The organism is Nocardioides sp. OK12, assembly GCF_024341885.1.
Classification (GTDB): Bacteria; Actinomycetota; Actinomycetes; order Propionibacteriales; family Nocardioidaceae; genus Nocardioides; species Nocardioides marinisabuli.
The window spans coordinates 1-113,378 of record NZ_BNET01000008.1; the positions used below are offsets into that span (position 1 = coordinate 1).

General features: G+C 73.5%; 102 protein-coding genes and 1 tRNA gene (1 of these 103 running past the window's edge). 35 read left to right on the top strand and 68 right to left on the bottom strand.

The features are described from left to right. Positions 1 to 109: 109 nt before the first annotated feature. The 5 genes from OCU29_RS17935 to OCU29_RS17955 form a co-directional block, all read right to left on the bottom strand. Positions 110 to 496 (bottom strand): DUF3017 domain-containing protein, encoded by a 387-nt coding sequence (locus tag OCU29_RS17935; RefSeq protein WP_261820991.1) that lies wholly within the window; start codon positions 494 to 496, stop codon positions 110 to 112. An 11-nt stretch (positions 497 to 507) separates the two neighbouring features. Continuing rightward, positions 508 to 1,353 (bottom strand): bifunctional methylenetetrahydrofolate dehydrogenase/methenyltetrahydrofolate cyclohydrolase, encoded by an 846-nt coding sequence (locus tag OCU29_RS17940; RefSeq protein WP_261820992.1) that lies wholly within the window; start codon positions 1,351 to 1,353, stop codon positions 508 to 510. Between the two features lie 178 nt (positions 1,354 to 1,531). Continuing rightward, positions 1,532 to 3,106, bottom strand: a complete 1,575-nt coding sequence (gene purH / locus OCU29_RS17945; RefSeq protein WP_261820993.1) for a bifunctional phosphoribosylaminoimidazolecarboxamide formyltransferase/IMP cyclohydrolase — start codon at positions 3,104 to 3,106, stop codon at positions 1,532 to 1,534. A 111-nt stretch (positions 3,107 to 3,217) separates the two neighbouring features. After that, positions 3,218 to 3,835, bottom strand: a complete 618-nt coding sequence (gene purN, locus OCU29_RS17950) for a phosphoribosylglycinamide formyltransferase (protein ID WP_261820994.1) — start codon at positions 3,833 to 3,835, stop codon at positions 3,218 to 3,220. A 25-nt stretch (positions 3,836 to 3,860) separates the two neighbouring features. Further along, the gene (locus OCU29_RS17955; RefSeq protein ID WP_261820995.1) at positions 3,861 to 5,126 is read right to left on the bottom strand and encodes a DUF6350 family protein; all 1,266 of its coding nucleotides are present in this window, start codon (positions 5,124 to 5,126) and stop codon (positions 3,861 to 3,863) included. Between the two features lie 91 nt (positions 5,127 to 5,217). Between OCU29_RS17955 and OCU29_RS17960 the strand changes: the two genes are divergently transcribed. Together OCU29_RS17960 and OCU29_RS17965 are read left to right on the top strand one after the other, a co-directional pair. Next, on the top strand, positions 5,218 to 7,101 hold the full coding sequence (locus tag OCU29_RS17960; RefSeq protein WP_261820996.1) for a hypothetical protein: 1,884 nt from the start codon (positions 5,218 to 5,220) through the stop codon (positions 7,099 to 7,101). Positions 7,102 to 7,199: 98 nt separating this feature from the next. After that, a complete protein-coding gene (locus OCU29_RS17965; protein WP_179614056.1) occupies positions 7,200 to 7,706 on the top strand; it encodes an RNA polymerase sigma factor in 507 nt (168 codons plus the stop codon). Positions 7,707 to 9,140: 1,434 nt separating this feature from the next. On the opposite strand, the gene sucD is transcribed toward OCU29_RS17965, so the two are convergent. Both sucD and sucC read right to left on the bottom strand, forming a co-directional pair. After that, complete coding sequence (sucD, locus tag OCU29_RS17970) at positions 9,141 to 10,037, bottom strand: succinate--CoA ligase subunit alpha (RefSeq protein WP_179614058.1); 897 nt, start codon at positions 10,035 to 10,037, stop codon at positions 9,141 to 9,143. A 23-nt stretch (positions 10,038 to 10,060) separates the two neighbouring features. Continuing rightward, positions 10,061 to 11,221, bottom strand: coding sequence for an ADP-forming succinate--CoA ligase subunit beta (gene sucC, locus OCU29_RS17975; protein WP_179614059.1), 1,161 nt, complete (start codon positions 11,219 to 11,221; stop codon positions 10,061 to 10,063). Positions 11,222 to 11,552: 331 nt separating this feature from the next. Between sucC and OCU29_RS17980 the strand changes: the two genes are divergently transcribed. Beyond that, positions 11,553 to 12,677 carry a peptidoglycan DD-metalloendopeptidase family protein gene (locus tag OCU29_RS17980; protein WP_261820997.1) on the top strand — a complete coding sequence of 375 codons (1,125 nt, stop codon included), beginning with the start codon at positions 11,553 to 11,555 and terminating at the stop codon, positions 12,675 to 12,677. A 164-nt stretch (positions 12,678 to 12,841) separates the two neighbouring features. On the opposite strand, the gene pcrA is transcribed toward OCU29_RS17980, so the two are convergent. The 8 genes from pcrA to OCU29_RS18020 all read right to left on the bottom strand — a co-directional run bounded on the left by pcrA (position 12,842) and on the right by OCU29_RS18020 (position 24,195). Then, a complete protein-coding gene (pcrA, locus tag OCU29_RS17985) occupies positions 12,842 to 15,271 on the bottom strand; it encodes a DNA helicase PcrA (RefSeq protein ID WP_179614061.1) in 2,430 nt (809 codons plus the stop codon). Positions 15,272 to 15,331: 60 nt separating this feature from the next. Then, positions 15,332 to 17,392, bottom strand: coding sequence for a choline BCCT transporter BetT (gene betT, locus OCU29_RS17990; RefSeq protein WP_261820998.1), 2,061 nt, complete (start codon positions 17,390 to 17,392; stop codon positions 15,332 to 15,334). Next, on the bottom strand, positions 17,389 to 19,137 hold the full coding sequence (betA, locus tag OCU29_RS17995) for a choline dehydrogenase (RefSeq protein ID WP_261820999.1): 1,749 nt from the start codon (positions 19,135 to 19,137) through the stop codon (positions 17,389 to 17,391). Before betA ends, betT begins: the two co-directional genes overlap by 4 nt. Then, positions 19,134 to 20,639, bottom strand: a complete 1,506-nt coding sequence (locus tag OCU29_RS18000; protein ID WP_261821000.1) for an aldehyde dehydrogenase family protein — start codon at positions 20,637 to 20,639, stop codon at positions 19,134 to 19,136. Before OCU29_RS18000 ends, betA begins: the two co-directional genes overlap by 4 nt. Positions 20,640 to 20,811: 172 nt before the next feature. Continuing rightward, the gene (locus OCU29_RS18005; RefSeq protein ID WP_261821001.1) at positions 20,812 to 21,168 is read right to left on the bottom strand and encodes a hypothetical protein; all 357 of its coding nucleotides are present in this window, start codon (positions 21,166 to 21,168) and stop codon (positions 20,812 to 20,814) included. 27 nt (positions 21,169 to 21,195) lie between these two features. Next, positions 21,196 to 22,224, bottom strand: coding sequence for an aldo/keto reductase (locus OCU29_RS18010; RefSeq protein WP_261821002.1), 1,029 nt, complete (start codon positions 22,222 to 22,224; stop codon positions 21,196 to 21,198). Between the two features lie 22 nt (positions 22,225 to 22,246). Further along, on the bottom strand, positions 22,247 to 22,933 hold the full coding sequence (locus tag OCU29_RS18015) for a response regulator transcription factor (RefSeq protein ID WP_261821003.1): 687 nt from the start codon (positions 22,931 to 22,933) through the stop codon (positions 22,247 to 22,249). Then, on the bottom strand, positions 22,930 to 24,195 hold the full coding sequence (locus tag OCU29_RS18020; RefSeq protein ID WP_261821004.1) for an ATP-binding protein: 1,266 nt from the start codon (positions 24,193 to 24,195) through the stop codon (positions 22,930 to 22,932). Before OCU29_RS18020 ends, OCU29_RS18015 begins: the two co-directional genes overlap by 4 nt. A 122-nt stretch (positions 24,196 to 24,317) precedes the next feature. Between OCU29_RS18020 and OCU29_RS18025 the strand changes: the two genes are divergently transcribed. Both OCU29_RS18025 and OCU29_RS18030 read left to right on the top strand, forming a co-directional pair. Next, positions 24,318 to 25,463: a PspC domain-containing protein gene (locus OCU29_RS18025; RefSeq protein ID WP_261821005.1), complete on the top strand. Its 1,146-nt coding sequence runs from the start codon at positions 24,318 to 24,320 to the stop codon at positions 25,461 to 25,463. After that, positions 25,460 to 25,726, top strand: a complete 267-nt coding sequence (locus OCU29_RS18030; protein ID WP_261821006.1) for a hypothetical protein — start codon at positions 25,460 to 25,462, stop codon at positions 25,724 to 25,726. The genes OCU29_RS18025 and OCU29_RS18030 overlap by 4 nt, the downstream gene beginning before the upstream one ends. Here the strand turns inward: OCU29_RS18030 and OCU29_RS18035 are convergent. Continuing rightward, positions 25,723 to 26,784, bottom strand: a complete 1,062-nt coding sequence (locus tag OCU29_RS18035) for a glycerophosphodiester phosphodiesterase family protein (RefSeq protein ID WP_261821007.1) — start codon at positions 26,782 to 26,784, stop codon at positions 25,723 to 25,725. The genes OCU29_RS18030 and OCU29_RS18035 overlap by 4 nt on opposite strands. Before the next feature lie 285 nt (positions 26,785 to 27,069). Here OCU29_RS18035 and OCU29_RS18040 point away from each other — a divergent pair, with 285 nt between their 5' ends. After that, on the top strand, positions 27,070 to 27,552 hold the full coding sequence (locus OCU29_RS18040) for a DUF6328 family protein (protein ID WP_179614072.1): 483 nt from the start codon (positions 27,070 to 27,072) through the stop codon (positions 27,550 to 27,552). A 150-nt stretch (positions 27,553 to 27,702) separates the two neighbouring features. Here the strand turns inward: OCU29_RS18040 and npdG are convergent, their stop codons facing one another. Then, complete coding sequence (gene npdG, locus OCU29_RS18045) at positions 27,703 to 28,374, bottom strand: NADPH-dependent F420 reductase (RefSeq protein WP_179614073.1); 672 nt, start codon at positions 28,372 to 28,374, stop codon at positions 27,703 to 27,705. A 153-nt stretch (positions 28,375 to 28,527) separates the two neighbouring features. Here npdG and OCU29_RS18050 point away from each other — a divergent pair, with 153 nt between their 5' ends. Both OCU29_RS18050 and OCU29_RS18055 read left to right on the top strand, forming a co-directional pair. Continuing rightward, entirely contained in the window at positions 28,528 to 30,618 is a 2,091-nt protein-coding gene (locus OCU29_RS18050) for an acyltransferase family protein (protein ID WP_261821008.1), read from the top strand. Between the two features lie 48 nt (positions 30,619 to 30,666). Beyond that, positions 30,667 to 31,695: an LLM class F420-dependent oxidoreductase gene (locus OCU29_RS18055; RefSeq protein ID WP_179614075.1), complete on the top strand. Its 1,029-nt coding sequence runs from the start codon at positions 30,667 to 30,669 to the stop codon at positions 31,693 to 31,695. A 7-nt stretch (positions 31,696 to 31,702) separates the two neighbouring features. On the opposite strand, the gene OCU29_RS18060 is transcribed toward OCU29_RS18055, so the two are convergent. Beyond that, a complete protein-coding gene (locus OCU29_RS18060; RefSeq protein WP_261821009.1) occupies positions 31,703 to 31,960 on the bottom strand; it encodes a rhodanese-like domain-containing protein in 258 nt (85 codons plus the stop codon). Between the two features lie 63 nt (positions 31,961 to 32,023). Between OCU29_RS18060 and OCU29_RS18065 the strand changes: the two genes are divergently transcribed. The 3 genes from OCU29_RS18065 to OCU29_RS18075 are packed head-to-tail and all read left to right on the top strand — an operon-like array spanning position 32,024 to position 34,258. Beyond that, positions 32,024 to 32,629 (top strand): TetR/AcrR family transcriptional regulator, encoded by a 606-nt coding sequence (locus tag OCU29_RS18065; RefSeq protein ID WP_261821010.1) that lies wholly within the window; start codon positions 32,024 to 32,026, stop codon positions 32,627 to 32,629. 5 nt (positions 32,630 to 32,634) lie between these two features. After that, entirely contained in the window at positions 32,635 to 33,411 is a 777-nt protein-coding gene (locus OCU29_RS18070; protein WP_261821011.1) for a maleylpyruvate isomerase family mycothiol-dependent enzyme, read from the top strand. A gap of 31 nt (positions 33,412 to 33,442) precedes the next feature. Further along, positions 33,443 to 34,258 (top strand): MBL fold metallo-hydrolase, encoded by an 816-nt coding sequence (locus tag OCU29_RS18075; RefSeq protein ID WP_261821012.1) that lies wholly within the window; start codon positions 33,443 to 33,445, stop codon positions 34,256 to 34,258. 6 nt (positions 34,259 to 34,264) lie between these two features. Here the strand turns inward: OCU29_RS18075 and OCU29_RS18080 are convergent, their stop codons facing one another. Next, positions 34,265 to 35,470, bottom strand: a complete 1,206-nt coding sequence (locus OCU29_RS18080) for an MFS transporter (protein ID WP_261821013.1) — start codon at positions 35,468 to 35,470, stop codon at positions 34,265 to 34,267. Between the two features lie 118 nt (positions 35,471 to 35,588). Between OCU29_RS18080 and OCU29_RS18085 the strand changes: the two genes are divergently transcribed. Both OCU29_RS18085 and OCU29_RS18090 read left to right on the top strand, forming a co-directional pair. Continuing rightward, on the top strand, positions 35,589 to 37,007 hold the full coding sequence (locus OCU29_RS18085; protein ID WP_261821014.1) for a hypothetical protein: 1,419 nt from the start codon (positions 35,589 to 35,591) through the stop codon (positions 37,005 to 37,007). 25 nt (positions 37,008 to 37,032) lie between these two features. Further along, the gene (locus tag OCU29_RS18090) at positions 37,033 to 37,533 is read left to right on the top strand and encodes a hypothetical protein (protein WP_261821015.1); all 501 of its coding nucleotides are present in this window, start codon (positions 37,033 to 37,035) and stop codon (positions 37,531 to 37,533) included. On the opposite strand, the gene OCU29_RS18095 is transcribed toward OCU29_RS18090, so the two are convergent. Genes OCU29_RS18095 through OCU29_RS18105 form a run of 3 tightly spaced genes read right to left on the bottom strand, consistent with a single transcriptional unit; the run spans position 37,478 to position 39,292 of the window. Then, the gene (locus OCU29_RS18095; RefSeq protein ID WP_261821016.1) at positions 37,478 to 38,188 is read right to left on the bottom strand and encodes a hypothetical protein; all 711 of its coding nucleotides are present in this window, start codon (positions 38,186 to 38,188) and stop codon (positions 37,478 to 37,480) included. The two genes, OCU29_RS18090 and OCU29_RS18095, sit on opposite strands and share 56 nt — an antisense overlap. A 49-nt stretch (positions 38,189 to 38,237) precedes the next feature. Beyond that, a complete protein-coding gene (locus OCU29_RS18100; protein WP_261821017.1) occupies positions 38,238 to 38,393 on the bottom strand; it encodes a TraR/DksA C4-type zinc finger protein in 156 nt (51 codons plus the stop codon). Next, complete coding sequence (locus OCU29_RS18105) at positions 38,390 to 39,292, bottom strand: NAD(P)-dependent oxidoreductase (protein ID WP_261821018.1); 903 nt, start codon at positions 39,290 to 39,292, stop codon at positions 38,390 to 38,392. Before OCU29_RS18105 ends, OCU29_RS18100 begins: the two co-directional genes overlap by 4 nt. A gap of 148 nt (positions 39,293 to 39,440) precedes the next feature. On the opposite strand from OCU29_RS18105, the gene OCU29_RS18110 reads away from it, so the two are divergent. Genes OCU29_RS18110 through OCU29_RS18120 form a run of 3 tightly spaced genes read left to right on the top strand, consistent with a single transcriptional unit; the run spans position 39,441 to position 42,117 of the window. Beyond that, on the top strand, positions 39,441 to 40,400 hold the full coding sequence (locus OCU29_RS18110) for a MetQ/NlpA family ABC transporter substrate-binding protein (RefSeq protein WP_261821019.1): 960 nt from the start codon (positions 39,441 to 39,443) through the stop codon (positions 40,398 to 40,400). Between the two features lie 47 nt (positions 40,401 to 40,447). Continuing rightward, a complete protein-coding gene (locus OCU29_RS18115) occupies positions 40,448 to 41,458 on the top strand; it encodes a methionine ABC transporter ATP-binding protein (RefSeq protein ID WP_261821020.1) in 1,011 nt (336 codons plus the stop codon). Next, positions 41,458 to 42,117 (top strand): methionine ABC transporter permease, encoded by a 660-nt coding sequence (locus OCU29_RS18120; RefSeq protein WP_179614088.1) that lies wholly within the window; start codon positions 41,458 to 41,460, stop codon positions 42,115 to 42,117. The genes OCU29_RS18115 and OCU29_RS18120 overlap by 1 nt, the downstream gene beginning before the upstream one ends. 7 nt (positions 42,118 to 42,124) lie before the next feature. Here the strand turns inward: OCU29_RS18120 and OCU29_RS18125 are convergent, their stop codons facing one another. After that, positions 42,125 to 42,874: a MerR family transcriptional regulator gene (locus tag OCU29_RS18125; protein WP_261821021.1), complete on the bottom strand. Its 750-nt coding sequence runs from the start codon at positions 42,872 to 42,874 to the stop codon at positions 42,125 to 42,127. 97 nt (positions 42,875 to 42,971) lie between these two features. On the opposite strand from OCU29_RS18125, the gene OCU29_RS18130 reads away from it, so the two are divergent. Genes OCU29_RS18130 through OCU29_RS18140 form a run of 3 tightly spaced genes read left to right on the top strand, consistent with a single transcriptional unit; the run spans position 42,972 to position 48,855 of the window. Further along, the gene (locus tag OCU29_RS18130; RefSeq protein WP_261821022.1) at positions 42,972 to 44,120 is read left to right on the top strand and encodes an acyl-CoA dehydrogenase family protein; all 1,149 of its coding nucleotides are present in this window, start codon (positions 42,972 to 42,974) and stop codon (positions 44,118 to 44,120) included. 52 nt (positions 44,121 to 44,172) lie between these two features. Then, positions 44,173 to 46,272, top strand: a complete 2,100-nt coding sequence (locus OCU29_RS18135) for an MMPL family transporter (protein WP_261821023.1) — start codon at positions 44,173 to 44,175, stop codon at positions 46,270 to 46,272. A gap of 57 nt (positions 46,273 to 46,329) precedes the next feature. Continuing rightward, positions 46,330 to 48,855, top strand: a complete 2,526-nt coding sequence (locus tag OCU29_RS18140) for a bifunctional FO biosynthesis protein CofGH (protein ID WP_261821024.1) — start codon at positions 46,330 to 46,332, stop codon at positions 48,853 to 48,855. A 122-nt stretch (positions 48,856 to 48,977) separates the two neighbouring features. Here the strand turns inward: OCU29_RS18140 and OCU29_RS18145 are convergent, their stop codons facing one another. Genes OCU29_RS18145 through OCU29_RS18155 form a run of 3 tightly spaced genes read right to left on the bottom strand, consistent with a single transcriptional unit; the run spans position 48,978 to position 52,172 of the window. Further along, positions 48,978 to 50,249, bottom strand: a complete 1,272-nt coding sequence (locus OCU29_RS18145; RefSeq protein WP_261821025.1) for a sugar ABC transporter permease — start codon at positions 50,247 to 50,249, stop codon at positions 48,978 to 48,980. Further along, a complete protein-coding gene (locus tag OCU29_RS18150) occupies positions 50,242 to 51,066 on the bottom strand; it encodes an ATP-binding cassette domain-containing protein (RefSeq protein WP_261821026.1) in 825 nt (274 codons plus the stop codon). Before OCU29_RS18150 ends, OCU29_RS18145 begins: the two co-directional genes overlap by 8 nt. Further along, entirely contained in the window at positions 51,066 to 52,172 is a 1,107-nt protein-coding gene (locus tag OCU29_RS18155) for a substrate-binding domain-containing protein (RefSeq protein WP_261821027.1), read from the bottom strand. Before OCU29_RS18155 ends, OCU29_RS18150 begins: the two co-directional genes overlap by 1 nt. Before the next feature lie 180 nt (positions 52,173 to 52,352). Between OCU29_RS18155 and OCU29_RS18160 the strand changes: the two genes are divergently transcribed. From OCU29_RS18160 to OCU29_RS18180, 5 genes are all read left to right on the top strand, one after another. After that, positions 52,353 to 53,600, top strand: coding sequence for an ROK family transcriptional regulator (locus OCU29_RS18160; protein WP_261821028.1), 1,248 nt, complete (start codon positions 52,353 to 52,355; stop codon positions 53,598 to 53,600). Positions 53,601 to 53,632: 32 nt separating this feature from the next. Continuing rightward, entirely contained in the window at positions 53,633 to 54,679 is a 1,047-nt protein-coding gene (locus OCU29_RS18165) for a mechanosensitive ion channel family protein (RefSeq protein WP_261821029.1), read from the top strand. A gap of 42 nt (positions 54,680 to 54,721) precedes the next feature. Further along, complete coding sequence (locus OCU29_RS18170) at positions 54,722 to 55,159, top strand: DUF5709 domain-containing protein (RefSeq protein ID WP_261821030.1); 438 nt, start codon at positions 54,722 to 54,724, stop codon at positions 55,157 to 55,159. A 33-nt stretch (positions 55,160 to 55,192) separates the two neighbouring features. Further along, the gene (locus tag OCU29_RS18175) at positions 55,193 to 55,591 is read left to right on the top strand and encodes a VOC family protein (protein ID WP_179614095.1); all 399 of its coding nucleotides are present in this window, start codon (positions 55,193 to 55,195) and stop codon (positions 55,589 to 55,591) included. A gap of 205 nt (positions 55,592 to 55,796) precedes the next feature. Continuing rightward, a complete protein-coding gene (locus OCU29_RS18180; RefSeq protein ID WP_261821031.1) occupies positions 55,797 to 56,195 on the top strand; it encodes a lipopolysaccharide assembly LapA domain-containing protein in 399 nt (132 codons plus the stop codon). Positions 56,196 to 56,207: 12 nt separating this feature from the next. Here the strand turns inward: OCU29_RS18180 and guaA are convergent, their stop codons facing one another. The 7 genes from guaA to OCU29_RS18215 form a co-directional block, all read right to left on the bottom strand. Next, the gene (gene guaA, locus OCU29_RS18185) at positions 56,208 to 57,803 is read right to left on the bottom strand and encodes a glutamine-hydrolyzing GMP synthase (protein WP_261821032.1); all 1,596 of its coding nucleotides are present in this window, start codon (positions 57,801 to 57,803) and stop codon (positions 56,208 to 56,210) included. Between the two features lie 352 nt (positions 57,804 to 58,155). Next, on the bottom strand, positions 58,156 to 59,874 hold the full coding sequence (locus OCU29_RS18190) for a GMC family oxidoreductase (protein WP_261821033.1): 1,719 nt from the start codon (positions 59,872 to 59,874) through the stop codon (positions 58,156 to 58,158). A 1-nt stretch (position 59,875) separates the two neighbouring features. Then, positions 59,876 to 61,498 (bottom strand): succinic semialdehyde dehydrogenase, encoded by a 1,623-nt coding sequence (locus OCU29_RS18195; RefSeq protein WP_261821034.1) that lies wholly within the window; start codon positions 61,496 to 61,498, stop codon positions 59,876 to 59,878. Positions 61,499 to 61,642: 144 nt separating this feature from the next. Continuing rightward, positions 61,643 to 63,256 carry a DUF11 domain-containing protein gene (locus OCU29_RS18200; protein WP_261821035.1) on the bottom strand — a complete coding sequence of 538 codons (1,614 nt, stop codon included), beginning with the start codon at positions 63,254 to 63,256 and terminating at the stop codon, positions 61,643 to 61,645. Between the two features lie 213 nt (positions 63,257 to 63,469). Then, positions 63,470 to 64,960, bottom strand: a complete 1,491-nt coding sequence (locus OCU29_RS18205; RefSeq protein ID WP_261821036.1) for an aldehyde dehydrogenase — start codon at positions 64,958 to 64,960, stop codon at positions 63,470 to 63,472. Positions 64,961 to 65,012: 52 nt separating this feature from the next. After that, on the bottom strand, positions 65,013 to 66,125 hold the full coding sequence (locus OCU29_RS18210; RefSeq protein ID WP_261821103.1) for a hypothetical protein: 1,113 nt from the start codon (positions 66,123 to 66,125) through the stop codon (positions 65,013 to 65,015). 1 nt (position 66,126) lies between these two features. Further along, entirely contained in the window at positions 66,127 to 67,260 is a 1,134-nt protein-coding gene (locus OCU29_RS18215; protein WP_261821037.1) for a phosphotransferase family protein, read from the bottom strand. Positions 67,261 to 67,460: 200 nt separating this feature from the next. On the opposite strand from OCU29_RS18215, the gene OCU29_RS18220 reads away from it, so the two are divergent. Further along, complete coding sequence (locus tag OCU29_RS18220) at positions 67,461 to 67,892, top strand: hypothetical protein (protein ID WP_261821038.1); 432 nt, start codon at positions 67,461 to 67,463, stop codon at positions 67,890 to 67,892. Positions 67,893 to 68,091: 199 nt separating this feature from the next. On the opposite strand, the gene rnhA is transcribed toward OCU29_RS18220, so the two are convergent. From rnhA to OCU29_RS18255, 7 genes are all read right to left on the bottom strand, one after another. Beyond that, positions 68,092 to 68,565 (bottom strand): ribonuclease HI, encoded by a 474-nt coding sequence (gene rnhA / locus OCU29_RS18225; RefSeq protein WP_179614103.1) that lies wholly within the window; start codon positions 68,563 to 68,565, stop codon positions 68,092 to 68,094. Between the two features lie 26 nt (positions 68,566 to 68,591). Next, positions 68,592 to 71,384, bottom strand: coding sequence for an alpha-amylase family glycosyl hydrolase (locus OCU29_RS18230; protein WP_261821039.1), 2,793 nt, complete (start codon positions 71,382 to 71,384; stop codon positions 68,592 to 68,594). Positions 71,385 to 71,450: 66 nt separating this feature from the next. After that, positions 71,451 to 72,257, bottom strand: a complete 807-nt coding sequence (locus tag OCU29_RS18235) for a carbon-nitrogen hydrolase family protein (RefSeq protein WP_261821040.1) — start codon at positions 72,255 to 72,257, stop codon at positions 71,451 to 71,453. 16 nt (positions 72,258 to 72,273) lie between these two features. Beyond that, complete coding sequence (locus tag OCU29_RS18240; RefSeq protein ID WP_179614105.1) at positions 72,274 to 73,380, bottom strand: GuaB3 family IMP dehydrogenase-related protein; 1,107 nt, start codon at positions 73,378 to 73,380, stop codon at positions 72,274 to 72,276. Positions 73,381 to 73,423: 43 nt separating this feature from the next. Beyond that, a complete protein-coding gene (locus OCU29_RS18245; RefSeq protein WP_261821041.1) occupies positions 73,424 to 74,332 on the bottom strand; it encodes a cation diffusion facilitator family transporter in 909 nt (302 codons plus the stop codon). Positions 74,333 to 74,349: 17 nt separating this feature from the next. Then, positions 74,350 to 75,852, bottom strand: coding sequence for an IMP dehydrogenase (gene guaB / locus OCU29_RS18250; protein ID WP_179614107.1), 1,503 nt, complete (start codon positions 75,850 to 75,852; stop codon positions 74,350 to 74,352). 56 nt (positions 75,853 to 75,908) lie between these two features. Further along, positions 75,909 to 76,823, bottom strand: coding sequence for a GNAT family N-acetyltransferase (locus OCU29_RS18255; RefSeq protein WP_179614108.1), 915 nt, complete (start codon positions 76,821 to 76,823; stop codon positions 75,909 to 75,911). A gap of 110 nt (positions 76,824 to 76,933) precedes the next feature. On the opposite strand from OCU29_RS18255, the gene OCU29_RS18260 reads away from it, so the two are divergent. Then, positions 76,934 to 78,421, top strand: coding sequence for a hypothetical protein (locus tag OCU29_RS18260; RefSeq protein WP_261821042.1), 1,488 nt, complete (start codon positions 76,934 to 76,936; stop codon positions 78,419 to 78,421). Between the two features lie 11 nt (positions 78,422 to 78,432). On the opposite strand, the gene OCU29_RS18265 is transcribed toward OCU29_RS18260, so the two are convergent. The 4 genes from OCU29_RS18265 to groES form a co-directional block, all read right to left on the bottom strand. After that, on the bottom strand, positions 78,433 to 78,732 hold the full coding sequence (locus OCU29_RS18265) for a hypothetical protein (RefSeq protein ID WP_261821043.1): 300 nt from the start codon (positions 78,730 to 78,732) through the stop codon (positions 78,433 to 78,435). Positions 78,733 to 78,864: 132 nt separating this feature from the next. Then, entirely contained in the window at positions 78,865 to 79,164 is a 300-nt protein-coding gene (locus tag OCU29_RS18270) for a hypothetical protein (protein WP_261821044.1), read from the bottom strand. A gap of 182 nt (positions 79,165 to 79,346) precedes the next feature. Continuing rightward, positions 79,347 to 80,969 carry a chaperonin GroEL gene (gene groL / locus OCU29_RS18275; protein WP_261821045.1) on the bottom strand — a complete coding sequence of 541 codons (1,623 nt, stop codon included), beginning with the start codon at positions 80,967 to 80,969 and terminating at the stop codon, positions 79,347 to 79,349. Between the two features lie 99 nt (positions 80,970 to 81,068). Next, a complete protein-coding gene (groES, locus tag OCU29_RS18280) occupies positions 81,069 to 81,365 on the bottom strand; it encodes a co-chaperone GroES (protein ID WP_179614115.1) in 297 nt (98 codons plus the stop codon). 195 nt (positions 81,366 to 81,560) lie between these two features. Between groES and OCU29_RS18285 the strand changes: the two genes are divergently transcribed. Beyond that, a complete protein-coding gene (locus OCU29_RS18285) occupies positions 81,561 to 82,730 on the top strand; it encodes a class I SAM-dependent methyltransferase (protein WP_261821046.1) in 1,170 nt (389 codons plus the stop codon). 17 nt (positions 82,731 to 82,747) lie between these two features. Here the strand turns inward: OCU29_RS18285 and OCU29_RS18290 are convergent, their stop codons facing one another. Beyond that, on the bottom strand, positions 82,748 to 83,362 hold the full coding sequence (locus OCU29_RS18290; RefSeq protein ID WP_179614117.1) for an MBL fold metallo-hydrolase: 615 nt from the start codon (positions 83,360 to 83,362) through the stop codon (positions 82,748 to 82,750). Then, a complete protein-coding gene (locus OCU29_RS18295) occupies positions 83,362 to 84,474 on the bottom strand; it encodes an S-(hydroxymethyl)mycothiol dehydrogenase (RefSeq protein WP_179614118.1) in 1,113 nt (370 codons plus the stop codon). Before OCU29_RS18295 ends, OCU29_RS18290 begins: the two co-directional genes overlap by 1 nt. 129 nt (positions 84,475 to 84,603) lie before the next feature. Between OCU29_RS18295 and OCU29_RS18300 the strand changes: the two genes are divergently transcribed. Then, the gene (locus tag OCU29_RS18300; protein WP_261821047.1) at positions 84,604 to 85,194 is read left to right on the top strand and encodes a SigE family RNA polymerase sigma factor; all 591 of its coding nucleotides are present in this window, start codon (positions 84,604 to 84,606) and stop codon (positions 85,192 to 85,194) included. Beyond that, the gene (locus OCU29_RS18305; protein ID WP_261821048.1) at positions 85,191 to 86,369 is read left to right on the top strand and encodes a hypothetical protein; all 1,179 of its coding nucleotides are present in this window, start codon (positions 85,191 to 85,193) and stop codon (positions 86,367 to 86,369) included. The genes OCU29_RS18300 and OCU29_RS18305 overlap by 4 nt, the downstream gene beginning before the upstream one ends. 18 nt (positions 86,370 to 86,387) lie before the next feature. Here OCU29_RS18305 and OCU29_RS18310 read toward each other — a convergent pair whose 3' ends face one another. The 3 genes from OCU29_RS18310 to OCU29_RS18320 form a co-directional block, all read right to left on the bottom strand. Beyond that, the gene (locus tag OCU29_RS18310) at positions 86,388 to 86,768 is read right to left on the bottom strand and encodes a hypothetical protein (protein WP_261821049.1); all 381 of its coding nucleotides are present in this window, start codon (positions 86,766 to 86,768) and stop codon (positions 86,388 to 86,390) included. Positions 86,769 to 87,029: 261 nt separating this feature from the next. After that, on the bottom strand, positions 87,030 to 87,440 hold the full coding sequence (locus OCU29_RS18315) for a hypothetical protein (RefSeq protein WP_261821050.1): 411 nt from the start codon (positions 87,438 to 87,440) through the stop codon (positions 87,030 to 87,032). Positions 87,441 to 87,636: 196 nt separating this feature from the next. Continuing rightward, positions 87,637 to 87,924, bottom strand: coding sequence for a hypothetical protein (locus OCU29_RS18320; protein WP_261821051.1), 288 nt, complete (start codon positions 87,922 to 87,924; stop codon positions 87,637 to 87,639). A gap of 523 nt (positions 87,925 to 88,447) precedes the next feature. Here OCU29_RS18320 and OCU29_RS18325 point away from each other — a divergent pair. Together OCU29_RS18325 and OCU29_RS18330 are read left to right on the top strand one after the other, a co-directional pair. Next, on the top strand, positions 88,448 to 88,870 hold the full coding sequence (locus OCU29_RS18325) for a hypothetical protein (RefSeq protein WP_261821052.1): 423 nt from the start codon (positions 88,448 to 88,450) through the stop codon (positions 88,868 to 88,870). A 125-nt stretch (positions 88,871 to 88,995) separates the two neighbouring features. After that, positions 88,996 to 90,210: a hypothetical protein gene (locus OCU29_RS18330; RefSeq protein WP_261821053.1), complete on the top strand. Its 1,215-nt coding sequence runs from the start codon at positions 88,996 to 88,998 to the stop codon at positions 90,208 to 90,210. Between the two features lie 14 nt (positions 90,211 to 90,224). Here the strand turns inward: OCU29_RS18330 and tsaD are convergent, their stop codons facing one another. Next, positions 90,225 to 91,271, bottom strand: coding sequence for a tRNA (adenosine(37)-N6)-threonylcarbamoyltransferase complex transferase subunit TsaD (gene tsaD, locus OCU29_RS18335; protein WP_370463683.1), 1,047 nt, complete (start codon positions 91,269 to 91,271; stop codon positions 90,225 to 90,227). Between the two features lie 73 nt (positions 91,272 to 91,344). On the opposite strand from tsaD, the gene OCU29_RS18340 reads away from it, so the two are divergent. Beyond that, positions 91,345 to 92,070 (top strand): GNAT family N-acetyltransferase, encoded by a 726-nt coding sequence (locus OCU29_RS18340; RefSeq protein ID WP_261821054.1) that lies wholly within the window; start codon positions 91,345 to 91,347, stop codon positions 92,068 to 92,070. Here the strand turns inward: OCU29_RS18340 and OCU29_RS18345 are convergent. From OCU29_RS18345 to OCU29_RS18400, 12 genes are all read right to left on the bottom strand, one after another. Beyond that, positions 92,067 to 92,411 (bottom strand): hypothetical protein, encoded by a 345-nt coding sequence (locus OCU29_RS18345; protein ID WP_261821055.1) that lies wholly within the window; start codon positions 92,409 to 92,411, stop codon positions 92,067 to 92,069. The genes OCU29_RS18340 and OCU29_RS18345 overlap by 4 nt on opposite strands. Beyond that, positions 92,404 to 92,886 (bottom strand): N-acetyltransferase, encoded by a 483-nt coding sequence (locus OCU29_RS18350; RefSeq protein ID WP_261821056.1) that lies wholly within the window; start codon positions 92,884 to 92,886, stop codon positions 92,404 to 92,406. Before OCU29_RS18350 ends, OCU29_RS18345 begins: the two co-directional genes overlap by 8 nt. Continuing rightward, positions 92,883 to 93,521: a tRNA (adenosine(37)-N6)-threonylcarbamoyltransferase complex dimerization subunit type 1 TsaB gene (gene tsaB / locus OCU29_RS18355; protein ID WP_261821057.1), complete on the bottom strand. Its 639-nt coding sequence runs from the start codon at positions 93,519 to 93,521 to the stop codon at positions 92,883 to 92,885. Before tsaB ends, OCU29_RS18350 begins: the two co-directional genes overlap by 4 nt. A 20-nt stretch (positions 93,522 to 93,541) precedes the next feature. Beyond that, on the bottom strand, positions 93,542 to 94,297 hold the full coding sequence (locus OCU29_RS18360) for a lytic murein transglycosylase (protein ID WP_179614131.1): 756 nt from the start codon (positions 94,295 to 94,297) through the stop codon (positions 93,542 to 93,544). After that, positions 94,294 to 94,908, bottom strand: a complete 615-nt coding sequence (locus OCU29_RS18365) for an HAD family hydrolase (protein WP_261821058.1) — start codon at positions 94,906 to 94,908, stop codon at positions 94,294 to 94,296. The genes OCU29_RS18360 and OCU29_RS18365 overlap by 4 nt, the downstream gene beginning before the upstream one ends. Before the next feature lie 10 nt (positions 94,909 to 94,918). Continuing rightward, a complete protein-coding gene (locus tag OCU29_RS18370; protein WP_179614133.1) occupies positions 94,919 to 95,692 on the bottom strand; it encodes a 3'(2'),5'-bisphosphate nucleotidase CysQ in 774 nt (257 codons plus the stop codon). 20 nt (positions 95,693 to 95,712) lie between these two features. Next, on the bottom strand, positions 95,713 to 96,321 hold the full coding sequence (pth, locus tag OCU29_RS18375) for an aminoacyl-tRNA hydrolase (protein WP_261821059.1): 609 nt from the start codon (positions 96,319 to 96,321) through the stop codon (positions 95,713 to 95,715). A gap of 23 nt (positions 96,322 to 96,344) precedes the next feature. Beyond that, positions 96,345 to 97,019 carry a 50S ribosomal protein L25/general stress protein Ctc gene (locus tag OCU29_RS18380; protein WP_179614135.1) on the bottom strand — a complete coding sequence of 225 codons (675 nt, stop codon included), beginning with the start codon at positions 97,017 to 97,019 and terminating at the stop codon, positions 96,345 to 96,347. A gap of 206 nt (positions 97,020 to 97,225) precedes the next feature. Then, positions 97,226 to 98,647, bottom strand: a complete 1,422-nt coding sequence (locus tag OCU29_RS18385) for an FHA domain-containing protein (protein ID WP_261821060.1) — start codon at positions 98,645 to 98,647, stop codon at positions 97,226 to 97,228. Positions 98,648 to 98,653: 6 nt separating this feature from the next. Continuing rightward, positions 98,654 to 100,642, bottom strand: a complete 1,989-nt coding sequence (locus OCU29_RS18390) for a serine/threonine-protein kinase (RefSeq protein WP_261821061.1) — start codon at positions 100,640 to 100,642, stop codon at positions 98,654 to 98,656. A gap of 4 nt (positions 100,643 to 100,646) precedes the next feature. Further along, complete coding sequence (locus tag OCU29_RS18395; RefSeq protein ID WP_261821062.1) at positions 100,647 to 101,981, bottom strand: ABC transporter substrate-binding protein; 1,335 nt, start codon at positions 101,979 to 101,981, stop codon at positions 100,647 to 100,649. A 3-nt stretch (positions 101,982 to 101,984) separates the two neighbouring features. Further along, positions 101,985 to 104,783, bottom strand: a complete 2,799-nt coding sequence (locus OCU29_RS18400; RefSeq protein WP_261821063.1) for a hypothetical protein — start codon at positions 104,781 to 104,783, stop codon at positions 101,985 to 101,987. Positions 104,784 to 104,977: 194 nt separating this feature from the next. Here OCU29_RS18400 and pepN point away from each other — a divergent pair, with 194 nt between their 5' ends. Then, positions 104,978 to 107,398, top strand: a complete 2,421-nt coding sequence (gene pepN, locus OCU29_RS18405) for an aminopeptidase N (protein ID WP_261821064.1) — start codon at positions 104,978 to 104,980, stop codon at positions 107,396 to 107,398. A gap of 131 nt (positions 107,399 to 107,529) precedes the next feature. Here the strand turns inward: pepN and OCU29_RS18410 are convergent, their stop codons facing one another. The 4 genes from OCU29_RS18410 to OCU29_RS18425 form a co-directional block, all read right to left on the bottom strand. Continuing rightward, complete coding sequence (locus OCU29_RS18410; RefSeq protein WP_179614141.1) at positions 107,530 to 108,510, bottom strand: ribose-phosphate diphosphokinase; 981 nt, start codon at positions 108,508 to 108,510, stop codon at positions 107,530 to 107,532. A gap of 124 nt (positions 108,511 to 108,634) precedes the next feature. Beyond that, complete coding sequence (glmU, locus tag OCU29_RS18415) at positions 108,635 to 110,077, bottom strand: bifunctional UDP-N-acetylglucosamine diphosphorylase/glucosamine-1-phosphate N-acetyltransferase GlmU (RefSeq protein ID WP_261821065.1); 1,443 nt, start codon at positions 110,075 to 110,077, stop codon at positions 108,635 to 108,637. A 72-nt stretch (positions 110,078 to 110,149) separates the two neighbouring features. Further along, positions 110,150 to 110,782: a potassium channel family protein gene (locus OCU29_RS18420; RefSeq protein WP_179614142.1), complete on the bottom strand. Its 633-nt coding sequence runs from the start codon at positions 110,780 to 110,782 to the stop codon at positions 110,150 to 110,152. 9 nt (positions 110,783 to 110,791) lie between these two features. Then, positions 110,792 to 111,766: an FKBP-type peptidyl-prolyl cis-trans isomerase gene (locus tag OCU29_RS18425; RefSeq protein ID WP_261821066.1), complete on the bottom strand. Its 975-nt coding sequence runs from the start codon at positions 111,764 to 111,766 to the stop codon at positions 110,792 to 110,794. A 151-nt stretch (positions 111,767 to 111,917) separates the two neighbouring features. Between OCU29_RS18425 and OCU29_RS18430 the strand changes: the two genes are divergently transcribed. Beyond that, positions 111,918 to 112,307 carry a PaaI family thioesterase gene (locus tag OCU29_RS18430; RefSeq protein WP_261821067.1) on the top strand — a complete coding sequence of 130 codons (390 nt, stop codon included), beginning with the start codon at positions 111,918 to 111,920 and terminating at the stop codon, positions 112,305 to 112,307. Between the two features lie 28 nt (positions 112,308 to 112,335). Here the strand turns inward: OCU29_RS18430 and OCU29_RS18435 are convergent. After that, positions 112,336 to 112,414: transfer RNA gene (locus OCU29_RS18435), tRNA-Gln, on the bottom strand. Between the two features lie 14 nt (positions 112,415 to 112,428). Beyond that, positions 112,429 to 113,127: a hypothetical protein gene (locus OCU29_RS18440; RefSeq protein ID WP_261821068.1), complete on the bottom strand. Its 699-nt coding sequence runs from the start codon at positions 113,125 to 113,127 to the stop codon at positions 112,429 to 112,431. 241 nt (positions 113,128 to 113,368) lie between these two features. Here OCU29_RS18440 and OCU29_RS18445 point away from each other — a divergent pair, with 241 nt between their 5' ends. Continuing rightward, positions 113,369 to 113,378 carry the beginning of an ATP-dependent DNA ligase gene (locus OCU29_RS18445; protein WP_261821069.1) on the top strand. 1,118 nt of this gene lie beyond the right edge of the window, so 10 of the gene's 1,128 nt are visible here — the first part of the coding sequence; it begins with the start codon at positions 113,369 to 113,371; its stop codon lies beyond the right edge, outside the window.

The following is a 113,378-nucleotide window of genomic DNA, read 5'->3' on the forward strand; positions in this document are numbered from 1 at the left end:
AGCAGGCATCGGTGGAGTAGGCATGGGTCGTACCCCCAGGTCAGAGGGTGTTGCGACATTCCCCTGACCTCACCGACTGCTCGGTGGTGCGGAAGTGACTGCTCGGCCGTCAGAGACCGGGCTGGTTGGGGATGGTGCGGGCCAGGAAGAGCAGGAGGCCGCCGACCCCGCCGAGGAGGGCGACGTCGACGAGGCGGTGGCGCACCGCGAGCATGCCGGCGTCGCGGGCGGGCAGCACGAGCCGGGCGGCCGCGGCGGCCATCAGCGCCCCGGCCAGGACGCTGACACCCAGGCGCCAGTCGTCGCGCCCGGCCAGCACGATGCCGACCGCGCCGGCGGCGAGCACCCCGAGGTAGATCAGCCCGCCGAGGGTCGAGGGGTAGCGGCGCCCCTCCTCCTCGGCGATCTCCTCGGCGATCTCCTCCACCGAGGTCGGCTGCTCCGCCGCGTCGTACGACGGCTCCTCGGGGTCGGCGCCGCCGGCGGGGTCGCTCACCAGGGCCACACTCAGGACGCAGCCTTCTCGGCCATGCCCACGATGTTGGACAGCAGCATCGCGCGGGTCATCGGGCCGACGCCGCCGGGGTTGGGCGAGACCCAGCCGGCCACGCCCCAGACGTCGGCGGCGACGTCGCCGGCGATCTTGCCGTCGACGCGCGAGACACCCACGTCGAGCACGGCCGCGCCGGGCTTGACCATGTCGGCGGTGATGATGCCCGGCACGCCCGCGGCGGCCACCACGATGTCGGCCTCCCGCACGTGCTTGGCCAGGTCGCGGGTGCCGGTGTGGCACAGGGTGACCGTGGCGTTCTCGGAGCGGCGGGTCAGCAGCAGGCCCAGCGGGCGGCCGACGGTCAGGCCACGCCCGACCACGACCACCTCGGCGCCGGCGACCTCGATGCCGTGGCGGCGCACCAGCTCGATGCAGCCCACCGGGGTGCACGGCAGCGAGCCCTCGACGTTGAGCGCCAGGCGCCCCAGGCTGACCGGGTGCAGGCCGTCGACGTCCTTGTCGGGGTCGACGCGCGAGAGCAGGGCGTACTCGTCGAGGCCGGTCGGCTGCTGCACCAGGAACCCGGTGCACGACGGGTCGGCGTTGAGCCGGTCGATCTCCGCCTCGACCTCGGCCTGGGTGGCGCTGGCCGGCAGGTCGACGCGGATCGACTCGATGCCGATCTCGGCGCAGTCCTTGTGCTTGGCGCCGACGTACCAGTGCGAGCCCGGGTCGTCGCCGACCAGCACGGTGCCCAGCCCGGGCACCACGCCGCGCTCCTTGAGCGCCGCCACCCGCTCGGTGAGCTCGGCCTTGATGGCCTTGAGGGTCGCGGTGCCGTCCAGCTTCTGTGCAGTCATCGTGCTCATCCTGTCATCTGCGTGCGTCGGGGCGCCGAGCCGGCGCTGGTTCCTGTACGTCGACGTGGTGGCGGTCGGCGGGCACGTCACCGGGTCTCGACACGCGCGTCGCGGCCTCGTTCCTCGGCCGCGGCGCTCGCTCGACCTTTCCACCTACGGCCCGGAGCAAGCTCCGTGCCTAGTGAAAAAAGTGCCTGGTGCCGGTGAAGTACATCGTCACGCCGGCGGCCTTGCAGGCCTCGATGGTCAGCTCGTCGCGCACCGACCCGCCGGGCTGGACGATGGCGGTGACGCCGGCGTCGATGAGGATCTGCGGGCCGTCCTCGAAGGGGAAGAAGGCGTCGGAGGCCGCGACCGAGCCGGCGGCCCGGTCGTCGGCGCGGGTGACCGCGAGGCGGCAGGAGTCGACCCGGTTGACCTGGCCCATGCCGATGCCGACGGCGGCGCCGTCCTTGGCCAGCAGGATCGCGTTGGACTTCGCGGCCCGGCAGGCCTTCCAGGCGAAGCCCAGGTCGGCGAGCACCTCGTCGGGGGCGGCCTCGCCGGTGACCAGGGTCCACGACGACGGGTCGTCGCCGCCGGTCTCGAGGGCGGCGTCGACGGCGTCGCGCTGCTGGACGAGCAGGCCGCCGGAGACCGGGCGGGTCTCGACCCCGCCGCGCTCGAGCGGCTCGCAGACCAGGATGCGGATGTTCTTCTTGCGCGCCAGCACCTCGACGGCGCCGTCCTCGTAGGCCGGGGCGACGATGACCTCGGTGAACACCTCGGCCACCTGCTCGGCCATCGCGACCGAGACCGGGCGGTTGGCGGCGATCACGCCGCCGAAGGCCGAGACCGGGTCGCAGGCGTGCGCGCGGCGATGCGCCTCGGCGATGTCGCCGCCGACGGCGATGCCGCAGGGGTTGGCGTGCTTGATCACGGCCACGGCGGGCTCGTCGAAGTCGTAGGCCGCACGGCGCGCGGCGTCGGTGTCGACGTAGTTGTTGTACGACATCTCCTTGCCGTGCAGCTGCTCGGCGCCGGCCAGGCCCGCGGGCCCGTGACCGGTGCGGTAGATCGCCGCCGACTGGTGCGGGTTCTCGCCGTAGCGCAGCACGTCCTGGCGCTCCCAGGTCGCGCCCATCCACGCGGGGAAGCCGGCGCCGTCGCTGGTGTCGGTGAGCACGTTGCCCATCCACGAGGCGACCGCGACGTCGTACGACGCGGTGTGCACGAAGGCCTCCGCGGCCAGGCGCTTGCGCTCCTCGAGCGTGAAGCCGCCGGCGGCGACCGCGCCTAACACGTCGGCGTAGCGGCCGGGGCTGGTGACGATCGCGACCGAGGGGTGGTTCTTGGCCGCGGCGCGCACCATCGAGGGGCCGCCGATGTCGATCTGCTCGACGCACTCGTCGGGCGTCGCGCCCGACTCGACGGTCTGGGTGAAGGGGTAGAGGTTGGAGACGACGAGGTCGAAGGGCTCGACCTCGAGGTCGGCGAGCTGCTGCACGTGGCTCTCGAGGCGGCGGTCGGCCAGGATGCCGGCGTGCACGCGCGGGTGCAGCGTCTTGACCCGCCCGTCGAGGCACTCGGGGAAGCCGGTGAGGTCCTCGACCTTGGTGACCGGCAGGCCCAGGCCCTCGATCAGCTTGGCGGAGCCACCGGTGGAGACCAGCGTGACGCCGGCGTCGTGCAGCCCGCGGACGAGCTCCTCGAGGCCGGACTTGTCGTAGACGGAGACCAGGGCACGCCTGATCGGGACTCGGTTCTCGCTCACGGACACTCCTGCGGGCTGCGTAGACGACGGAAGGAGGGCACCCAGGCGGACGATGCCCCGACAAGTCACTCCCCGGTGGTCACCCACCTGCGCCAGTCGTGTGGCCGCAGCCTAGCGGGCCGCTCGGCCCAGGCGCACTCGGCGGCCCTCGACGCTGAACCCGTCGCGGGCCATCACCCCGACGGCCTCGACCAGCATGGCGCGCTCGGCGGTCTTGATGCGCTCGTGCAGCGAGTCGACGTCGTCGTCGTCCTCGACGGGCACCGCCACCTGGGCCACGATCTGGCCGGTGTCGACGCCCTCGTCGACCACGAAGAGCGTGCAGCCGGTCACCTTCACGCCGTACGCGAGCGCGTCGGCGGGGCCGCTCATGCCGGGGAACGACGGCGAGAGCGCGGGGTGGGTGTTGACGGTGCGGCCGCCGAAGCGGCCCAGGAAGGTCGGCCCCACGAGCTTCATGAACCCGGCCAGCACGACCAGGTCGGGCCGGTGCGCGGCGACGGCCTCGCTCAGCGCGGCGTCCCAGGCGGCGCGGTCGTCGTGGTCGCCGACCCGCTCGACGAAGGTCGGCACGCCCGAGCGCGCGGCCCGGGCCAGGCCCTCGATGCCGTCGCGGTCGGCGCCGACCGCGACCACCTCGGCGCCGTACGCCGGGTCGGTGCAGGCGTCGAGGAGCGCCTGCAGGTTGGTGCCGGAGCCGGAGACGAGGACGACGAGACGCGCTGGCACGGCGCCGACTCTAACCGGGTCGCTGCTAGGCGGTGTCGGCGTCTCGCAGCGCGCGGCGCTGCCAGGCGGTCACGAGCAGGCCCCCGACCAGGCCGCCGAGACCGAAGGAGGCGATCGAGTGCACCATCACCTCACCGGCCAGGGGCGCGACGTCACGCATCCGCCCCGGGCCGACCGCTCCCCCGGCGAGGGTGGCCAGCACGGTGAAGCCGAGCCCGGCCAGCGCACCGCCGACGCAACCGCGCAGCGCCCCCTCGCTCAGGCGCAGCGTGGGGGTGCGCCGCAGGGCGCGCGCCACCACGACGGCGGCCAGCACGGGCGGCAGCGCCACCAGCGCGGTGGTCCACCCCGGCGGGGTGCCGTTGTCGGGCAGCGCCGCGAGCAGCGGGAACATCGGCAGCGGCCCGAGCACCACCGCGGACGGCGCGACCAGGGTGCCGGTCCCGACGGTGAAGCCGGGGCCCAGCAGGTAGGAGCCGGCGAAGCCGACGGCGTTGGGCGCGAGCAGCAGGCTGACGGCGCTCACCACGACCACGTCGCCGGCACCGGTGTGCAGCTGCGACATCACGTTGGCGGCGGTGCCGACGTCGACGAGGAAGGCGGCGAGCAGCACGAGCGCCGAGAGCAGCAGCCAGGTGACCAGCAGCCGCCGGGCGATGCCGGCCGCAGCGACCAGCGTCGGGGGCAGGTACGACGACCAGATCGCGGCCCGCCCGGAGCCCACGGCCAGCGCGGGGAGGCCGACCAGCAGGCAGAGCCCCAGCGACCAGGCCACGACCCCGCCCGCGGAGGGCGCGGTCGCGGCGGTGGCGCCCAGCGCGTGGGTCAGGACGCCGACCACCACGTAGCCCAGCGCGAGGTAGGCACCGGCGACCGGCACGGTCCAGTCGCGCTCGCCGTCGCTGATGGCGTCGGCGTCGGGGCCGTGGTGGGAGACCGCCTCGCCGACCCGGCGCCCCAGGCGCCACAGCGCCCAGGCGGCGACGAGGGTAATCCCCAGCGGCACCGCGGTGACGGCCACCCCGTCGACCTGCACGCCCGAGCCGTGGCCCATCAGCCAGGCCAGGGCACCCACGCGCAGCCCGTCGCTCGGGGTGCCGTGGGCGCCCGCGTCGGTGAGGAACCAGCCGCTCACCCCCAGCGCCAGGCACACCAGCAGCGGGCCCAGCGCGGCGCCGGCCCCACCGGCCACCGAGACCAGCGCGAGCGGCCAGCGACGGGGTGCGGCCGCGCGGGCGGACCCGCGGGGGGCGGTGCGGGAGGCGGACGAACCGGGCAGCAGCGAAGTCATGACCGCTCCATCCTCGCGCGCGCCGCACGCCCCCGGGCGCCGCCACGCCGACTCGCAGCAGCCTGTGGCGACCCCGTATCGTCGAGTCGCCATGAAGGATCCCGAGGACTTCGACGCGTTCTACAAGGACGCCCGCGAGCGACTGCTGCTGCAGGCGTACGCGCTGACCGGGGACCTCCCGGCCGCCCGCTCCTCGGTGCGCGACGGCTTCGTGCTGGCCTGGCACCACTGGCGCAAGGTCTCGCGGACCCCCTCGGCCGAGGCCTGGGTGCGCCCGCACGTGTGGCAGCACGCGCACCGTCGCCACACCGCCCGCGTCTGGCACCGCGAGAAGGGCCTCGACCCCGAGGTGCAGGCCACCCTCGAGGCGCTCGGCCACCTGAGCACCACCCAGCGCCGGGTGCTGCTCCTGGCCCACCTGGCCAGCACGAGCATGCCCGAGCTGGCGCGCGAGGTCGGCATGACCGACGAGGCCGCCGCCCGCGAGCTCCAGCACGCCACCGCCCAGTTCTCCCTGCACCGCCAGGCCCCCAGCACCCAGACCTCGCTGCTGCTGCGCCGCCTGGCGACGGTGACCGACGAGGTGCGCTGGCCGCGCGCGAGCATCGTGCGCCGCGCCGGCACCGCGCGACGCCGTACCCACACCCTGGTCGGGGCGGTCGCCGCGGTCGCCGCGGTCGGCATCTCCGGGACCCTGCTCACCGAGCCCGCCGGGCTGCGCCCGACCCTCGACCGCGCCGCGGTCTCCACCCCGTCGGCGCCGCCGTCGCCGACCGCACCCAGCGAGGGGGCGCTGGCGCCCGCGCCCGACGCCGAGCCGCTGCCCGAGTCGGCGATGGTGCCCGCCTCCGCGATCGCCGAGCAGGTGCCGGGCCAGGGCTGGAAGGTCGTGGACACCACCGACAACACCGCCGGCGACGGGCTGCTGATGCCCTGCCGGGCCAGCCGGTACGCCGACCCGCAGGTCGTCGACGCGCTGGTGCGCGAGTTCAGCGTCGCCACCGCCCCCGACAACGGCCCCAAGGCCGAGGCCAAGCGGGTCGCCTGGCAGGCCACCGAGGTCTCGCGCAGCCGCAAGGCCGCCAAGGCCGGGTTCCGCACCGTCGAGGGCTGGTACGCCGGCTGCACCGAGGGCCGCACCCAGCTGCTGAGCACCCGCACCGTGCAGGGCGTGGGCGACGAGGCGGCCCAGATGGTGCTGCGCGACTGGGCCGACCCGGTGCACACCTACGTGCTGGGCGTGGCCCGCACGGGCCGCTACGTCACCACGACGCTGACCTCCGTGCTGGGCAACGGCGTCGAGAACGCCCCCGGCAACGCCGAGCTGCTCGGCTCGGCCGTGGACGCCCTGTGCGAGCTCGCCCCCGGCGGCAGCTGCACCGGCAAGGTCCGGCTCACGCCCCGCGACGCCGAGCCCGTCGGCGACGCCCCGCGCCTGCTCGTGGAGACCGACCTGCCGCCGGTCAGCACCGTCGACCGGCCCTGGGTGGCCACCCGCGCGACCCAGGTGCGCGGCGCCAACCCGGCCGCGACCCGCTGCGACCAGACCTCCTTCACCGGCAAGGTCGGCGGCAGGGCGGTGCGCGAGGCCGCGACCCGCACCTACCTGGTGCCGGGGGCCAAGCTGCCGGTCGAGTTCGGCCTCAGCGAGACCATCGGCACCCTGCCGGCCCGCCAGGCCGGCACCTTCGTCGACGCCGTGCGCCGCAAGGTGGCCAGCTGCGAGGACCGCGAGCTCGGCTCGGAGGTCGTCTCGACGCTCTCGCGCAGCAACGGCGACACCGAGCTGCACGCCTGGCGGGTGAGCATCGAGGTCTCCGACGACACGGTGGTGCGCTACGACATGGCCGTGGGTCGCGTCGGCGGCCGCCTGATGCAGGTCTCCTTCGTGCCGACGCCGCAGGTGCAGATGGCCGACGGCGCGTTCGCCGCCCTCGCCGAGCGGGCCCTGGAGCGGCTCCGCTCGGCCCCCTGATACCCGACCTGCGCGATTCCTCCTCCTCTGGTGCAACCGAGGAGCACCCTGGGGCGTACTCCTGTGTGCAAGCACCATGAGGAGATGAGGACGGGTCGATGGACGAACGCGAGTTCGACGACTTCTACGCCGTCTCGTACCCCCGCGTCGTGGCCCAGCTCTACGCCATGATCGGGAACCGGGACGAGGCCGAGGAGTGCGTGCAGGAGGCGTTCGTGCGCGCCTGGTCGCACCGGCGCAGGCTCGACCGCGCCGAGCACCCGGAGGCGTGGGTGCGCACCACCGCGCACCGCCTGGCGGTCAGCCGCTGGCGGCGCACCCGGCTGGCGAAGCGACCCACCGACCGGGCCGTCGGCCCCCGCACCAGCACGCCCCCGCCGAGCGAGGCGCACGTCGCGCTGGTGCGCGCGCTGGAGCGGCTGCCGGAGGCGCAGCGCCACACGTTGGTGCTGCACCACATCGCCGACCTGCCGGTGCACGAGGTGGCCCGCGAGCTCGGGGTGCCCGAGGGCACCGTCAAGGCACGGCTCTCGCGCGGACGCGCCGCCCTGGCGGCGCTGCTCACCGACGACGACGGACTCCAGGAGGGAGCCAGCCATGCCTGAGAACGACGACCTGTTCGCCACCTTCACCCACCAGGGGCTGCCCGTGGAACCGTTGCCCGCCGCCGAGGTCCGCCGTCGCGGCGACCGGATGCGCCGTCGGCGCACGGCGCTCGTGGCCGTGGGCAGCGTCGCGGCCGTCGGCGTGCTGGTGGCCACCCCGCTGGCCCTCGTCGCCGGCGGCGCCGACTCGACCCGGCCGCTCGACCCGGCCGGCCCCGGACCGGCCTCGGCCTCCTCGACCACCTCGACCGCGGACGTGGACTGGCTGACCGCGGTGCCCGAGGACCTGCCGCTGCTCGACGGCCTCCCCGAGGGCGCCGAGCGCTACCCCGACTACACCCAGGAGATCGTGGGCCCCTGCGGCGGCCCGGGCTTCACCGCCGACGGCGCCCTCGACACCGAGGACGCCATCTGGACCGACGGCGTCGAGGCCTCCGAGCAGCGCGCCGTCGCGGTGTACGCCGACGACGCCGCGGCCACCGCCGCCGTCGACGACCTGCGCGCCCAGCTGGCCGCCTGCGAGCAGCCCGCGCCCCGCGGCGACTCGATCTGGGCCGTGGAGCAGGCCTCCGACCTGGGCGAGCAGTCCTACGTCTTCGTCAACAGCTGGTACGCCGACGGCGAGCAGACCGGCGACGCGCACGTGCACCAGCTGGTGCGGGTCGGCAACGCGGTGCTCTACGACAACGCCAACTTCGGCGGCGCCGGGGACCCCGCGGTGGTCGACCTGACCGTCGAGCAGGTGCGCGAGGACTCGGCGTACGTCGTGTCGTCGATGTGCGTCTTCGCCGCCGACCCCTGCGCCGAGCCGCCGGCGAGGCCGGAGCCGGTGGAGCCGGCCTCGGTCGGGGCGGAGATCCCCGACGGCTTCGCGCTCGACGCGGGGCTGGTCGTCGACGGCGACAGCGAGGCCATCGGGCCGGCCGCCGACGGCGACGGCGTCGACCTCTCCGCGATGTGCTCGACGCTGCGCGACACCTGGCCCGCCGAGCCCGTCGACCGGCTCGCCTACGCCCTCGCGGGCCCGGAGTCGCTGCGGGTGCGCGAGCTGGCGACGTACGAGTCGGTGGAGCGGGCCGCCGCGGTGCTCGCGGGGGTCGCCGACGCGGCCTCGGCCTGCTCCTCGGTCGGCGGCACCCGCGGCGAGCCGGTCGTCTGGTCGCTGCTCTCCCCCGCCGACGCGCCGGACGACTCGGTGACGTTCGCGATGACGATGAGCGACGGCGGCATCGGCGGGGCCGTCTACCAGCTGACCCGGGTCGGCAACGCCGTGCTGGCCACCAGCTGGGGCGGGGAGTGGTCGACCACGACCGTCGAGCCCGGGGCCGACGACCTGACGGCCGAGAGCGGGCCCGCCCTGGAGGTCCTCCGGCACCTGGTGCCGGAGGACCTCCCCTGTCGGTCGTGCTGGGTGCTGCTGGGTCCTGCTGGGGCTCAGAGGCCCTTGAGGATCTCGCGCATCAGCTCGGCGGTCTCGGACGGCGTCTTGCCGACCTTCACGCCGGCCGCCTCGAGGGCGTCCTTCTTGCCCTGCGCGGTGCCCGCACCGGAGGAGACGATGGCGCCGGCGTGGCCCATGGTCTTGCCCTCGGGGGCGGTGAAGCCGGCCACGTAGCCGACGACCGGCTTGGTGACGTGCTCCTTGATGTAGGCCGCGGCCCGCTCCTCGGCGTCGCCACCGATCTCGCCGATCATCACGATCGCCTTGGTCTCGGGGTCCGCCTCGAACGCCTCGAGGGCGTCGATGTGGGTGGTGCCGATGACCGGGTCGCCGCCGATGCCGATGGCGGTCGAGAAGCCGAAGTCACGCAGCTCGAACATCATCTGGTAGGTCAGCGTGCCCGACTTGGAGACCAGGCCGACCGGGCCCTTGCCGGCGATGGTGGCCGGGGTGATGCCGGCCAGCGCCTCGCCGGGGGTGATGATGCCGGGGCAGTTGGGCCCGATCATCCGGGTCTTCTTGCCGTCGAGGTAGGCGAAGACCTCCGCGGTGTCCTGCACCGGGACGCCCTCGGTGATGACCACGAGCAGGCCGATGCCCGCGTCGATGGCCTCGATGCAGGCGTCCTTGGTGAAGGCCGGCGGCACGAACGCCACGGAGACGTCGGCGCCGGTCTCGGCCATCGCCTCGGCGACGCTGGCGAAGACGGGCAGCTCGACGTCGTTGCCGTCGGCGTCCTGGTGGGTCACGGTCGTGCCGGCCTTGCGGGCGTTGACGCCGCCCACGACCTGCGTGCCGGACTTCATCATCAGGCGGGTGTGCTTGGTGCCCTCACCGCCGGTGATGCCCTGGACGATGACCTTCGAGTCCTTGTTGAGGTAGATCGACATAGTTCTTGTGTTCCTCGTCCTTCTCAGGCGTTCGCCAGCTCGGCGGCCTTGTCGGCCGCACCGTCCATCGTCTCGACCAGCGTCACCAGGGGGTGGTTCTTCTCCTCCAGGATGCGGCGGCCCTCCTCGACGTTGTTGCCGTCGAGGCGCACGACGAGCGGCTTGGTGGCCTCGTCGCCCAGGATGTCCAGGGCGCCCACGATGCCGTCGGCGACCGCGTCGCAGGAGGTGATGCCACCGAAGACGTTGACGAAGACGCTCTTGACCTGCGGGTCGTTGAGGATCACGTCGAGGCCGTTGGCCATCACCGTCGCCGACGCGCCGCCGCCGATGTCGAGGAAGTTGGCGGGCTTGACGCCGCCGTGCTTCTCACCGGCGTAGGCGACCACGTCGAGGGTCGACATGACCAGGCCCGCGCCGTTGCCGATGATGCCGACCTCGCCGTCGAGCTTGACGTAGTTGAGGCCCATCTCCTTGGCCTTGGCCTCGAGCGGGTCCGCGGCCTCCTTGTCCTCGAACTCGGCGTGGTCCTCGTGACGGAACTCGGCGTTCTCGTCGAGGGAGACCTTGCCGTCGAGGGCCTCGAGCTTGTCACCGGCCAGGCGGGCCAGCGGGTTGACCTCGACGAGGGTGGCGTCCTCCTCGACGAAGGTCTTCCACAGGCCGAGCACGGTCTGCACGGCCTGGTCGGTGAGGACCTCGGGGAAGCCGGCCTCGGCGACGATCTCGCGGGCCTTCTGCTCGTCGACGCCGGTGCCCGGGTCGATCGCGATCTGCTTGACGGCGTCGGGGTTGGTCTTGGCGACCTCCTCGATCTCCACGCCGCCCTCGACCGAGGCGATGCACAGGTAGCTGCGGTTCGCGCGGTCGAGCAGGAACGAGAAGTAGTACTCCTCCTCGATGCTCGCGGCCGGCGCGATGAGCACCCGGTGGACCGTGAGGTCCTTGATCGTCATCCCGAGGATGTTGGAGGCGTGCTCGAAGGCCTCGTCGGGCGTCTTGGCCAGCTTCACGCCGCCGGCCTTGCCGCGCCCGCCCGCCTTGACCTGCGCCTTGACGACGACGACGCCGAGCTTCTCAGCGGCCGCCTTCGCCTCCTCGGGGGTCTGGGCGACGATGCCCTCGGTCACCGGGACGTCGTGCTTGGCGAAGAGCTTCTTCGCCTGGAACTCCATCAGGTCCACTGATCCACCAGTTCTCTAGTCATCGATTGCACTCACCGGTGCAGTCGGACACCTGCACCCTGGTTGTCTCCGCGGCACACTAGACCCGTTGGCCCGTCGGGCACGAGGTCCGCCCCCGCCGACGTGACGGAGGTCATGGTCGGAGGTGGTCCAGACCGGAGAGCCGCGCCCCGCCGCGGGCGTGACCTCCCCGCGTCCACCTGGTTGTCCCCAACGTGACGGTTCCGGTTTCGGTCGCCGATACGGATCCGTTACAGTTCCTGACCGTTGCGCCCGATCACCCCTTCGGGCGATCATCCCCCCGATGCCGACAGACGGAGAGCCTTCCCGCATGGGTCACAACCGAGCAGAGCGCCCCGACTCCGGTCGCGGCCAGGCCGGGACCCTGCTGAGCGCGGAGCCCACCCCGGGGCCCACCCCGCAGCCCTACGTCGGCCGCCGCCGTGCCGCGGTCACCGAGCCCGTCGAGCAGCTCGAGAACGTCGAGGCCGCCCCCGCGACGCCGTACGTCGGTCGTCGCCGCGCCGCCGCCCCGGCCCCCGAGATCGACACCAGCACCATCGAGCGGGTCCTGGCCGACCTCGAGCCCGTCGACCAGACCACCTCCTTCGCCTCCGAGCAGACGATGTCGCTGCCGCTCGCGTCGCTGCGCACCTCCGACATCCCCTCCCCCGCGCCGGCCGGCAAGCGCCGCGCCGAGCGCACCTCGCGCCCCTCGGTGCTGCGCCGGCTGCCCTCCGGTCCCGTGCTCCTGGGCGTGGCCGCGCTGGCGGTCTCGATCGGCGGCGTGCTGAGCACCACCGGCACCGCCGACACCGAGCTCGCCTCCGCCGCGCCCGCCAAGGTCGGCCAGGCCGGCGCGCTGAGCGGCTCGATGGGCCAGGACAGCGTGCTCCTGGGCCGCGAGGGCGTCGTGAGCCGCGACTCCTCCCGCGACGCGCTCGAGGACGCCTCCGGCGGCAAGCTCGCCGCCAAGGTCGAGCAGCAGGCCGAGCAGCGCAACGCCGAGCTCTCCAACCTCGCCGCCGCCGCCGAGAAGCACGCCAAGGTCCTCGAGAAGAACCTGTGGCAGCTGCCGGTCGCCGGCTACCGCCTGACCGCCGAGTTCGGCGACTACGGGCTGTGGGCCAGCTACCACACCGGTCTCGACTTCGCGGCCCCCGCCGGCACCCCGATCCAGGCCGTCGCCAACGGCACCATCACCTCGGCCGGCTACGACGGCTCGTACGGCAACAAGACCGTCCTCACGCTCGAGGACGGCACCGAGATCTGGTACGCCCACCAGACCTCCATCAACGTCTCCGTCGGCGAGAGCGTCACCGCCGGCGAGACCATCGGCACCGTGGGCTCGACCGGCAACAGCACCGGCGCCCACCTCCACCTCGAGGTCCGCCCCGGTGGCGGCGACCCGGTGGACCCCTACGCGGCGCTCGTGGCCCGCGGCATCACGCCGTAGGTCGAGCAGCGAGGCCACGCCGTTGGTCGAGCAGCGAGGGCCGAAGGCTCGAGCGTCGTCGAGACCCCGCAAGCGAGCGGCGTACGGCGAGCGCGTCTCGGCAGCGGTCCGACAGTGACCGGTCGATGGTTCAGAAGTGACCGCTCGGCCCGCCCCCGGGCCGGCTACAGCTTCTCGACGGGGGCGTAGCGCAGCAGGAGGCGCTTGACGCCCTCGGAGCCGAAGTCGATGGAGGCGACCGACTTGTCGCCGGCGCCCTCGACGGAGACGACCGTGCCCATGCCGAAGGAGTCGTGCAGGACCCGGTCGCCGGGGTCGAGGGAGGGGATCTCCTTGGCCGGCTTCTTGGCCTTGGACGCCGCGTCGGCGCGGGCGGCGGCGGAGGAGAAGTTGCGTCGCCCCGCAGCGGTGGGCGCGCCGGTGCTGCCGCGCTGGCCGCCGCCCCACGACCCGCTCACGTCGGGGCGCGACCAGCTGGTCTGGGCGGCCTCGGTGCGCTCCCAGTCGATGAGGTCGACCGGCAGCTCGTCGATGAAGCGGGAGGGCGGGTTGTGCGAGGGGGCGCCCCAGGCGGAGCGCACCAGCGCCCGGGAGAGGTGCAGCCGCTCGCGGGCGCGGGTGATGCCGACGTAGGCCAGGCGCCGCTCCTCCTCGAGCTCCTTCTGGTCGCCGAGGGCTCGTGAGTGCGGGAAGACGCCGTCCTCGAGGCCGGTGAGGAAGACGACCGGGAACTCCAGGCCCTTGGCGGTGTGCAGCGTCATCAGGGTGACCACGCCGGTGTTGTCGGGGTCGTCGTCGGGGATCTGGTCGGCGTCGGCGACCAGGGCGACCCGCTCGAGGAAGTCGCCGAGGCCGACGGCCACCACGCCCTCCTCGATGTCGGCGGGGTCGACCGACGGGCCGGGCTGGGGGTCCTCGGCGAACTCGCGGGCCACGGCGACGAGCTCGGCGAGGTTCTCGAGCCGGGTGGCGTCCTGCGGGTCGTCGGAGTCCTCGAGCGCGGTCAGGTAGCCCGAGCGCGCGAGCACCGACTCGAGGATGACGTCGGGGCGCTCCCCGCCGTCGACCATCGACTGCAGCTCCTCGACCATGTCGACGAAGCCGCGGATCTGGGTCAGCGAGCGGGTCGCCAGGCCCGGGGCCTGCTCGGCCCGGCGCAGCGCCTCCCAGAAGGTCAGCTGCTCGCGCTCGGCCAGCGCGTTGACGCAGGCCACCGCCCGGTCGCCGATGCCGCGCTTGGGGGTGTTGAGGATGCGGCGCAGCGAGACCTGGTCGGCCGGGTTGGCCAGCATCCGCAGGTAGGCCAGCGCGTCGCGCACCTCGCGGCGCTCGTAGAAGCGCACCCCGCCCACGACCTTGTAGGGCTGGCCGGTGCGCATGAACACCTCCTCCAGCACCCGTGACTGGGCGTTGGTGCGGTAGAAGACCGCCACGTCGCCGGCGCGCACGCCGGCGTCGGCGAGCTTGTCGATGCGCTCGGAGACGAAGCGGGCCTCGTCGTGCTCGTCGTCGGCGACGTAGCCCACGATCCGCTCGCCCTCCCCCGCGTCCGACCACAGCCGCTTGGGCTTGCGCCCGCGGTTGTTGCCGATGACGGCGTTCGCGGCGGTGAGGATGGTCTGGGTGGAGCGGTAGTTCTGCTCCAGCAGCACCGAGCCCGCGTCGGGGAAGTCCTGCTCGAAGTCGAGGATGTTGCGGATGTTGGCGCCGCGGAAGGCGTAGATCGACTGGTCGGCGTCCCCCACGACCATCAGCTCGGCCGGCGCCACCCGCTCCGCGCCCGTCTCCTCCGGCTGCTCGGCGCACAGCTGGTGGATCAGCGCGTACTGGGCGTGGTTGGTGTCCTGGTACTCGTCGACCAGCACGTGGCGGAAGCGGCGCCGGTAGGTCTCGCGCACGTCGGGGAACTGCTGGAACAGCTGCACCGTCGCCATGATCAGGTCGTCGAAGTCGAGGGCGTTGGCCTCGCGCAGCCGGCGCTGGTAGAGCGCGTAGACCGAGGCGTAGGTCTCCTCGAGCTTGTTGCGGGTCTCGGCGGCGACCTGGTCGGGGTCGCGCAGCTCGTTCTTCTGGTCGGAGACCCAGTTGAGCAGCGCCCCGGGCTGGTAGCGCTTGGGGTCGAGGTCGAGGTCGTTGCACACCAGCGACATCAGCCGCTTCTGGTCGGCGGCGTCGTAGATGGAGAAGTTCGACTTCCAGCCGAGCTTGTCGGCCTCCTTGCGCAGGATGCGCACGCACGCGGAGTGGAAGGTCGAGACCCACATGATGCGGGCGCGCCGGCCCACGAGGTCCTCGACGCGCTCCTTCATCTCGGCCGCGGCCTTGTTGGTGAAGGTGATCGCCAGCACCGAGCCGGGGTGCGCGCCGCGCTCGGAGATCAGCCAGGCGATGCGCCGGGTCAGCACCCGGGTCTTGCCCGAGCCGGCGCCGGCCACCACCAGCAGCGGGGCGCCCTCGTGGACGACGGCGGCGCGCTGGGGGTCGTTGAGCCCCTCCAGCAGCTCCTCGCGCGAGGGGCCGCGGCGTGGGGTGCGCGGCTCGTCGGCGGCGGGTCGGAGGTGCTCGAATCCGGGCAGGGTGGTGGGTTCGCTCATGCTGGGGCCAGCCTACGTGCGAGCGCCCCCACCCCCTGCCCGGCGGTCCTCGGTGCGACCTCAGAGACCGGCGCCGTCGGCGCGGCGCAGGAACTCCAGGTGCCGCTCGTACTGGTCGAGCACGTCGTCGATGAGCTGGGTGTGGGTGTAGCCCATGACGTCGTAGTCCTGGCCGCCGTCGCGCAGGTGCACCTCGAGGCGGCAGTAGCGCTCGTTGCCGCGCGGCGCCCAACCGCCGTACGCCGGGATCGGCACCGTGCGCCGCTGCACCTTGTAGTGGAAGGCCAGCGCGGCGCCGACGTCGGCGAGCAGCTCGATGGCCGGCTCGCCGCGCTCGTCGACGACCGAGACCACCTCGGCGCCCACGCCCTGCTCGCGCAGCTCGCCGGCGACCTCCTCGAGGGCCGGGACGACCACGGCGGCCTCGAACTCCTCGACCCGCTCGGCCGAGGGGAAGGTCATCACCCGTCGCACCCGCGACTGCCACGGCACGTGGCGACGCGGGTCGGGGGCCGTGGTGCGGCTCGAGAGCGCACCGGGCAGGGCCGAGCGGCGGCTGTCGACCATGTGGCCCTCGATGGCCAGCGCCCGGTAGAGCCCCCACATCACCACGATCATCACGAACGCGAAGGGCAGGCCGACGATCACGGTGGCGTACTGCAGCGCGTAGATGCTGCCGGCCGCCAGGATCGCCAGGGTCAGGGCACCGGTCACCACGGCCCAGAAGACCCGCAGGCCGGCGCCGGCGTCGTCGTTGACGGTGCGCAGCCGCGAGGTCAGGTTGCCCATCACCAGGGCGCCGGAGTCGGCGGAGGTGACGTAGAACAGCAGCCCGACCACGATGGCCAGGGTGGCGACCACCGGGAAGGCGGGGTACTCCTGCAGCAGCGCCCACAGCCCCTCGGACGGGTCGACCGCCTCGGCCGCGGCCTCGGCGAAGTCGGTGTTGCCGCTGCGGATCTCGCCGATGGCGGCGTTGCCGAAGATCGCGACCCACATCAGGATGTAGCTGAACGGGATGATCATGGTGCCGGCCACGAACTGCTTGATGGTGCGCCCGCGCGAGATGCGGGCCAGGAAGAGCCCGACGAAGGCGGCCCAGGCGATCCACCAGGCCCAGAAGAAGAGCGTCCAGAAGCTCATCCAGTCGCCGGTGTCCTCGTAGGCGAAGGTCTGCATCGTCATGTCGGGGAAGAGCCGCGCGTAGTCGCCGACGTTGAGCACCAGCGCGTTGAGCAGGTACGCCGTGCGGCCGGTGACCAGCACGTAGACCGCGAGCAGGATCGCCAGCAGCACGTTGAGCTGGGAGATGCGCTTGATGCCCTTCTCGATGCCGCTGACGGCCGAGAAGGTGGCGATCGCGACCGCGAGCACGATCAGCGCGGTCTGCGTCGCCAGGCCCTGCGGCACCCCGAAGACCACGTTGAGGCCGACGTTGAGGCTGACCACGCCGATTCCCAGCGAGGTGGCGACGCCGAAGATGGTGCCGATCACCGCCGCGGTGTCCACGGCGTGCCCGATCGGACCGTCGACGCGCTTGCCGACCAGCGGGAAGAGCGCCGAGCGCACCGCCAGCGGCAGGTTCATCCGGTAGGCGAAGTAGGCCAGTGCCATGCCCATCAGCGCGTACATGCCCCACCCGGAGATCCCGTAGTGGAACAGCGTCCACACGGTCGCTTCGCGCGCGGCGGTCACGGTCTCGCCCTGGATCGAGGGTGGGGCGAGGTACTGGGTGACGGGCTCGTAGACGGCGAAGAACATCAGGTCGGTGCCGATGCCGGCCGCGAACAGCATCGCCGCCCAGGCCCCGGTCGAGAACTCGGGCTTGGAGTGCTCGGGGCCCAGGCGCACCGAGCCGTAGCGGGAGAAGCCGAGGTAGATCACGAAGATCAGCACCGCGGTGGTCAGGGCGATGTAGAACCAGCCGAACCAGGTCGAGACCCAGCCGACGACGCCCTCCAAGGTGCTGAACGCGTGGTCGGGCGCCACGACGCACCACACCGTGACCGCCAGCGAGATCAGGGCCGACGGCACGAAGACCGGCAGGTTGATGCGGGCCGACGGCTCCCCGGAGGGGTCGGGGTCGAGCCGCCCGGGGGTCCCGGTGGTGTCGGTGCTCATGACTGGCCTCCCATGGTCCCGGCGGGCTGGTTGCTGCCCCGCACCGTGCCGGGCGCGGCGTCGTTGCGCGGATCCCCCTCGGGGTAGAGCGGCATCCCCGCGCCGTGCTTGTAGTACGGCACGTCGAGCGGGGCGAGGGGCTCGTTGCCGGCGATGAGGTCGGCGGCCTTCTCGGCCAACATCATCACCGGGGCGTAGATGTTGCCGTTGGTGACGAACGGCATCACCGAGGCGTCGACGACGCGCAGGCCCTCGACCCCGTGGACACGCATCGTGGCCGGGTCGACGACCGCCATGTCGTCGGTGCCCATCTTGGCGGTGCACGAGGGGTGCAGGGCGGTCTCGGCGTCCTCGGCGACCCAGTCCAGGATCTCCTGGTCGGTGCTGACCCCCGGCCCGGGCGAGATCTCGCCGGCCGAGAACGCCGCGAACGCCGGCTGCTCGAGGATGTGGCGCGCCGCGCGCACCATCTCGATCCACTCCTGGCGGTCGCGCTCGGTGGAGAGGTAGTTGAACTGCAGCGCCGGGTGCTGCATCGGGTCGCGGCTCTTGATGCGCAGCGAGCCGCGCACGTCGGAGTACATCGGCCCGATGTGCACCTGGTAGCCGTGCTCGGCGGCCGGCTGCGAGCCGTCGTACCGGATCGCGATCGGCAGGAAGTGGAACATCAGGTTGGGGTAGGCGACCTCGTCGTTGCTGCGGATGAACCCGCCGGCCTCGAAGTGGTTGGAGGCCCCGACGCCGCGCCGACCGAAGAGCCACTCGGCGCCGATGCGCGGCTTGTGGCGGTGCTTGAGCCACGGCGCGATCGAGACCGGCTGCTTGGCGGCGTGCTGGATGTAGACCTCGAGGTGGTCCTGCATGTTCTCGCCCACGCCGGGCAGGTCGGCGAGCACGTCGATGCCCAGGCTGCGCAGGTGGTCGGCCGGGCCGATGCCCGTCAGCTGCAGCAGCTGCGGGGAGTTGATGGCTCCGCCGCAGAGGATGACCTCGCCGGCCTCGACGCTGCGCTTGAGGCGCCCGCCGCGCACGTAGTCGACACCGGTCACGCGCGTGCCCTGCGTGCGCAGCCCGGTGACCATCGCCAGGGTCTGCACGTCGAGGTTCTTGCGGTTCATCACCGGGTGCAGGTAGGCCTGGCTGGCGCTGAGCCGGCGACCGCGGTGGACGTTGCGGTCGAACTTGGCGAAGCCCTCCTGGCGGTAGCCGTTGACGTCGTCGGTGAGCGGGTGGCCGGCCTGCTGCACGGCCTCGAAGAACGCGCCGAAGAGCGGCGAGCTGGCCGGGCCGCGCTCGAGGACCAGCGGTCCGGAGCCCCCGCGCCAGGCGTCGGCGCCCGCGGTGCAGGTCTCCATCCGCTTGAAGTAGGGCAGGCAGTGGGCGTAGTCCCACTGCTCCATCCCGGCCTCGGCGGCCCAGCGCTCGTAGTCGGCGGGGTTGCCGCGCTGGAAGATCATCCCGTTGATCGACGACGACCCGCCCAGCACCTTGCCGCGCGCGTGGTAGACCCTGCGCCCGCCCATGTGCGGCTCGGGCTCCGACTCGTACTTCCAGTCGTAGAGCCGGTTGCCGATCGGGTACGGCAGCGCCGCGGGCATGTGGATGAACGGGTCGAGCTTGGTGTCGTTGCGCCCGGCCTCGAGCACCAGCACGCTGGTGGACGGGTCGGCCGAGAGGCGGTTGGCCAGGGCCGAGCCCGCCGAGCCGCCGCCGACGATGACGTAGTCGTACCGCTTGCTGCTCACGCCTGGTCCTCTCGGTCGTCGCGGAACCAGCCCGCGCGCGCGGGCCGGGTGTTGTGCCAGATGTGCTTGGTCTCGCGGTACTCCTCCAGCCCGGCGAGCCCGAGCTCGCGGCCGGTGCCGCTCTGCTTGTAGCCGCCCCACTCGGCCTGGGCGACGTACGGGTGGTAGTCGTTGATCCAGATCGTCCCGTGGCGCAGGCGGCTCGCGACCCGCTGCGCCCGGCCCGCGTCGCTGGTCCACACCGCGCCGGCCAGGCCGTAGACGGTGTCGTTGGCGATCGAGACCGCCGCCTCCTCGCGGGCGTCGGCGTCCTCGCCGGTGAAGCGCTCGACGGTCAGCACCGGGCCGAAGCTCTCCTCCTGCACGCACGACATGTCGGCGGAGCAGTCGTCGAGGATGGTGGGCAGGTAGTAGAAGCCCTGCTCGTACGCCGCCCCCTCGGGGCGGGCGCCGCCGACGCGCAGCGTGGCACCCTCGGCGAGGCCGGCCGCGACGTAGGCCTCGACCTTGTCGCGGTGGGCGGCGCTGATGAGCGGGCCGGTCTCGGCGTCGTCGTCGAAGGGGCCGCCGAGGCGGATCAGCCCGGCGCGGCGCACCAGCTCATCGACGACCTGGTCGTGGACGGTGTCCTCGACGACCAGGCGGGCACCGGCCGAGCAGACCTGGCCGGAGTCCAGGAAGATCGCGGTGAGCGCGTTGTCGATCGCGGCGTCGAGGTCGGCGTCGGCGAAGACCACGTTGGGGTTCTTGCCGCCGAGCTCGAGGGCGACCTTCTTGACCGTCGGCGCGGCCGCGGCCATGATCCGGCGGCCGGTGACGACCCCGCCGGTGAAGGAGACCAGGTCGACCTCGGGGGCCTCGGTCAGGGTCGGTCCGACCCGGTCGCCCGCGCCGAGCACCAGGTTGGCGACGCCGTCGGGCAGCCCGACGTCGGTGAGGGCCCGCATCAGCCAGATCGCCGTCGAGGGGGTCAGCTCGCTGGGCTTGAGCACGAACGTGTTGCCCGCGGCCAGGCAGGGCGCGACCTTCCAGGAGGTCTGCAGCAGCGGGTAGTTCCAGGGCGTGATGAGCGAGCAGACACCGATCGGCTCGTGCACGACCCGGCTGACCACGTCGGGCATGCCGGTGTCGACGACCCGGCCGGCCTCGGCCTGGGCCAGCGAGGCGAAGTGGCGGAAGACCGAGACGATGTCGTCGACGTCGATCTGCGACTCGACGAAGCGCTTGCCGGTGTCGAGCGACTCCAGCCGCGCGACCTCGTCCTTGTCGGCCTCGAGCCGGTCGGCCAGCCGGTGCAGCAGCGCGGCCCGTTCGGGCGCGGGGGTCTGCGGCCAGGGGCCGTTGTCGAAGGCGCTGCGCGCGGCGACGACCGCCGCGACCGCGTCCTTCTCGCCGCCCTCCGAGACGGTCGCGACGTGGCGGCCGTCGGCGGGGCAGTGGATGTCTCGGGTGGCGCCGTCAGCGGCGTCGCACCAGGTTCCGTCGATGAACAGGTCGGGCACGGCACTCCTCGGGGGTTCGGCGTCTCCAGGGGACCTCAGAGTCGAACCGGTGCCACCCGTGGCACGTCGAGCCGCCGACGCCGGGAGCGGTGGCGCCCCACGGGGTGTTCCCGAGGTCTTCGAACCTGCCGGACCCTACGGCCGCGGACCTCACCCCTAGGGGCGTAGCCGCCTACACGTGCGCGGAGGACCAGAAGATCGCGACGGCCACGTTGAGCACGCTCAGCCCCAGCACCGCGGCCCACAGCCCGCGCGAGATCTGCTCCTTGCGCACGTTGGCCATCACCAGGCCCAGCACGGCCAGCCCGACGAGCAGCTTGACGGCGACCTTGGCGTGGTCGACGTCGGCGTCGCCGGCCTCGAGCACCCCGACGAGGGCCAGGCCGGCGACGAAGGCGGTGCCGGCCCCGTCGCGCATGGCCGCGTTGACCTTGTGGGGGCCGGGGCCGGCCTGGGCGAGGGTGCCGCCGATGAGGGCCGCGAAGCCCAGGACGTGCACGAACAGCAGGATCAGGCGAAGGGTGTCCACGGCCGCGATCCTAGGTCGCGCGCGGGCTCAGCCGTCGCCCAGGGCGCGGGAGCGCTGCTGCTGCCCCAGCTCGCCGTAGGGGTAGTCGGCGGCGTGCAGGTCGCTGGCCTCGTCGAGGGCGGCGGTGGCCTCCGGGTCCAGGACCACGTCGATCGAGGCCAGGTTGGCGCGCAGCTGCTCGGTGGTGCGGGCCCCGAGGATCGTCGAGCTGACGCCGGGGCGCTCGCGCAGCCAGGCCAGGGCCACCTGCGAGGGCGAGGCCCCCGCCTGGTCGGCCACGCGGCGTACGGCCTCGACGATGCGCCAGGTGCGCTCGGTGCCGCGCCGCTCCCAGGCCTCCATGCCGCGCCCCGGGTCCTCGCCCAGGCGGGTCGCACCGGTGGGCCGCTCGTCGCGGGTGTACTTGCCGCTCAGCCAGCCGCCCGCGAGCGGGCCCCAGGGCAGCATCCCCATCCCGGCGTCGAGGACCGCGGGCACGATCTCCCACTCGACCTCGCGCGCGACCAGGTTGTACTGCGGCTGCAGGGTCACCGGCGGGGCCAGGCCGAGGGCCCGGGCGGTGTGCACGGCCTTGGTCAGCTGCCAGCCGGTGAAGTTGGAGAGCCCGTAGTGGTGGATGCGCCCCGAGCGCACGAAGCCGTCGAGGGTGCGCAGCGTCTCCTCGAGAGGGGTCACCGGGTCCCAGGCGTGCACCTGGTAGAGGTCGACGGACTCGACCCCGAGCCGGCCCAGGGAGGCGTCGAGGGCCCGGGTCAGGTGGCGCGTCGAGGAGCCGCCGCCCTGCGGGTCGTCGGACATCGGGAAGCGGGCCTTGGTGGCGAGCACGACCCGGTCGGTCACCTCGCGCGGACGGTCGGCGAGCCAGCGGCCGATGATTTCCTCCGAGACGCCGTGGGTGTAGACGTCGGCGGTGTCGACGAGGGTGCCGCCGGCCTCGACGAAGACGTCGAGCTGCTCGTGGGAGCCGGCCTCGTCGGTCTCGGCTCCGAAGGTCATGGTGCCGAGGCAGAGGCGGGAGACGGCGCAGCCGCTGTGTCCGAGGGTCGTGTAGCGCATGGGCCGATCCTCCCCCACCCCGTCACAGCAGTCGACGGTCGGTGGCCCACCGGGTGAGCTCGTGGCGCGAGGAGAGCTGCAGCTTGCGCAGCACGCTCGACATGTGGGTCTCCACGGTCTTGACCGAGATGAACAGCTCGCCGGCGACCTCGCGGTAGGCGTAGCCGCGCGCGATCAGGCGCATCACCTCCCGCTCCCGCTCGGTGAGCCGGTCGAGGTCCTCGTCGACCTCGGCGACCGCGAAGGTGCCCGCGAAGGCGTCGAGCACGAACCCCGCCAGCCGGGGCGAGAAGACCGCGTCGCCGTCGGCCACGCGGCGTACGGCGTCGACGAGCTCGGCGCCGGTGATGGTCTTGGTGACGTAGCCACGGGCGCCGCCGCGGATGGTGCCGATGACGTCCTCGGCGGCGTCGCTGACCGAGAGCGCGAGGTAGCGGGTGCTCCCGGTGCGGTCGCGGCGCATCACCTCGACCCCGCCGCCGCCGGGCAGGTGCACGTCGAGGAGCACCACGTCGGGGGTGTGCTCGGCGACCGCGCGCACCGCCTCCTCGACGTCGGCGGCGTCGGCGACGACCTCGACGACGCCCTCCCCCACCGCCCCGAGCTCGGCACGCACCCCGGTGCGGAACATGGCGTGGTCGTCGACCACGACGACGCGGACGGGCCTGACGGGCCTGGTCGGCCGGGTGGGCCTGCTGGGGGTGGTCACTGGTCCTCCTGGGGTGGGCGGGGCAGGCGCAGGCGCACCTCGGTGCCGGCGCCGAGCGCGGTGCGCACCTCGGCGGTGCCGCCGTGGCGCTGCAGGCGGTCGAGGATGCTGCGGCGCACGCCGTAGCGGTCGGCGGGCACCGCCTCGAGGTCGAAGCCGCGGCCGCGGTCGCGCACGAAGACCTCCACGGCCCGCTCGTCGATCTCGGCGTAGACGTCGACGCGGGGCACCCCCGCGTGCCGGGCCGCGTTGACCAGGGCCTCGCCGGCGGCGGCGACCACGGGGCGCAGGGTCTCGTCGAGGGGCGCGTCGCCGACCGCGACGACGTCGACGGCGACACCGTGGGTGTCCTCGACCGCGGCCGCGGCGGCGCGCAGGGCGCTGGCGACCGTGCTGTCGTCGACGGCCTCCTCGCTGTAGAGCCAGGCCCGCAGGTCGCGCTCCTGGGCCCGGGCCAGCCGCGCGACCGTCGCCCCGTCGTCGGCCGAGCGCTGGATCAGCGCGAGCGTCTGGAGCACCGAGTCGTGCAGGTGGGCGGCGACGTCGGCGCGCTCCTGGCTGCGCACCCGCTCCTCGCGCTCGGCGGTCAGGTCGGAGGCCAGCCGGTAGACCCACGGCCCCACGACCACCGCGATGCCGGCGACGCCGATCAGGGTGGCGAGCACCAGGTCGCGGGCCGCGGCCGCCCCGCCGCCGCGCAGCAGGACCAGCCCGAGCGCGGCGACCACCAGCAGGGTGCCCGCCCCCACGCGGGCGTACGACGCCCACCCGCCGGAGCCGAAGACCACGCGCACCGGGTCGATGCGCCCGGTGCTGTCGAGCCACCGCTCGCGCTGGGCCTCGTCGGCCTGGCGCCACAGCAGCGCGACCCCGGCGAGACCGAAGGCGACGGGCCAGAAGACCACGCCCTGCCCGAGCACCGCCTCGGCCGCCAGCAGCAGCCCCAGCGCGATCGCCCCGAGCGCCACCACCTGGCCCACGTCGCCCAGCCTGCGGGTGCGCCGCGGCCGACGACCGTCGCGGGTGGCCCCCTCGAGCCCCGGCGCGCTGTGCTCGAAGGCCGCGTCGGTCGGCAGCACCAGCCACAGGCCGGCATACAGCACGATGCCCAGCCCGCCGGCCGCCGCGGTGAGCACGAACCCGAGACGGACCCACAGCGGCGGCAGCCCCAGGTGGCGCGCCAGGCCCGCCGCGACGCCGCCGAGCACGAGGTCGTGGGTGTCGCGGTAGGCCCGGCGGGGCTGGAGCTCGGCACTGGTCATCAGGGCTCCATCGTCGCACCGCGCCCCGGCCGGGACCATGAGGGACGACCCCGGGATCCTGACCCCGAGGACCAGGGTGTTCCCCGATGGTGCCGCGGGCCGCGGCGGCGCAGGCTGGACCCATGACCACGACACCACCCGAGGCACCCGGGACACCCGGGACACCCGGGGCACCCGAGGGCACCGACGCCGGTCCCGACGACCAGGGCCCCCGCGTCAGCGCCGCCCAGGTCCGCGACCTCTCCAGCCTGCGCCGCTCCTCGACCGACCGCCACGTCGCCGGGGTCGCCGGCGGCCTGGGCCGCCACCTCGACGTCGACCCGGTGGTCCTGCGGGTCGCCTTCGTGGTGCTCGCCTTCTTCGGCGGCGCCGGCCTGCTGCTCTACGTCGCGGGCTGGTTGTTCGTGCCGCGCGACGACACCGGGGAGGCCACGATCTCCCTCGACGCCCGGAGCCGCACGGTCGTCCTGGTGCTCGTCGGCGCCGTGGCCGGGCTCGCCCTGCTCGGCGACGTGGTGGTCGGCTCGGGCGGCGACTGGTGGTTCCCGTGGCCGCTGGTGCTGGTCGCGCTGCTGGTGGCCTGGCTGCTGTCGCGCCGCGACGAGCGCCGCGACGAGCGCCGCGACCGGACCGCGGAGGTGGCGCCGGCCGAGGGGACCCGCTCCCCGCGGCGCCGCGGTCCGCGGCTCTTCCTCTTCACCCTGGCCCTGGTCGCCCTGGCGGTCGGCGTGCTCGGCACCGCCGACCTCGCCGGCGCCCCCGTGGCGGCGGCGGCCTACCCGGCGCTCGCGCTGGCGATCGTGGGTGCCGTGCTCGTCGTGGGCTCGTTCTTCGGCCGGGCCGGCGGGCTGATCCTCGCGGGGCTGCTGCTGGTGCCCGTGCTGGGCATCGCCGCGGCCGCCGACCACTACGAGGGCGACGACCTCCTGCGCACCCCGACCTCGGCCGACGCGCTGGCCGAGAGCTACCGCATCGACGCCGGCGAGATGGTCGTCGACCTGACCTCGATCGGCGACCTCGACCGGCTCGACGGGCGCACCCTGACCCTGACGGCCGACCTCGGACGGATCGAGGTGCTGGTGCCGGCGGGCCTCGAGGTGGTCGCCGCCGGCACCGCTTCGGCCGGCCACATCGCCCTCTTCGGCGACGAGACCGGCGGCCTCGACGTCTCCCTTCGCCGCACCAGCCCCGACCGGCCGGTCGGCGCCCCCACACTGACCATCGAGGCCGAGGTCGGCCTCGGCGAGATCGAGATGAGGACCCCGTGAACGAGCACGCCGTCGACCCGACGGACCAGCCGGACCAGACCGGGCAGGCCGACGAGGACTGGTGGGCCCGGGGGCGTCACCCCGTCAACGTGGGCCAGCTGGTGATGGGCCTGGCCTTCCTCGGCCTGGTGACCATCTGGGCGGTGCTGGCCGCCGACGCCCTCGACGGCGACGCGCTGCGCTGGCTGCTGCCGGTGCCGTGGCTGGTCGCCGGCGCGGCCGGCCTGCTGGCCACCACGGTCGGCGCCGCCCGCCGCCGCTAGCTCGCGGTGCGCACCCGTGGGCCGACGGAGTGGGCGTCGCGGGCGGCCACGACGACGTCGGGGTGGTCGGTGATCAGTCCGTCGACGCCCAGGTCGAGGAGCAGGGTGGCGTAGCCGGCCAGGTCGCCGTGGTCCGCCTGGTCGCGGAAGGGCGCCGGCAGGTACGCCGCCTCGGCGCGCAGGGTCCACACGTGCACGCTCAGCCACTCGCGGTGGGCGTCGCGCACCAGGTCGGAGGCGACCATCCGGCCGGCGACGTCGCGGGTGACCAGGCTGTGCCGGGCGCCGATCCCGTCGGCGTACCGCTCGATCTCGGCGAGACCGGCCGGGGAGGCCAGGTCGGCGAAGGTGCGGGGGTCGCCGAGGGCGGCCAGGTCGGCCGGGCGGCGGTCGAGCTCGCCGAGCAGCTGGACCAGCGGCACCCTCAGCAGGGGCGCGAGCTGCTGCAGCGCGGTGGGCTCGAAGGTCATCACCGTCACGCGCGAGCGGGAGTGGTCGAGGCCGTGGCGGCGCAGGTCGGCGACCAGCGGGTCGACCAGCGACAGCCCCTGCGCGGCGGACCAGGCCGGGTCCTTGAGCTCGACCATCACACCGATGCTGCGCCCCCGCGCCACCGACTCCTCGCCGACCATGGTCAGCACCTCGTCGAAGGTCGGCACCGGGTGCAGCCCGTCGTGGGCGGCCGAGCCCGGCCGCAGCTCGGCCAGGCGCTCGCGTGCGCGGAGGCGTCGTACCTGCTCGAGGGTCAGGTCGTCGGCGAACCAACCGGTCGTCTCGACCCCGTTGACGAGCTTGGTGGTGCGCAGCCCGGCCAGCTCGGGGTGGTCGGCCACGTCGGTGGTGCGCGAGAGCTCCTGCTCGTGCCGGGCCAGCAGCACGCCGTCCCGGGTGCTCACCAGGTCGAGCTCGATGTCGTCGGCCCCCAGCGCGATCGCCGCACGGTAGGCGGCCAGCGTGTGCTCGGGCAGGTAGCCGCTGGCGCCGCGGTGGGCGACGACGGCGGGGGTCACGGCGAGCGAGGACGTACGGCGGGTCGGACGCGGCATCTGCGTGGTCACACCCCCACGGTGCGTGGGGCCTCGAACGACGCGGCGACGCCCAGGTGAACGGACGGTGAGCCCTGGGCGGCCGGATCAACGTCACACCCTCCCCGCCGGTGGTCGAGCAGCGAGCGCCCACCCCACCGGGTCTCGTTGCCCCCCGCCGTTGGTTGAGCAGCGAGGGCCGAAGGCTCGAGCGTCGCCGAAACCCCGTGACCCCACGTCGTACGGCAGGTGGGCACCTCGCCGGCGCTCGTCACTGCTCGACCGACGCAGACGCTTGTCGTTGGGTAGGTTGCCGTCATGGCGAGCTGGGAGCCACGGGGGTCGGGGCGCGAGGAGACGATCGACGAGCAGGCGGACCGCAAGTGGAACGACCTGTTGCAGGAGCTGCGCGTGATGCAGACCGGCACCCAGCTGATCGCCGGGTTCCTGCTGACGCTGCCGTTCCAGAGCAAGTTCGACGAGCTCGACACCTACCAGCGCACCCTCTACCTGGTGATCGTGGTGGTCGCCCTGCTGACCACGGCCCTGGTGGTGACGCCGATCGCGGTGCACCGCCGGATCTCGGGCCGCCACGTCAAGCAGCGGCTGGTGCGGGTGGCCGAGCTGTTCGTGGCCGGCGTGCTCACCGGCATCGGGCTGCTGCTGGTCGGCATCAGCATCTTCGTCTTCGACGTGGTGCTGGGCCGCACGGCCGGCGTCGTCGCCGGGGTGCCGCTGCTGGCGGTGGTGCTGCTCCTGCTGGTCGGCGTACCCCAGCGGATGCTGCGCCACTCCTCCTGAGACGACGCCTCACTGCCACGCGAGAAGGGTCGTGGTCCGGGTCGTGTACCCACGGACGCGCCCAGGCGCGTCCAGGACCCACGACCCAGACCACGACTCAGGCCACGACCCGGTGTCACGGTCGCGGCGGCTGCGCGACCAACGGCGAGGTCAGACGCCGGAGATGCGCACGCCGGCGTGGGTCTTGTACTTGCGGTTGATGGAGATCAGCACGGCGGTGAAGGGCTCGAGCTGGCGGGCGAGGCGCAGCTTGCCGGCGTCGATGCCGCGGCGCGAGGTGACGGCCTCGGCGAGGTCCATGGCGACCTCCTTGGCCTCGACGACGTCACCGACGACCAGGACGTCCTCGTCGAGGTAGTCGTCCTCGCCCCACAGCAGCACCGCGGAGACGTTGTGGAAGGCACCGACCACGGTGGCCTCGGGCTGCAGGCGCTGGGCCTCCTCGGCGGCCGAGCCCTCGCCGCCGTCGATGACGCGGCCGTGCGCGCCGCGCTTGTCGAAGGCGAGCGGGTTGACGCAGGAGATGACCGTCTTGCCCGCGAGCGGGAGCGACTCGACGAGCTCGGCGTGGCCGTCGTACGGCACGGCGAGCAGCACGACGTCGGCCTCGCCGATCGCGTCGGCGTTGGCGGCACCGGTGACCGAGCCGGCGCCCTCGACGCCCGCGAGCCGCTCGGTGACCTCGTCGGCGACCGGGCCGGCCTTCTCCGCCGAGCGCGACCCCAGGACCACGCTGTGGCCGGCCTTCGCGAACCGGTAGCCCAGCCCCTTGCCCTGCGGCCCGGTGCCGCCGATCACTGCGATGCGGTAGGTCGTCGTCACGCTGGTGCTCCTCGGGGCTCGGCGAAGTTCTGGGCCGCGCCGGGCGGGTCCCGCCCGGGCGCCACGCGATCATGGCACCCTCGTGGCGCGTAACGATCGGCCCGGTCGCCTGTTAAGACCATGAGGGCCGGAGCGACATGGGGAGGCACGAGCGTGGCGGCAGGCAGCGGCAGCAGGCACCGCGCCGACGTGCAGGGCCTGCGTGCCCTGGCCGTCGTGCTGGTCATCGCCGCCCATGCCGGGGTCCCGTTCCTCGACGGCGGCTTCGTCGGCGTCGACGTCTTCTTCGTGATCTCCGGGTTCCTGATCACCGGGCTGCTGGTGCGCGAGGTCGAGGCCGAGGGCCGCCTGTCGTTGGCCGGGTTCTGGTCGCGTCGGGCGCGCCGCATCCTGCCCGCGGCCACCCTGGTCCTGGTGGTGACGCTGGCGGCGGCGCTGGTGTGGCTCCCGCTGGTCAACGCCCGCGACCTCGTCGACGACGCCGTCTGGTCGGGCCTGTTCGCCGCCAACCTGCACTTCGCCGGCGAGGGCGTCTCCTACTTCGCCGAGGGCACCGGCCCCTCGCCGCTGCAGCACTACTGGTCGCTGGCGGTCGAGGAGCAGTTCTACGTCGTGTGGCCGCTGCTGGTGCTCGGGCTGGCCGCGCTGGCCGGCCGCGCCGGGCGCCCCGGCCTAACCCGCCGGGCCCTGCTGGTCGTGCTGGTGGTGGTCAGCGGTGCGTCGCTGGCCTGGTCGCTGGTCTCGACGGCGGCCGACCCGGCGGCGGCGTACTTCTCCACCCCGGCCAGGGTCTGGGAGCTGGGGGTCGGGGCGGTCCTCGCCCTCGTGCTGCCGCGGCTCGCGCCGCGGGTGCCGCGCCTCCTGTCGTGGCTGCTGGCCCTCGCCGGCCTGGGCGCCATCGGCGTCGCGTCCGTCGCCCTGTCCCCCGCGACCCCGTTCCCCGGGGCGGCCGCGCTGCTGCCCGTCCTCGGCGCCACCGCGCTGGTGGCCGCCGGCAGCACGAGCGCCGGTCACCCCGCGCCGGTGCGCTGGCTGCTGACCTGTCGTCCGGCCCGGGTGCTGGGCGACTGGTCGTTCTCGCTCTACCTCTGGCACTGGCCGGCGCTGGTGATCACCGAGCAGCACCTGGGCCGCGCCCTCACCGTCACCGAGCGCCTGGTGACCGTGCTGGTGGTGCTCAACCTGGCCGCGCTGACCTACCGCTTCGTGGAGACGCCGTTCCGCAGCGGCCGGCTGGCGGTGCGGCTGCCCTCGCCGCGGCCGCTGGTGCTCTACCCGGCCAGCCTGGTGCTGGTCGTCGGCGCCGCGGCCGGGTCGTGGCACTACACCGAGTGGCGTGGCGGTGAGGGGGGCGACAACCCCGCCATCCAGGTGCAGGGCGAGCGCGACCACCACGACGAGACGGTCGCGCTGGTCAAGGCCTCGGTGCGCGCGGCCCGCCAGGAGGTCGCCATCCCCAGCAACCTCACCCCCGACCTGCTCGACCTGCGCCAGAGCATCGCCGACGTCGGCGAGTGCGACTACGAGAACGACGTACGCCGCCTGTGCGTGCGCGGCGACGCGACCGGGGACCGCACGGTCGTGGTCATCGGCGACTCCCACGCCCGGGCCTGGATCCCCGCGATGGAGCGGATCACGCTCGACTCGGGGTGGCGCGCGTTCTACCTGGTCAAGCCGCAGTGCCCGGCCGGCCACGTGAGCGTGGCGCCGCTGAAGGAGTCCGTGGTCTTCACCGGCTGCGACGAGTTCCAGGACTGGGTCACCGACCAGGTGGCCGCCCTCTCCCCCGACCTGGTCGTGGTGTCCTCCTCCCCGCCGGTCAACGGGGTGTGGGTCGAGGGACGGCGGGTGCTGACCATCGAGAAGATCGCCCCGGAGCTCGAGCGCGGCTACGACGAGCTCTTCGACGAGCTGCGCGACCACGCCGGCCGCGTGGTCGTCATCAAGGACGTGCCGAAGTCGGCCACCGACCCGGGCGAGTGCCTGACCTCGGCGACCCCCAGCCTCGGCTCGTGCATGTTCGAGCCGGTCGAGCGCTCCACGATCCTGGGCGACATCGTGGTGAAGTCGGCGCTGCTGGCCGGCGCCGACGTCGTCGACCCGACGCCGTGGCTGTGCTTCGAGGGCGACTGCCCCGTCGTCGTCGGCGGCACCCTGACCTACCGCGACACCGACCACCTCACCACCGAGTACGCCGCCGGCCTCGCCGGGTCGTTGGGCCGGGCCCTGAGGATGACCGACTGACGGTCGGGCTGCCGCGACGGTGACAGCGGCGCTGCTACGGTCACGTCCATGAAGCTGTCGATGCCCCTCGTCTACGCCGGCAACCCGCGGGAGACCGCCGACCAGGTCGTCGACCTGGAGAAGGCCGGTCTCGACATGATCTGGGTGGCCGAGCCCTACGGCTTCGACTCGCCCACGCTGATGGGCTACCTGGCCGCCAAGACCGAGACGGTCGAGATCGCGGCCGGCATCCTCAACGTCTACTCGCGCACCCCCGGCGCGCTGCTGCAGACCGCCGCCGGCCTCGACAACGTCTCCGGCGGACGCGCGGTCATCGGTCTGGGCGCCTCGGGGCCGCAGGTCATCGAGGGCTTCCACGGCATGCCGTACGAGAAGCCGCTGGGCCGCACCCGCGAGGTGATCCGCCTGCTGCGCTCGGGCCTGCGCCACGAGAAGCTCGAGGCCGACGGCATCTTCACGCTGCCGCTGCCCGCCGACCAGGGCCTGGGCCTGGGCAAGCCGCTCAAGCTGCTCAACCGCCCCGAGCGCCCCTCGATCCCCCTGTGGGTGGCCGCGCTGGGCGACGCCAACGTCGCGATGACCGCCGAGGTCGCCGACGGCTGGCTGCCGTTCCTCTTCTTCCCCGAGAAGGCCCACTCGGTGTGGGGCGAGGCGCTGGCCAAGGGCACCGCCAAGCGCTCCGAGGAGCTGGCCCCGCTGGAGATCAGCGCCGGCGGCATGGTGGCGATCGGCGAGGACGTCAAGGGCATGCTCGACTTCATGCGCCCGATGTACGCGCTCTACGTCGGCGGCATGGGCGCGCGCGGCAAGAACTTCTACAACGAGATGGCCTGCAAGTACGGCTACGAGGCCGAGGCCAAGCAGATCCAGGACCTCTACCTCGACGGCAAGAAGAAGGAGGCCGAGGCGGCCGTGCCGCTGGAGTGGCTGGAGGCCGGCAACCTCGTGGGCCCCGCGTCGTACGTCCAGGAGCGCATCGCGGCCTTCCGCGAGGCCGGCGTCACCAACCTGCAGGTGAACCCCGCCACCGAGGACCCCGCCGCGACCATCGCGCAGGTCAAGGAGTGGGTGTCCTGAGCCTCGCTCAGCCCCGGACCGCCAGCCAGGCCTGGTAGCCGCCGCACAGGTCGGTGGCGTTGACCAGGCCGAGCTGCTGCAGCGTGTGCGCGGCCAGGCTCGAGCCGTAGCCCTCGTTGCACACCAGGACCACCCGTCGCTCGGCGTCGTCGGCGCCCGGGAGCTCCCCGTCGCGTCGTCGCTGCTCGACCGGACGGATGTCGACGACGAGCGCGCCGCCCGCCTGGACGGCGGCGAGCTCCTCGGGGGCGACCCCGTCACCCATGTCGTGAGGATACTGCTGCGCCGACCCCTTGACCCGGCGCGCCCGCAGGCGCATGATCGAACAATGTTAGGCCAGCCGAACGTCGATAGGGCGAGCCGGCGTCGCCAGGACACCCACGACGAGATCCTCGACGCCGCCTGGGCGGTGGTGCGCGAGACGGGCTGGTCCGGGCTGACCCAGCGGCGGGTGGCCGAGCGGGTGGGGATGCGGGCGCCCTCGTTGTACGGGCACTTCGCCTCGAAGCTCGCCATCGTCGACGCCATGTTCGGCCAGGCCTGGGCCGAGTTCGACGCTGCCTCCTCGTCCCTGGAGGAGGCCCTCCCGGAGGATGCCCGGGGGGCGTTGCTGGCGGTGGCCACGATGTGGCTCGACGCCATGGCCGCCGACCCCGAGCGGCACGCGCTGATGAACCAGCGCCCCGTCCCTGGCTTCACCCCCAGCGAGGAGTCCTACGCCTGCGCGGTGCGTTCCCTGGAGCGCCTGCACCAGCTGCTCGACCGCTACGAGATCACCGACCCCGACGCCTCCGACCTGTGGACCGCGCTCCTCGCGGGCCTGGCCGGCCAGCAGAACGCCAACGACCCCGGGGGCGAGCGCTGGCGTCGCCTCGTCCCCCGCGCTGTGGACATGTTCCTCAGCGAGGTCGGCACCCACACCGCACGGAGGTAGAGCAGATGAGCACCACCGACCGGCCCCACACCCGCAGCGGGCCCCGACGGCCCCGGATGGACCGCGAGACGGCGATGCGGCTCGCCGAGACGGAGTACGCGCGCTTCCTGGCGCTGCTGCGCTCGCTGACGCCCGACGACTGGACCCGTCCGACCGACTGCCCGGCCTGGGACGTGCGCGCGATGGCGGGGCACACCACCGGCATGGCGCTGATGGCGACGGGGCTGCCGCAGACCCTGCGGCAGAGCATGCTCGCCAAGCGCCGCGGCGGCGAGCCGCTCGACGCCCTCACCGCCCTGCAGGTCGACGAGCACGCCGACCTGACGACCGCGCAGCTGGTCGACCGGTTCGCCGAGGTGGGGCCGCGCGCCGCTCGGGGCCGCCGACGCTCGCCGGCCGTCGTACGCCGGATGAAGCTGCCCGACGCCCAGGACGTCGGCGGGCGGCGCGAGCACTGGACCATCGGGTACCTCAACGACACGATCCTCACCCGCGACCCGTGGATGCACCGCATGGACATCTCGCGGGCGACCGGGCGCGAACCCGAGCTCACCGCCGACCACGACGGCGTGCTGGTGGCCGACGTGGTCGCGGAGTGGGCCGAGCGGCACGCCCGCCCCTACCGGCTGCACCTCACCGGCCCGGCCGGCGGCGACTTCTCCGCGGGCTCGGGCGGCCCCGAGCTGTCGCTGGACGCCGTCGACTTCTGCCGCCTGCTGTCGGGGCGACCCGCCCCGTGTCCCACCACGCACGACCTCCTCGACGTGGCCGTGCCCTTCTGACGACACCTGTGCACGCACCGAGGAGACGACGATGCACACCCACCGCACCGACCAGGACGTCACCGTCCTCAACGACATGAGCGAGATCCCCGGGCTGGGCTTCCTGCCCGTCAACGCCTTCGTGGTCCACGCCGAGCAGCCGGTCGTGATCGACACCGGCCTGAGCACCGACGACAAGGACTTCGTCACGTGGCTGGGCGAGGTGATCGACCCCGCCGACGTCCGTTGGATCTGGCTGACCCACCCCGACCGCGACCACACCGGCGGGCTCTTCGACCTGCTCGCAGCGGCGCCTCGGGCTCGGGTGGTGACCACCTTCATCGGCGCCGGCATCCTGAGCACCGAGCGGCCGCTGCCCATGGACCGGGTCCACCTGCTCAACCCCGGGCAGCGACTCGACGTCGGCGACCGCGAGCTGTCGGGGCTGCGTCCGCCGCTCTTCGACAACCCGGCCACGGTGGGCGTGGTCGACCACCGGACGGGGGCGCTCTTCTCCTCCGACTGCTTCGGCGCACCACTGCCCACGGGCGAGCTGGCCCTGGCCGGCGACGTGCGCGAGGTCGACCCCGACGACCTGCGTGGCGGCCAGCTGCTGTGGGCGGGCGTCGACAGCCCCTGGGTGCACACCGTCGACCCGGCGAAGTACCGGGCGACCGTCGACCCGATCCGGGCGATCGACCCGTCGACGATCTTCAGCACCCACCTGCCCCCGGCCCGCGGGCTCAACGAGGCCCTGCTGGCGATGCTGCACGAGGCGCCCGACTCGCCGCCGTTCGTCGGCCCCGACCAGGCCGCGCTGGAGGCGATGCTCGCGCAGTTCGAGCCGGAGCAGCCGCTGGGGGTGTGATCGGGGTCAGACGCTGCGCACGCGTCGGATCGGGGACAGCGCCACGATCACCGCCGAGATCCCGAACACGGCTGCGATGCCGAGCAGGGTCGGCCCCTGGTCGAAGACCGTCAGGGCCGCGCCCCCCAGGATCGCTCCGAGCGCACCGGCGGTCCGGTTGACCGATCGACGCGTCGCGTTCGCCCGGCCCAGCTGCCTGTCCGGCGTGACGAGCTGCCAGTAGCCGGTGTCGTTGGCGTTCTCGGCCCCCATGGCCAGGCCCTGCAGCGCGAGCGCTGCACCGAGCAGGGCGACCCCGGCGGGCACCTGGGGAGCGATGGCCACCAGCACCCAGGCCCCGGGGTGCACCGCCCGGGTCGTGATGATCGTGGGACCGGTGCCGAGCCTGCGTCCCATCGCGGGCGCGAGCGTCGCTCCGAGGAGCCGCGCGACACCACCTGTGGCGACGAGGAGGCCGAAGACGACCGCCGGGAGAGCCATCTCCCGCAGGGCCACGATTGCGAGTGCGGTGAAGGCTGCCCCGTTGGCGAGGAACCAGACGTGGGTGGACACCGCCAACGGTCCGAGCGTGGGATGCCGGTAGGTCCACCGCAGGCCTTCACCGATCTCCCGGCGCAGGTGCCGATCTGCTGTGCGTTCCGGTGGGCTGTCGTCGATGCCGAGCCTGGCGTTGAGGAGGGCATCGACCAGGTAGCTGACCGCGTCGACGGCGATGGCCACGGGCGCGCCCAGCAAGCCCACCAGTCCGCCACCCAGAGCCGGACCGAACGTCTGCGCCGAGGCGTCGCCCTGGTCGAGCCTGGCGTTGGCTGCGACCAGTCGACAGCGAGGAACCAGGCGCGGCAGCAGGGACTGGGTGGCAGCGAACCCGAACACCGAGAACGCGCCGAAGGCCAGCAGCAGCACGACGAGTGACCACACGCCGAGCAGCCCGCTCGCCCACAGCACCGGGATCGCGCCCAGCGCGAGGGCCCGCCCGAGGCTGCTCCACACCAGGACCCGCTGGCGTCGCCACCTGTCGGCGTAGGCCCCGGCCACCAGCCCCAGCGCCGCGTAGGGAAGGAACTGGGCAGCATTGACGACGCCCACGGCGAGCGCCGATGCCTCCAGCTCGCGGACCACCAGCACGGGCATCGCCACGGCCGTGACCGCCGTGCCGAACGAGCTGATGGTCGCTGCCGCCCAGAAGCGGCCGAAGCGCTCACCTGCCACTGCCATCTCCTGTCGTGGACCGCCACATCTCAGCACACCGCGGCCTGCGGGTCGACGGGTTGGCGCAGGTCAGGGCAGGTGCGTCGGGACTGTCGGTGCCGGGTGCTTGGGTGAAGGCATGAGCAGCGCGGCCCCGGTGAGCGACCTGGTGGAGGAGCAGATCCTCGCCAGGGCGGCGGCGTGCGCGGATGACCAGCGCCGGGCTGGGGTGGAGCTGTTGGTGCTGGCCTACGAGTGGGCCATCGGGCACCCCCAGCAGCGGCTCAGCCCCCGTGCAGCGGTCAAGGCGGGTCGGGAGCAGGCGCGTGCCTACGGCGGGGACGGCACCCCGGAGGTCACCGAGTTCGCGGCCGCGACGTTCGGTGCCGCGATCGGGCGCACGTCGTACGCGGGGCGGCGGTTGATGGCCGCGGCGCTCGATCTGCGGCTCCGCCTGCCGTTGCTGTGGTCACGGGTGCAGGCCCTGGAGGTCCGCGACTCCTACGCCATCCACGTGGCCGACAAGACCCGCCACCTGTCGAAGGCCGAGGCCGCGTGGGTCGACGGTGAGGTCGCCGAGTCCGCGGACGGCCGGCTCCCGTGGAGCAGGTTCGCGGCACTGGTCGAGGGCAAGGTCGCCGCGGCAGCGCCGGCGCTGGCCCGCGAGGCCGACGAACGCCGCGCGAAGGCACGGTTCGCCAAGCGGATCGGGACCAGCGAGAACGGGATGGCCAGCTTCCTCATCCGCGCCCCGCTCCCGGTCATCGAGGCCCTCGACGGCGCGGTCACCGAGCTCGCCCGCCGCCTGCGCGCCACCCAGCCCGACCCGGTCAGCGACACGGGACCCGACGATCCCGACGGCCCGGGACATCTGGATGACCTGCGGGTGCACGCGGTGGCGCTGCTGGCCGACCCGGCCGCGGCCGCACGGGCCGGTGAGGCCGGTGTGGACCTGCGGGACCTGATGCCCGACGTGACCCTGTTCGTGCACCTGCACGACGGCGGTACGGCGGCCGGTGCCCGCGACATCGACGCCGAGGGCGAGGAGCTGGACCGGGTCGCGCGCGTGGAGGGCCACGGCCCGGTCACCGAGTCCTGGCTGCGCGGGGTGCTGGGGCGCTTCGCGCGGTTCGTGGTGCGCCCCGTCATCGATCTGGCCGACCAGAGCCCGGTCGATGCCTACGAGATCCCGGCCCGGCACCGCCGCGCGGTGCAGCTGATGACCCCGGCCGACTGCTTCCCCTGGGGCGCCTGCACCAGCCGCACCATGCAGACCGACCACACCGACCCCCATGCACGCGGCGGGCCCAGCCAGGTCGGCAACTACGGCCCCCTCACCACCGCCCACCACCGGGTCAAGACCCACGGCGACTGGCAGGTCCGACAACCCTTCCCCGGCATCTACCTGTGGCGCGACGCCCACGACCACACCTACCTCGTCGACCACACCGGCACCCGCACCCTCGCCCCACCCGGCCCACCACCGCCGACCCGACCCCGCTCGACCTTCGAGATCTACAAGCCCGACTGGACCCTCGACATCGACTACGCCGCCTGAGCAGTGGCGCCGCTACCCTGCCCCCATGGCTGACGGGTGGGACATCGACGACGCAGAGGCCGACAGCTGGCTCGAGGAGTGGGCGGCCGAGGACCGCGAGGCGGCGGCGTACCTCGCCGAGCGCGTGCCCGGCCTGGGCGACGAGGTCAGCCCCGACGACGCCCGCTGGCTCGACGCGCTCACCGAGACCATCTCACCCTCCGACCTGCCCGACCCGGAGGACATCGAGTCGGCCAGCGCGGTGATGGCGCTGGAGCACGTCGACTGGTTGGGCCTGGCGCTCGGCGTCCGACGACGCGGGCCGGGCAGTGCCCTGGACCCGGCCGAGGTGCAGCGCGACATCGCCCACCTCGAGGACGTCGACGGCGAGATCGAGGACCCGTCCGGTCACCTGGCGGTGCTGGAGGCCGCCCTGCTGCACCTGGGCCCCCAGTGGCAGGACCTCGGCGTGCTGGACGCCGACGACCGGCTCACCGCACGGGGGGTGTGGGGACTTCCTCGCGCCCTGCACGTGACGTGGAGCTAGCCGGGCTCGACCCAACACCGTCCGGGCGACGGCCGGCAGGGCCGGCGCCCACAACGCACGCTCCCGCGGCCACGACGAGCAGCCCGGAGACCGCCTCCCACCACGGCCGGGCGTCGTAGGGACCCATGGCGTAGGAGAACAGGGCCACCGGCTGGGCCCCGAGCACGAGCAGGACCGCCGCTGTGCGCCGCCAGCCGTGCGCGAGCACCGCGAGGTGGACCAGCACCACCGGGGTCAGCAGCAGCCACACCCAGATCGTCACGTCGCCGCCGACGGGCTCGACCACCTCGCCCGAGAGACCGGAGCCGAGGGCGGTCACGCCCATCGCAGCCGAGCCCACCGCGGCGCCGGCCGCCGCCCCCGCCGACACCGGCCCGGGCCGGCGACCAGTGAGCGCCCACGGCAGCAGCACCAGCGCGGCCGCGAGCACCAGCAGCGAGGCCCCGGCGAGCTCCGACGCGATGCCCACCGGCTCCCACGGCGCCGCGGGGGCCAGGACGTCGTACCGGTGGTCCTGCCGTTCCAGGCAGCCGGCGCTGTCGACGTCGCCCCAGCCGCACACGCCGGCCCATCGCTGCCACGACGCCGCGGCCATCAAGGCTCCGGAGCCCGCCAGCAGCGCACCGGTGGTCGTCCTCAGTACTCGCAGCTGCATGGGTCCATCCTGCGGCACCCGCCGCCCCGTCGGAAGCACCCGCCCGCCCTCAGGAGCAGGTCTGCCCCCGCGAGGGCCGCTTGCGCAGGCTGGCGCACGCGATGCAGGTCGTGGCCCGCGGCAGCGCGGCCAGCCGCTCAGCCCCGACCGGCTGCCCGCACCGCTCGCACGGCGGGGAGGTGACGCGCTCGTCGAGCCGGGTCACGAGGACGCCCCCGGGTCGGCGAGCACGTCGCGCCACGAGTGCCGGGGGTCGAAGCCGACCAGCTCGCGCGCCTTGTCGATGGAGTAGAAGGTCTCGTCGCGCCCCATCGCCCTGCGCTGCTCGACGCCCTCGTAGAAGCGCTCCCGGACCTCGTCGGTGGTCGCGGCGACCGACATGTCGGCGTTGGCGACGTTGAAGACCTCGTAGCCCAGCCCGTCGGTCTCCAGGCAGCGCTGCACCATCTGGCCGAGGTCGCGCACGTCGATGTAGGCGAAGATGTTGCGCCGCCGCAGCGCCGGGTCCTCCAGGAACGGGGGGAACATCTCGGCGTACTCGTGGGGCTCGATCACGTTGTTGATCCGCAGCCCGTAGACGTCGGCGCCGGTGCGGGCCTGGAAGGAGCGCGCCGTCACCTCGTTGGCGACCTTCGACATCGCGTAGGAGTCCTCCGGCACCGTCGGGTGCTCCTCGTCGACCGGCACGTAGAGCGGCTTGCGCTCGCCCTGCGCGAAGCAGACGCCGTACGTCGTCTCGGAGGAGGCGAAGACGACCTTGCGCACGCCGAGCCGGGTCGCCGCCTCGAGCACGTGGTAGGTGCTCAGCACGTTGGTCTCGTACGCCGTCGAGTCCGGGGTCAGCAGGATCCGCGGCACGGCGGCGAGGTGCACCACCGCGTCGTACGACGGCTGCTCGGGCAGGTCGAGCTCGCCGAAGGTCGCCAGCCCCGCCATCGCGGAGTACGTCTGGCCGGCGTCGGTCAGGTCGACCCGCAGGTCGGCCACGTCGGGGTGGCCAAGCGGCACGAGGTCGGCGTTGGTGACCTGGTGGCCCTGCTCGGCCAGGAAGGGGGCGACGTGCCGGCCGGCCTTGCCGCTGCCACCGGTGAGGAAGATGCGCATGCCTCCAGCCAACCAGGCGGCCGGGCAGCGCCCCTCCCCCGCGGGCGTGTGACGCAGGTGACGCCGCCCAACCGCCGAAACCAGGAATGCCTCGGGCCGCCACGAGTTGTAGCGACGTTCCCCCACAGCAGACCCGGAAGGTCCCCTGATGCCCGACACCTCCCCCACCGACCCCACCAGCGGCTCCCCCGACCTCATCGAGGCGCCGCGCCGACGCCGCTGGCCGCTCGTGCTCGGCGGGCTCGTGGCGCTGGCCGTGGTGGCCGGCGTGCTCGTGGCCACCACCGGCGGGGACGACGACACGACCGCTGCCGGCGGCGAGACCGTGCGCATCGGCGTCGTCGGCGCCAGCGACCCCTACTGGGCCACCTACGAGGAGGCCGCCGCCGACGAGGGCATCGACGTCGAGATCGTCGACTTCGCCGACTACAACCAGCCCAACCCGGCGGTCGCCGAGGGCGAGCTCGACCTCAACCAGTTCCAGCACATCGTCTTCCTGGCCGACTACAACGTCGCCACCGGCGAGGACCTGCAGCCCATCGGCGCCACCGCGATCTACCCCCTCGGCCTGCACTCCAAGCAGTACGACGCCGTCGAGGACATCCCCGACGGCGCCACCGTCGCGGTCCCCGACGACGCCAGCAACCAGGCCCGCGCCCTGGTGCTGCTGCAGTCGGCCGGCCTCATCGAGCTCAAGAGCGGCGGCACGATCTTCTCCGACCTCGCCGACGTCGACACCGACGCCTCGCGGGTGCAGGTCGAGGCGCTGGCCGCCGCCCTGACCGCGACGTCGCTCGACGACCTCGCCGGGGCCGTGGTCAACAACGACTTCGTCGAGCGCGCCGGTCTCGACTTCGACGACGCCCTGGCCCAGGACGACCCGTCCGACTCCGCGGCGCTGCCCTACGCCAACGTCTTCGCGGCGCGCGCCGACGACCTCGACGACCCGACGTACCAGCGCCTCGTGGAGATCTACCAGGAGACCCAGGCCGTGCAGGACGGCGTGGTCGAGGTCTCGGGCGGCACCGCCGTCATGCTCGACACCCCGGTCGAGCAGCTGCAGGCCTCGCTCGCCGAGGTCGAGGCCGACACCCGCGACCAGGGCTGAGCCGGGTGGCCGCCGCCCCCAGCACCCCGCTCATCCGCCTGTCGGACGTGAGCCGCACCTTCCCCGCCCGCTCCCGGCGCGGGACGCCGGTACACGCCCTCGACCACGTCGACCTCGACGTGGCCGAGGGCGAGGTGCTGGGCGTGGTCGGCTACTCCGGGGCCGGCAAGTCGACCCTGCTGCGCCTGGTCAACGCCCTCGACCGGCCCACCAGCGGCAGCGTCACCGTCGCCGGCCACGAGGTCAGCTCGATGTCGGAGCGGGCGCTGCGCGAGGTGCGCCGCGACATCGGGATGATCTTCCAGCAGTTCAACCTCTTCTCCTCGCGCACCGTGTGGGGCAACATCGCCTACCCGCTGCAGGTCGCCGGGGTCCCCCAGGCCGAGCACCGGGCGCGGATCTCCGAGCTGCTGCACTTCGTCGGGCTCGCCGACAAGGCGCACGCCCACGTCGAGCAGCTCTCGGGCGGGCAGAAGCAGCGGGTGGGCATCGCCCGGGCGCTGGCCACCGAGCCGCGCATCCTGCTCGCCGACGAGCCGACCAGCGCGCTCGACCCGCAGACCACCGCGGAGGTGCTGGGCCTGCTGCGACGGGTCAACGAGGAGCTCGGCCTGACCGTCGTGCTGATCACCCACGAGATGGAGGTCGTGCGCTCGCTGGCCGACCGGGTGGCGGTGATGGAGGCCGGCCGCGTCGTCGAGCTCGGCGCGACGTACGACGTCTTCGCCTCCCCGCAGCACCCGGCCACGCAGCGCTTCGTCAGCACCCTGGTCGAGAAGGGCCCGCCCCCGCGGGCGCTCGAGCGGCTGCGCGAGCGCCACCCGGGCCGGATGGTGACCCTGTCGTTCCGCGACGAGCACGCCTCGCCCGCCGACGTCTTCGCCGCGTTCATCGAGCGCGGGGTCGGCTTCGAGCTGGTGCACGGCGGGGTCGAGGACGTCCGCGGGCGCACCTTCGGCCACCTCACCTTCGCCCTCACCGGCGACGAGCAGGCCGTGGCCGACGCGCTCGGGCACGCCGCCACCCTCGTCGAGATCACCGAAGGAGGCCCGTCCTGATGGACCGCCTGATCGAGCTCGACTCCCTCTTCGCCGAGGCGGCGCTGGAGACCCTCTACATCGTCGCCGTCACCCTCGGCATCGGCGGCGCCGGCGGGCTGCTGCTCGGCGTGCTGCTCTACACGACGCGCGCCGGCGGCATCGCGCCCCAGCGTGCGGTGCACGTCGGGCTCAACCTGCTCGTCAACTTCTTCCGCCCGATCCCCTTCGTCATCTTCATCGCCGCCGCCCAGCCGCTGGCCCGCCTGGTGGTCGGCATCGGGATCGGCAACCGGGCGCTGATCTTCGCGCTGTCGCTGGCCGCCGCCTTCGGCATCAGCCGGATCGTGGAGCAGAACCTGGTCTCGGTCGACCCGGGCGTCCTCGAGGCCTCGCGCGCGATGGGCGCCGGGCGGCTGCGCACCACCCTGACCGTGCTGCTCCCCGAGGCGTTCGGGCCGCTGATCCTGGGCTACACCTTCGCCTTCGTCGCGATCGTCGACATGGCCGCGATCGCCGGCGTGGTCGGCGGCGGCGGGCTCGGCGCCTTCGCCCTCACCTACGGCTACCGCCAGTACGACCCGCTGGTGACCTGGGCCGCGGTGCTCGTGATCATCGCCTTCGTGCAGCTCGTGCAGTTCGGCGGCAACCGGGCCGCGCGCCGGGTGATGCGCCGCTGAGGGTGCCTCAGTCGCGCGCCAGCGACCGGGTGATCACGGCGTTGGCGGCGCGCTGGAAGCCGGCCACCACCGCCTCGAGCGTCAGCCGGCGCAGCTGCGGCAGCTCGCGCTCGATCCGCTCCGCCTCCCCCGGGCCGAGCTCGCCGCGTCGGTACGGCGCCAGCAGGCCGCTGCGCAGGATGTCGGTGAGCTCCTCGACCAGCGAGGTCATGTGGCGCGCGATCGCGTCGCCGGCGGCGCCGACGCTCTCGGGCGGCACGTCGAGCGCGAGCAGGTCGAGGCCGATCTGGAGGTTGGGCATCGCCCGGTAGCGCCCGCCCGTTCCGTCCGTCCCGTCCGGCACCGGGTCGAGCAGCGCCAGCCGCTCCAGCAGCTCGAGGTCCTCGTCGCTCAGGGCACGCCCCGCGCGGGCGTCGAGCCCGGCGCGGTCGAGCTCCTCGGGGGCCTGGGAGGTCCACGAGGTCAGCATCGCCCGCTGCATCGCCAGCTCCTCGACCCCCGCGGTGGCCGGCACCGAGGCGACGTACCGCTCGATCGCCTGGAGGGTGAAGCCGTGCTCCTGCAGCGCGCGCACCAGCTCGAGCCGGGCGCGGTGCACGCTGTCGTAGTAGGCGACGCGGCCCCGCTTCAGCGGCGGCGGCAGCAGGCCGAGGCTGGCGTAGTAGCGCGTCGTGCGCACCGTCAGCCCGACGGCGGCGGCCAGCTCGTCGACCGTCAGCAGCGCGTCGGCGCCCTCGACCTCGCTGCCCACCGTCATGGCCCGGACTCTAACGCTTGAATTGTGACAGTTCTGCTGTCACAGTTCTGCTCGTACGGTCCGCACCCGCGGCAGGCACCACACCGGAGGCAACCTGATGGCCCAGCCCACCTCGATCAACACCCAGGAGCACGAGGACTTCCGCGCCATGGCGCGCGCCTTCCTGGAGAAGGAGGTCGTGCCCCACCACGAGCAGTGGGAGAAGGACGGCCAGGTCAGCCGCGAGGTGTGGCGCAAGGCCGGCGAGGCGGGCCTGCTGTGCTTCGACGTCGAGGAGCAGTACGGCGGCATGGGCGTGCGCGACTTCCGCTACAACGCCATCGTCGCCGAGGAGATCTCGAAGGTGGGCGCCAGCGGGCTGGGCTTCCCCGTGCACACCGACATCATCGTCCCCTACATCTCCTCCCTCGGCACCGAGGAGCAGAAGCAGCGGTGGCTGCCCGGCCTGGTCTCCGGCGAGCTGATCTCCGCGATCGCGATGACCGAGCCGGGCGCCGGCTCCGACCTGCAGGGCCTCAAGACCAGCGCCGTCGACAAGGGCGACCACTGGGTGCTCAACGGCTCCAAGACCTTCATCAGCAACGGCATCATGAGCGACGTCGTGATCGTGGTCGCCAAGACCGACCCCGACGCCGGGCACATGGGCTTCAGCCTGCTGGTCGTCGAGCGCGGAATGGCCGGCTTCGAGCGCGGTCGCAACCTCGACAAGATGGGCCTGAAGGCCCAGGACACCGCCGAGCTGTTCTTCGACAACGTCGAGGTCCCCAAGGACAACCTGCTCGGCACCGAGGGCCACGGCTTCATCCACCTGATGGAGAACCTGCCCCAGGAGCGGGTCTCCATCGCCTGCATCGCGGTCGCGGCCTGCGAGCACGTGCTCGACCTGTGCCTGGGCTACGCCAAGGAGCGCGAGGCCTTCGGCAAGCCGATCGGCACGTTCCAGCACAACCGGTTCCTGCTGGCCGAGATGGCCACCGAGGTCTACATCGCGCGCACCTTCGTCAACGAGTGCATCACCAAGCTCAACGCCGGCGAGGTCGACACCTCGCTGGCCTCGATGGCCAAGTGGTGGACCACCGAGCTGCAGAAGAAGCTCGTCGACCAGGGCGTGCAGCTGCACGGCGGCTACGGCTACATGATGGAGTACCCCATCGCGAAGGCCTACGTCGACAGCCGCATCCAGACCATCTACGGCGGCACCACCGAGATCCAGAAGGAGATCATCGGCCGCGGGCTCGGCATCTAAAGAAACCTCCTCACCCCTCGGTGGGCTCCCGCGGTCTGGCAGGCTGCTGCCCATGAAGCGACGTTGGGTCTGGCCGCTGCTGATCGTGCTCGTGTGGGTGTTCGTCGGGGGCCCGCTGGGCTCGTTCGCCGGCCAGCTCGGCAACGTGCAGGAGAACGACAACGCGGCCTTCCTCCCGGGGACGGCCGAGTCGACGCAGGTCCTGGAGACCCTCACCGGGTTCCAGGACCAGGAGACCATCCCGGTCACCGTCGTCTTCGAGCGCGACGGCGGCCTCGAGGGCTCCGACAGCCAGGCGATCGCGGCGTACGCCGAGGAGCTCGGCCAGGTCGAGGACGTCACGGGCGTGCAGGGGCCGGTGCCCTCCGAGGACGGGGAGGCCGCCCAGCTCGTCGTGCAGGTCGCCACCACCGACGGCGAGGTCATCATCGAGCGCGTCGAGGCGCTGCGCGCGGTGCTCGACGAGCCGCCGGCGGGCCTCACCGCCCTCGTCGGCGGCCCCGGAGGCATCCTGGCCGACCTGGTCAACGCGTTCGGCGCCATCGACGGCCTGCTGCTGCTGGTCGCCCTGGGCGTCGTGCTGGTCATCCTGGTCGTCGTCTACCGCACCCCGGTGCTGCCCTTCGTGGTGCTGTTCTCGGCCGTGCTGGGCCTGGGGGCGGCGTCCGCGGCGATCTACGCGCTCGCCTCGGCCGACCTGCTGGCCCTCAACGGCCAGAGCCAGGGCATCCTCTTCATCCTCGCCATCGGCGCCGCGACCGACTACTCGCTGCTGCTGGTCGCGCGCTTCCGCGAGGAGCTGCGCGACCGGGAGTCGTCGTACGACGCCATGCGCGCCTCGCTGCGCGCCGTCGTCGAGCCGGTCGGCGCCTCGGGCGCGACGGTGATCCTGGGGCTGCTGTGCCTGCTGCTCTCCGACCTGGCGAGCCTGCAGGGCCTGGGCCCGGTCGGCGCGCTCGGCATCGCCGCGGCGATGCTCGTCTCGCTCACCTTCCTGCCCGCGGCGCTGGTGCTGCTGGGGCGCAGGGCCTTCTGGCCGCTCGTGCCGGCCTACGGCTCCGAGCACAAGAACACCGAGGGCCTGTGGGCCCGGGTCGCCCACCTGGTGCGTGACCGGACCGTCGCGGTCGCGACGGTGACGACGCTGGTGCTGGCCGTCTTCGCCGGGTTCGCCTTCACCCTCGACGAGGACCCCGTCCCCCAGACCGACCTCTTCCTCACCGCCGAGGAGTCGGTCGACGCCCAGGACGTCCTCGACGCGCACTTCGAGGCCGACACCGCCAGCCCGCTGCAGATCGTGGTGCCGACCGACGAGATCGACGCGGCCATCGAGGTCCTCAGCGCCGACGAGGGCGTCTCCCAGCAGAGCGACGGCCCGCAGCCCGCCATCGCCGCCATCCCCGAGGCCGACGACCCGCGCCAGCCGCGCAGCGTCGACGGCGTCAGCATCCTGCTGGCCAACCTCGCCGACGGCAGCGAGACGCAGGCCGCCACCGAGACGGTCAAGCGGCTGCGCGCGGACCTCTCCGAGGTCGACGAAGAGATCCTGGTCGGCGGCTCCACCGCGACCCTGCTCGACACCCGCGAGACCACCAGCCGCGACCGGGCCGTGGTGATCCCGGCGATCCTCGTGGTCATCTTCGTGGTGCTCGCCCTGCTGCTGCGCTCGCTGGCCGCGGCCGGCCTGCTCATCCTGGCCAACGTGCTGTCCTTCGGCGCCACGATGGGTGTCAGCGCGCTGGTCTTCGAGCACGTATTCGGCTTCCCGGCCAGCGACCCCTCGACGCTGCTGATCGCGTTCGTCTTCCTGGTCGCGCTGGGCATCGACTACTCGATCTTCCTGATGACACGGGTGCGCGAGGAGTCGCTGCGCCTGGGCACCCGCCCGGGCATCCTGCGCGGCCTGTCCGTGACCGGCGGCGTGATCACGTCGGCGGGCGTGGTGCTGGCCGCGACCTTCGCGGCGCTGGGCGTGGTGCCGATCCTCTTCCTGGCCCAGATCGCCTTCATCGTCGCCTTCGGCGTGCTGCTCGACACCCTGGTGGTGCGCTCGCTGCTGGTGCCGGCGGTCTGCTACCTCGTCGGCCCGCGCACCTGGTGGCCCTCCAAGCTCGCCTCCGGCGGCGCGCACGCCGAGCAGGCCACCGGCTGACGTCCCGACCGGTGGCCCGCCCCGCCGACCACATCGGGGCGCGGTTAATCTGCGGTGATGAATGCCGCGCCGACGCCCCAGCAGGTACGCCGCGCGCTCGCGCGGGCCGAGCGCGGTGCGGCCCTCGACGTCGCCGAGGCAGAGGTGCTGCTCGCCGCGACCGGCGACGACCTCGACCGGCTCTGCGCCGCCGCCGCCCAGGTGCGCGACGCGGGGCTGCTGGCCGCTGGCCGCCCCGGGGTGGTGACCTACTCCCCCAAGGTCTTCATCCCGGTGACCCGGCTGTGCCGCGACCGGTGCCACTACTGCACGTTCGTGGAGACCCCGGGCCAGGCCGCGCGCGAGGGGCGGGCGCCGTACCTCTCCCCCGACGAGATCCTCGACATCGCCCGTGAGGGCGCCGAGCTCGGCTGCCTGGAGGCGCTGTTCACCCTGGGCGACCGGCCCGAGGACCGCTGGCCCGAGGCCCAGGAGTGGCTCGACGAGCAGGGCTACGACTCCACGCTGGCCTACGTGCGGGCGATGGCGGTGCGGGTGCTGGAGGAGACCGGGCTGCTGCCCCACCTCAACCCGGGGGTGATGACCTGGGAGGAGATGAACCGCCTCAAGCCGGTCTCGCCGTCGATGGGGATGATGCTCGAGACCACCTCGCGCCGGCTCTTCGAGACCCGGGGCGAGGCGCACTTCGGCTCCCCCGACAAGGACCCCGCGGTGCGCCTGCGGGTGCTGGAGGACGCCGGCCGGCTCTCGATCCCCTTCACCACCGGGCTGCTGGTCGGCATCGGCGAGACGCTGGCCGAGCGGGCCGAGACCGTCTTCGCGCTGCGCAAGGTGATGAAGGCCTACGGCTCGGTGCAGGAGGTCATCGTCCAGAACTTCCGGGCCAAGCCCGACACGGCGATGCGCCACACCGACGACCTCGACCTCGACGAGTACCGCGCCGCCATCGCGGTGACCCGGCTCGTCCTGGGGCCCCGGGCCCGGGTGCAGGCGCCGCCCAACCTCGTCGACCTCGCTGAGTGCCACGCGCTGCTCGGCGCCGGTGTCGACGACTGGGGCGGCGTCTCGCCGCTGACCCCCGACCACGTCAACCCCGAGCGGCCCTGGCCCTCGCTGGAGCGGCTGCGCGCGATCAGCGACGCCGCGGGCTTCCGGCTCGCCGCACGGCTGACCCTGCACCCCGAGCACGTGCGGGCCGCGCTCGACGACGGCGCCCCCTGGCTCGACCCGCGGGTCGCCGGCCACGTGGCGGCCCTCGCGGCCCCCGACGGGCTGGCCCGCGACGGCGTACGACCGCAGGGGCGGGCGTGGCAGGAGCCCGACGGCGGCTTCGAGTCGACCGGTCGCACCGACCTGCACACCAGCGTCGACACCGAGGGGCGCACCGAGGACCGGCGCTCCGACTTCAGCGAGGTCTACGGCGACTGGGAGTCGGTGCGCGACGCGGCGTCGGCGACCGGGGCCCCGGCGGTGCTGCACGCCGAGGGCCGCGAGGCGCTCGCGGCCGCCGAGGCCGACCCGGGCGGGCTCTCCGACGAGCACGCGCTGAGCCTGATGACCGCGGAGGGGCCGCTGCTCGACGAGGTCTGCCGGCTGGCCGACCAGCTGCGCGCCGACGTGGTGGGCGACGACGTCACCTACGTGGTCAACCGCAACATCAACTTCACCAACGTCTGCTACGTCGGGTGCCGCTTCTGCGCGTTCGCGCAGCGCAAGAGCGACGCCGACTCCTACACGCTCTCGCTCGACGAGGTCGCCGACCGTGCCGCCGAGGCCTGGGACCTCGGCGCCAGCGAGGTCTGCATGCAGGGCGGCATCGACCCCGAGCTGCCCGCGACGGCGTACTTCGACCTGGCCACCGCGGTGAAGCAGCGGGTGCCCGAGATGCACGTGCACGCCTTCAGCCCGATGGAGGTCGTCAACGGCACCGCGCGCACCGGGCTCTCGATCGAGGACTTCCTCATCAAGGCCCGCGAGGCCGGGCTCGGCTCGCTGCCCGGCACTGCCGCAGAGATCCTCGACGACGAGGTGCGCTGGGTGCTGACCAAGGGCAAGCTGCCCACCAGCACCTGGGTCGAGATCGTCTCCACGGCCCACCGCATCGGGCTGCCGACGACCAGCACGATGATGTACGGCCACGTCGACAACCCGCGGCACTGGGTGGGCCACCTGCGGGTGCTCGCCGGCATCCAGGACCGGGCCCGGGAGGCCGGCGTCGGCGGCTTCACCGAGTTCGTGCCGCTGCCGTTCGTGCACACCTCCTCGCCGATCTACCTCGCCGGGGTTGCCCGTCCCGGCCCCAGCCACCGCGACAACCTCGCGGTGCACGCGATGGCGCGCATCCTGCTGCACGGGCGCGTCGACAACATCCAGACGTCGTGGGTCAAGCTCGGCGTCGAGGGCACCCAGGCCATGCTCCGCGCCGGCGCCAACGACCTCGGCGGCACGCTGATGGAGGAGACCATCAGCCGGATGGCCGGCTCCGAGCACGGCTCGGCCAAGACGGTCGAGGAGCTGCGCGCGATGGGCGCCGGCATCGGCCGGCCGGTGCACGAGCGCACCACCCTCTACGCCGCCCGCTGAGCTGGCCGAGCAGTCACTTTCGAACCACCGACCGGTCAGTCTTGAACCACCGAGGCGTCAGCGCCGCACCCGGCTGGGTGCAGAACTGACGCCTCGATGGTGCGGATGTGACTGGTCGGGCGCTAACCGCGTCCGCTGGAGGAGCGCGCCCGGCGCGAGACCGAGTCGATGGCCACCGCCAGCAGGAGCACCGCGCCGGTGACGATGAAGCGCACCGACGAGTCGACGTTCATCAGGTTCAGCCCGCTCTGGATCGACTGCAGCACGATGATGCCGAGCAGCGCCGAGTACGCCGACCCGCGCCCGCCGAAGAGGCTGGTGCCGCCGATGACCGCCGCGGCGATCGCCGTCAGGTTGGTGTCGGTGGTGCCGCTGCTCTGCGACACCGAGGTCAGCTGCCCGGCCAGCAGGATGCCGCCCAGGGCCGCGAACGACGAGGTCAGCGCGAACACCGAGACGTAGACCCGGGTCACCTTGATGCCCGAGCGTCTCGCCGCCTCCTCGTTGCCGCCCGTGGCGAAGACGTGGCGTCCCCACCGGGTGCGGCGCAGCGCGAAGTCCATCACCACCACCAGGAAGGCGAAGAGCACCGGCAGGTAGCTCCAGCCCCGGTCGATACCCAGGTAGTAGGTCAGGTAGCCCAGGCCCAGACCCAGCAGCGCGGCCTTGACCGCGACCGCCACCGGGCTGCCGGGCGTGAGCCCGGCCGCCTTGCGCCGACGGATGTCGAGCAGCTTGCTGGCGACGTAGCCCACGACCACGAGCGCGACCAGGCCGTAGGCCTGCGCGTCGGTGAGGAACTTGTCGCGGGCGAACTCGCGCAGCCCGGAGTCCTGCGGCAGCACGATGGTGCCCTGGTCACCCAGCACGTAGAGCAGCGCGCCCTGGAAGGCGAGCAGCCCGGCGAGCGAGAACACGAAGCTGGGCACGCCGATCTTGACGTACAAGAAGGCGTAGAGACAGCCGATCGCCAGGCCGACGCCGATGCCAGCGAGCATCGAGAACAGCAGTGACTGTCCCTGGTTGACCACCAGCACCGCCATGGTCGCGGCGGCGAAGCCCGAGACCGATCCGACCGAGAGGTCGATCTCGCCCAGCAGCAGGACCAGCACGATGCCCAGCGCGATGACCCCGGTAGGGGCGGCGAACTGGGTGATCGAGACCAGGTTGCGGCTGGACAGGAACGTCGGTTCGTTCAGCTGGAACACCAGGCAGATGACGATCAGCCCGAAGACGACCGGCAGCATGCCGAGCTCGCCGCCCTTCAGCCGGGCCCACGTGGCGTGCAGGTAGCCCTGCAGGCCCTGGTGACGGATCAGCCGCTCGTCGGCGGCGTCGGCCGCGACCGCGGACCGGGTCGCGTCGTCGGTGTCCTTGGCGAGGGTCTCACTCATGACCGACCTCCGGCTGGGTCTGCGGGGCGCCGGTGCGCTGGGCGCGGGCGGTCACCACGTTGTCGGAGGCGCCGGTGATGGCGGCCACCAGCTCCTCGGTGGACACGTCCTCGGTGCGGAACTCCGCGGCGTTGCGCCCCAGGCGCAGCACCACGATGCGGTCGGCCACAGCCTGGACGTCGGCCATGTTGTGGCTGATCAGGATGACCCCCAGCCCGGTCTCGCGCAGCCGCTCGACGAGGTTGAGCACCTCCGCCGTCTGGGCGACCCCGAGGGCGGCGGTCGGCTCGTCGAGCATGACCACCTGCGGCTTGCCGACCAGCGAGCGAGCGATGGCCACGGTCTGGCGCTGGCCGCCCGACAGGGCGGCGATCGGGATGCGCACCGAGGGGATCTTGGCGGACAAGGTGCGCAGCAACCGCCACGCCTCCTTCTCCATCTCGATCTCGTCGAGCACCGGACCGGTCGAGCGCTCCTGGCCCAGGAAGAGGTTGGCCACGACGTCGAGGTTGTCGCACAGTGCCAGGTCCTGGAACACCGTCGCGATGCCGAGGGTCTGCGCGTCCTTGGGCCCACCGACGGTGACCTTGCGGCCGGCGAAGGTGATGTCGCCGCCGTCGGGCTGGTAGACCCCGGCGATCACCTTCACCAGCGTGGACTTGCCGGCGCCGTTGTCGCCCACGAGCGCGACCACCTCGCCGGCGGCCACCTCCAAGGAGACGTCGGTGAGCGCCTGGACGGCACCGAAGCGCTTGTTGATGCCGGTCAGGGACAGGACGTTCGTGTCCCTGACCGGCTGCGTCGTCATGGTGCTCATCAGGAGATGCCAGCCTCCTGGCAGGCCTTCGCGTAGTCGCCGGTGCAGATGTCGGCGGCGTCGTAGAAGCCGTCGGCGATGACGGTGTCGGCGACGTTGTCCTGGGTGACCGCGATCGGGTCGAAGATGTAGGAGGTGACCCCGTTGTAGTCACTCTGGGTGACCCCGGTGTCGGTGGTCTCGCCGACCTCCTCGCCGGTGGCCAGCTCGACCGCGACCTCGGCCGCGGTCTCGGCCTCGATCGGGATGGGCTTGTAGATGGTGAGGGCCTGCTCGCCGGCGAGGATGCGCTGGATCGCGGCGATCTCGGCGTCCTGGCCGGTGATCGGGGGCAGCGAGTCACGCGAGACGCCCGCCCCGGTCAGGGCCGCGACGACACCGCCGGCCTGGCCGTCGTTGGCGGCGTACACGCCGTCGATCTCCGAGGGCTTGTACTTGCTGAGCTGGTCGCTCGTCCACTGCTGGGCGTTCTCGGGGCTCCAGTCGGGGTTGTCGTACTCCTCGAGGATGCTCACCCCGCTCGAGTCGAGGACGCTGTGTGCGCCGGCCTTGAACTGCGCGGCGTTCGGGTCGCTGGGCGCGCCGTTGAGCATCAGGATGTCGCCCTGGTCGCCCATCGCCTCGATGAGCGCCTCGCCCTGCATCTGGCCGACGGTCTCGTTGTCGAACGACATGTAGTAGTCGGCGCCCTCGATGAAGCGGTCGTAGGCGATGACCGGGACGTCCTGGTCCTGCGCCTCGGTGACCATCCCGGTGGCACCCGCGCCGTTGACCGGGTCGAGGACCACGACGTCGGCGCCGGCGGTCAGCGCACTGGTCATCTGCTGGGCCTGCTTCTGCTCGTCCTGGTCGGCGTTGAAGTAGTCGACCTCGCACTCGCTGCACAGCTCGGCGACCTTGGCCTCGAAGAGGGGCTTGTCGAAGGCTTCGTAGCGGGTGGTCTTGGACTCCGGGAGCAGCAGGGCGATCTTGCCGCCGCCGGAGGCCGAGGAGCCGCCGTCGGACCCGGAGTCCTGGGCCTCGTTGGCGCCGCAGGCCGACAGGCCGGCACCGCCGAGGACGAGGACGGCAGCGAGCGCCGCGACGCGGGGCAGGGATGTGGACACGTGGTTCTCCTCGAGCTGTGGGCCGATGGCCGGGACTGATCTGCACCGAGTGTCGGGGCTCACAGCCTTGTCGTCAAGAGATGAATACAAACTTCCCTCGAATTCGAGACTCCCCAGGTTTGTCGACACACCGCGGCCGCAAATCTTGACGACCGATGCGCCATGGGTCACAGTTCGGCCATGAGCTCCGTGTCCCCGGCCCCAGGTTCCACCGCGTCCCTGCGCACGGCCAACCAACGGCGCGTGCTCTCGGTGCTGCGGGGCCGACCGATCGAGCATCACGAGGAGCTGCCGGAGCACGAGGGCGACAGCTACACCCAGGCCGAGCTGGCCCGCGCCACCGGTCTGGCGCCGGCGACCGTCTCCAGCATCGTGCGCGAGCTGAGCACCGCGGGCCTGCTGGAGTCCGCCCCGGGGAGCGGGCGTCGGGGGTCCTCCGTGCGGATGGCGGCCGGCGCCGGTCACGTGCTCGGGATCGACTTCGGCCACAGCCACGTCGCGGTGGCCATGGCGGACACGGCGGGCCGACCGTTGCGCGAGGAGCGCCGACGCGTCAGAGCCGGCCAGGACCACCACACCGCTCTCGCCCAGGCCCGCGACATGGCGCTCTCGCTGGCCGACGCCCTCGGCCTGCCCCACGAGGAGGACCGCCTGCCCGGCAGCGTCCACCACGTGGGCCTCGGGCTGCCGGCCCCGATCACCGACGACGTCGTCGGCTCCTCCGAGATCTTCCCGGGTTGGGAGGGTGTCGACGCCCGGGCCGCCGCCCAGGACTGCCTGGGAGCACCGGTCTCGGTGGAGAACGACGCCAACCTCGGGGCGCTGGCCGAGCACCGGCGCGGCGTCGCCCGCGGCCATGGCAGCTCGGTCTTCGTCAAGATCTCCTCCGGAGCCGGCGCCGGCATCATCATCGACGGGGAGGTCTTCCGCGGCGCCCGAGGCACGGCCGGCGAGATCGGCCATCTCACCCTCGACGAGCAGGGCCCCATCTGCCGCTGCGGCAGCCGCGGCTGCCTGGAGGCCTACACGTCCGTGGAGACCGTGCAGTCACTGATGGCCGTCCAGCTGCCCGAGGCCACGCTCGACGACATCATCGAGGCCGCGGTGGCCGGGTCGGTAGCCGCTCGCCGGGTCTTCGAGGACTCCGGACTGCACCTCGGATGGGGGCTCGCCAGCATCGTCAACCTGGTCAACCCCGATGTGGTCGTGGTCGGGGGCGACATGGCGCGTGCCGGCGACCTGCTGCTCGAGTCGGCGCGGATCGGCCTGCGCCGCCACGCGCTCAGCGCCGTGGCGCAGACCCCGGTGCTGGCGAGCCGGTTGGGTGAGCGCGCGAGCCTGCTGGGAGCCGTGCTGCTGGCCGCCGACCGCACCGAGCTGGTGGGCGACGGCGTGTCTCAGTCACTGGGGCCCCCCGTGGGGGGCTGAGGGCAGCGCCCACGCCGGTGCACGATGGAGCCATGGCCGTCACCTGGACCGAAGCCCTGATCGCCGCCGCCACCATGCTGCTCGGCGCCCTCGCCGTCGTCGTCGCGACGCACCTGGTGGTTCGGGTGCTGGCCCACCGCTGGCGCCCGGCACAGGCGCTGGCCCACTCGGCCAGGCTCCCCTTCCGCGCGCTGGTCCTCGTGCTGGCCACGAGCGCGTGGGTGGCCGCCGTGCGCCCGGACGCCGGGGACGCCGGCGCCGCGTGGTGGGAGGGGGGCGCGCTGGTGCTGCGGGTGCTGGCCATCGCCAGCGGCGGCTGGCTGCTGTGCGCGCTGCTGCTCTTCGTCGAGGACCTCACGCTGGGTCGAGCCCGCACCGACGTGCGCGACAACCGGGTCGCGCGCCGGGTGCGCACCCAGGTGCTGCTGATCCGGCGCCTGACCATCGCCCTGGTGGTCGTGGTGACCGTCGGCGCGATCCTGTTCACGTTCCCCGCGGTGCGCACCGTCGGTGCCAGCGTGCTCGCCTCGGCGGGCCTCATCTCGGTGGTCGCGGCCCTGGCCGCCCAGTCGATCCTGGCCAACGCCTTCGCCGGCATCCAGCTGGCCTTCAACGACGCCATCAAGGTCGACGACGCCGTCATCGTGGAGGGCGAGTGGGGCACGATCGAGGAGATCACGCTCAGCTACGTCGTGGTGCGGATCTGGGACGACCGCCGGATGATCCTGCCGTCGACGTACTTCACCACCACGCCTTTCCAGAACTGGACCCGCAAGAACTCCGAGCTGCTCGGCTCGGTCGAGCTCGACCTCGACTGGCGCACCGACGTCGACGCCCTGCGCGCCCACCTGCCCTCGGTCATGGAGCGGGCCGGGACGATGTGGGACGGGCGGGTCTCCCACGTGCAGGTCACCGACGCCGTCGACGGCCTGGTCCGGGTGCGCGTGCTGGTCACCTCCCACGACGCCCCGACCCTCTACGACCTGCGCTGCCACGTCCGGGAGGGTCTGGTCGCCTGGGTGCGCGACCAGCAGGCCCACGCGCTGCCGGTGCGGCGGGTGCTCCTCGACGGCACCTGACGGGTGGGACGGTCGGGTGCGCGGCGTGGCTACGGTGGAGCCATGAGCACCGGACCGAACGACCAGGACGACACCTACGGCGACTACTCGGTCGAGGAGAGCGACCAGCTGACGGGCGAGGACACCCTCGCCGACGGTGACGTGGAGGACCAGCTCGACCGCGGCTACTCGCCGCCCGAGAAGTACTCACCGGGCCAGGGCTTCGGCAACACGCCGTACGAGGAGGCGACCGGCGAGTCGCTCGACCAGCGGGTCGCCCAGGAGGAGCCCGACCCGTACGCGGAGGCCGAGGCCGACCGCGAGCAGGTCGGCGGCGAGGTCGGCGACGAGCGCGCCGGGCGCCTGGTCGACCCCGACGAGGGGCTCGCCGAGGACGTCGAGGCCGAGCTCGTGGGCGACGACGTCGGCATCGACGGTGCGGCCGCCTCGGCCGAGGAGGCCGCCGTGCACGTGATCGGCGACGAGCCCACCGACGTCTGAGCCGGCGCCGGCGACGGCAGTAGGGTCCGGGGCATGAGCGAGCAGCCGTCCCGGGCCCTGCACCACCTCGACCTCTGGGTCGGCGACCTCGAGCGGGCCGTCGACGAGTGGGGCTGGCTGCTGGGCGAGCTGGGCTGGGAGGTCGACCTGCCCGGCTCGTCGTGGTGCCACCCCGATGGCACCTACCTCTTCCTCGAGCACTCCCCCGACCAGCGCGACGCGGCGTACGACCGGATGCGGCCCGGGGTCAACCACCTGGCGCTGTGCGTCGACTCGCGCACCCTGCTCGACCGGATGCGTGCGGAGTCGACCGCGCACGGCTGGCACGAGATGTACGCCGACCGCTACCCGCATGCGGGCGGCGAGCAGCACACGGCGCTCTACGTCGAGAGCTCGGAGGGCTTCGAGGTCGAGGTCGTGCTGACCGACTGACCCGGTCCGGGACTCCCCGGAAATGGAAGAACCGCCGGGGTCTCGGGTCCCCGGCGGTTCTGTTGAATAATGTACAAGAGGTTCCTGGGCGGGACCAGTAAAACCCGGTGATCGTGACCGTCGTCACGCACTTTTACCCGATTCGGGGTGCACCGCCCCTCGAGGGATGACCCGCCGACCCCGCGCACCGCACTACCGTGGCCCCATGAGCACCACGCAGCCCTCGGGGGACGAGCCCACCGGCGAGACCGGCCCCCACACCGACCCCGCCCCGACCACCCCCGACGCCACCGGTCCGACCACGGAGCCGGAGCGCCCCGCGCCGGCGCGCGGCAAGGGCGACGACCCCCTGCGCGGCTCGCGCACCAGCGGCTTCTACGCCGCCATCGTGGGGCTGGGCGTGCTGCTGGTGCTGCTGGTCATCTTCATCGCCCAGAACACCGACACCACGACGGTGCGCTTCTTGTCCTTCGAGGGCGAGACCCCCGTGGCCGTGGCCATGCTGATCGCGACCGCGGCCGGCATCCTGCTGACCGCGACCGCCGGGAGCCTGCGCATCATCCAGCTGCGGCGGCGTACGAAGAAGGGCCTCAAGAACCGCTGAGGCCCGCCCCGCTCACTCCCACTCGATGGTGCCCGGGGGCTTGCTGGTGATGTCGACCGTGACCCGGTTGACCTCCTCGACCTCGTTGGTGATGCGGGTCGAGACGGTCTCGAGGACCTCGTAGGGCAGGCGCGCCCAGTCGGCGGTCATCGCGTCCTCGGAGGTGACGGGGCGCAGCACGACAGGGTGGCCGTAGGTGCGGCCGTCGCCCTGCACGCCCACCGAGCGGACGTCGGCCAGCAGCACGACCGGCATCTGCCAGATGTCGCGGTCGAGGCCGGCGCGGGTCATCTCCTCGCGCACGATGGCGTCGGCCTGGCGCAGGATGTCGAGGCGCTCGCGGGTCACCTCGCCGATGATCCGGATGCCCAGGCCGGGGCCCGGGAAGGGCTGGCGGTGCACGATCTCGGCCGGCAGGCCGAGCTGCTCCCCGACCAGGCGGACCTCGTCCTTGAACAGCGTGCGCAGCGGCTCGACGAGCTCGAACTCGAGGTCGTCGGGCAGCCCGCCGACGTTGTGGTGGCTCTTGATGTTGGAGGTGCCGGCACCGCCGCCCGACTCCACCACGTCGGGGTAGAGGGTGCCCTGCACCAGGAAGGCGACCTTGTCGCCGCCCTCGCCGCTGACCGCGTCGGCCAGCACCTCGGCCTCGGCGGCCTCGAAGGTGCGGATGAACTCGCGACCGATGATCTTGCGCTTCTCCTCGGGGTCCGAGACCCCGGCCAGCGCGTCGAGGAACTGCTTCTCGGCGTCGACCACGCGCAGGTCGACCCCGGTGGCCGCGACGAAGTCCCGCTCGACCTGCTCGGTCTCCCCCGAGCGCATCAGCCCGTGGTCGACGTACACGCAGGTGAGCCGGTCACCGATGGCGCGCTGCACGATCGCGGCGGCCACCGCGGAGTCGACGCCGCCCGACAGACCGCAGATGGCCTGGCCGCGCTCACCGATCTGGGCCCGGATCGACTCGATCTGCTCCTCGACGATGTTGACCATCGTCCAGGTCTGGCGGCACCCGGCGATGCCGACCAGGAAGTGCTCGAGGACCTGCTGGCCGTGCTCGGTGTGCAGCACCTCGGGGTGCCACTGCACGCCGGCGAGACCGCGGTCGACGGCCTCGAAGGCCGCGACCGGGGTCTTCGCGGTCTCGGCGAGCACCGAGAACCCCTCGGGCGCCTCGGTGACGGCGTCGCCGTGCGACATCCACACGGTGTGCGCGGCCGGCACGTCGGCCAGCAGGGTGCCCGCCTCGCCGACGGTGACCGGGGTGCGGCCGTACTCGCGCGAGCCGGTGCGGGCCACGGTGCCGCCGAGACCGGCAGCCATCAGCTGGAAGCCGTAGCACATGCCGAAGACGGGGGTGCCTGAGGTGAAGATCGCCGGGTCGATGCCCGGAGCGCCCTCGGCGTAGACCGAGCTCGGCCCGCCGGAGAGGATGATCGCCTTGGGCTTGCGGGCCAGCATCTCCTCGACCGGCAGGTGGTGCGGCACGATCTCGGAGTAGACCCGGGCCTCGCGCACCCGGCGCGCGATCAGCTGCGCGTACTGCGCCCCGAAGTCGACGACCAGGACGAGGTCGTGGTCGGGGATGCCGGGGGTCACGTCGCTCATGGGCCCCAGCCTATCGGCGTACGACGCGGCGCCTCGGGCCGCCACCCACCACGGACCTGTCGGGCGAGTCGGTCACTTGTCAGGTGTTGCAACACCTGACAAGTGCATGAGTCCCCGGTCGGCCGGGGACTCATGCACGGGCCCAGAAATAGCACCAGGGCCCGGCCGGGGAGGGAGGATGGCCGGGCCCTGATCGTCCACGCCTCTGTTGGACAGCAGCTTGGACAAACGACCCGACCTTTGGGAGGGAGCATGACTGCCGGGTCTGACCATCACAACGAGGCCGATCGCGGGGGGTTACGTCGGTGACGATCTTTCTCCGGCCTTTTTCGACCGGGCTAGACCTGCTGCCTCAGCTGACCCCGACGATGCGCAGGCGCAGGGCTCCCGGGGCGTGGTCGGGGACCGCCGGTCGCTGCGGCGCGACCGGCTCCAGGCGGCGGTAGTCGGCGCCCAGGCCGGGGCGCGGGTCGACCTCGCCCTTGTTGGGCCACAGGGCCATCGCGCGCTCGGCCTGGGCGGTGATGGTCAGCGACGGGTTGACCCCGAGGTTGGCGGTGATGGCCGCGCCGTCCATGACGTGCAGGCCCGGGTGGCCGTAGACGCGCTGGTAGGGGTCGATGACCCCGGTCTCGGGCGAGTCCCCGATCGCGCAGCCCCCGATGAAGTGGGCGGTCAGCGGCATGTTGAAGGGCTCGCCGATGTTGCCCCCGGCCGTGCCGCCCAGGACGCCGGCGATGCGGCGCACGGCGTCGTTGGCCACCGGGATCCAGGTCGGGTTGGGGGCGCCGTGGCCCTGGCGCGAGGTCATCCGCCACGTGCCGGTGAGCCGGTTGCGCTTGCCGTAGGTGGTGATCGAGTTGTCGAGGCTCTGCATCACCAGCGCGATCACGGTGCGCTCCGACCAGTGCTTGAGGTCGTAGAGGTTGACGATCTCGCGGCGCTGCGCCCACATCTCCTTCAGCCAGGTCCGCCAGCGCGGGGCGGCGCCGTCGCCGTCGGTCAGCACCGTCTGCATCATCGCCATGGTGTTGAAGCCCTTGCCGTAGCGCACCGGCTCGACGTGGGTGTCGGCGTCGGGGTGGAAGCTCGAGGTGATGGCGACGCCGTAGGAGTAGTCGGTGGTGTCCGACTTGGGGGCGATCGCGCCCAGGATCGACTCGGAGTTGGTGCGCGAGAGGTAGCCCAGCCGCTCCGAGAGCCGCGGCAGGTGCCCCTCGTCCTTCATCCGGTGCAGCAGCTTCTGGGTGCCCAGCGAGGCCGCCGCCATCACCACGTGCTCGGCGGTGAGGGTGCGGGTGGTGCGGGCCGTCGCACGCTTGGCCTTGGTGTACTTGATGGTGACGTCGTAGCCGCCGCCCGCACGCGGGCGGATGCGGGTCACGGTGCTCAACGGCATCACCCGCGCGCCCTGCTGCTCGGCGAGGTAGAGGTAGTTCTTGACCAGGGTGTTCTTGGCGTTGTGGCGGCAGCCCGACATGCACTCGCCGCAGTTGAGGCAGGCGTTGCGCGCGGGCCCGGCGCCACCGAAGAACGGGTCCTCGACCTGCTCGCCCGGCGCCTGGCCGGGGCCGCCGAAGAACACGCCCACCGGCGTGGGGTGGAAGGAGTCGGCGACCCCCATGTCGCCGGCGACCTTCTCCATCACGTCGTCGGCCGGGGTGCGCACCGGGTTCTCGACCACGCCGAGCATCCGCTTGGCCTGGTCGTAGTAGGGCGCCAGCTCCGACTTCCAGTCGGTGATGTGGCTCCACTGCGGGTCGTTGTAGAAGGCCGGCAGCGGTTCGTAGAGCGTGTTGGCGTAGACCAGCGACCCGCCGCCGACGCCCGCGCCGGCGACGATCATCGTGTCGCGCACGGCATCGATGCGCTGGATGCCGTAGCAGCCCAGCGCCGGCGCCCACAGGTAGCGGGTGATGTCGAGGGTGCCCGAGGAGAAGTCGCTGTCCTCGAAGCGGGCCCCCGCCTCGACGACGCCGACCCGGTAGCCCTTCTCGGTCAGGCGCAGCGCGCTCACCGAGCCGCCGAAGCCCGATCCGATCACCAGGACGTCGTAGTCGAGCTCGCTCATGTCAGGCCCTTCCCAGCTTCTTCATCACACGCAGCTGGGCGGTCATCACCCGTGCGTAGGTCTCGTCGGACATGCCCAGCATCGGGGCGATGCGGATCAGCCGCTGCGTGGCGACCGACTGGGTCTCGGTGTAGCGGTGGATGCCCTCGCCGCCCTGGCGGCGCCCCATCCCCGACTGGCGCATCCCGCCCATCGGGGAGTCGACCGAGGCGAAGGTCGCCGCGAAGGCCTCGTTGATGTTGACGGTGCCGCAGAGGACCTGGCGGGCGATCGCGCGCGCCCGCGGGCCGTCCTGGCTGTAGATCGAGCCGTTGAGGCCGTACTCCCCCGCGTTGGCCCGCGCGACCGCGTCGGCCTCGTCGTGGAAGCGGTAGAGCGAGACCACCGGGCCGAAGGTCTCCTCGCCGAAGCAGGTCATCTCGGGGGTGACGCCCTCGAGGATCGTCGGCTCGAAGACGTAGGGCCCGAGGTCGGGACGGGCCCGCCCGCCGGTCAGCACCCGCGCACCCTTCGCGACGGCGTCCTCGACGTGGGCGGTGACGGTGTCGAGCTGGGCCTGGCTGACCAGGGAGCCCATGTCGTTGCCCCACTCCAGCGTGGCGCCCAGGGTCATCGCCTGGGTGCGGGCCACGAAGCGCTCGACGAAGCGGTCGTAGACCTGGTCGGCCACGAAGAGCCGCTCGGCGGAGACGCAGAGCTGCCCGGCGTTGGAGAACGAGCCGCGCACCGCGCCCTCGGCGGCCTTCTCGACGTCGGCGTCGCGCAGCACCAGCAGCGGGTTCTTGCCGCCGAGCTCGAGCGAGCAGCCGATCAGGCGCTCGGCGCAGCCGGCGGCGACCCGGCGACCGGTGGCGGTCGACCCGGTGAAGCAGATGTAGTCGGCCTGCGCGACGACCTGGGGCCCGACCTCGGAGCCGGGGCCGGCCACGACCTGCCACAGGTCCTTGGGGAAGCCCGCCTCCTCGAGCAGCTGGGCGCCGAGCAGCGCCGAGAGCATGGTCTGGGCGTCGGGCTTGGCGACCACGGCGTTGCCGGCCATCAGGGCCGGCAGGCCGTCGCACAGCGCCATCGTGAAGGGGTAGTTCCAGGGCGAGATGATGCCCACGACGCCCTTGGGCACGCGGTTGACCTCGACCCGGGTCAGCCCGGGCACGACCCCCGAGCGCCGCTGGGGGTCGAGGTGCTGGTGGGCGGTGCGGGCGTAGTAGCGCGCCGTCAGCGCGATGTGGATCGGCTCGTCGAAGGCGTGCTTGCGCGACTTGCCCGACTCCCAGACGATCAGGTCGAGGATCTCGTCCTGCCGGTCCAGCACCAGGTCGTGCAGGCGCATCATGATCGCCGAGCGGTGCTCGAGGCTGGTCCGCGCCCAGGCGGCCTGGGCCCGCCGGGCCCGGGTGAACGCCTCCGCGACGTCCTGCTCGCTCGACTGCGGCACGTGGGCCAGCGGCGCGCCGTTGATGGGGGTGCGCACCTCGGCGCTGCGACCGGTGGTGCTGCGCACCCGCCGGGTCAGGGAGGCGACGTACTCGGGCTCGAGGGCGTACGACGCGGTCGGGTCGTGCTCCGGGTCGTGCGGGCCGTCGACGATCGGGGCCCCGGGTCGGTCGGGCTGCTCGGCGTTCATGTACCGAGAGTATGTGACTGGGGTCTCGCTCACTACCCATTGGTAACAGATGTGCGTTTGTACACATCCCTTTGCAGTGTCAAGCACCCCCGGGACCGTCGGTCCCGGGGGTGCTCGTGGTGCCGCGCGGGCACCTGGCGGAGGTCAGAGGCTGATGTCAACCCGCTCGTCGACCCCGCCGCCGCGCAGGCTCAGCGTGAGCCTGCTGACCGCCCCGCTCTTCACCGCGCCGCGGTAGGCCTTCCGGACCCCCAGCGTGAGCGCCCGGGTCTCCCCGGCCGTCAGCTTGAGCTTGCCGTAGGCGACCTGCGTGCCCTTCTTGATCCCGGCCTGGCCCAGCGAGAGCGCCTTGCCGGTGAGGGTGCAGGCCGCCGCACCGCAGGAGACCTGGACCTTGAGCGTGCTGCCGGCCGCGTTGCGCCCCACCTTCCCGACGGTGACCGCCGGGGTGACCGGCTCGCCCGTGGCGATGACGGTGATCGTGGTCGAGCCGCTGGCCGTCGTGCTGCCGCTGGTGAGCACCGCGGTGCTCGTGACCTGCTTGCTGCCGCGCTCGCCGACGAGCCCCGCCTCGAGGCACACGACGCCCACCTCGGCGGCGGCCGCGTCGCCGCTGTCGTTGAAGAACTGGTGCGAGCGGGTCTCGTAGCGCGGGTCGAAGCCGACCTCGAGCAGCCCCGGCTCGTCGGTGGCGAAGCCCCCGCTGACGGCGTACGCCGACGAGCCGCAGCTCGCCTCGACCGACCCCGAGGCGCCGGCGCCGACCTGGCGGACCACCGGGTCGACCGACCGGACCGCCAGCCGGGCGCTGTGCCCGTGCGCCGCGGCGGTGGTGAGGTCGAGGCAGGCGACCGAGGCCTCCAGCACGCTGCCCTCCTGGAGCTCCTCGGCGGTGAAGGTCCACCCGGCGCCCGTGGGCCGCGAGGAGGTCATCAGGCCGGACCCGGCGGCGAAGCGGAAGGACGGGGCGATGGCCAGCTGTCCGCTCGCGCAGCCGGCGCTGGTCGCGGTGATGAGCCCGTCGTCGTCGGCCTTCGCCTTCGTGGCGACGAGCTGGGTGCCGCCCCCGGTCAGGGCGTGGCTGTGGCCGGCCCCGGTGGTGGTCGCGTCGAGGCAGCTGATGCGCAGCTTGCCGGTGGCCCGCTGGCCGTCGTTGACGACCCTCGCCTCCCAGCCGGAGCGGCCGTCGACGGTCGTCGCGCGGCTCTGCGTGGTGAAGACGTCGGTGGCGCCCGAGGCGTGCACGCTGTCGAGCTGCAGGCTGCCGTCGGTGACGACGTGGCCGGCCGGGCAGGCCAGGGACGCCGTCGTCGCGCCGCCCGCGGGCAGCTCGACGAAGCTCTCCTGCTTCACGTAGGTCAGCCGGTGGCCCGAGTCGGCGGGCGCCGGTGCGGTGAAGGCGTCGACGGTGGCGACCACCGTGCGCACCGCCGTCGCGCCGGCGGGCAGGTCGCCCAGCGAGCAGGTCACGGTGGCCCCGGTCCGGTCGCAGTCGCTCTTCACCAGCGTCATGCCGTCAGGCACGGTGTGGGTCAGGACCGCGGCCTTGGCGACAGCGGTGCCGGCGTTCCTGGCCGAGAGCGAGTAGGTCACCGCCTCCCCGGCGCCGGCGGTGGTCCTGTCGGCGGTGACGGTCACCTGCAGCCTGGGCGCCGGCGCGGCCGAGGCCGGCGCCGCGATCAGCGGCAGGGCCGCGAGGCCCAGGGTGGTCAGGCCCGCCAGGGCGGCGGTCAGGTGGCGCGTGCGCGATGGGCGCATGGTGGAGTCCTCCCCCTCACGCGGCGAAAACCCCTCCCCGCCGCTCGATGTGGGTCCCACTCTCGGCCCGTCCATGCGCGCCGACGTCGCTGCCGGCCACTCCCTGGGGCTCGGATGACCCGGAGGGGCCATGCCCCCTGGGGTACAGCACCGCACTGGTCTCGACCACGTGTCCGGACCACCCGGCCCTCGGCCCGGCGTCCCGGCCCCGGGCTAGCCCGCCGGCAGCGGGGTGTAGATCGACTTCACCTCGGTGTACTGCGCCAGGCCCTCGGGGCCGAACTCGCGGCCGAGCCCGGAGGACTTGAAGCCGCCGAAGGGCGCCGCGAAGTCCATCGTGTAGGTGTTGATGCCGTAGGTGCCGGTGCGCACCCGCCGGGCGACGTCGAGGCCGGCAGCCTGGTCGGAGGTCCACACGGTGCCCGCGAGGCCGTAGTCGGAGTCGTTGGCGATCCGGACCGCGTCGTCGACACCGTCGTAGGCGATGACCGAGACCACGGGCCCGAAGATCTCCTCCTGCGCGATCCGCATCCGGTTGTCGACGTCGGCGAAGACGGTCGGGCGCACGTACCAGCCCCGGTCGAGGCCCTCGGGCATGCCGGGCCCCCCGGTGACCACCCGGGCACCCTCCTCCCGGCCGATCTCGATGTACGACGCGACCCGCTCCTGCTGGCGGCGCGCCACCATCGGGCCGATCTCGGTCGCCGGGTCGGCGGGGTCGCCCACCGGCATCGAGGCCACGGTCTGGGCCAGGGCGTCCACGACCTCCGCGTAGCGGCCGCGGGGGGCCAGCACCCGGGTCTGGGCCACGCAGGCCTGGCCGGAGTTCATCAGCGAGGTGAAGCGCAGCCCCTCCATGGTCGCCGTCAGGTCGGCGTCGTCGAGGACGATCGCCGCCGACTTGCCGCCCAGCTCGAGCGAGCAGCGCTTGAGCTGCTCGCCGCAGACCGCCCCGATGGTGCGGCCCGCGGCGGTCGAGCCCGTGAAGGCCACCTTGTCGACGCCCGGGTGGGCGACCAGGTGGGCGCCCGTCTCGCGGCCTCCGGCGACGATGTTGACGACGCCGGGCGGCACGCCCGCCTCGTCGAGCAGCTCGGCCAGCAGGTAGCCGTCGAGGGGCGACTCGGGCGCGGGCTTGGCGACCACGGTGCAGCCGGCCAGCAGCGCGGGGACCACCTTGGAGATGAGCGTGAACTGGGGGACGTTCCAGGGCGGGATGGCCGCCACGACACCGACCGGCTCGTGGCGCACCACCACGTCGGAGCCCAGGACGCCCGGACGGGCGGCCTCCCACGGGAAGTCGCGGGCGATGGCGATGAAGGCCTCGACCTGCATCCACGGGGCGGGCGACTGGGCGAGGTTGGAGAAGGAGGTGGGCGAGCCCATCTCGATCGTGATCAGCTCGGCCATGTCGACCAGGCGCGCGGCGTAGAGGTGGGAGAAGCGCTGCACGACCTCGATCCGCTCCTCGGGCGAGAGCCGCGGCCAGGGCCCCTCGTCGAAGGCGCGCCGGGCGGCGGCGACCGCGGCGTCGATGTCGCCCGGACGCCCCTCGGGCACCCGCGCGACGACCTCCTCGCTGTGCGGCGAGACGACCTCGATGACGTCACCGGTGCTCGGGCGCGTCCACGCGCCGTCGATGTAGAAGGTGTCGCGGTCGAGCGCGTCGGTGCTGATCGGGCGGTGGTCCTGGGTCTGGGTCATGCCGGGCTCCTGGGTGGGGCGGGTGTCGTGAGGGGTGGTCGTGGGGTCCGGGTCAGGGCGCGACGGCGAACCAGTCGGCGAAGCCGCTGCGGTCGTGGCGCCCGATGGCGCCGTGCTCGAAGAGGCCCCAGCCCTCGCTGGTGCGCCCCTCCTCGTGGCAGGTGCTGCGGCCGACGTAGTCGACGACGCCGAACATGAACTTGCCGGCGTTCTCGGGCGTGGTCACGTCGTAGCTGAGCCGCTCGACGAACCCCTCGCCCTTCCACAGCCCGTGGCTCCAGTCGCCGTCGCCGCCGTACCCGCCGCCGAGGTGCAGCGGCGTCGGGAGCCGGGCCTCGACCTCCAGCAGCACCTCGACCCCGTCGGGGCGGGTGCACCGGATGGTGGCGCCGGTGGCGTTGCGGGTGCCGGAGGCGTAGTGCACCTGCACGAGCGGCCAGCCGAGCTGCTCGATCCGCCCGTCGCGGTGGATGCGGCTGCAGTCGTTGAAGATGCGGTGGCCCTCGGGCGTCTCCTGCATCAGCAGCACGATCGAGAAGTCGTCGAAGCGCATCGGCACGTAGGTCCACCACATCCCCTCGAAGGGCGGGTCGGCGGGCCGGCCGGCCGGCTCCGCCTCGCCCACGGGGCGGATGCCCCAGGAGCGGTCGCGGGTGCCGAGCCAGGTGTCGGGCGAGACGACGATCTCCTCGCCGTCGACGAGCATCGTGCCCTCCCAGGACCCGACCTGCGCGAAGCGCTGGGCGTCGAGGGTGACCCGGCTGCCCGAGCGCATCACGTGGGGCAGCTCCTGCACCGCGTCGAAGGAGCCGGTCCAGTGCAGGTCGAGCGCCATCCCCTCGGTCTCCTCCAGCACCACCCGCAGCCGGTGCAGCGGCTCGGGCACCTCGATGCGGAAGGGTCCGACGTGCATGTTGAGGCGGTCGCCGTCGACGGGGTCGCCCAGGTGCAGGGCGGTCTGGGTGTCGCCGCGGCGCCACATCACGAAGGCGTCCTTGGTGCCCAGGTTGGGGTAGTAGCCCAGCCCCATGATCAGGAAGCAGTCGCCGCTGCGGTCGTGGGCGTTGAAGTAGCTGCGGTCGTAGAAGTTGCGGTCGCTGGTGGCGGCCCACTCCACGGGGAGCGGGGCCTGGTGCAGCGGGAACTCGTCGAGCGGTCCGACCATCTCAGGCACCGACCCTTTCCATCGTGGTGAGCAGCAGGGGCAGGTTGTGCATCAACGACTCGATGTCGTCGGGTCTGTCGATCTCGCCGAAGTGCACCTGGCGGGAGCCGGTGCGCATGAAGACGATGCTCCACTGGAGCGCGCTGTGCACGTGGTACCAGTCGAGGTCACCGAGGCGTACGCCGCTGGCGCGCTCGTAGGTGGCCAGCACGTCGTCCTCGCGCAGGAAGTCGGGCATGCCGGGCAGCTCGAGGACCTCCACGATCGACTGGAAGACCTGGTGGGCGACCAGCAGCCAGCTCACGTCCAGCTCGCGCGGACCGAGGGTGGCCATCTCCCAGTCGAGGACCCCGGCCGGCTCGAAGCCGTCGTAGAGGACGTTGCCGATGCGGGCGTCGCCCCAGCACAGCACCGTGCCGGTGGCGCTCGCCGGCTCGTGCGACTCCAGCCAGGCCAGGGCCCGCTCCACGGTCGGCGACGGGCCGGCGTCGGCCTTGGCGAACTCGTACCAGGCACGGGTGCGGGCCAGGTCGCGGCGCAGCACGCTCGCGCCCTCCCCACCGGGGTCGAGGAAGGCGAAGGCCGAGGCCGCGTCGGGGACCGCGTGCAGCGCGGCGACGGTCTCGACCGTGCGGTCCTGGAGGTGGCGCTGCTCCTCGGGGGTGGCGTCGAAGAGCCAGTTGTCCCCGAACGGGTAGGGCAGCACGTCCGGCGGCACCCGTCCCTCCAGCCGGTCCATCAGGAAGAACGGCGCGCCCAGCACCTGCCCGGTCGGCTCGATCCAGTGCACGCCGGGCACGGGCACCTCGGTGCGCTCGGCGACCAGGCGCATCGCCTGGTGCTGCGCGCCGAGGTCGTAGCGGGCGAAGACCGGGACGTCCGCGGCGCTCGGCGCGACCCGGGCGACGTACGCCCCGGTGCGGCGCCGGCCGCCCTCGCTCCAGGTGACGTCGAGGACCAGCGTCTCCGAGCTCATCCCGTTGGCGTCGACGCCGGTGCGCAGGACGACCTCGGGGTCCGCGCCGGGCGGCAGGACACCGCCCAACCAGCCGGCCAGCCGGGCGGGGACGTCGCTCGCGTCCCTGCTGGAGCGCTGCAGGGTCAGGTCGGCGGCGGGCGGCGCTGACTGGGTCACGAGGAGCCTTCCGGGTGTGACGCGGGTCATGAGTTGACACGCGTCAGACTGGTGGAACGTGTTCTCGTTTGTCAACGGTCCAGCCCACCGCGGACAGATCACCGATTTAGGCGACGCCCCCCGTCCGGCATCGGCCTAGCGTCCTCCTCGTGGTCGCCAGGGGGCCACACGACCATTCACACACATCGGGGAGAGAACCAATGCGCAAGTCCGTACAGCTGCTCGCAGCAGCCACCAGCATCGCCAGCCTCGGCCTCATGACCGTGCCGGCCAACGCTGACAACTCCATCATCAAGATCGGCAAGAAGGGGCAGATGTCGTCGTCCCAGAAGATCGCCTACGTCAAGGCCAAGGTGGTCTGCTCGGAGGACACCACCAGCGCCGCGTTCGAGGTGACGCTGACCCAGGTGACCAGCGGTGGCACGCAGACCGCCACCTCGACCGTCTACGCCTGGAACGCCTTCGAGTGCACCGGCGAGGAGGAGAAGTTCTGGGTCCCGGTCCGTCGCCCCACCGGCGGCTACAAGTGGGTCGCCGGAGCGGCGCGGGTCACCGACCTGCACTTCTACTCCGAGGACCCCTCGGGTGGCTTCCACGACACCGCCAAGGGCCGGACGATCAAGCTCAAGTGATCCGTCAGGTCCGGACAGCCCGCACGCACCTGGCCAGGTGCGTGGAGGACGACATCGCGTCGAGGCTCCTCGCTGCGATGTGCCTGGTGACCGGCTCGTCCATCAGTGCAGGGCTGCTGCTGCAGCTGGTGGCGTAGGCCCCCTGCATGGTCCTCCAGGGCAATGAACCGCCCCCGGCGACACGCTCGTCGGGGGCGGTTCAGCGCTGTCCTCGGGCGGCCTCGACGGCCTCGGTGAGGCCCCGGGCGGCGAGCCGGTCGGCCCGCTCGTTGCCCTCGTCGCCCGCGTGACCCTTGACCCAGTGCCAGTGCACGTCGTGCCGCTCGCAGGCCGCCTGCAGCTCCTGCCACAGGTCGACGTTCTTGACCGGCTGCTTGGCCGAGGTGCGCCACCCGTTGCGCATCCAGCCCGCCACCCAGGTCGTGATGCCCGAGCGCACGTAGGTGCTGTCGGTGTAGAGCTCGACGCGCACCGGTCGCCGCAGCGCCTCGAGCGCCTTGATCGGGGCGGTGAGCTCCATCCGGTTGTTGGTGGTCGTGCCGGCCTCGCCGCCGCAGAGCTCCAGCTCGTGGGAGCCCTGGCGCAGCAGGGCCCCCCACCCACCGGGCCCGGGGTTGGGCACGCACGCGCCGTCGGTGTGGATGACCACGGTGTCGGGCGCTTCGTCGTTCACGCGGGCATCCTCCCAGGGCCGACCGCTCAGCCGGCAGGCGCCACCGAGGGCACGTGGGTGACCTGGTCCCAGGTGAAGGTGTACGACGCCCCGCCGGCCGGCACGCGCAGCACCAGGTTGTCGCCACCGGCCGCTCCCCCGGCGCCGTAGTTCTCCTCCCACGAGTCGTTCACGGCGATCTTCCACTGGTACTCGCCCTCGGGCAGGTCGAAGGTGGCGTGCCAGCGCCCGTCGGTCTCGTCGAAGGCCAGGTGCGTGGCCGCGCAGGCGGGCTGCCAGTCCTCGGGGCAGCCGAGCTCGTCCTGCAGGCTGCCGGCCAGGGTGACGCTGTCGCGCTGGGGCTGGGGTGCGGCGGTGCGCACGGTGAGCGGCTCGCTGGTGACCGGGTCGGCGCCGGGCTCGAGCAGCACGGCGCGGTAGGTGATCTCGGTGCCGAGGTCGAGTCCCTCGACGTCGTCGGTGACCTGGTAGACGGGCGAGGAGGTGTCGGTGCCGACGACCTCCCACGCGCCCCCGTCGAGCCGGCGCTCGAAGCGCACCGACTGGGCGGCGCGCTCGGGCTGGACCTCCGCGGTCACGGTGACCGGGTCGATGCTGCTGACGGTGCCCTCGGAGCCCGAGGTGCGCAGGGTCAGCCTGGGCTCGGCCACGGTCGTGGCGCGCGCCTTCGCGAGCCGGGCGTGCCCGGCGTTGTCGAGCACGGCGGCGCGGTAGCTGACCGGCGTGCCGGTGGCCAGGGCGCTGGTGTCGTGGAAGACCCGGTAGGGCGCCGAGTCGTCGGTGCCGATGCTCTGCCAGCCGCCGTCGCCGACCTTGGCCTGGAAGGTCACCTCGGCGAAGGAGCGCCCGGCCACCTCGGCCGCCACCTGCATGCGGGAGCGGTCCACACCACTGGGGCGCGGGGCCCGCACCCGCACCGCGGGGGCGCGGCGCGAGGGCTCGAGCCGCTCGGTGGCGGCGTACACGACGGCGGAGAGCGCGGGCACCTCGACCCGCAGCGCGCCGGCGCCGTTGCTGCGCAGGCGCCGTTCGCCGGGGCCGTAGATCTTGCGGAACCCGCCCCGGCGGACCCAGGTCGGCACCGTGACCGAGCGCGCGGTGGTCGCGTTGTTGAGCAGCACGACGTACTCCCGCTGCTGGTCGCGGTCGAGGCGGGAGAAGGCGGCGACGCCGGGGCCGTCCTGGCCCAGGCGCACCTGGTGGGCGCCGTCGCGCAGCGCGGGGTGACCCTCGGTGAGCCGGTCGAGGCGGGCGATGCGGCGGTAGAGCGGGTGCTCGGGGTCGAGGCTGCCGGTGGCCGGGGTCTTGCCGGCGGCGCCGAGCTGGGCGTCGTCGGCGTACTCCGGCACCTGGCTGGCGAACATCGTCTGGCGGGCCAGCTGGTCGCCGCCGGTGCCGGTGAAGCCCTGCTCGTCGCCGTAGTAGACGACCGGGTTGCCGCGCGAGAAGAACATCAGCTCGTGGCCCAGGCGGTCGCGGCGCAGCAGCTCGGCCTCCCCCGCCTCCGGGTTGTCGGCGCCGACGAAGTGGCCGAAGCGGCCCATGTCGTGGTTGCCGAGGAAGGTGGGCAGCGCGTAGGCGTTGGAGTCGGCGTCGGTGTACCAGTCGTCGTCGACGAAGAAGCGCGACAGGTCGGCGGCGCTGCGCCCGCGCGAGGCGAAGTCGCGGGCGGCCCACTGGAAGGGGAAGTCGAGGACCGACTGCATGCCGGCGCGGGTGGTGTAGCCGGAGGTGAAGGCCTTGGCCGCCGCGTCGCTGCCGTCGAGGGCGACCTCGCCGAACATGAAGAAGTCGGGCTTGCCGTGGGAGCGGGCGTAGTCGAGCAGGCCCGGCCCGAAGTCCTGCCAGAACGCGTCGTCGACGTGCTTCATCGTGTCGATGCGGAAGCCGTCGATCCCGAAGTCCTCGACCCAGGTGCGGTAGATGTCGATCATCCCCTCCCGCACGGTGGGGTGCTCGGTGAACAGGTCGTCGAGGCCGAAGAAGTCGCCGTACTGGCTGTCCTCGCCGGTGAAGGTCGTGTTGCCGCGGTTGTGGTAGAGCGTCGGGTCGTTGAGCCAGGCCGGGACCTTGAGGTCCTCCTCGCCCTCCTCGAGCACCGGCGTGTAGGGGAAGGAGGTCTGCGCGTCGAGCTCGGGGAAGTCGTCGCCGCCGCTGTGGTCGCGGTCGTCGAAGGGCTCGCCGGCCGCGGTGCGGTAGGGCTCGACGTCCTTGGGCACGTACGCCGTGCGCGCACCCTCCTCGTAGCCGATCACGTCGGCGGTGTGGTTGGTGATGATGTCGAAGAAGACCTTCATGCCGCGCTCGTGGGCGGCGTCGACCAGGTCGCCCAGGTCGGCGTTGGTGCCGAGGTGGGGGTCGATGCGCGTGAAGTCGGTGATCCAGTAGCCGTGGTAGCCCGCGGACGGACCGTCCTCGAGCTGGACCGCCTTGTTCTCGAAGACCGGGGTCAGCCAGATCGCGTCGGTGCCGAGGCCCTCGATGTAGTCGAGCTGCTCGCGCAGGCCGACCAGGTCGCCGCCGTTGAAGAAGCCCTTGGCGGTGGGGTCGAAGCCGTGCTCGAGCCGGCCGCCCCCGATGCCGCCGGTGTCGTTGGCGGTGTCGCCGTTGGCGAACCGGTCGGCCATCACGAAGTAGAAGCTGTGGTCGGTCAGGCCGGCCCGCAGCGCGGGCCGGGCGACCTCGGCGGCGCGGCCCGGGCGCTCGCCCGCGCCGGCGGGCTCGGCGGCGCCGGGCAGCGCGGCACCGGTGGTGAGCAGGCTCAGCGCGAGCGCGCTGGTCAGGGCAGCGCCGGTCAGGGCAGGGATCAAGCGGTTCACGGACGTCTCCCGAGAGTGATGACGGTCACAGAGCCCGCTCACCCTACCCCCGGGCCGGGGCCCACCTCACACCCGGACGCGCGTCCCCAGGTCGTCGCGGTGGTCGTGGTGCATGCGGTGCCGCTCGCGGGTCGCCAGCACCAGCCCGGGGTCGAGCTCGGCGACGGCCAGCCCCTCCTCCTCGCCCAGCCGGGCCAGCGGCCGGCCCTCGGGGTCGTAGACGGCCGAGCCGCCGATGAACGAGCTGTCGCCGCAGCGGCCGGTCAGCCCGGAGAGCACCACGAAGAAGCCGTTGTCGAGCGCCCGTGCCGCGTAGTAGAGGTCGCGGCGGTGCGCGCCCCCGGGGAAGTACGCCGCCGAGCACAGGTAGCCCAGGGCGCCGGCGTCGCTGGCGGCGCGGGCGTGCTCGGGGAAGCAGCCGTCGTAGCAGGTCGACAGGCCGAGCTCGACGCCGTCGACGAGCACCGAGGCGCCGTGGTCGCCCGGCTCGAACCACGCGCGCTCGTCGAGGTCGACGTGCTGCTTGTCGTAGGCCACCACGACCTCGCCGTCGGGGCGCACCACCACGGTCGAGAGGGTGCGCCGGACACCCCGGTCGAGGGCGGTGCCGACGACGACCGTCAGGTCGGTGCGCCGGGCCTGCTCGCGCACCGGGTCGAGGCGGGGCCCGGTGAGGTCGGCGGGGCCGGGCAGGTCGCCGCTGAAGACGGCGGCGTCGTAGCCGGTCAGGAACGCCTCGGGCAGCACCAGCACCCGCACCCCCTGGTCGCCCGCCAGCGCCGCGAGGCGCGCGGTGGTGCGCACGTTGGCGTCGAGGTCGCCCGGCGCCGCCGCGGCCTGGCCGGCCGCGACGCGCAGCGAGGTCGTGGTCACCGCCGGGTCCTGGGGACTACTCGACGACGACCTCGACGCGCTGGAACTCCTTGACGTCGGTGTAGCCGGTGGTGGCCATCGCCCGACGCAGCGCGCCGATGAGGTTCATGGTGCCGTCGGCGACGCGCGAGGGACCGAAGAGGATCTCCTCGAAGGTGCCGACGGTGTCGAACTGGACCCGCTGGCCGCGCGGCAGCTCGGGGTGGTGCGCCTCGGTGCCCCAGTGGAAGCCCCGGCCCGGCGCGTCGGAGGCGCGCGCGAACGGCGAGCCGACCATCACCGCGTCGGCACCGCAGGCGATGGCCTTGGCGATGTCGCCGGAGCGGCCGATCGACCCGTCGGCGATGACGTGGACGTAGCGCCCGCCCGACTCGTCGAGGTAGTCGCGGCGCGCCGCGGCCACGTCGGCCACCGCGGAGGCCATCGGCACCGCGACGCCGAGGACGGTGCGGGTGGTGTGGGCCGCTCCCCCGCCGAAGCCGACGAGGACACCGGCGGCACCGGTGCGCATCAGGTGCAGGGCGGCCTGGTGGGTGGCGCAGCCACCGACGATCACCGGGACGTCGAGCTCGTAGATGAAGTCCTTGAGGTTCAGCGGCTCGGCCTGGCTCGAGACGTGCTCGGCCGAGACGGTGGTGCCGCGGATGACGAACATGTCGACGCCGGCGTCGACGACCGTCTTGGCGAACTCCTTGGTGCGCTGGGGCGAGAGCGAGCCGGCGACCGTCACCCCCGCCTCGCGCACCTCGCGCAGGCGGTGGGTGATGAGCTCGGCCTTGACGGGCTCGAGGTAGATCTCCTGCATCCGGCGCACCGCGTCGGTGCCGGTCAGGCCGGCCACCTCCTCGAGCAGCGGCTCGGGGTCCTCGTAGCGGGTCCACAGGCCCTCGAGGTTGAGCACGCCGAGGCCGCCGTGGCGCCCGAACGCGATCGCGGTGCTCGGCGACATCACCGAGTCCATCGGCGCGGCCATCACCGGCAGGTCGAAGCGGTAGGCGTCGATCTGCCAGTGCGTGCTGACCTCCTCGGGGTCGCGCGTGCGCCGGGAGGGCACGATCGCGACGTCGTCGAAGGAGTAGGCGCGGCGGGCCCGCTTGGCGCGTCCGATCTCGATCTCGCTCACCGGGCCAGGCTATCGGTTGGCGCCGGGCCGGTCAGTGGTGGCCTCAGTGGTGGGCGTGCTCGGTGCCGGCGTGGCCCTCGGGCTCGATCTGGAACGTCGAGTGCTCGATGGCGACGTCGAAGTGCTCGGCCACGCAGCGCTGCAGCTCGCGCAGCACCTCGCCCGAGTGGCCGGACTCGAAGCAGGCGCGCTGCATGGTCACGTGCGCCGTGAGCACCGGCAGGTCGGAGGAGACCCGGGTGACGTGGAGGTCGTGCACGTCGACGACGTGCTCGACCTCGAGGATGTGGCGGCGCACGTCGGCCAGGTCGAGCCCCGGGGGCACCGACTCGAGCAGCACCCGGGTGCTGTCGCGCAGCAGCAGCAGGGTGCGCGGCAGGATCAGCAGCGCGATCAGCAGGCCCGCGACGCTGTCGGCTCGCACCCACCCGAAGGCGGCGATCAGCACCGCGCCCACGATCACCGCCACCGAGCCCAGCGCGTCGTTGAGCACCTCGAGGTACGCCGCGCGCATGTTGAGGTTCGCCCCACGTCCGCCGGTCAGCACCCCCAGCGCGACGAGGTTGGCCACCAGGCCGACCACGCCGAAGACCAGCAGCGACGTGGACGGCACGTCGGCGGGGGTGACCAGGCGGCGTACGCCCTCGACGAGCGCGAAGCCGCCGACCGCGAGCAGCAGCGCGGCCTGGGCCAGCGCGGCGATCACCTCGGCGCGGCGCAGCCCCCAGGTGTGCCGGTCGGTGGCCGGCCGGGCCATCAGCACGCTGGCCAGCAGCGCCATGCCCAGCCCGACGGTGTCGGTGAGCATGTGGGCGGTGTCGACCAGCAGCGCCAGGCTGCCGGTGACGACCGAGCCGACCGCCTGGGCGATCACGACCACCCCGGTCAGCGCGAGCGCCACCGCCAACCGGGTGCGGTTCGCACCGGCCCCGTGGTCGTGCCCGGCGCCCACCGCCTGCTCCCCCGGGCTCAGCGACCTGTGTAGTTGGGCGCCTCGACGGTCATCTGCACGCCGTGCGGGTGGCTCTCGTTGAGCGAGGCGGAGGTGATCCGCACGAAGCGGCCCTTCTCCTGCAGCTCGGGCACGGTGCGCGCGCCGACGTAGAACATCGACTGGGTCAGCCCGCCGGTGAGCTGGTGGGAGACCGCCGAGAGCGGGCCGCGGTAGGCGACCTGGCCCTCGATGCCCTCGGGCACGATCTGGTCGTCGCTGGTCACCTCGGCCTGGAAGTAGCGGTCCTTGGAGTAGGACTTCTTGCCGCGGCTCGACATCGCGCCCAGCGAGCCCATGCCCCGGTAGGACTTGTACTGCTTGCCGTTGACGAAGACCAGCTCGCCGGGCGACTCCTCGCAGCCGGCCAGCAGCGAGCCCAGCATCACCGCGTCGGCGCCCGCGACGATCGCCTTCGCGATCTCGCCGGAGTACTTCATGCCGCCGTCGGCGATCAGCGGGACCCCGGCCGGCTTGGTGGCCAGCGAGGCCTCGTAGACCGCGCTGACCTGCGGGACGCCCACGCCGGTGACGACGCGGGTGGTGCAGATCGAGCCGGGGCCGACCCCGACCTTGACCGCGTCGGCGCCGGCGTCGACGAAGGCCTGGGCGCCCTCGCGGGTCGCGACGTTGCCGCCGATGACCTGCACGTGGCGGGTGGCCGGGTCGCTCTTGAGGCGGGCGACCATGTCGAGCAGCAGCCGCACGTTGCCGTGGGCGGTGTCGGCGACCAGCACGTCGACGCCGGCCTCGACGAGGGTGGTGGCGCGCTGCCACGCGTCGCCGAAGTAGCCGATGGCCGCGCCGACGAGCAGGCGCCCGTGGGCGTCGTACGACGCGTGCGGGAACTGCTCGCTCTTGACGAAGTCCTTGACGGTGATCAGGCCCGCGAGGCGGCCCTGGTCGTCGACCAGCGGCAGCCGCTCGCGCTTGTGCTTGCGCAGCAGGGCGGTGGCCTCGTCGCGGGAGATGCCGACCGGGCCGGTGATCAGCGGCATCGGGGTCATCACCTCCTCGACCTTGAGCGTGGCCCACTCCGCGACCGGGGTGAAGCGCAGGTCGCGGTTGGTGATGATGCCCAGCAGGCGCTGGTCGGCGTCGACGACCGGGAGGCCCGAGACGCGGTACTCGCCGCAGAGGCGGTCGAGCTCCTCGAGGGTCGCGTCGGGCCCGATGACCACGGGGTTGGAGATGATGCCGGTCTGGGTGCGCTTGACCAGGTCGACCTGGTAGGCCTGGTCGTCGATCGAGAGGTTGCGGTGCAGCACGCCCATGCCGCCCTCGCGGGCCATCGCGATCGCCATCCGCGACTCGGTCACGGTGTCCATCGCGGCGCTGACCAGCGGCACCTTGAGCGAGATCTCCCTGGTCAGGCGGGAGGTCGTGTCGATGTCGGCCGGCGCCAGGTCGGAGTGACCCGGCAGCAGCAGCACGTCGTCGTAGGTGAGGCCGAGGGCCGCGAACTTCTCCGGGATCTCCACGGGCTCATCGTACGGCCGGGCCACCCGGCCACCGAGCGCGGTGGGGGCGTCCCGCGTCACACCGCGGGGGCCCCGGCCCCCAGCGGCCGCAGGCCCTGCACCGGCACCCGCACCGTGAGCTGGTCGGAGGCCAGCCGGATGCGGCCCCGCAGCCCGGCCGCGAGCACCAGCGGCAGCACGGCGCGGTTGTCGGCGGTGGTGCTGAGGTGGACCTCCTCGGCGCCGTAGGTCAGCGCGAGCCGCGACGCGGCGACCAGCAGCCGGGTGCCCACCCCGCGCCGGCGCCAGGCCGGGTCGACGCGCAGCACCAGGTCGAGGCAGCCCTCGTCGACGCCGTCGGCCCCGGGCTCGCCGAGGGTGGCGCGACCGACGACGACGTCGGCGACCAGCGCCGAGACCACCCGCCCCTCCACGACGTACGACGGGCGCGCGCCGTCGCCGAGGCGCCGGCCGGCGACCGGGGAGGCCATCGCGGGCTCGGGCCGGCCGCGGCGCAGCACGTCGGTGACGAGCTCGGCGACCGCCACCCCGCGGGCCCGTTCGGTGTCGGTGAAGGGGGTGGCGCGGCGCACCTGCACCAGCACGTCGCCCACGGTCATCTCCAGCACGTCACCGCCGGCGCCCTGGTCGGGCTCGGTGTCGAAGAGCCGGGCCACCACCTCGGGGAACGACTCGGGGGCGGCCAGGACCCGGCGCGCGGCCTCGACGTAGCGGGTGGGCTGGTCGGTGAGCGCCTCGCCCGTGCAGGGCGTGGAGAAGACGTGGCGCCAGCCGGCGGACTCGACGAGCACCGCCACGTCGGCCTCGCCCCAGGTGGGCGGCACCTCCATCACGACCTCGTCGGTGACCTCGTCGACACCCGGGAAGACCTGCATGCCCCGGATGTCGACGTCGGCCTCGGCGCAGCGCTGCGTGAGCGCTGCGAGCCCTCCGGGCCGGTCCGGCGAGCTGGCCCGCACCTTCCACAACATGGGCGCTCCTCCTCGACGGACCCGCTCCGGTGGCGGAGGTACTACGTTGACGCACCGACGTTGCACGGACGTTTCGACCGTGCGTCAGGTGATGACCTCGAGGGGGCGCGATGGGCCAGGAGCGGCGCACCGTGCTGCTGGCGGCCCTGGTCGCTGGGTCGCTGCGCCTGGTCGGACTGCTGCGACCGGTGCGCGGCGACGAGGCCGGCTTCACGCTGGTGGCCCGGGCCTGGGCCCCCTCGGCCGACAGCCTCTACGGCCCCTACTTCGTCGACCGGCCGCCGCTGCTGGTCGCGACCTACGGGTTGACCGACTGGCTGGCCGGACCGCTCGCGGTGCGGGTGCTCGGCGCCCTGGCGGCCGCTGCGCTGGTGGTGCTGGCCGCGGCGACGGCGCGGCTGGTCGCCGGTGACGTGGCGGCGCGCTGGACCGCGGTGCTGGTCGCGGCGCTGTGCGTGACGCCCCTGATCGACGTGGTGGCCGCCAAGGGCGAGCTGCTGGGGCTGCCGCTGGTGGTGGGCGGGTGCCTGCTCGCGCTGCTGGCCCTCCGTCGGGCCGCCGGTGCGCGCTCCCTGCTGCTGGCCGGGGCCGCGGGGGCGGTCTCGGCGACGGCGCTGGGCTACAAGCAGAGCCTCGTGGGCGGGTTGGTCTTCGGGGCGGTGCTGCTGCTGGTGGCGGTGCTCACGCGTGAGCTGACGTGGCGCCGCGGGGTCGCCCTGGCCGCGGCGGCGCTCGCGGGGGCCGCGGTGCCGGTGCTGGCGACCATCGGGTGGGCCTGGGGCGCCGGCGTACGGCTCGAGGTGCTGTCGTACGCCGTCTGGGGCTTCCGCGCCGACGCCTCGGCGGTGCTGGCCGAGCAGCCGGCCTCGGCACCGGGCGAGCGGGCGGTCCTGCTGGTGCTGGTCGCGGCCGGCGCCGGGATGGTGGCGGTGATCGGCGGGCTGCTGGTGCACGTGCGCGACGAGGTCGGGCGCGACGCGGCCGTGACCTGGGCGGTCCTGGCGATGCTGGGGGCCGACACCCTGGCCCTGGCCGCCAGCGGCTCCTACTGGCGCGACTACCTCTTCGCGCTCGTGCCCTCGACGGCCCTGGCCGCCGCGCTGCTGGTGCGGCGACGCTCGAAGCGGGGCCTGGCGATGCGGGCGGTGGTGGCGGCCACCGCGGTGTCGAGCGCGGTCTCGTTCGTGGTGTGGGGCGGGGTGCAGGTGCTCGACCGCCAGGAGCTCGACGAGACCGACACCGGGGCCGCGCTGGCCGCAGCCGCGGAGCCGGGCGACACCCTCACCGTCTTCGGCGGGCGCGCCGACCTGCAGCTGACCAGCGGCATGGCCTCGCCCTACCCCTACCTGTGGAGCCTGCCGATGCGCACCCTCGACCCCGGGCTGGAGCGGCTGCGGGGGCTGCTGGCCTCACCGCAGCGGCCGACGTGGTTCGTGGAGTGGGTCCACCTCGGCGCCTGGACCCCCGCGGCTGGTGCCCGGCTGCGCGTGGTCCTCGACGAGCACTACGTCGAGGTGGGCGGCGCGTGCGGAGACCACCGCGTCTACCTGCGCCGCGACGTCGAGCGGCCCGCCCCGGAACCGCGGTGCCACGGGTGAGGCGGCCCCGGTCACACGAAGTAGAACGGCCCTGCGGTCACCGCGAAGCCGGACGCGATGCCCGCGAGCAGCCACGGGATCGACCAGTAGGCCCAGCCGCGCACCAGGACGTAGCCGGCGAGCGGGTTCAACGCGATCGCCACCAGGGACAACAGGTTGCCCACCTCGAGGAAGAAGAAGGTGTGGATCACCAGGAAGCAGATGAGCGCACCGACCCCACCCATCAGCCGGCTCTGGCTTCCGTAGCCCGCCGTCCGCCACCGGTGCGCGAAAGCCTCCTTGAGCCCGGGTGCGACCTCGGTGGCACTCATCTCCCGCCCTCCTGATGCCCTCGGCCCTCGACCTTCGCGAGCACGCGTCGGCTTACCCGCGCCGGCGCGCCGCCAAACCCCGCTCCACAGCGCCGATCAGCGCCGATCAGCGACCCGTAGCCGGAGACCCCGTCACAGGAAGTAGAGCGGCCCGGCGGTGACGGCGAAGGCGGCCCCGATGCCGGCGATCAGCCACGGGATCGACCAGTAGGCCCAGCCGCGCACCAGCACGTAGCCCGCGAGCGGGTTGAGGACGACGGCGACCAGGGACAGCACGTTGCCGACGTCGAGGAAGATCATGGTGTGGATGACCAGGAAGCCGACGAGCGCACCCACTGCGCCGATGAGCCGGCTGTGGCTGCCGTAGCCCGCCGTGCGCCACCGGTGCGCGAAGGCCTCCTTGAGCCCGGGTGCGACCTCGGTGGCACTCATCTCCCACCCTCCCGATGCCCTCGGCCCTCGAGCTACGTGGGCACGCAAGGGGTTACCCGGGCCCTCGCGCCGCCAAACCTGGCGCCGACATGACGACGGCCCGCCCGGGTCTCCCCGGACGGGCCGTCGTGCGGTGCGGCGCGTGCTGCGCCGCGGGGTGGATCAGTGCCGATCAGTGCCGATCAGTGACCGTGGCCGTGGCCGTGACCGCCGGCGGCGGACTCGTCCTCGTCCTCGGGCTTGTCGACGACCAGCGTCTCGGTCGTCAGCAGCATGCCGGCGATCGAGGTGGCGTTGACCAGCGCGGAGCGGGTGACCTTGACCGGGTCCAGGACGCCCTGGGCGACCAGGTCGCCGTACTCCTCGGTGGCGGCGTTGTAGCCGTTGCCGACGCCCATCTCGCGGACCTTGGTGGTCACGACGTAGCCGTTGACCCCGCCGTTCTCGGCGATCCAGCGCAGCGGCTCGTCGGCCGACTTGCGCACGATGCGCACACCGACGGCCTCGTCGCCGGTGAGGCCGAGGTCGTCGTCGAGCACCGAGACGGCGTGGATCAGCGCGGAGCCACCACCGGGGACGATGCCCTCCTCGATCGCGGCGCGCGTCGCGGAGACGGCGTCCTCGATGCGGTGCTTCTTCTCCTTCAGCTCCACCTCGGTGGCGGCGCCGACCTTGATCACGCAGACACCGCCGGCGAGCTTGGCGAGGCGCTCCTGGAGCTTCTCGCGGTCCCAGTCGGAGTCGGTGTTCTCGATCTCGGCCTTGATCTGGTTGACGCGGCCCTCGACGGCGGTGGCGTCACCGGCACCGTCGACGATGGTCGTGTTGTCCTTGGTGATCACGACGCGGCGGGCCTGGCCCAGCACCTCGAGACCGACCTGGTCGAGCTTGAGGCCGACCTCGGGGGCGATGACCTGACCGCCGGTCAGGGTCGCGATGTCCTGCATCATCGCCTTGCGGCGGTCACCGAACGCGGGGCTCTTGACCGCGACGGCGTTGAACGTGCCGCGGATCTTGTTGACGACCAGGGTCGAGAGGGCCTCGCCCTCGACGTCCTCGGCGAGGATGAAGAGCGGCTTGCCGGCGGCGATGACCTTCTCCAGCAGCGGCAGCAGCTCGGCGATCGCCGAGATCTTGCCCTGGTGCAGGAGGATGTAGGGGTCGTCGAGGACGGCCTCCAGGCGCTCGGGGTCGGTCACGAAGTACTGCGACAGGTAGCCCTTGTCGAACTGCATGCCCTCGGTGAAGTCGAGCTCGGTGCCCATGGTGCTGGACTCCTCGACGGTGATGACACCGTCCTTGCCGACCTTGTCGAAGGCCTGCGAGAGCAGGTCGCCGATGACCTTGTCGCGGCTGGAGATGGTGGCCACCGAGGCCATGTCCTCCACCGAGTCGACCTCGCGGGCCGACTCGAGCAGGGCGTCGCCGACGGCCTTGGCCGCCAGGTCCATGCCGCGCTTGAGGCCCATCGGGTTCGCGCCGGCCGCGACCGAGCGCAGGCCCTCGTGGACCATGGCCTGCGCCAGCACCGTCGCGGTGGTCGTGCCGTCACCGGCGACGTCGTTGGTCTTGGTGGCGACCTCCTTGGTGAGCTGGGCACCGAGGTTCTCGAACGGGTCGTCCAGCTCGATCTCACGCGCGACGGTCACACCGTCGTTGGTGATCGTGGGGGCGCCCCACTTCTTGTCGAGGACGACGTAGCGGCCCTTGGGGCCGAGGGTCACCTTGACGGCGTTGGCGAGGGCGTCGACGCCGCGCTCGAGGGCGCGGCGGGCGTTCTCGTCGAACTCCAGGATCTTGGGCATGCGGATGCTCCTAGGTCAGTGGTGTGGAGGAAACGGACCCGGGCGCCATGCGACGCAGGTCGCAGGGCGACCGGTCGGCATGACGCCCGGGCCGGTGGATCAGTTGACGATCGCGAGGACGTCGCGCGCCGAGAGGATCAGCAGCTCCTCGCCGCCGTACTTCACCTCGGTGCCGCCGTACTTGCTGTAGATGACCTTGTCGCCCACGGAGATGTCCATGGGGACGCGCTCGTCGCCGTCCTCGTTGAAGCGGCCCGGGCCCACGGCCACGACCTCGCCCTCCTGGGGCTTCTCCTTGGCCGTGTCGGGGATGACGAGACCCGAGGCGGTGGTCTGCTCGGCCTCGAGCGTCTTCACGACGATGCGGTCCTCGAGGGGCTTGATGTTGATCGACACGTTGGATCGACCTCCACTTTCTTGCACGCGTTGGCTGGGTGGAAACGTAGGAGTGCCTCCAGGCACGGGCACGCCGTCGCGGGGCTCGCGCCGACCTGGTGGGCGTTGGCACACTCACCAGGAGAGTGCCAGCTCAAAAACTAGCACTCCCCCCTGAGGAGTGCCAGAGCAGGCCGTCGGTGACAGGATCGCCGGATGGACCTCGACGCCTTCCGGTGGCTGCTCACCGACGACGGCCAGGCCCTCCTGGCCCGCGCCGAGGAGCTCGACCCGAGCGACCCGCTGCGCGCCCAGACCGCGCTGCGCCGCCACGCCGGCGCCGAGCACGCGGCCGCCGCGCTCACCCAGGCCGGGCTGCGGCGCCGGGCCGCGGCCAAGTTCGGCGACCTCGCCGCTCGGCTCTACTTCACCCCCGACGGCCTCGAGCAGGCGACGCGGCTCAGCGTGGCGCGGCACCGCGCGGCGCGACTGCGGGCCTTCGACGCCCTGAGCCTGGTCGACCTGGGCTGCGGCATCGGCGGCGACCTCCTCGCCGCCGCCGAGACCGGGATCGTCAGCGTCGGCGTCGACCTCGACCCGGTGCGGGTCGCCGTCGCCGGGGCCAACCTGGCCGCGCTCGGGCTCGACGGGGTCGTCAGCGTCGTCGACGCCACCACCCTCGACACCTCCCCCTTCGACGTCGCGTACGCCGACCCCGCCCGCCGCTCGGCGCGCGGGCGCAGCTTCGACGTCGACGACTGGACGCCGCCGTGGTCGTTCGTCGAGTCGCTGCTGGCCCGCGACTCGTGCGTCAAGGTCGCGCCGGGCATCCCCCACGACCTGGTGCCCGAGGGCGTCGAGGCCGAGTGGGTCAGCGACCACGGCGAGGTCAAGGAGGCCGCCCTGTGGTCGGGGCGACTGGCCACCACGCGCCGTCGGGCGACCGTGATCGGCGACGGCGGTCTGGCCACCCTCACCGACGAGGACGACCCGGGCGCCGGCGTACGACCGGTGGGCCGCTTCCTCTACGAGCCCGACGGTGCGGTCATCCGGGCCGGGCTGGTGACCGCGGTGGCCGCGGCCTGCGACGGCGGGCTGCTCGACGAGCACATCGCCTACGTCACCACCGACGCGGACCAGACGGCCGCCCGCACGCCCTTCGCCCGCGGCTACGAGGTGCTCGAGGAGCTGCCCTACCGCGAGAAGGCGCTGCGCGCGGCCCTGCGCGAGCGCGGCGTGGGCCGCCTGACGATCAAGAAGCGCGGGGTCGACGTCGTCCCCGAGGAGCTGCGCAAGCGCCTCGCCCTCGCCGGCGACGCCGAGGCCACGATCGTGCTGACCCGGGTCGCCGGCGCCGGCACCGCGCTGCTCGTGCGCCCCCTCTGAGCCGTCCGGAGGCGCTGTCAGGAGGCGCCGAGCGCCGCCTTCTCCGCACCGATGGTGGTGTCGTCGCCGTGGCCGGTGTGCACCACGGTCTCCTCGGGCAGCGCGAAGAGCCGCTCGCGGATCGAGGCCTTGATGACGTCCTCGTCGCTGAAGGAGCGCCCGGTCGCGCCGGGTCCGCCCTGGAAGAGGGTGTCGCCGGTGAAGACGCAGCCCAGCGAGGGGGCGTGGAAGCAGACCGCGCCCGGGGCGTGGCCCGGGGTGTGGATGGCCTGCAGCCGGACGCCGCCGACCAGGATCTCGAAGCCGTCACCCAGGTCGACGTCCCAGAGGTGGTCGGTGTGGGTGAGCTCCCACAGCGGACGGTCGTCGGGGTGCAGCATGATCGGCGCCACCACCCGCTCGCGCAGCTCGGGCGCGACGCGGCTGTGGTCGTCGTGGGCGTGGGTCAGCAGGATCGCGCGCACGGCACGCTCCCCCACCACCGCCATGATCGCGTCGACGTCGTGGGGGGCGTCGATGACGACGCACTCGTCGTCGTCGCCCACGACCCAGATGTTGTTGTCGACCTCGTGGGTCTCCCCGTCGAGCGAGAAGGTCCCCGAGACGACGGCGTGGTCCACCCGCGCGGTCATCAGAGCACCACCACCGAGCGCAGGACGTCCCCGGTGTGCATCTTGTCGAAGGCGGCCTCGACGTCGTCGATGCCGATCTCCTCGGTCACGAACGCGTCGAGGTCGAGGCGCCCGGAGGTGTAGAGGTCGGTGAGCATCGGGAAGTCGCGGCTGGGCAGGCAGTCGCCGTACCAGCTCGACTTCAGCGCGCCGCCGCGGCCGAAGACGTCGATGAGCGGCAGCTCGGGCACCTTCATCTCCGGGGTGGGCACGCCGACCAGGACCACGGTGCCGGCCAGGTCGCGGGCGTAGAACGCCTGCTTCCAGGTCTCGGGGCGACCGACCGCCTCGATCACCACGTCGGCACCCTCGGCGCCCGGGTAGGTCTCGGCGCAGATCCGCTTGATCTCCTCGACCGGGTCGACCTGCGAGGAGTCCACGGTGTGCGTGGCGCCGAGCTCGCGGGCCTTCTCGAGCTTCTTGGGGTCGATGTCGACGGCGATGACCGGGCTGGCTCCCGAGAGGGCCGCGCCAGCGACCGCCGCGACGCCGACGCCGCCGCAGCCGATCACCGCGGCGGAGCGCCCGCGGGTGGTCTGCCCGGTGTTGATGGCGGCGCCGATGCCGGCCATCACGCCACAGCCGAGCAGGCCGACCGCGGCCGGGCGGGCCGCGGGGTCGACCTTGGTGCACTGTCCCGCTGCGACGAGGGTCTTCTCGGCGAACGCACCGATGCCCAGCGCCGGCGACAGCTCGGTGCCGGCGTCGTCACCCTCGGCGAGCGTCATCTTCTGGGTCGCGTTGTGGGTGTTGAAGCAGTACTGCGGCTCGCCCCGGTCGCAGGCCCGGCAGTCGCCGCAGACCGCACGCCAGTTGAGCACCACGAAGTCGCCGGGGGCGACGCTGGTGACGCCCTCGCCGACGGACTCCACGACGCCCGCGGCCTCGTGGCCCAGCAGGAACGGGAACTCGTCGTTGATCCCGCCCTCGCGGTAGTGCAGGTCGGTGTGGCAGACCCCGCAGGTCTGCACCTGCACCACCGCCTCACCCGGCCCGGGGTCGGGGACGTTGATCGTGGTCACCTCGACGGGCGCGCCCTTGGCGCGCGCGACGACTGCCTTCACCTGCTGCATGCTCGGTCCTCTCGTTGGCTCCGCACCCATGCAACCCCATCCACGAGGGCGAGGGCACCCCCGGGGCAGGCGATTCCAACCATCCCTGCCGACGCTGCGTCTGGTGGGTGTGGGACCGAGGAGGAGACGATGCAGGCACCAGCACCGGCCCGGGGGGCCGAGGAGGTGAGCGTGGTGGACACCGACCAGGCGCGGGTGCGCAGCAGGAGCGAGCGGCGCGACGCCGAGTTCACCGAGTACCTCGCGGCACGCCAGGCGGCGCTGCTGCGCACGGCGTACCTGGTCTGCGGCGACCGGCACCAGGCCGAGGACGTCCTGCAGACCGCGCTGGCCAAGCTCTACCTGTCGTGGGACAAGGTCCGCGACCGGGGCGCCGTCGACGCCTACGTGCGGCGCATCATCGTCAACGAGACCACGTCGGCGTGGCGGCGCCCGTGGCACCGCCGTGAGCGGCCCACCGACCAGGTCCCCGAGACGACCGCCCACCACGACAGCTACGACGAGGGGCGCTCGGCCGCGCTGTGGGAGGTCGTCCGCTCGCTGCCGCCGAAGGCGCGGGCCGTGGTGGTGCTGCGCTACTACGAGCAGCTCAGCGAGGCCGAGACCGCCGAGACCCTCGGCATCTCGACCGGCACCGTGAAGTCCCAGTCGAGCAGGGCGATGAGCATGCTGCGCGAGCGCACACCCGACCACCTGCACCCCCGGGAGGAGGAGCGATGAACAGCAACGACAGCCACGAGATCGGTGCGGCGCTGGAGCGCCAGGTCGCCGACCTGCACGACACCCCCTTCACGCTCGCCGACGTGCAGGGCCGCGCCCGCGGCATCCGGCGCCGCCGGCACGCGCTGGTCGCCGGGGTCGCGGCAGCGGCCGCTGCGGTCGCGGTGCCCTCGGCGCTGCTGCTGGGCGGCACCCTGGACCGCACCGGTGCACCCGACCCGGCCGGCCCCTCGGAGTCGGCCACCGAGGCGGTCGACGCCGGCACCGCACCGAGCTCCTCGGTGCTGCAGGGCAGCACCCTGACCCGTCCCGACGGCACCACCACCGAGCTCGAGCTGCCCGACGACCAGGTGATCGAGTACGCCGTGCTCGGCGACGGGCGGGTCGTGGCGGTCCCCAACGGTGGGGCCGAGATCCTCGTCCTGGGCGCCGATGGCGAGGCGCAGGCGTCGTACGCCGCCGAGATCAACCACATCGTCGTCGGCTCGACCAGCGACACGGTGGCCTGGATCGGTGACGACGGCGCCGTGCGGGTGCTCGAGTCGGGCACGGCGGAGCCGACGGTGCTGGCCAGCCCGCCGGTCGAGCGTGGCGGCTACCGCTCGGTCGACGCCGTGCTGGGCAGCGGCTGCGCCGCCGGGGGCTGCTCGGTGCTCACCGGCGACGGGAACACCACCCAGCACTGGGTCACCCTCGAGGGCGCCCGCGAGATCGACCTCGGTGAGCCGCTCAGAGTCCTGGACTTCAACCCGGACGAGACGATGTTCGCCTACGCGGAGCCACCGGGACCCAACCAGCAGTACGGGTGCGTCGGCCTTCGCGACGCAGCCACCGCAACCACGATCACACGGTCCTGCGACGTGTGGGGGCTCTCGTTCTCTCCCGACGGCCGCTACGTCGAGGCCGCCTTCGCCGAGAACGGGATGCTGGGCGACCTGCGGGTCCTCGACCTGTCGCTGGAGACGGTGCTGGACTACGAGCCCGGCGGGAGCCGGGTGGTCGACTCGGCCGGTTGGGCCTCCCCCGACGCGCTGCTGGTCTCGGTCGCCGGCCTGCGCGACGACCAGTGGTCGCTGCTCGAGGTGCCTCTGGACGGCAGCGAGCCCACCACGGTCGCGGGGCCGGTCCAGGGCGGGAACCCCGAGATCGAGTCGGAGTTCCACATGTCCCGGTGACCCGGCCGCGCGTACGGCTCAGCGCCAGCGCCAGGTCGCCAGCATCGACTCCAGCCGCTCGCGGTGCAGCGAGGCCGGGCCCGTGGTCCGCAGCTCGAAGTGGATCGTGGCGGCCGGGTCGAGGACGACCGACTTCAGGATCGTCACGTGCTTGCCCCCGCCCCCGCCCTCGATCAGCGGCATCTCCACCCCGTCGACCTCACGCGGCTCCCCCAACCGCATCGGGAAGGGGTTGTCGGCCTTCGCGTTGTCCAGGGTCAGCTCGACCAGGTGGTCCAGGTCCGGGTCGTCGGTCAGCGTCGGGACCTCCAGCAGCGTCAGCCCACCGCTGCCGTCCAGCAGGTAGGCGCCTCCGGCCCCCGTGTCGGCCGCCTCGGTGACCCAGTCGTCGTCAGGCACCCGCACAGCCGCCGACGGCAGGGCGAGCCTGGTGCCGGTCGCCGGAGGCACCGCCGGGGCTGACGACTCGGGCTCCGTGGGCGTGCTCGGCGTCGTGGGCGCCGCTGGAGGTGTCGCACCACCGGCAGCCGAGCCGTCGTCACCCCCGGAGCACCCGGCCACGACGAGTGCCGTGCACAGCAGGAGTGGGGCGAGATGGTGCTTCTTCATGTGGTCTCCGATCCTGGTGTGTCCAGCCGGTGGTTCCTCGCGACCCGCACGTCAGCGCCACTGCCACGAGGCGACGACGGCCTCGACGCGCTCGCGGTGCAGCGCGGCGGACCCGGTGGTGCGGATCTCCAAGGTCAGGTACGCCGGCTGCGGCTCGAGCACGACCGTCTCGAAGCGGACCAGGTGCTCGCCCCCACCGCTGCCCTCGAGGACCGCGACGGACACCCCGTCGAGATCACGCGCCGGACCCAGCCGCACGGCGAAGGACTCGTTGCGGTTGGCGTCGGCCAACGAGAGGTCCAGCAGCTCGTCGAGGTCGGGGTCGTTGGTGATGGTGGGCACCTCGTTGACGAACAGCTGGCCCGAGAGGCGCGGGGCGTAGCCGCCACCCGAGCCCTTGTCCGCCGGCTTGGCCGTCCACGTCTCGTCGGGCAACCGCAGCTGCGCCGACGGGAACCTCAAGCGGGTACCCGACGCCGCAGGTACCTCCGGGGCCGTGGCCTCGACCTCCGCCGGGGCGCTCGATCCCGGCGAAGATGACGGGGACGTGGCGTCGTCGGCGACGGAGTCCTCAGGGCCCGCACTGCACCCACTCACCGCGAGCGCCACGCACAGCAGGGTGGCGACGATCGCTCTCATCTGACGCTCCTGCACCTCGTCAGCGCCATCGCCAGGTCGCGAGCATCGACTCCAGCCGCTCGCGGTGCAGCGAGGCCGGGCCCGTGGTCCGCAGCTCGAGGAGGATCGTGGCCGCCGGGTCGAGGACGACCGATCGCAGGATCGTCACGTGCTTCCCCCCGCCGCTGCCCTCGATCAGCGGCATCTCCACCCCGTCGACCTCGCGAGCCTCCCCCAACCGCATCGGGAACGGGTTGTTGGCCTTGGCGCTGTCCAGGGTCAGCTCGACCAGGTGGTCGAGGTCGGGGTCGTCGGTCAGGGTCGGCACCTCCATCAGTGTCACCCCACCTCTGCCGTTGAGGAGAAAGGCGCCACCCGACCCCTGGTCGGCGGGTCGGGCGACCCAGTCGTCATCGGGCACCCGCACAGCCGCCGAGGGCAACGTGAGCCTGGCGCCGGTCGCCGGAGGAACCTCCGGGGCCGTCGACTCGGGCTCCGTCGGGGCGCTCGACCCCGTCGGTGTCGACGCGGACGTGGCATCGTCGGCGACGGGGGTCTCGTCGCCCGCACCGCACCCGCCCACCGTGAACGCCACGCACAGCAGTGGGGCGACGACCAGATGCTTCTTCACAGACACTCCGAGACTCGGGCGGCGGGGGATTCCTCGCATCCCTGGTACCCCGCGCGTGAGTCGTTGACACCTCCTCAGCGGCGTGCCCGCGACGAGAGCCCGATCACGGGAGACGCGCTGGTCCTGGTGCGGGTCGCGGCCCAGGTTTTACCCTGGTCGCGCCGGGGAACGACCTGGTGTGTGCACCCGCACGAACAGCCGACACACCCGGAGCCTCAGCATGCACATCGCAGGACTCTCCGCAGCCATGCAGTACGTGGCCGTCGAGCAGACGACCATCGACCGGGTCATCTCCTTCCTGCGTGAGAACAGCGAGGGCGAGTGGGCGCGCCAGTTCGCCTCCGACGCGCCGATCGCCATGCCCTCGCTCGGGCGCGGCGACCGGGCCCACGAGCTGGGGTTGCACCACGACCGGGCCCAGCAGGTGATGGCCGAGACCGTGCAGGGCATCGTCCGCGACCTCGAGGCCTTCGCCGACAGCGTCAACGAGGCCGCCCGCCTCATCCGGCGCGCCGACGAGGACTCGGCGGAGACCATGGTGGCCACGCAGCGGGTCGTCGAGATGCTCGACGAGGCCTCGCTCACCCCGCAGAGCGAGGCGGCTTACGACCGGGCCCGCAACGAGCACGGCGGAGACGCCTGATGGGCCAGCAGGAGGAGCGCCTGCGACGCACCGTGTCGGGAGCTCACTTCCCCGACTTAGCCGTGTCAGCCGAGCGGTGGCGATCTGGCGCAGACGAGCTGCTGCAGATACAGACAGTCCTCTCCATGGCCATCGCCGACGTGCGCGCCGGGTTCGGTGAGTCCTCCGAGGTCAGCAGGGCCGCCGTCGATGCCTTCACCAAGGTGGCAGACAAGGCGGCGCAGCACAGCAAGCAGATGCGGGACGCCGCCGAAGCGGTCGGTCGCGCCAACTCGGCACTCATGGCCGCCGCCCACGAGCAGCGCCTCCTCGACGCCAGCGCACCCACCCAGCCCCAGCCCCCCGAGCGGACCCCCGGCATGCCGGAGACCCCCGACACGCTGCGCGCCGAGCAGCGCTACGGGCGCGACCTGGGCGCCTACAACGCCGCGATGGCCGACCGCGAGATGCGCGCCAAGCAGCGCGCCGACCAGGTCGACACGACGTACGCCGAGTCGGCCGAGGTGATGCGCCGCATCCACGGCGAGCCCGACGAGCGGGTCATGCGTGACGCCGCCGGCTCCGGCGCGGGTGCTGGAGGCGGCGGTGGCGCGGGCGGGGCCGTGCCGACCGGCGGCAGCGTCGCAGCGGGCCACCCCGGGGGCAGCGCGCACGTCCACCCGACCGGCACCCAGCAGGCACCGACCGGCGACACCCTCGACGCCGGTGGCTCCGACCCCGACGACACCGGCTCGAGCGACCCAGATCAGCAGAGCACGGGCGCGGACGCCCCCGAGGACGGCGGCAACCCGTTCACGCAGCCAGCAGACCCCGGCTCGACCGGTGCGGGCGGCACGGGTGGCATCGGCGGGCTGACCGCAGGCATCGGGGGCGGCATCGCCGGCAGCGCCGTGATGGGTGGTGCGGCGCTCCTCGGCGGACGCCTCGCCGGCGGGGCCTCCGTCACGCCGGTGGGCGGCGCGGCTGCCGGGTCGACGGCCGGGCGCCCCGCAGCCGCACGTGCCATCGGCGCCGGACCCACCTCGGGCGGGGCCACCCTCGGCCGCAGCGCCGGTGCGACCGGTACGCCCGCCGCTGCTGGTCGTGGAGCGGCGACCGGGGCCACGGGCACCCGCGCGGGCGGCGGCGCCCGCGGCAGCTCCGGGCAGGCCGGTGCACGCGCTGCCGGCTCGGCCGGTGCTGCTGGCGGGCGTGGTGCTGCCGGCGGGCGGGGCACTGCTGGCGCGGCAGGTGGCGCCGGCCGCGGTCGCAACCGCGACGCCGACCGTCCCGAGCAGGCCTTCTTCGCCACCGAGGACGACTGGACCGACGACGAGGGGCACGCCCCCGTCCTCGACTGAGCCCGGGCGCCTGCTCAGCCGGCGAGCACCGAGGAGACCGGCAGGCTGGAGTCGGCCGGCAGGTCGAGCGAGGAGGGGGTGCGCCCCCGGGCCACCATCTCGGCGCCGAGCGCGGCGACCATCGCGCCGTTGTCGGTGCACAGGCCCGGACGCGGCACCCGCACCCGGATGCCGAGCCGCTCGGCGCGCTCCTCGGCCAAGTGGCGCAGCCGCGAGTTGGCAGCGACGCCGCCACCGATGAGCAGGTGGTCGATGCCCTCGCTGGCCGCGGCGTCGAGCGCCTTGCGCACCAGCACGTCGCAGACCGCCTCCTGGAAGGAGGCCGCCACGTCGGCGACCGGCACGGGCTCGCCGGCGCGCTCGCGCGCCTCGACCCAGCGCGCCACGGCCGTCTTGAGGCCCGAGAACGAGAAGTCGAAGCGGTGCCGCTCGAGGTCGCGGCGCGCGGTCAGACCGCGCGGGAAGTCGATGGCGACGCTGTCGCCCTCGCGCGCCACCCGGTCGATGTGCGGGCCGCCGGGGAACGGCAGCCCGAGCAGCCGGGCGACCTTGTCGAAGGCCTCCCCCGCCGCGTCGTCGATCGTCTCGCCCATCGGGTCGACCCCGACGGTGACGTCCTCGACCCTCAGCAGGCTGGAGTGGCCGCCGCTGACCAGCATTGCCAGGCACGGCTCGGGCAGCGGCCCGTGCTCGAGCTGGTCGACCGCGACGTGCGAGGCGAGGTGGTTGACGCCGTAGAGCGGCTTGCCCAGGCCCAGCGCCAGCGCCTTCGCCGAGGCGACCCCGACGAGCAGCGCCCCGGCCAGGCCCGGCCCGTTGGTGACCGCGATCGCGTCGACGTCGTGCAGCGAGACGCCTGCGGTCTCGCAGGCCCGCTCGATCGTGGGCACCATCGCCTCGAGGTGGGCCCGGCTGGCCACCTCGGGCACCACGCCGCCGAAGCGGGCGTGCTCGTCGACGCTGCTGGCGACCGCGTCGGCCAGCAGCGTGTGGCCGCGCACGATCCCGACCCCGGTCTCGTCGCAGGACGTCTCGATCCCCAGCACCAGCGGTTCGCTCACACCGCTCATCGTCGCACGTGGCCGCGGCGGCCCCGCGGCCAGATCGTGACCACGCGCCGGGCATGATCTGGGCGTGCAGGAGATCTCGGTCGAGCAGCTGGTCACCACCTCGCAGCACCGCTTCGCGCGGCACCAGGTCGACCCCGCGATCGCCCCGCGCGCCTGGGTCGCGGGCGCCGCCGCAGTGGTCGAGAACCACCCGCGCTGGACCGGCCCCAGCCCCGGGCCGCAGCTGGTGTGCCTGGGCCCGGCCGAGGAGCTGGCGCCGCTGATGGACGGCGTCGCCGCGTTGCACCCGCGCCCGTGGCGGATCACCGTCGAGGCGGCGGCGTACGACGCGCTGCCGCCGGGGTGGGCGCACGAGCAGGCCACCCGGTGGGACTGGATGCTGACCCGCGACCAGCCCGCCGAGCCGACCCCCCAGGTCGTCGAGGTCGGCGACCGCGCCGACCTCGAGGCGCTGCTCGACGCGGGCAACCCGGGCTCCTTCGCGCGCTCCGACAGCCCCGGCATCGAGGCGTGGCTGGGCGTCGTCGAGGACGACCGGCTGGTCGCGGCCGGCGCGCTGAACCGCCAGCACGACGGCACCGGCCAGCTGCGCGGCATCACCGTGCTGCCCAGCGAGGAGCGGCGCGGCCTCGGCCGACTGGTCTCGACCGCGCTCACCCGCCGTGCGCTCGCCGGGGCGTCGGGGACGGCCAGCCTGGGCGTCTACACCGACAACGCGCCCGCGATCCACCTCTACGAGAGGCTCGGCTACCGCACCGTCCACACCTTCCGCTCCGCGGTGCTCTCCTAGCCGGCCGGGCCGGGGTCGGTGAACGCGACCGGCGTGCCCATCGCGCGGGCGTAGGCGATCTCCCGGCTCGTGGACTCGCCGACGTAGCCGCCCGGGTTGACGACCAGCACCCGGTCGGCCAGGTCGATCTTGCGCAGGTGCAGCGCGTCGAGCGCGGCCTTCTGCTCGGCGGTGATCGACCGGTCCGCGTCGCGGTCGTCGACGCGCCAGAAGACGCCCGGCGCGAGCACGACGACCCCCGCGAAGGTCAGGTCGCGGTTCGCGGCACTCATCTCCTCGACGAACCGGGTGGAGCCGCAGAGGCAGACGATCTCGGGCCGGTCGGGCCCGGCCTCAGCCATCGTGGCCCCCACCGCAACCCGGTCCGAGCCCGCGGCGCAGCACCACGGCGGTGGCCCCGTCGCGGTAGTAGCGACGACGGCGGTCGACCTCGACGAAGCCACGGGCGGCGTAGAACGACAGCGCGCCCGCGTTGTCCTCACGCACCTCGAGCAGCAACCGGTCGGCGCCGGCCACGCGGGCCGTGGCCACGACCTCGTCGAGCAGCGCCGTGGCCAGGCCGCCGCGCCGGTGCTCGGGGTCGACGGAGATGCGCTGCAGCTCGGCGATGTCGGCGACCACGCTGAGCACCGCGTGGCCCGCGACCACCGGGCCGTCGGCGGAGACGACCTCCGCGACGAGGTACGTCGCGTAGGGCACCCGTCCCTCGAGTCCCTCCTGGAGCAGGCCCGGCGGCCAGGCGTCGGCTCCGAGGTTGTCCTGCTCGAGCGAGGCCACCGCCACCAGGTCGTCGGGGCGGGCCTCGCGGACCGTCACGACACGCTCTTGCGGCTGCGGGAGACCTCGGCGTCGGGGCGGCGCAGGTACATCGGCTCGGGGTCGAGGAGCTCGGCGCGCTCCTCGGCGACCACCCGGGCCAACCAGCCGGCGCTGGGCCGCTGCGGCCCGACGGCCAGCGGGAACGCCTCGGGGTAGAGCGTCGCGCCCTCCCCCACGACCGGGGCCTCGGTGGCGAGGTCGGCGGGCTTGTCGACCACCGGGCCGTCGAGCCGCACGCCGTCGGCGTCGTAGGAGGCCAGGTAGACCTCCTTGCGCCGGGCGTCGGTGGCGACCACGAAGTCGCGGTCGACCGCGCCGGTGTCGACGGCCTCGACGGCCAGCACGTCGAGCGTGCAGACGCCGTACACCGGGATCTCCAGCACGAACCCGAGGGTGCGGGCGGTCACCAGCCCCACCCGCAGGCCGGTGAACGGCCCCGGGCCGACCCCCACGCCGATGGCGGTGAGGTCCTGGCGCACCACGCCCACCTGGCGCAGCACGGCGTCGATGAGCGGCGCGAGCTGCTCGCCGTGCTTCATCGCCCGCTCGGCCTCGAGCTCGGCGACCACGTCGGAGCCGTCGTGCAGGGCCACGGCCACCCGCGGTGTCGCGGTGTCGAAGGTCAGCAGCATGAGCGGCAGGCTAACCCGGCTCAGCCCGCGCGCCGGCCCGCGGCCCGCTCGGCGTAGGTGCTGGCCGCCGCGTGCACCGCCGCGACGTACTCGTCGGAGTGGTTGTAGGACAGCACCGCGCTCGCCCAGCCCTCCCCGCCCGCGAGGTCGCGCCCACCGGCGCACAGGTAGCGCGCAGCGGTCGCGGCGGCGTCGTCGAGGTCGTGCGGGTCGATCGTCCCGTCGCGGTCGCCGTCGGCGGCCCACGGCTCCCACGAGGAGCGCAGGAACTGCATCGGCCCCACCGCGTGCTCCCACGTCGCGTCGCCGTGCCAGGCGCGCGAGGCGGCCGTGGAGCGGATCGCGGCGAAGTCGCCCGACCCGTCGAGGGCCGGGCCCAGGATGGCCGACGACGAGCGGCCCTCGGCGTCGATGGTGCGCCCGCCCAGGGTGCCGTGCTGCGACTCGATCCAGCCGATGCCGGCCAGCGTGGTCCAGCCGACGTCGCAGCCGCCGACACCCGAGAGCTGGGCGTCGGCGTAGGCGCGCAGCGCCGGCCAGGGGATGCCGGTGGCTCGGCTGGTGCGGCGCAGCCAGCCCTCGTCGACCAGCTGGGTGCGGCGCACCGCGCTGCCCGGGTCGGCCTGCGAGGGCACCGGGGCGGCGACGTACGACGTGGGCGGGGTCAGGTCGACGGTGCGCTCGGGGGTGTAGAGCCGCGAGAGCCCGAAGGCCGCCGCCGACAGGGTCAGCAGCAGGACCGAGAAGAGCAGGATGGAGCGCGGGCCCGAGCTCATGCGGCCCGCACCTCGACCCCGTGCGCGGCCAGGGCCTCGACCAGCACGGCGTGGCCCTGGTCGAGGTGCCAGTGCACGGCGCGCAGCCCCACCTCGCGCGCCGACTCGACGTTGGCGAGCACGTCGTCGACGAAGAGCACCTGGTCGGGTGCGGCGCCGATGCGGGCGACCGCGGTCTCGAAGTAGGCCGGCTCGGGCTTCGTGACCCCCATCTCCCAGGAGTAGCAGGAGACGTCGAAGTGCTCGTCGAAGCCGAGCTCGGTGCGCATCTGCTCACCGCGCTGGCGGTGCTGGTTGGTGCCGAGGTGGACACCGAGGCCGACCTCGCGCAGCCGGCCGGCGAGGGCCAGCGACTCCGGCGAGACGGTGATGTCGCGCCACAGCGCGTCGTAGAGCACGCCCGGCGCCACGTCGGCGTACGTCGGCACCACGCGCTCGAGCACCTCGAGGAAGTCGCCCTCGCCGCGCAGCGGCCCGCGCTCGGCCGCCCACAGGGCGTGCGCGAGCTCCTCGGCGCGCTCGCCGACCCAGCCGCGCAGCAGCCCGATGGGGTCGCGTGGGGAGCGCTGCAGGACGCCGTCGGCGTCGAGGAGCACGTGGTCGACGGCCACGGCGGTCGGCTCAGTCGGTGCCGTGGTCGGCGATGAAGGCCAGGATCTGCTCGCTCAGCTCGGGGCGGCAGACCACGAGGTCGGGCAGGTAGACGTCGTCCTGGTTGTAGACGAGCTCGCTGCCGTCGACGCGCGAGGTGAACAGGCCGGCGGCGCGCGCCACGGCCACGGGCGCGGCGGAGTCCCACTCGTACTGCCCGCCGGCGTGCACGTAGGCGTCGGCGACGTCACGCACGACCGACATCATCTTCACCCCGGCCGAGCCCATCGGCACGAGCTCGGCGTCGATCTCCTCGGCCAGTGCCTGCACGAAGGCGGGCGGGCGGCTGCGCGAGACCGCGATGCGCGGCTTCTCGGAGGTGCGCGGCGGCACCACGGGCGCCTCGCCGGTGTTGAAGGTCTCGCCGAGCACCGGCTGCGCGACGGCGCCGGCGACCAGGGCACCGCCCTGCCACAGCGCGACGTGGACGGCCCAGTCGTCGCGGGGCGGCTCGGAGAACTCGCGGGTGCCGTCGAGCGGGTCGATGATCCAGACCCGCTCGGCCGAGAGGCGCGCCTTGTCGTCCTTGCCCTCCTCGGAGAGCACGGCGTCGTCGGGGCGGTGCTGGGCCAGCAGGCCCATCAGCAGCTCGTGGGCCGCGGCGTCGCCGGCGTCCTTGAGCTCCTTGCCCTCCAGGCCCTCGGCGCGCACCTCCAGCAGGCGGCGGCCGGCGGCCTCGGCCAGCCACGTGGCCAGCACGTGGTCGTCGGCGGCGGGGGGCGGGGTTCCGGGCTCGAAAGTCACGCAGCGAAGCGTAGCCGCGATCAGGAGTTGAACCGCTGCTGGGTCTTCTCCAGGCCCTCGGCGACCAGGCACTCGACCGCGTCGGCGGCGGTGTCGACCACGAAGGGCAGCACCTTGCGCTCGGCCGAGGAGTAGTTGGAGAGCACGAAGTCGGCGACCTCCTGGCGACCCGGGGGGCGGCCGATGCCGACCCGCACCCGGTGGAAGTCGCCGGTGCCCAGCGAGGCGCGCATCGACTTCAGGCCGTTGTGGCCGTTGTCGCCGCCGCCCAGCTTGACCCGCATCGTGTCGAAGGCGATGTCGAGCTCGTCGTGGATCGCCACGACCCGCTCGGGCGGCACCTTGTAGAAGGTGGCCAGGGCCTTCACCGGCCCGCCGACCTCGTTCATGTACGAGCGCGGACGCGCCAGCACGACCCGGGGGCCGCCGGTGCCCGGGGCGCCCACCCGGCCCTCGACGACGTCGGCGCGGCCCGACTTGTGGGCCCGGAAGCCCGAGCCGAGCCGGGTCGCCAGCTCGTCGGCGACGAGGTAGCCGATGTTGTGCCGGTGCCCGGCGTACGTCGGGCCCGGGTTGCCCAGTCCGACGACCAACCAGACGGGGCTGCTGCCGTCACGGCTGTCGGACATGGTGCTCCCCGGGCCCGTCGCGATCACTCCTGCGAGTCGCCGGCCTCGGCGGCGCCGGCCTCGGCGCCACCCTCGGCGGCCTCGTCACCGGACTCCTCGTGCTCGATGCCGGCCTCGGCCTCGGCCTCGACGAGCTCGGCGTCGAGCGACTCCTGGCTCTGCTGCTGGGTGACGTTGACGACCAGGATGTCGCCGTCGGTGAGCAGCTCGGAGCCCTTCGGGAGCTTGAGGTCGGAGGCGTGGACCTGGGTGCCGACCTCGGCGCCCTCGACGTCGACCTCGACGAACTCGGGGATGTGGGTGGCCTCGGCCTCGACCGAGACGACCGAGTTCTCGAGCACCACGAGGGTCTCGGCGGCGGCCTCGCCCACGACGTGCACGGGGATGTCGACGGTGACCTTCTCGCCACGGCGCACGGCCACGAAGTCGACGTGCTCGATGAAGCGCTTGATCGGGTCGACCTGGACCTGCTTGGTCAGCGCGAGGTGGCTCGAGCCGTCGACGTCGATGTCGAGCAGCGCGTTGGCGCCACCGTTCTTGAGCGCGAGCATGATCTCGTGGCCGGGCAGGATGATGTGGGTCGGCTCGTTGCCGTGCCCGTAGATGACGGCCGGCACCTTGTCGTCGCGGCGGATGCGGCGCGCCGCGCCCTTGCCGAACTCGGTGCGGGTCTCAGCGGCGATCTTCTCGGCAGCCATGTGTGTCTCCTCGTGCGCTACAGCGGTGCGGGGTCCTGGCAGGACCCTCGCAAGGTCGGGTGGTCACCTGCGGATGGGCCCGGACGCACGAAGCGCCGCGCCCGTCGGATTCACGACACAGCGCGGCGCGAGCTCTCGCAGCCGACCGCGTCGATCACGGAGCGACCGCGGACGGTCGGCTCCCTCGCCGAGGCAACCGGACGAGTCTAGACGCGACCGCGCGACGAGGGCCAATCCGCTGCGGACCGCGCGACCTCGGCGACGGACCACCGCAGCGGCCGCACCCGCAGCCCCGGTGCGCCCGCCGTGCTCGGCTCGGGCGGGGACGCCGGCGCCCCGGGGAGCACTAGCGGCGCCAGGCTGCGCGCCACCCGGTCGGCCCAGCCGGCCGCGACCCCGTCGAGGCGCAGCTCGACCACGGGCGCCCCGGGGCGCGAGAGCCGGGCGTACGAGGGCTGGTGGGCGCCCACCTCGACCACGGCCGCGCAGCGCTCGGGCAGGTCGTCGAGGCCGGCGCCGGTGACGACCACCGGCCCGGCCGGCGCGGGACCCGGCGCGGCGGCCCCGTGGTGGACCGTGAGGTGCGGGCGGGGCCCCGGGGGCCCGGCCCGGTGCGGCAGCCAGCGCAGCCACGACCAGGACCGGTCCACCCGGGGGCCGACGACGTCGAGGGAGAGGTCGTCGGGGGCGTGCAGGGCAGCCAGCTGCAGCAGCCACCAGCGCAGCGCCGCGTCGACGGCGGCGTCGGGCCCGACCAGGCCGACGGTGTCGCCGGCCGCGAGCCCGCCGAGCGGCAGGGTCACCGGCGCGCCGCGGTGGCCCACTGTCCCGAGCCGCAGCAGCAGGTGGTCGGGGTCGTCACGGCGTCGCTCCCAGCGACGGGGCCAGCCGCGGCCGGCCGGGGTCGCGCAGGCCCCGACCTGGGCAGGGTCGGGCGGCGGCTGGGGAGCGTACGCGGCCGGGCGCGGGGGTGGCCGGCCCCAGACGAGGTGCCCGTCGCCGGCGCTGGTCGGCGCGGCGGCCGGTGCGGCGTCGGGCGCCGCGGCGGGGTGCAGCTCGACCAGCGAGTCGCCGACCGCCAGGACCTGTCCGGGGCGCCACGGGCGGGGCTCGTGCGGCGGGCAGGGCTCGCCGTCGAGACGGGTGCCGTTGCTCGACCCGAGGTCGGTGACGCTGACCGCGGCGCCGCCCTCGTCGAGCCGCAGCCGGCAGTGGCGCCGGGAGAGCGAGTGGTCCTGCCAGGCGACCGGGCCGCTGCGGCCCAGCTCGCGATCACCCGGGGCCAGCCGGTGCACCGACCCGGCGTCCTGGCCGCTGACGACGCGCAGCTCCAGCCCCGGCTCGTGCTCGCGGTCGGGGTCGGGGTCGGGTTCGGGGTCGGGGCGGTCGCCGAGCACGACGCGGGCGCCCTGGACCAGCCCGACGTCGCGCAGGGTGCCGGCCTCGTCCCAGGAGCGCCGCTCGGCGCCGGTGCCCAGCAACGGGTGCTCGACACGGACCGCTCCCCCGGGCGTGCGCGCCAGCCGGCGCAGCGCGGCCTCGACCTCGACGGCGGGGGTGTCCTCGGCGGCGTCGACCAGCACGTCGGTGCTGCCGGCCCCGGACACGACGCTGATCGTGACCTGCACGCCGCCTCAGCCTCCGGCGCCCTGGATGGTCAGCGCGGCCGGCTCCAGCCGGGTGAAGTCCCCGACCTGCGCGGTGACCGTGCAGTCGCTCGCGGGGTAGCGCGCGAGCAGGCTCAGCCCGTCGGCGGCGACGGCGACCGCGTCGCAGGCCTGGAGCCGGACGCCGTCGAAGCCGTCGGCGACCGCCGACAGCGCGAGCGTGGCCTCGCCCTGGGCGTCGGAGTCGAAGAGCGGGCGCACCGGGTCGGGGCCGGCGCCCCAGTCGGGCAGCAGCCGGACCCGCACCGGGGTGAAGCCGCTGCGGGCCTTGCGCACCACCGGCGGTACCTCGACGACGACGTCGCGCAGGCGCTGCACCGGGTAGCCGTCCCCCGAGCGCTGCGCGTCGAGGACCACGCGGGTGCTCTCGGCCGACTCCGCCACCCACTCCTCGAGTCCGGTCGCGGGGTCGGCACCGAGGTCGAGGTCGAAGGTCGCCACGACCAGCACCTCGCCGTCGGCCGGCACCTGCCCGGGGTCGACGGCGAAGCCGCAGCGCACCGAGATGCCGGTGCGGGCGGCCAGGTTGTCCTGCACCGTCGCGCCGGTCCAGGTCGGGCTCGGGCAGTCGTCGCCGCGTGCCGGCAGCACCTCGAGGAAGGGGCCGCGCAGCGCGGCGTCGCGGGCGCTGTAGCGCAGGCGCAGGGTGACCCGGCCCGAGACCGGGTCGTAGTCGGCCTCGCGGTCGACCCCCAGCCCGGTCGGCAGAGCGGGCTCGGTGCGCTCGACGGAGGCCGCAGCGCCCACCACCGGGTCGGGCTCGTCACCGGTGGCGACCACCACGCCGGCCACGACGGCCCCGACGACCACCAGCACCAGCGCCGCCAGGGCGGCGACGCCGACTGCTCGGCCGGTCCCTCCTCGGGCCCGGCGCGGCCCGCGTCGCGAGGGCCTCGCGGGTCGGCTCGCGGCCTCGGCCGGGGGCGGCGGCGGGACGGGCGGGACGGGCGGGCCGGCTGCGTGCAGGAAGGTGGCGCCGACGTCGACCTGGGCGTCGTCGACCTCCACCTGCACCGACGGCGAGCGCACGACCGTGCCCTGCACCAGGTCCCAGTCGTCGGGCGCGGGCTGCACCTCCAGGGCGGGCAGGTCGAGCACCGCGTCGGGCAGCTCGCGCAGCGCCGCCGCGGTGGCGGCGGCACCCAGCCGGGTCGTGGGGTCCTTGGCCAGCATCGTCTCCACGACGTGCCACAGCTCGTCGGGCACCGGCAGCCGCGGCGGTCGCACCGAGGCGTGCCGGAAGCCCACCGTGTGGGCGGTCCCGGCCCCCGAGAACGGGGTCCGGCCGCCGAGCAGCTCGTAGAGCAGCACCCCGGTCGCGTAGACGTCGGAGGCCGCGCTGAACCGGCCGTGCACGAAGAGCTCGGGAGGCATGTAGCCGGGCGTGCCGAGCAGACCGGTCGCCTGCACGGTGCGCTCCTGGGCCAGCCGCGCGATGCCGAAGTCGGTGAGCAGCACCCGGTCGGCGTACCCGGCACCGGCGGAGTCCTCAGAGTCCTCAGAGTCCTCGGAGTCCTCGCCACCGCGCAGCAGCACGTTGTCGGGCTTGACGTCGCGGTGCAGGCAGCTCTGCTCGTGGGCGGCGGCGAGCGCGGCGAGCACCGCGCAGGTCGTCTCGACGGCGTCGCGCGCCGCGAGGGTGCCGACCTCGCGCAGGTGGCGGCGCAGGTCGGTGCCCTCCACGAGGTCCATCACGATCGCCAGCGCCTCGCCCTCGACGACCAGGTCGTGCACGCGCACGATCGCGTCGTGGCGCAACGACATCAGGATCGAGCGCTCCTGCACGAAGCGGCCCACGATCTGCTGGTCGCGGGCCAGCTCGGGGCGCAGCAGCTTGGCGGCGACGTACCGCTCGCCGACGCGGTCCCAGGTGCGCCACACCTCGCCCATGGCGCCCTCGCCGAGCCGGTCGACCAGCTCGTAGCGGCTGCCCAGCGCGCGTCGTCCGCCCGTCACGGGCTCAGCCTGTCGTGTCGTCGGCGAACCAGAACAACCGGCCCCCGGCACTGCCGCCGCTCCCGCCGCCACCAGCCGCGTCGACCGCGGGGCGGACCCCGGGGTCCTGGCCGGTGGCGCGCAGCGCGACCACGCTCGCGGGCGGCAGCGCCCGGTCGCTGCCGAAGTCGAGCGCCGGCCCGGCGAGCCCGTCGTCGGGCCCGACCTGGAGGCCGCTGAGCGCCGACAGCACGTCGCCGGGCTCGACCGACCCGGCCGCCTGCGCGGCGGCCGCGAGGGCCACGACGGCGTCGTGGCTGGCGGTGTCGGCGTCGGCGGCGACCTGGGCGAAGGCCGCGTCGCCGAAGAGGTCGGTGATGCCGGGGTCGCCCGCAGCCAGGCGCAGCGCGGCGAAGAAGGCCGAGACGCCCTCGGCGCGAGCACCCTGGGACAGGGTGGTCGCGTCGCCGGCGTCGGTGCCGGCGGTGAGGTAGGCGCCGGCGGTGGTGCCGGAGGCCTCGGCGAGGCCGGCGGCGAACGCCGGGCTCAGGGCCTCCGGCGACAACACGACCGGCGCCGCGGGCGCCGCGCCCTGGAGCGCGGCCACCACCCGGGCCTGGGTGCTGGCCGCCGCGGCCACCAGCACGCTGTCGACGCGCCCGGCGTCGTACGCCTCGGCGACGCGCTCGACCGTGGCGTCGAGGTCCGCCCCGACCCCGGCCGCGTCCGCCGAGCCGACGTCGAGCTCGACGTCGTCGGCGGTGAGCACGAAGGGGCGGCTCAGGCCGTCGGCCTGCATCACCTCGAGCAGCACCCGGTCGACGCTCGCGGCGTCGGGCCCGGTGGCGAACGCCCCGACCGGCAGGTCGGCCCCGCGCTCGTAGGGCAGCAGCACCGCGGTGCCGGCCGAGGTCGCGGCCTCGAGGGCCTCGTCGAGGTGGTCGCCGCGGGTGGCGGCGACGATGCCGGCGACGTCGGAGGCGACCAGCTGCTCGACGGCGGCCTCGGCCCCGGCGGCGGTACCGCCGTCGTCGACGACCTCGAGCTCGACGTCGCCACCGCCCAGCCGCAGCCGGTACGCCGCGACGGTGGCGCCCTCGGCCGCGGCGACGACGTCCTGGCCCTGGCCGGGCTCGGAGCGCAGCGTCAGCAGGACGCCCACGCGCAGCGGGTCACCGTCCCCGACGCCGTCGGCCGTGGGCAGCGCGACCGACGCCGGCACCCCGGCCGAGCCCGCCGCCGACCCGGTGGCCTCCGCGGACCCGGGGCCCGGCTCGTCGCCGCCACCCGAGCAGGCGCCGAGCAGCAGCGCCGTGCCGGCCGCGAGGGCCGGCAGGGGGCCGGTGAGTCGTCGACGCACCGCTCAGCCCTGGCCGAGGTGGAACGAGAAGACGGTGAGCAGGGAGTCGTCCTCGGCGACACCGTCGTCGAAGGCGCGGAACTCCTGCTCGCGCTCCAGCGCCCGGATCGTCTGGGCCTGCTGGAGGAAGACCTCGTCGAGGGCCTTGCCGCGCACCGAGCCGAACGCCGAGGCGCGGGCGTTGGCCAGCTGCACCGAGTCGTTGGCCAGACCGGTCTGCCCGGCCCCGGTGGCCAGCGAGCCGAGGATGCCGGTGCCGCCGCTCTCGCGGGTGCCCAGGTCGACGAGGACCCGCTGGAGGTCGGCCTGCAGCCGTGCCTCCGACTCGCCCAGGTCGCCGGTGGCCGCGGCGATGTTGGAGCCGATCGTGCGCAGCGCGTCACCGACGGCGCCGCCCAGGCGCGACTCGGCCTGGCGGACCTGGCGGTCGAGGTCGTCGCGCTGGCGCTCGATGCGGCGACCGCCCTGGTCGACGATGCGCTCTGCGGCCCGGTCGGCGCCCTGGCTCAGGGTGCCGAAGAGCTCGCCGACGCGCTCGTCGGCCTTGCCGCGGGCGCCGTCGGTGGCCACGATGCTGCGGCCGATCTCGCCGCCGGTGCTGTCGAGGGCCTTGCGGGCCTCCTTGAAGGCGGTGTCGATCTCCTTCTCCAGCCCGGCCTGGTTGCAGGCCACCCGCTGGTAGGCGAAGCGCAGGGCGTCGACCGCGCCCACCGGGTCGCGCTCGGTGATCTCGTCGCAGGAGGGCACCTCGGCCTGCGCGCCCAGCGCCGCGACCCGGGCGACCAGGCCGCGCAGGTCGGCGACCTCGACGGTGTCGTCGATCGCCTCGTCGAGCTCGACCAGGGCGCCGTCGACGGAGGTGCGCAGGGTGGCCAGCGCGCGGGCCACCGAGCCGTCGCCCTCGACGGCGGAGGTCTGCTGCACCGAGACCCAGGCGCTGCGCACGGTCTCGAGGCGCTGGGCCAGCGTGGTGCCGCCACCGCAGCCGGCCGCGCCACGGGCGGCGTCGATGCGGCTGACCAGCCCGGTCTGCAGCTGCTCGAGCACGTCGGCGGGGATGCGTGAGGTGTCGGTGACGTCGGCCAGGCCCGGGATCGCGCAGACGGCGGCGGTCAGGGCTGCGGCCCGCTGGGCGATGCTGCCCTCCGCGTCGGGGGTGCCGATGGCCTGGGCCTGGGTGCCGGCGATGGTGTGGATGTCGGAGAACGCGGCCTGCAGGCCTGTCGCCGCACCGGGCTGGAGGAGCGTCTTGAGCGACTCGAGGGAGTCGACCAGCGACCCCAGCAGCAGGGCCAGGGGGCGGACCGGCAGGCCGCTGCCGCCGATGATCTCCTCGGCGGCCTCCTCGACCGAGCGCAGCTCGGCGACGACGGCGCCCATGGAGGTGCCGAGGTCGTCGACCGCGCCGGCGTCGAGACGCCCGGCGAGGTCGGCGCCGAAGAGCGAGAGCACGTCGGCCTGCTCGACCAGGCGCTCGCGCGCCGAGGCCAGCACGCAGACCGCGGAGGTCGACCCGTCGGTGCAGTCGGCGAGCTCCTCGGCCGAGCCGATCTGGCGCGCCAGGTCGTCGGCGATGGCGGCGCGGCAGGAGCCGCTGGCGTTGGACAGGGTGGTCAGCCGGCTGCTGACGGCGGCGAGCTGGCCGTAGACGGTGGGGGCGGCCAGGTTGCGGCCGAGGTCGACGCGGCAGCCCTCGGCGCCGTCCTGCGGCTTCGGGGGCTTGATCCGGTCGGGGTCGCCGAGCACGTCCTTGACCTCGGTGAGGCTCGAGGAGAGCGCCTGCACGGCGTCGTCCTCGACGCCGCCCAGCTGCTCGCCCAGCGAGCCGTCGAGACGGGTCAGGTCGGCCGACAGGCTGCCGAGCTGCTCGCTGACGCCGGCCGAGCTGCTCTGCAGGTCGGCGATCGTCCGGGCGCCCAGCCGCTCGGCCGAGTCGGAGAGCCGGGTCTCGATGTCGGTGAGCACCGCACCGGCCTGGGTCAGCACCGAGGTGACGTCGCCGATGACCTCGATGGTGCGCGTCTCGGTGGCGATGGCGCCGCCCTCGTCGTCGGAGAACGCCTCGTCGAGCAGGCCCGTCAGCGACGTGTCGGTGACCAGGCCGGGCTGGACGCCGATGTCGAAGGTCGGCACCTCGAAGTCGTCGGTGTCGAGCACCAGGCGGAAGGTGGCGCTGGGCGCCAGCCGCGGCGGCGCGAGCATCGTGGCCCACTGCACCCGCGACTCCCCCGCCCCGCCGCGGCTCAGCACGCCGTTCGTGGCCTCGTCGTCGCCCTCGGCGCCGGTCACGACCTCGGCCAGCGTGTCCTCGCCCAGCGAGGCCGAGGCCACCACGGTCATCGGCACCCCCACCAGCGCGAACTGCGAGCGCTGCACGCCGCCGGCGTCGTAGGTGACCTCCTCGGGCCGCACGGTGGTGTTCTGCACCGTGAGGTCGATGACCACGCGGCCGCTGCGGCCGGCGATCTCGCCCAGGTCGGTGCCGGCCTCGTCGTCGAGGCGGTAGGCGGTCTGGATGCGCACCGGGAGCTCGGCGGCCGCCTCCTGCGTGTCGAGGGTCGTCCGCAGCGCCTCGCCGCCGTCCTCGCCGCGTCGCACCGACGTGGACTCGACCGAGGTGAGGGTGCCGTCGGGGGCCAGCTGCACGTCGACCTGCTGCAGCACCTGCTCGGCGTCGGCCGAGGCGGGCGCGGTGCCCGCGGAGAGGAGTCCTCCAGCGAGGGCCACGGCCAGGGCGGCGCGAGCGGCACGGCCGACCCGGGGGCGAGGGACGCGGTTCGCGGCATGGCGCGCGACGGACATGGGGGGCTCCTCGAGACTCAGGACGGCCCCTCACCGATGCAGGGAGCCGACCGGTTCCTGCTCGCCAGGACCGTCCGGCAAACCAATGTCCAGACATCATGGGCCATCCCCCCGACGACCGTCATGTCTTCGTAAAATCCGCTGGTCGCGCGGGCCGTCGCCGCACCCCGGGCACCCCTCCCTAGGGTGGGCGCATGTCGCTCACCCTCGCCGAGGCCCGTGCCCGCTCCGCCCAGGTCACCGACGTCTCCTACGACATCGACATCGACCTGCGCGACCACGCCGGCGAGTGCTTCGGCTCCACGACCACGCTGCGCTTCACCACCAGCGCCGCGCGCACCTTCGTGGAGCTCACCGACGCCCGCGACCTCGTCGTCAGCGTCGACGGCCGGCCGGTCGAGGCGGCGTACGACGGGCGGCGGATCGTGCTCGACGACCTGCCGGTGGGGGTGCCGGTGGCGGTGCGCGTCGAGGCGCAGGTGCCCTACGTCAGCGACGGGGACGGGATGCACCGGATGAGCGACCCGGTCGACGGCGAGACCTACGTGTCGGCCTACCTCTCCCTCGACATCGCCCAGCGGGTCTTCGCGTGCTTCGACCAGCCCGACATCAAGGCGACGATGGCCGTGGCGGTCTCGGCCGACCCGCGCTGGCAGGTGATCGGCAACGGGCGGGTCACCTCGTCCGAGGCCGGGCGCTGGACCTTCGCGACCACCCCGCGGCTGTGCCCCTCGCTGTTCGTGGTCTGCGCCGGGCCCTGGCACTCGGTGACCTGGGAGCACGCCGGGCTGCCCTTCGGCTGGCACGCGCGCGCGTCGCTGGCCGCCGAGCTCGACCGCGACGCCGACGAGCTGCGGCGCACGACCGACGACTGCTACGACCACTACGCGCGGCTCTTCGACGAGCCCTACCCCTTCGACTCCTACGACCAGCTCTTCGGCCCCGGCCACAACTGGGGCGCGATGGAGACCCCGGGCTGCGTGACCTACCGCGACGAGCTGCTGCCGCGCGGGCGGGTCACCGACGACCAGCGCTCGCGGCGCGCCACCGTGATCGCCCACGAGATGGCGCACATGTGGTTCGGCAACCTCGTGACGATGCGCTGGTGGGAGGACACCTGGCTCAACGAGAGCTTCGCCGACTACATGGGCTACCGGGTCGCGGCCGACGGGGCCGGCTTCCCGGGCACGCTCGTGGTGCACGAGTCGACGCGCAAGCCCGCGGCGTACGTCGCCGACGAGCGCCGCTCGACCCACCCGGTCGCCCCCGCGCCGGAGGACGTGCCCGACGTCGACGCGGCGTTCACCAACTTCGACTCCATCTCCTACGCGAAGGGCAACTCGTGCCTGCGCCAGCTGGTGACCTGGCTGGGCGACGACGACTTCCTGGCCGGGGTCAACGCGCACCTGACCCGCCACCGCTTCGGCAACGCCACCCTCGACGACCTGGTGGAGGCGCTCGACGCGGCCTCGCCGCGCGACGTGCGCGGGTGGGCCGAGGTGTGGCTGCGCCGCACCGGCTTCGACACCGTCGCGGTGCGTCGCGACCACGACGGGGTGCCGGTGCTGGCCCGCGAGGGCGTGCGGCCGCACCGCTTCTCGGTCACCGCCCTGGCGGCCGACGGCACCCTGGTCGGGACCCGGCTCGTCGACCTCGACGAGCAGGAGGTGGCGCTGCCGGAGTGGGCCGGGCTGGCGGTGGTGCCCAACAGCCAGGGCGAGACCTTCGCGCGCCTGCGGCTCGACGAGCAGTCGGCGCAGGTGGTGGCCCAGCACCTCGGCGGGGTCACCGACGACCTGACCCGCACGGTGCTCTGGGCGCACGCCTTCGACGAGGTGCGCACCGGCGCGCTGTCGGTCGACGGCTTCCTCGACCTCGTCGAGCGGCACCTGCCCGGCGAGCCCCGGCCCGCCCTGGTCTCCGCCGTGCTCGACCGCACCCTCGGGCCGGTGCTGACCCGCTCCACCCCCGCCGCCGACGCCGCCGCCCTCGTCGACCGGGTCGCCGCGGCCTGCCGCGCAGCGCTGGGCGCCACCACCGACGACCAGGTCGCGATCGCGTTGACCCGTGGGCTGGCCGCCACCAGCCGTGACGCCGACGCGCTCCTGGCCTGGCTCGAGACCGGGCGCACCGGCGAGGGCGTCGACCTCGACCCGGGGCTGCGCTGGTCGACCGTCGCACGCCTCGCGGCCCTCGGGGCCCTGGACGCCGACGCCGTCGAGGCCGAGCGGCAGCGCGACCAGACCTTCGCCGGCGAGCTGGGCGCCGCCCGCGCGCTCGCCGCCCGGCCCACGCCCGAGGCCAAGGCGGCGGCCTGGGCCGCGATGAGCGCCCCCGACGTCTCCAACCGGGTCTTCGAGGCCACCGCCCTGGGCCTGTGGGACCCCGAGCGCGTCGACCTGTGCACGACGTACGTCGACGCCTACCTGGCCGACTCCCCCGCCATCTGCGAGCGCCGGGGCCAGGGGTTCTCGCTGGTGGTGGGCCGCAACGCCTTCCCCGCCCTCGAGCTGGCCCCCGCGCAGCGCCAGCGCCTGGCCGACACCCTGGCCTCGGGATCGGTGCCCAGCGTGCTCGCCCGCCTGTGGAACGACCAGCTCGACGACCTCCGCTGACCCGTCCCGAATCTCGCGCTGACCCGTCCCAGATAGTGCACTGACCCGGCCCGAACCTGCAGGTGCAGGTCCACGCCGGGTCAGTGCGAAGTACGCGCCGGGTCAGTGCGAAGTACGCGCCGGGTCAGCGATCAGGCGTGACCGTCGAACATCGAGGTGACCGAGCCGTCCTCGAAGACCTCGCGGATCGCGCGGGCGACCAGCGGGGCGATCGAGAGGACCGTGAGCTTGTCGAACTGGCGGTCCGGCGAGATCGGCAGGGTGTCGGTGACGATGACCTCGACGGCCGGGCTGTTCTTGAGCCGGTCGACGGCGGGGTCGGAGAGGATCGCGTGGGTGGCGGCGATGACCACGCCCGCGGCGCCGTCGGCCATCAGGGCCTCGGCCGCCTTCACGATGGTGCCGCCGGTGTCGATCATGTCGTCGGTGAGGACGCAGATCTTGCCCGCGACCTCACCCACCACGCGGTTGGCGACGGTCTCGTTGGGCCGGTCGGTGCGCCGGGTCTTGTGGATGAAGGCCAGCGGCACGCCACCGAGCTTGGCCGACCAGCGCTCGGCGACCTTGATGCGACCGGCGTCCGGGGAGACGACGGCCAGCGGCTGGTCGCCGTACTTGCTGAGGACGTAGTCGGTGAGGATCGGCAGCGCCATCAGGTGGTCGACGGGGCCGTCGAAGTAGCCCTGGATCTGGTCGGCGTGCAGGTCGACGGCGATCAGGCGGTCGGCGCCGGCGGTCTTGAAGAGGTCGGCCATCAGGCGCGCCGAGATCGGCTCGCGGCCGCGGTGCTTCTTGTCCTGGCGGGCGTAGCCGTAGAACGGCATGACCACCGTGATGCGCTTGGCGCTGGCGCGCTTGAGCGCGTCGACCATGATCAGGTGCTCCATGATCCACTCGTTGATCGGAGCGGTGTGGCTCTGCAGCACGAAGGCGTCGCAGCCGCGCACCGACTCCTCGTAGCGCACGTAGATCTCGGAGTTGGCGAACTCGTAGGCCGAGGTCGGCACCAGCTCGGTCTCGAGGATCTCGGCGACCGACTCGGCCAGCTCGGGGTGGGCCCGGCCGGTGAAGACCATCAGGTTCTTCTCGGTGGTCTTCTTGTATCCGGTCACGAGCAGCTCCTGGGACGCCGACTGGGTGGGGTGCGCCCGACAGTCTGCCCCCCGGACGGCTCGCCGCGAAACCCGCCGCCCGCCTCCACGGCCACGTGTGACCGACGCGACGCGCAGGTTTTGCCTAGGCGGGCCCGGAGCCCTGCGCGCGAGCCGCCGCGTCGGCCTGGGCGGTGCCGGCGCGACGCTGCTGCGCCCAGTCGGCGATGACCCGCATCGGGCCCGCGCTGACCGCCAGCGCACCCGCCGGCACGTCCCCGCGCACCACGGTGCCGCCGCCGGTGCTGGCGCCGTCGCCGATGCTGACCGGGGCCACGAAGGTGTTGTTGGAGCCGGTGCGGGCGTGCCGGCCCACGGTCGTGCGGTGCTTGGCCACGCCGTCGTAGTTGGCGAAGATCGTGCCGGCACCGATGTTGGTGCCCTCACCGATCTCGGCGTCGCCGACGTACGACAGGTGCGGCACCTTGGCTCCGGGGCCGATCTCGGCGTTCTTGGTCTCGACGAAGCCGCCGATCTTGCCGCGCTCGCCCAGGCGGGTGCCGGGGCGCAGGTAGGAGAAGGGGCCGACGTCGGCGTGGGCGCCCACGACGGCCAGCTCGGCGTGGACGCGCACGATGCGGGCGCCGACCCCGATCTCGCAGTCCTTGAGGGTGGAGTCGGGGCCGATCACGGCGTCCTCGCCCACGACGGTCGCCCCGAGCAGCTGGGTGCCCGGCAGCAGCACCACGTCGGGGGCCAGCACCACGTCGGCGTCGATCCAGGTGGTGGCGGGGTCCATGACGGTGACGCCCTCGCGCATCCAGCGCTCCACGATGCGGGTGTTGAGCTCGCGGCCGAGCTCGGCGAGCTGGGCCCGGTCGTTGGCGCCCTCGGTCTGGCGCACGTCGTCGATGGCGTGCGCCCCCACCGTCAGCCCGGCGTCGCGGGCCAGGCCCAGCAGGTCGGTGAGGTAGTACTCGCCGTTGGCGTTGTCGTTGCTCAGCCGCGGCAGCGCCTCGTGGAGGAACGCGGCGTCGAAGGCCATGATCCCCGAGTTGATCTCGCGGATCTCGCGCTGGTCGGGGGTGGCGTCCTTCTGCTCGACGATCGCCACCACCTCGCCGTCCTCGTCGCGCACCACCCGGCCGTAGCCGAAGGGGTCGTCCACGACGCCCGACAGCACGCTGACCGCGCGCTGGGCGGCCTCGTGCTCGGCGACGAAGGTGCGCAGGCTCTCGGCGGTCAGCAGCGGGGTGTCGCCGTACGCGACGAGCACCGTGCCCTCGCGCGCCCCGGCGGCCTCGACCGCGACCCGGACGGCGTGGCCGGTGCCGGCCTGCTCCTCCTGCACCGCCAGCAGCGCCTCGGGCACCAGCTCGGCGATGTGGGCGCCGACCTGCTCGCGCTGGTGGCCGATGACCGCGACGACGCGGCGCGGCGCGCACCCGCGCACCGCCACCAGCACGTGGCCGACCATGGAGCGCCCGCCGATGGGGTGCAGCACCTTCGCGGTCTTCGAGCGCATCCGCGTCCCGCCGCCGGCGGCGAGGACGATCACGGTCAGGTCGTGCAGGACGGGGTCGGCCACGGAATCTCCGAATCAGGGTGGATCAGCGCAGGGGGGAGCGGGCTCACTGTAGAGCCCGGAGGTGAACCCGGCTCAGCCAACGCGGTCCTCGGCGACGTGGCCGAGGATCCAGGTGGCCACCGAGGCGGTCACCGCACCGACGAGCCCGATGCCCACCAGCATCAGCGCCACCGCCACGAACCGGCCCTCGGTGGTGACCGGGTAGTGGTCGCCGTAGCCGACGGTGGTCACCGTGGTGGCCGCCCACCACAGCGAGTCGCCGTACGACGTCAGGTTGGCGCCGGCCGCGTAGCGCTCGGCGTCGAGCGCGGCCAGGGCCCCGAGCCCGACCGCGAGGGCCGAGGCGCCCGACACGTAGACGAGCACCCGCCCGGCCAGCGAGGAGGCCGCGGAGCGGTCGAGCATCCGCACCAGGGTGAGCAGGCGCAGCAGCCGCAGCGGGCGGAGCAGCGGCAGGGCGACCAGCGCGACGTCGTACCAGTGGCGCAGCGCGTAGGCGCGGGCGTCGTCGGCCAGCACCAGGCGCACGCCGAGGTCGATCGCGAAGGCGACCCACACGGCGTAGGAGACCACCCCCAGGACGGTGGCCACGTCGGCGTCGAGGCCCGGGTCGAGGACCGGCCAGGCGTAGGCGACCAGGAAGGCCAGCGCCAGCAGGATCAGCGGCACCTCGGAGCGGCGCTCCCAGCGCTCGACGCGGCTCATCGGCGGGGGCTACTCCGCGGCGACCACGTCGATGAGGAACCACAAGGTGGCGTTGCCGGGGATGTTCGGCGGGCTGCCCTGGGTGCCGTAGCCGTAGGCCGGCGGGATCTGCAGCAGCACCCGGCTGCCGACCGGCACGCCGTCGAGACCGATGCTCCAGCCGGGGATCAGGCCGCTGAGCGGGGAGACCAGCGGCTCGCCGCGCGAGTAGCTCTCGTCGAAGGGGGCGTCCGCGTCGTAGACCGCACCGAGGTAGTCGACGGTCACGGTGTCGGAGGCCGTCACCGGCTCGCCGTCGCCCTCCTCGATCACCAGGCGCTGCACGGGAGCGTCGAGCGCGGGCTCCTCGAGGCCGGAGAAGTCGAGGCCGACGGGGTCGCCGCCCTTGCTCTCGACGGTGGGCTGGCTGTCGGGCGAGGCGTCCTCGGCCTCGTCGCTCGAGGGGGCCGGGGAGGTCTCCTGCTTCTCCACCAGGTCCATCACGACCACGACGCTGTCGTCGAGCCCGAGGCCGAGCGAGTTGCTCTCGGCGGACTCACCGAGGAGGTCGGTGGGGGTGGTCACCGCCACGACCCGCGAGCCGTACGTCGCGCCGTCCATCATCTCGAGGAAGACCTCGCCGACCTGCTCGTCGTTGGGGATCGACTCGGGCGCGCCGTTGTCGTAGTCGCTGAACACGTCCTCCTGGGTGCTGCCGTTGCCGACGTAGAGGTAGGCGGTCACCGTGTCGCCCTCGGCGATCTCCTCGCCGTCGCCGGCGACCAGCGTCTCCACCCTGGTCTCCTCCGGCTGCTCGACGGCGGCGCTCCACTCGGCGGTGAGGCCCTCGCCCACCTCGCCGGTGAAGCTCACCTCGGACAGCTCGCCGGTGGCCGAGCCGGCCTCGTCGGCCGTCCCCTCCTCCGGGTCGGAGCCACAGGCCGTCAGGGCGGACAGCAGGACGACGGCGCACAGGGCGGCCACGGGACGAGAGCGTCGGAGCACGGGCTTCTCCACATCGGGGGCTGGGTGGGGTCCGGACACGGCGGTCCGGTCCCCGGGCAGGGCACGAACCTACGTCGCCGCCCCACCCCGGGCCGCAGGCGGGCCCGGACGGGGTCGGCCGGCGGTGCCGGTGGTCACCTACGGTGTGCCCATGACTGCCGTCGGGGACCCCGGACCGTTCTCAGCCCACCTCGGCTTCCGGGTGGTGCGCGCCGACGCCGACGGCGCGGTCGTCGAGGCCGACCCCGGCCCCGAGCACCTCAACGGCGGCGGCATCCTGCACGGCGGTTACCTCAGCGCGCTGCTCGACAGCGCCACCGGGTGGGCGGTCCACGCCGCCGGGCCCGAGGGCATGGTCGCCCCGCACGTGCAGCTCAACGCGCAGTTCCTCAAGGCCGGGGTGGCCGGGCAGCCGCTGGTGTGCACCGCGACGTGCACGAGCGTGGGCGGCCGGATCTGCACCACCCAGGGCGAGGTCACCCAGGCCGGCCGGGTCATCGCCCGGGCCACCGGCACGCACGCGGTGATCTCGCGGGGCTGACGCTGCCGCCGGGGGCTGCGGTGAAGAGCTCCCCGGGTAGGAGTCGAACCTACGTCGCTAGTCCTGATTCAAAGTCAGGCGGGCCCTGCCGGCAGACCAACCGGGGAATGCGGCCACCACCCTAAGGCCCTGATCGGCGACGGGAGCGGTCGCCTCGGCGTCCGGCGGCCGCAGCAGCGCTCGTCAGCTCAGCAGCCAGGTCCGCGCCACCGGCGGCGGGCCCGTCGACGACGATCTCGAGGTCCTGTGACCTGGGCCGGGCCCGCCACGGCCGAGGCGTGAGCCGGTGCCGGGTGACGGCCCCCGGGTGCGCCGCCGTGACCCTGACGCTGTCCCCACGCTGGACCGCCGTCGCGACGTCGGCCAGGCGCAGCTCGCTGCGCAGGCCGTGGTGCTCGTCGACCACCCGGGTCGCCGAGATCCACGTGCCCCCGACGCGGAAGCGGCCCAGGAGCGCGAGCACCGGGAACCCCAGGAAGTAGACGGCGGGCACCGAGGCCAGCACGGGCCACAGCCAGTTCTCCGTGACCGCTCCGACCGTCCCCATCACGGCGAACCACCCTCCCAGGAGGGTCAGCACCCCGAGCGAGGCCACCCAGGCACGCCCCGCCCTGCGGGGGCGGTACGTCGCTCGCTCGCCGTCCCACGTCACCTCGCGCGGCCTCGGGGCCGGTCCCGACGAGTCCAGCAACGGCCCCGACGACGAGACCAGCACGATGAGGCCGAGCACCAGGAAGAGGGCTGCCCAGGTGGTGCCGAAGGCGCTGTCGGCGCGACGCACCAGCGCCACCCCCAGGACCAGGGCGACGGTCCCGGTCACCAGCCCCGCCGCGCGGCCGGCCGGACCCAGCAAGATCCGCGCACTCAGCTGGACCACCCGCCCCCGGTGCTGGGGCCCCCGGGCACGAGCCGGTCCCCGCCGGCCACCGGGCCCCAGGTGGCACGACCGCCGAACGGCACCGCGGGTGGCATCACGTGCGCGAGCCTACGACGGCGAGCAGGGGCAGCGCCCCCGAGGCGACGCCCCCGGGGGTGGGGGCGGGCGGGTCTATGGTCGGGGCGTGGACCTGC

What these genes read in the sequence shown, in the direction of transcription:
- OCU29_RS18130 (WP_261821022.1), top strand. Translation starts at nt 42,972, where the DNA reads ATGGCCCAGCCCACCTCGATCAACACCCAGGAGCACGAGGACTTCCGC.
- OCU29_RS18175 (WP_179614095.1), top strand. Translation starts at nt 55,193, where the DNA reads ATGAGCGAGCAGCCGTCCCGGGCCCTGCACCACCTCGACCTCTGGGTC.
- OCU29_RS18135 (WP_261821023.1), top strand. Translation starts at nt 44,173, where the DNA reads ATGAAGCGACGTTGGGTCTGGCCGCTGCTGATCGTGCTCGTGTGGGTG.
- OCU29_RS18295 (WP_179614118.1), bottom strand. Translation starts at nt 84,474, where the DNA reads ATGCAGCAGGTGAAGGCAGTCGTCGCGCGCGCCAAGGGCGCGCCCGTC.
- OCU29_RS18095 (WP_261821016.1), bottom strand. Translation starts at nt 38,188, where the DNA reads ATGCAGCTGCGAGTACTGAGGACGACCACCGGTGCGCTGCTGGCGGGC.
- OCU29_RS18420 (WP_179614142.1), bottom strand. Translation starts at nt 110,782, where the DNA reads ATGAGCCGCGTCGAGCGCTGGGAGCGCCGCTCCGAGGTGCCGCTGATC.
- betT (WP_261820998.1), bottom strand. Translation starts at nt 17,392, where the DNA reads ATGAGCACCGACACCACCGGGACCCCCGGGCGGCTCGACCCCGACCCC.
- OCU29_RS17960 (WP_261820996.1), top strand. Translation starts at nt 5,218, where the DNA reads ATGAAGGATCCCGAGGACTTCGACGCGTTCTACAAGGACGCCCGCGAG.
- OCU29_RS18430 (WP_261821067.1), top strand. Translation starts at nt 111,918, where the DNA reads ATGACTGCCGTCGGGGACCCCGGACCGTTCTCAGCCCACCTCGGCTTC.
- OCU29_RS18025 (WP_261821005.1), top strand. Translation starts at nt 24,318, where the DNA reads ATGACCACGACACCACCCGAGGCACCCGGGACACCCGGGACACCCGGG.
- OCU29_RS18190 (WP_261821033.1), bottom strand. Translation starts at nt 59,874, where the DNA reads ATGAGCGAGCTCGACTACGACGTCCTGGTGATCGGATCGGGCTTCGGC.
- sucD (WP_179614058.1), bottom strand. Translation starts at nt 10,037, where the DNA reads ATGTCGATCTACCTCAACAAGGACTCGAAGGTCATCGTCCAGGGCATC.
- OCU29_RS18305 (WP_261821048.1), top strand. Translation starts at nt 85,191, where the DNA reads ATGAACAGCAACGACAGCCACGAGATCGGTGCGGCGCTGGAGCGCCAG.
- OCU29_RS18125 (WP_261821021.1), bottom strand. Translation starts at nt 42,874, where the DNA reads ATGACGGTGGGCAGCGAGGTCGAGGGCGCCGACGCGCTGCTGACGGTC.
- OCU29_RS18300 (WP_261821047.1), top strand. Translation starts at nt 84,604, where the DNA reads ATGCAGGCACCAGCACCGGCCCGGGGGGCCGAGGAGGTGAGCGTGGTG.
- OCU29_RS18110 (WP_261821019.1), top strand. Translation starts at nt 39,441, where the DNA reads ATGCCCGACACCTCCCCCACCGACCCCACCAGCGGCTCCCCCGACCTC.
- groL (WP_261821045.1), bottom strand. Translation starts at nt 80,969, where the DNA reads ATGCCCAAGATCCTGGAGTTCGACGAGAACGCCCGCCGCGCCCTCGAG.
- tsaB (WP_261821057.1), bottom strand. Translation starts at nt 93,521, where the DNA reads ATGCTGCTGACCTTCGACACCGCGACACCGCGGGTGGCCGTGGCCCTG.
- OCU29_RS18075 (WP_261821012.1), top strand. Translation starts at nt 33,443, where the DNA reads ATGCACACCCACCGCACCGACCAGGACGTCACCGTCCTCAACGACATG.
- OCU29_RS18270 (WP_261821044.1), bottom strand. Translation starts at nt 79,164, where the DNA reads ATGAGTGCCACCGAGGTCGCACCCGGGCTCAAGGAGGCCTTCGCGCAC.
- OCU29_RS17955 (WP_261820995.1), bottom strand. Translation starts at nt 5,126, where the DNA reads ATGACTTCGCTGCTGCCCGGTTCGTCCGCCTCCCGCACCGCCCCCCGC.
- OCU29_RS18060 (WP_261821009.1), bottom strand. Translation starts at nt 31,960, where the DNA reads ATGGGTGACGGGGTCGCCCCCGAGGAGCTCGCCGCCGTCCAGGCGGGC.
- OCU29_RS17940 (WP_261820992.1), bottom strand. Translation starts at nt 1,353, where the DNA reads ATGACTGCACAGAAGCTGGACGGCACCGCGACCCTCAAGGCCATCAAG.
- OCU29_RS17965 (WP_179614056.1), top strand. Translation starts at nt 7,200, where the DNA reads ATGGACGAACGCGAGTTCGACGACTTCTACGCCGTCTCGTACCCCCGC.
- OCU29_RS18150 (WP_261821026.1), bottom strand. Translation starts at nt 51,066, where the DNA reads ATGAGCACCATGACGACGCAGCCGGTCAGGGACACGAACGTCCTGTCC.
- OCU29_RS18055 (WP_179614075.1), top strand. Translation starts at nt 30,667, where the DNA reads ATGAAGCTGTCGATGCCCCTCGTCTACGCCGGCAACCCGCGGGAGACC.
- OCU29_RS18200 (WP_261821035.1), bottom strand. Translation starts at nt 63,256, where the DNA reads ATGCGCCCATCGCGCACGCGCCACCTGACCGCCGCCCTGGCGGGCCTG.
- OCU29_RS18165 (WP_261821029.1), top strand. Translation starts at nt 53,633, where the DNA reads ATGGCCGTCACCTGGACCGAAGCCCTGATCGCCGCCGCCACCATGCTG.
- OCU29_RS18105 (WP_261821018.1), bottom strand. Translation starts at nt 39,292, where the DNA reads ATGCGCATCTTCCTCACCGGTGGCAGCGGCAAGGCCGGCCGGCACGTC.
- OCU29_RS18010 (WP_261821002.1), bottom strand. Translation starts at nt 22,224, where the DNA reads ATGCGCTACACGACCCTCGGACACAGCGGCTGCGCCGTCTCCCGCCTC.
- pth (WP_261821059.1), bottom strand. Translation starts at nt 96,321, where the DNA reads ATGTCCGACAGCCGTGACGGCAGCAGCCCCGTCTGGTTGGTCGTCGGA.
- pepN (WP_261821064.1), top strand. Translation starts at nt 104,978, where the DNA reads ATGTCGCTCACCCTCGCCGAGGCCCGTGCCCGCTCCGCCCAGGTCACC.
- OCU29_RS18220 (WP_261821038.1), top strand. Translation starts at nt 67,461, where the DNA reads ATGCGCAAGTCCGTACAGCTGCTCGCAGCAGCCACCAGCATCGCCAGC.
- OCU29_RS18065 (WP_261821010.1), top strand. Translation starts at nt 32,024, where the DNA reads ATGTTAGGCCAGCCGAACGTCGATAGGGCGAGCCGGCGTCGCCAGGAC.
- OCU29_RS18260 (WP_261821042.1), top strand. Translation starts at nt 76,934, where the DNA reads ATGGGCCAGGAGCGGCGCACCGTGCTGCTGGCGGCCCTGGTCGCTGGG.
- OCU29_RS18145 (WP_261821025.1), bottom strand. Translation starts at nt 50,249, where the DNA reads ATGAGTGAGACCCTCGCCAAGGACACCGACGACGCGACCCGGTCCGCG.
- pcrA (WP_179614061.1), bottom strand. Translation starts at nt 15,271, where the DNA reads ATGAGCGAACCCACCACCCTGCCCGGATTCGAGCACCTCCGACCCGCC.
- OCU29_RS18265 (WP_261821043.1), bottom strand. Translation starts at nt 78,732, where the DNA reads ATGAGTGCCACCGAGGTCGCACCCGGGCTCAAGGAGGCTTTCGCGCAC.
- OCU29_RS18285 (WP_261821046.1), top strand. Translation starts at nt 81,561, where the DNA reads ATGGACCTCGACGCCTTCCGGTGGCTGCTCACCGACGACGGCCAGGCC.
- OCU29_RS18210 (WP_261821103.1), bottom strand. Translation starts at nt 66,125, where the DNA reads ATGGTCGGACCGCTCGACGAGTTCCCGCTGCACCAGGCCCCGCTCCCC.
- OCU29_RS18170 (WP_261821030.1), top strand. Translation starts at nt 54,722, where the DNA reads ATGAGCACCGGACCGAACGACCAGGACGACACCTACGGCGACTACTCG.
- OCU29_RS18360 (WP_179614131.1), bottom strand. Translation starts at nt 94,297, where the DNA reads ATGAGCTCGGGCCCGCGCTCCATCCTGCTCTTCTCGGTCCTGCTGCTG.
- OCU29_RS18195 (WP_261821034.1), bottom strand. Translation starts at nt 61,498, where the DNA reads ATGAACGCCGAGCAGCCCGACCGACCCGGGGCCCCGATCGTCGACGGC.
- OCU29_RS18255 (WP_179614108.1), bottom strand. Translation starts at nt 76,823, where the DNA reads ATGTTGTGGAAGGTGCGGGCCAGCTCGCCGGACCGGCCCGGAGGGCTC.
- OCU29_RS17980 (WP_261820997.1), top strand. Translation starts at nt 11,553, where the DNA reads ATGGGTCACAACCGAGCAGAGCGCCCCGACTCCGGTCGCGGCCAGGCC.
- OCU29_RS18070 (WP_261821011.1), top strand. Translation starts at nt 32,635, where the DNA reads ATGAGCACCACCGACCGGCCCCACACCCGCAGCGGGCCCCGACGGCCC.
- OCU29_RS18120 (WP_179614088.1), top strand. Translation starts at nt 41,458, where the DNA reads ATGGACCGCCTGATCGAGCTCGACTCCCTCTTCGCCGAGGCGGCGCTG.
- OCU29_RS18205 (WP_261821036.1), bottom strand. Translation starts at nt 64,960, where the DNA reads ATGACCCAGACCCAGGACCACCGCCCGATCAGCACCGACGCGCTCGAC.
- guaA (WP_261821032.1), bottom strand. Translation starts at nt 57,803, where the DNA reads ATGAGCGACGTGACCCCCGGCATCCCCGACCACGACCTCGTCCTGGTC.
- OCU29_RS18290 (WP_179614117.1), bottom strand. Translation starts at nt 83,362, where the DNA reads ATGACCGCGCGGGTGGACCACGCCGTCGTCTCGGGGACCTTCTCGCTC.
- OCU29_RS18380 (WP_179614135.1), bottom strand. Translation starts at nt 97,019, where the DNA reads ATGGCTGCCGAGAAGATCGCCGCTGAGACCCGCACCGAGTTCGGCAAG.
- OCU29_RS18040 (WP_179614072.1), top strand. Translation starts at nt 27,070, where the DNA reads ATGGCGAGCTGGGAGCCACGGGGGTCGGGGCGCGAGGAGACGATCGAC.
- OCU29_RS18090 (WP_261821015.1), top strand. Translation starts at nt 37,033, where the DNA reads ATGGCTGACGGGTGGGACATCGACGACGCAGAGGCCGACAGCTGGCTC.
- OCU29_RS18020 (WP_261821004.1), bottom strand. Translation starts at nt 24,195, where the DNA reads ATGACCAGTGCCGAGCTCCAGCCCCGCCGGGCCTACCGCGACACCCAC.
- OCU29_RS18160 (WP_261821028.1), top strand. Translation starts at nt 52,353, where the DNA reads ATGAGCTCCGTGTCCCCGGCCCCAGGTTCCACCGCGTCCCTGCGCACG.
- OCU29_RS18140 (WP_261821024.1), top strand. Translation starts at nt 46,330, where the DNA reads ATGAATGCCGCGCCGACGCCCCAGCAGGTACGCCGCGCGCTCGCGCGG.
- OCU29_RS18330 (WP_261821053.1), top strand. Translation starts at nt 88,996, where the DNA reads ATGGCCATCGCCGACGTGCGCGCCGGGTTCGGTGAGTCCTCCGAGGTC.
- OCU29_RS18180 (WP_261821031.1), top strand. Translation starts at nt 55,797, where the DNA reads ATGAGCACCACGCAGCCCTCGGGGGACGAGCCCACCGGCGAGACCGGC.
- OCU29_RS18400 (WP_261821063.1), bottom strand. Translation starts at nt 104,783, where the DNA reads ATGTCCGTCGCGCGCCATGCCGCGAACCGCGTCCCTCGCCCCCGGGTC.
- OCU29_RS18085 (WP_261821014.1), top strand. Translation starts at nt 35,589, where the DNA reads ATGAGCAGCGCGGCCCCGGTGAGCGACCTGGTGGAGGAGCAGATCCTC.
- OCU29_RS18325 (WP_261821052.1), top strand. Translation starts at nt 88,448, where the DNA reads ATGCACATCGCAGGACTCTCCGCAGCCATGCAGTACGTGGCCGTCGAG.
- OCU29_RS18345 (WP_261821055.1), bottom strand. Translation starts at nt 92,411, where the DNA reads ATGGCTGAGGCCGGGCCCGACCGGCCCGAGATCGTCTGCCTCTGCGGC.